A 115343-nucleotide genomic window follows, 5' to 3' on the forward strand; every position below is an offset into this window, starting at 1 on the left:
GGCATGTTCCGCTATTGGGTTGCCGCCGTTTTCTACCCTCATCAAGTCATCGCCTTCTTGAGACATCCGAGCCAGACCAGATAGCCAATCTTCATAACCTCTTTGTGCAAACTCTTCAATCCTGCGTGAAATGTGTTTTAAATCCATATCAGCCCAAGCTTCTGTTTGATCAATTGTTAATTGACTTGGTGTACGATTCACTTCTAGTTCAGCTTGCGGCTGTTTAATTTGCAAATCAGCGGGTGCTTGTTGGATTTCTTGAACAGGAGACTGTGTGTGTATTCCTATTCTAGCATTCGTTGATTCTAATCTAAGTTGAGGAACATTCATTATAGATCCCTCCAAAAGGTTTTATTGCAAGAAAAGAGCTATCACAAGGATAGCTCTCTTAGATTTATCGTAAAAAGTCCATAAGTGTTGGTTGCATGATGCGAGATCCTACTCCCAATGCTGCACGGTGCAAACTTTCTTGCATCTTTAAATCTGTAATCACGCGCTCGATATCCGCATCTTCATTATCAGAAAGTATACGGTTAGCGATAACTTCTTGCTCGCCAACTCGTGCATCGATTAGTTCTACACGATTGTATCTTGCCCCTAACTCAGCTCGTTCAGAAACTAAATTATTGATGTGAGAATCTAACTTATCTAGAAATCCACTAATTTCTTGTCCTGAAGTACCTTCAAGGGCTTTTTTCAGTTCATTAATATCCCCAAACAAACCACTTTCAGGTGTGCTAGATGTATGAGTAAATACATTCTTAGGATTGATGTTAACTGCTACTTCAATACCTTGAGACAGTTCCAGTTTAACCTCATTCTCATTTATGGAAACGAAAGGTGTTTTGCTCAAATCAACTGGTTTATTCGTTGTATCATTCCCATTAAAAATGTACTTTCCAGCAACCTGTGTATTGGCGATAGAAACGAGATGTTCTTTTAGCTGTTCGATTTCTTTTCCAATCATACCTTTTTGTGACTCTTCATACGTTCCGTTACTTGCTTGAACGGTTAGCTCACGAATACGCTGCATCACACTTGTTGCTTTATCAAGAGCAGCATCTGAGTTCTCCATCCAGTTGTACGCTTCTGATAAGTTACGCTTGTATTGTTCAACCTCTGTTAAATTTGTTCGGTATGTCATTCCTTTCATCGCAACGACTGGATCATCCGATGGACGGCTAATCTTTTTACCTGTTGTTAACTGTTCTTGTGTTTTGGCCATACTTTCATAGCTTTTACTGATATGGCGCAGCATGTTATTCGATAACATCGATTGCGTTACGCGCATTTAGTTGCACCTACCTTCCGCCGACACCCAAGCCGTTAATGATTTTATCAAGCATCTCGTCGATTACTGTAATGTTTCGAGCAGATGCGTTGTAAGCATGTTGAAACTGAATCATATTCGTCATTTCTTCATCTAAAGAAACACCACTTACAGACAAACGTCGTTGTTGAACGGAATCCGTTAATACAGCAGAGTTGTTTGTGAGTCGAACCGCTTGCTGTGCATCAACTGCCATCTTACCAATTGCTCCTTCATAAAAGCTTTGTAAAGATGACTTACTGCCTGGAAAATCTAGTGGCGCATTCTTAACATCACCTAATCGTAATGCATTGCTACCGTCCCCAGCAAATTGGTTAGTTGCAGCTGCAATGTTATCCAACTCCTTCATGTCATCATGAAGTTTGAGTAATTTTGCTGCACCCTTAGGATTTACTGAGTCAGTCACTCCTCCAAGATCGAAGAAGTTATAGCCGGTGTGAGCATTTGCTTCAATCTCCGACAAACTCCATCCTGCAGAATGAACTTCATTAAATTCTGCCGCAAACTGATAAGCCATTTGATCCAGGTTTGTAAGCATCTCTGGATAGATGCCTTTTACAGTAGCACCGTCATTATAACCAAATGATTCAATCAGACCTTGTAATTTTCCGCCCGCAAACTTGCTAACTTCAATCGGATTACCGTCCACTTCAACGCTGTCTGCTAATCCATTACCACCCGCTGAATCATCATATTTAATTTCAAGGTGGTTAACCTTTCCATTTGCAGAATCTATTAATGTAAACTCATTACCATCTTTATCTTTCATCTTGATATCATAAAGTCCAGCAGCTAGTGGATCTGGTTTGCCACCGCTTGGCTTTGTAGTCACTTCTACATTTAGTAGAGTAGATAAACGATCTACTAAACTATCTCTCTCATCATAGAGTGTATTAGGAAGATAGCCGTGCGGCTCAACTTCACTGATTTGTTTATTAATGCTTTGGATATCGTCAAGAAGTGCGTTAATTTCTTTTGTCGTAATATTAGCTTGCGACTTTAAGTCACCTTGTATAGAAGTTAGTGAATTTGATAGATAATTAAACGTTTCTGCTACTGCCAAACCACGCTGACGCACAACCGAACGTGCACCTGAATCTTCAGGATTGACGGATAGATCTTGTAGTGACTGCCAAAAACGATCCAGCGTTTTGGCTAATCCATTATCAGATGGTTCATTCATAATGTCTTCCATCTTCTCTAGGGCTTCACTTCTCGCATCCCAATAACCCAGCTTGTTGTTCTCTCCTCGAAATTGAGTATCGAGAAATCCTTCGCGAACACGCTGTACCGATCCCGCAGCTACACCCGTTCCCATCTGGCCTGGAATCTGAGGGCGGTTCATGCTCGCTGCCGGATATGCTTCAGTCTGAACAAAGTTTACTCTTTGACGGCTATACCCAGGAGTATTAGCATTTGCTATATTGTGACCTGTCGTTTGAAGAGCTGTTTGCTGTGTAAACATTCCTCGACGGGCTGTTTCTAATCCATGAAAGGTTGAGCGCATTGTAATTCCTCCGTAGGTTTAAGCTTTTGAATCAAAAAGAGATGCTGCGTTATTATGATAAGGATTTTTCTTCGTTTGGTTATACGTCACAGGTTCACTTTGGGGCTGCATCATACTAAGTGACATATTCACATATTGAAGTGACTGCTCAAGCAATCCCTGATTAAGTTGATTTCTGTCTTTTAAAGCATCATAAATATCAATGAGTCTGTTTTGTAAATTCAACAATCGTTCTTTTTGGGGTTCTTCTACTTGTTCTAAAACATCACCTAACGTGACATTCGCAAACTTAACAAGTCTTTCCTTCTCGATCTGTTGTAGTCTTTTCACTTGAAGATCTTCTTCTTTTAACAAAATATCTAGTAACTTCATATCTCCTGATTTAAGCACTTCTGTTTTGCGTTCTCCGAGAGTTAGAAGATCTGTGTGTGATTGAAGCAAACGTTCAAGAAGTGATGTCATCTGTGCCGTTTCCATGAGATCCTCCTTATACCTGCTTGTAATAATGAATAATGGAAGCTGCTGTTTTAGAAACATTTACTTGATATGTTCCGCTATCCACTTGTTGTTTGATCTCATTTACTTTATTCATCCGGTCTTGTTCAAATTTTGAGGAAGATAAAAGTTTCTTTGCTTCATCAGAAATTTGAATCTCATCTTTTTTGTATGCAGCCTTAACATGATTATCCTTCATATGGGGCACCTGTTTTGTGTATGGGTTATTTTGAATAGAGTTAAAATGATTGATTCGCATTATTAGTCACCTCATCTAGAGACTTTAAATCTTATTTAATGTATCGGCTAAATCATAAAAATTTTTAAGTGATGAAAAGAAATTAGGTTAATTGTCATCAGTATGGTAAGAAGGTAATGCTTCTTCTTGTTTTCTTCTGATTAAGTCCTCAATTGAGAGCTCGGATTTGATACGAGCTTTACACTCTTCGCATAGACGGCCATCGTTGATTGGCGCTTGGCAGCCATCACAGGGATATGTGAAATTCGGGTATCCTTTTACACGAATTCTTCCTTGGTGTATGAAATAGATGATCTTACTTTCAGAGACCTTTGTAGCTTCACTTACTTCGACGATCGTAGCTTTCCGATTCTCGCTTTTTCTTAGATATCGGTATACATGATCATATTCCTGTTCTTCTTCTCGAAAGCACATATCACACTGTTCACGAATGTACTTCACAAAAAGTTTGCCGCACTGCGGACAGTTCATCAAATTGTCCATATCGCTTCCCGCTCCTTAACACTTCTATCTTCTGTATATATCGGATTTGAGTGAAGGAGTTTTAACAGGTCAATCGTTTTATTTATCGTGCTAGGGTAATTGATGAAACTTCTTTTGCTCCTGCTTCAATCAGGACTTTTGCCGCATAACGCAAAGTACTTCCTGTTGTGTACACATCATCGACTAGGATGACTTCCTGACCTTTCACTTTTAGAGAATCTACCACTTCAAATGGATTCTCTTTTTGAGATAACCGTTCTACACGTGTTTTCTTACTTTGTTTTTCTTCATGTGTTTTTCTTTTAAGTAGACTTTCTACTTGCTTCTTCAATCCTCCTGCCAAAAGTTCAGCTTGATTAAACCCTCTTTCATAATGTCGCTCCTCACTTAATGAAATGGGAACAAGAAGTGCATCACGGGAAATCCTTTTAAACTCCGAACTCACGACTGGGTAAAAGGCTTTTACAACTTCAGCATCCCCTCGATATTTCAGCTTGGCTATCATTTCTTTCATATAGTCGTTATAGACATAAAGTGACCGATTCTGCTGTAGAATGCCGGTCCATGTGTCATTTTCTTCCCACCGAATGCAGTCAAAGCAACAATCATCCTGTCGATATTGCTCGGGAAATACTGAAAAGTCACGACCGCATATTCTACAAATCTCACCTTTTATCCGCACTAATTTCCCTTCACAATCTTGACACAATAGTGGTGATTGCTTTAAGCCAATTAGCGCTTCCCATGACCAAGCTTCAGAATATGGTTCATGACAGTACAGGCAATAACTCAAAGTCCAGCCTCCTTGTTCATGTTCTTTATATGATTGATCGCTTGTATCATGCTGAGTGATTTACCGTAATGAAAAAGAAGTACCTTACCGTCATGATCATCCTTACTTCTACCTGATCGTCCTGCTATTTGAACGAGCGCACTTTCTGTGAACACGTCATGATCAGCACCAAACACTGCAACATCTAAAAACGGAACAGTAACTCCTCGTTCTAAGATGGTTGTAGTCAATAGTAATTGAATATCTTCGTTCCTAAACTGAATCACCTTTTCTTTACGAAGTGGATCTTCTGAATGAACACTGTCAACAGGTACATCAACTTCCTTCCTTATAAGTTCTATCAGCTTTTCTAAAACCGATACTGAAGATACAAATATCATCGCTCGTCGTCCACTCTCAGCTTGAGCTTTCAACCACTTAAGAAAGGTAGCAGGTAGTTTTCCTCTTTCCAACCTCTTCTTCCACTCACCACCCCAAACCATTTTAGGAACAGGTAGTGGAAATCCATGAAACCGCTTAGGGATTTTCACACATGGTAATCTCTCGTTCATTGCTGCTTTTTTCATTGTTTTAGAAGGAGTTGCAGATAAATAGAGAAGAAAGTGTTTTGGTGTAACGGCAAGAGATACCGAATGCTGAAGGGTTTGATCGTAGGAATAGGGAAAGGCATCAACTTCATCGACGATCATGATGTTAAACGCTTGTTTAAATCGGTACATCTGGTGTGTAGTTGAGATAACGAGTTGTGCTTTAGTTTCACGTTCTTCTGATCCACCATAATAACTGGCAACCATCGAGTTTGGAAAAACCGCTTTTAAACGAGGAGCTAATTCTAGTACAACATCCGTTCGTGGTGTTGCTATACAAACACGGAGCCCTAAGTTCAGTGCTTTTTCAATGCCTTTAAAAAGAACTTCAGTCTTTCCCGCTCCACACACTGCCCAAATTAAAAGTTCACCTTCACTTCCGATTCCCTCCACAAATTTTTGAGATGCTAATTGCTGTCCACTCGACAACTCACCATTCCAAAGCAGGTTGTTTTCAAGTGGCCACCTCACTTTAGGTCCACACCAAGAAATCATAGGAGTACACTCACTAACTCTCCCCATCATGATGCAGTTCCGACAGTAAGCACAGCTATCACTCTTACAGCGAAAACATGAAAACACCGCAAACAAACGACTCTTTTCATTTCCGCATCGACTACATACATAACCGTTAGAAGTTTTACTAATACCAATAGAATATTTCACATAACCATTTTCATAATGCAGTTGAATTTGATCTACTGTAAATGATAATTCATCAAATAGAAGTTGCTTACCATAGAGGATTTGTTGAAGTTTCTCATCATACCGAAAAGTTTGGTTTAAGGGAGGTTGCTCTACCATTGGAAGTTCAAAAAATGGGACAGCTTTCAAAGAGGAATCGTTCACTAGGGTTTCAGGGGCAATTGTTAAACGGTTGTTTAAAAAAAGGGAGACAAACCTCATCGTGTTGTCTCCCCTTGTGCTAGAGATTTCATTTTCATCTCTCCAATGATTATTCTTTTATCCACGTAATGCCGAGTGAGCCTTCACCTAAGTGCGTGCCGATTACAGGTCCGAAGTAGCTAACCCAGACGTCTGCGTTAGTAAACTTTTCACGCAGCTCGTCAGCGATCTCAACCGCTTCATCTTCACGCTTAGCATGAATTACACTAATCTTCACTTTATCATTCGGCTTTACATTTTCATCCATGATATCGAAAATACGTTTTAATGCCTTTTTCTTCGTACGTACTTTTTCAAACGGAACGATCTTTTTATCTTCAAAGTGAAGAATCGGTTTGATCTGAAGTAGATTTCCTACGAAAAGCTGTGCGGTGTTCAAACGACCTCCGCGGTGAAGGTGATTTAAATCATCAACCATGAAGTATGCTGGTACCCCGTTGTTCTTCATCTGTAACAGATGATTCATAATGTCATAACCGTTCGAACCTTCACTTGCGAGTTCAGTAGCTTTCAACACGTAAAAGGCTTGAGGTGAACAGCTGATCTCAGAATCAAATACATGAAGCTTGATTCCTTCAACCATCTCGCCGGCTGCAACTGCACTTTGATAGGTTCCGCTTATCCCGCTTGATAGTGTGATCATTACTGCTTCATCATAGTTTTGAGATAGCTCTTCTAATAGTTCCACAAGCTCGCCGATTGCGGGCTGTGACGTTTTTGGAAGGGCTTCTTCTTTACTAACCATGTCATAAAAATCGTCTGCTTTTATTTCAGCTTCTTCTTTGTATGTTTCTTTGTCAAAAACCACGTTGAGCGGAATCATTACAATATTTTTTTCGTTACGAATATGTTCGGGTATGTAGGAAGTACTGTCTGTAATGACGGCTACCTTGCTCATAATTTTAGTCCTCTCTTATGCCAAAAATCTTGTTTTTTTCTCCTCTAACAGTGTACACCATCAGAAAAAGTAATTCACTATATTCAAATTTACTTACACTAAGTATTCTCTTTTTTCTTCAACTATCCTTTATGTGCTTTTCACCTGTTTTCGGCATAACGAGAAAGCACCGTACAATACGGAACGATTTTGCATAGAGGAAATTCTTAATTTCGGTTTGTGAGGGACATATTTTTCAAGATTTCCTTCTATTTTTTCAAAGTATGGAGATAGCTCTCTTCCTACACCACCTCCAAGAAGAATCACTTCAGGATTTAGGATGGTCGTCATGTTAATTAATGCAGAAGTTATATGATCAACAGCTTCATCAACTATGTTAATCGCAGCTCCATACCCTTCGTTCACTAAATAAAATAACTCCTTGGCTGAAACAGGCTTCCCTGTTTTCTTCTCATATTCATGAGCCATTCCGAATCCTCCAGCTTTTGAACTAAGAAAGCCATACCCTGAACGAGCGGGCTGGAACCCCTCACGTAGAACAGATTTATCCGTTATCATGTAACCTGCTTCTCCAACAGAAAACTGATGCCCTTCATATACTTCACCATTTAAAAGGAGACCAACACCAATACTCGTCCCGATCATCATATAAATAGCATGCTGAACGTGTTGCAGACTGCCAGCTTCAACTTCACCCAACAAGCCGGTGTTGACGTCATTTCCTATATAAACGGGCACCTGTAACAACTCTTGAAGTTTCTTTCTTAATGGATAGTTATCCCACTTTAAGCTCGGAGCTTTAAGCACAACTCCACTTTTCACGTCAACGATTCCTGGCACACCGACTCCTAAACCGAAGACTTTTTCAATCAATATTCCGTTCTCATCCATTTTTCTTCTTAACTCTTCTGCAAGCTGTTCAACTACATCACCTTGCAGCACTTCCATTGTATGTAACAAACTTGTCGAAAGAAGATTTCCGCTCCAATCAAATAGTCCACACTCTATTGAAGTGCCACCTATATCAACCGTTAATACGTACTTTTTCACCAAGCAAAATCACCTCCAAACCGTTTTTAACACTGGTGTTCATTATTAAGCACACGAATTATTAATCTTTAAAAAAGTTTTTTTCGAATGAAGAAGGAATTTGTCGGATAATGGAAGAAATTAGAATGTGAGACATGTTTTAAAGGAGGGCTAGGACCATTGGATCATAATCTATATATCGTGATACTTTCCCTATTCGTTTGCTTTCTTTTTGCCTTAATCTCACTCGATTGGGTCAATCGGCGTACAGAAGAGCAAAAATCGCAGCAACAATTCTTACTAATAGGTTCTGTTACAATGGGCATTGCAATTTGGGCAACTCACTACATGGGTATGTTATCCATCCAAAGTCCCATTCGTGTAAACTACAATTTTTTCATCGTTACCGCAGCACTTGCTGCAGGTATTTTCTTCTCATATGTATCGTTCTTATATTTTACCTCTCAAAGACCGCAGAATAAACTCTTTGTACCCGTTAGTTTATTTAGCATCGGCTTAGTGTCTGTTCATGTGATTGGGTTGTTGTCCATGCACTTGCATATGCCAATGGAACCTAATCTCTTATATATCATTCTTTCCATTTCTTCCGCTTATGGTTTTTCCTTACTTGGTTTTTATCTTCTCACTTTAAGAATTTTTTCAGCAAGAGTTGTATTGTCTAGTCTTTCATTCACACTAGGCGTTTGTCTTATGCACTATATCGGTGAGATGGGATTAATGGCTGGAACGCCTACTTTCGATTGGCATAGCAGTTTTCCAATCAACAATATCAACATGACAGCTACTTTACTTGTATTTGGTGCGACAACCGTCGTATTGATTCTATACATTTTAGAACAGCGAAACCAAAAAAGACTCGTTGAGCATCAATTTCAACTGCTTGAATCCGAACACCGCTACAACTCACTTTTTGAATTGAATCCTGAAGGTGTTTTTGTAATAGGTCCCGATTTAAATTTTATAAAAGTGAATTCTTCCCTCGTTCATATAACTGGCTATTCACTAGAAGAACTGCACGCTATGCCGTATACCAACCTTTTAAAAGAAAATGAAATCACGAATTCACTGAATTACTTAACTCGTGTGATTGAAGGCGAAACAATCAAACACCCCCTTACGATTATTCATAAACAAGGGCACGAAATAGAGCTCGATATTACGAGCATCCCATATTCAATAAGAAGTGATATGACCGCTGTGATTGGAATCGCAAAAGATATGACTGCAATCAATGAGGCACATAATTTCAAACAAAGAGCAAACACACTCGCTTATGTCGGAGAACTTGCGGCGGGTCTTGCTCATGAGATCCGTAACCCTCTAACTTCAATAAAAGGGTTCGCACAATTATTTCAGTCTCAAAATACAACAGAAGAAACGCATCATTTCTTAGGCATCATGTTACGAGAAACAGATCGAATAAACTTTATCATCAGTCAGCTTATGATACTAGCTCGCCCACATATGATCTTAAAAAGTAATCATAACTTAAACGAAGTCATCAAACGCTCACTCACTTTTATAGAAGAAGAAACAGACTTTGAAACCATCTCATTAAACCTCGATCTGCCAAAACAACCCGTTCTTTTAAAATGCGAAGAAAATCTAATGGCTCAACTCATACTGAATATCGTTAAAAATGCGTTAGAAGCGACACCTTCTTGGGGAAACATCTCGCTTCAACTAAAACAAACCAAAGAAAACATCACCATCGCCATTCAAGATGATGGACCTGGCATCCCCGAGCATCTCCTACCAAAGCTCGGACAGCCGTTCTATACAACAAAAGAAGGCAATCCTGGACTCGGCCTCTTAATCTGCTACCAAATCGTCCAGAACCACGGAGGAAAGATGAGGATCGAATCAAAAGAAGGCTACGGAACAAAAGTCTCACTAGAATTCCCAATAACCGTTCCATCAGAAGAAAAGATCCTCGAAATGACCTTGAGTTGATTGTTTTTTCTCTTACACCTTGTAATCAAACGAGAGAAGGATTTGTTTTTTTACTCCTCTCCGAAAGTTAATTGAAGTGGAAGATGCGAGACTCCTGCGGGACAAGCGGTCAGGTGAGACACTTAATGGTGCAAAGCGGCAAGTGGCTCACCGCCTGCCCCGCGGAAAGCGAGTATCTGCAACGGAAATTAACAACTTACACCACCCAGAGCAACCTTAAAAATCACCCACAATGATTCACACATACATCCCCGCACCACCCCACTCGCTCCAAAAAACAAAACAAAAAAAGACCTTCACTTATCGAAGGTCTTTTCTCCTAAATAAATCAACGTACCTTAACCCAACCATTTTTGATCGCCTCAACAACAGCCTGCGTACGATCATTCACATTCATCTTCTGAAGAATATTACTCACATGGTTCTTAACCGTCTTCTCACTAATATAAAGCTCTTCCCCAATCGTACGGTTGCTGCGTCCATCCGCCAACAACTGAAGAACCTCACACTCACGACGCGTTAAGATATGAAGTGGCTTACGATACTCCACTTCCACAAAACCAGCTTTGTTTTGCTGTGTTTTATTCGTAGTGGATAATCGGCGGAATTCGTTCAAAAGATTATACGTAATCTTCGGATGAAGATACGCTCCACCATCAGCAACGACACGAACCGCTTCAATCAAAGAATCAGCATCCATCTCTTTTAGGAGGTAACCAGATGCACCCGTTTGAACCGCATGCGACACATACGTCTCATCATCGTGGATTGAAAGGATAATTACCTTCGTATCAGGCGACTTCTCAACCAAACGGCGAGTTGCTTCAACACCGTTGATGTTTGGCATATTGATATCCATCAACACCACATCTGGATTATGATCGCGGACGATATTTTCCGCTTCAGAGCCATCATCACCTTCAGCAACAACAGAGAATTGATCTTCCATATCTAGAATACGTTTTACTCCTTCACGGAACAAACGGTGGTCATCGATGATCGCTATTCTTGTTTTCTCAGGTGCTGAGGCGTTATTTTCGTACACATTAACATTATTCATGTGTGAACCCTCCTAGTCTTGAATGGGAATTTGAATGTAAACACTTGTACCGAAGTTTATGCGGGATTTCACTTTTAAAGTTCCTTCGAGCAGTTCTACCCGCTCTCTCATCCCCATCATACCAAAGGAATTTGATTTTGTAGGCTGTGCCATATCGAACCCTTTGCCATCATCTCGGATATATAATGAAATAAACTTTTGAGTAAACTCAAGTTTAACCTCAATCAGATTTGCTTCAGAATGCTTAACGGCATTGCTTACCGACTCTTGGATCAAACGGAAAATCGCGATCTCCATCTTGTTCGGAAACCGTCGGGTCTGACCAAGCGCATGAAGCTCAACCTCTATACCTGTACTTTCTTTCACATTTCGCAAATATTTGTCTAATGTCGGAACGATACCCAGATCATCTAGAGCCATCGGGCGCAGATCGTAAATAATTCTACGTACCTCTTTCAAGGAATTTCGGACCATAACCCGTAAATCTTTTATTTCAACACGGGCTGCCTCAGTTCCTTTTTCTACAAAGATTTTCTCTAACAGTTCCGAGCGAATGAGCACATTCGCCATCAATTGAGCTGGCCCGTCATGGATTTCACGTGAGACGCGTTTACGCTCTTCTTCTTGAGCTTCAATAATTTGAAGTCCAAACTCTTGTTTTTGTTGAGCGTTTTGAACGAGTTCGTTAATCTTTCTTAAATCACCGTTAAGATAATTTAAAACAACAGAAATCTGACCTGCCAGAGACTCCGCTTTTTGAACCGTATCGTTCAATGCGCCGATTCTCCGCTCGAGCTCATCTCTTTTCTCCCGAAGCTGCTTCTCTGTTTGCCGGATGATGGAAAGTTCAATCTGATACTTATTGGCATTCTCGTACGCATCTCGAATATCAGATTCGCTATACTTTTGAAAATGCTTGCTCACCTCTGCCAGTCGAGTTCGTGCTAGCTTTGCATATTCCTCGGTCCGGTCAGATTTATGTATGACCTCAATGACCTGCTGCTTCACTAACTCAAGCTCACGGCGCAGCTGCTGAAACTCTTGGCGAGAATGTTCACTGATCTCAAAGATTTGTGATTGACTTGCCGTAACCGTATCGATGGTCTGATTTAGTATTCCGTCCAACAAATGTGGATCTATCGTTAACTTAGCTGCAGTCATGTAAATTTCCCCCAATTAAAACGATAAAGAAGTGTACCCGGAAGTTCTAGAACCATCTTGCCTAATTTATATATAGGACTTAGTACCCAATCAGACGAATCATACCGCGAAGACATTAATCCTTCTAATATACTACATTCGCCAGGATGTGGAATTTTATGACTTTTCTTGCTAAAATTTTTTAAGAATTTGAATGCTTTTTATAATCACCTTATAATGAAGGATAACACGATACACATGAAACATGAAGATTATTCGACAAATTTGACATGAAATTCATAATATTCACTACTTAAAGGAGTTATCCCCTATATGCTTGCTAATTATCTTGCCGTAAAAAACGAAGGACAGCACGAGATTGTTATTGAAAAATCTCGTTTTATCGCTCATATCGCACGAGCTATTACAGAAGAAGAAGCTCAAGCTTTTATACAAAAAATAAAAAAAGAACATAACAGCGCCACACATAACTGTTCTGCATACTTAATTGGAGAAACAGACAATATTCAAAAAGCGAATGATGACGGCGAACCGAGCGGTACTGCTGGTGTTCCGATGTTAGAAGTACTCAAAAAACGAAAATTGAAAGACACAGTTGCTGTTGTCACACGATACTTCGGCGGAATCAAACTAGGTGCTGGAGGGCTCATTCGTGCGTACGGCAAGTCAGTTTCAGAAGGCCTCAACCACATTGGCGTTGTAGAACGTGAACTTCAACAGATCGTTCACATCACCGTGGATTATACGCTTCTCGGAAAAATGGAGAACGAACTGCGCAACTCTGTCTACCCCATCAAAGAGATGAACTACATGGAAAAAGTGGAGATTCAGATGTATGTACCGATAAAAGAAAAAGAAACATTTAAAGATTGGATCATCGACCTTTCGAATGCTCAAAGTGAGATTGTTTTTGGTGAAGAGGAGTATTTGGAGAAAGATGTGAAATCCTAAAGTATACCCATCAAATTTTATGTGTTCCCGAATCCTATATTGTCGCTTTTTTGACAATTGTCTATTTTTTTCTTATGGGCTATTATGAAAAAGAGTCAACAATCAATTTTCACTTCCAATACTATTGGACTAAGGGAGTTTAATTTTTATGAATCAAATGAAAAACACAAGGGCTCGAAGAAGGAAACGAAAAAAAAGTCCTTTTCGTCGACTTATGCGTTTCGTACTTGTCGCATCCCTTCTATTCGTAATTAGTGCTGCTGGTTATGGTGGCTATTTAGCCTATAAAATTAAAGCTAACGCTGATAAAAGCTTTGTAGACCTTGACAAAGATAAATCTGACTTAAGGATGGACGAAGTTAAGCTCGGTAAAGATCCAGTAACCATCTTATTAGTTGGAATTGAGAACTATCAAGCAAATGATGTTGGTCGAGCAGATGTAATAAAGCTTATAACAATAAATCCAGAAACGAAAGAAACGACAATGATTAATATCCCTCGTGACACGAGAACTTATATACCTGCTATAGAAGAAAAAGATAAAATTAATCATTCCTATGCTTATGGTAAAAAAGGCATGCGAGAAAAAGCTGTTATGGAAGCTACAGAAGAACTTCTAGGTGTACCTATTGATTATTTTGTTTCTACAAATTTTAATGGATTTGAGGATGTAGTTGACGAACTTGGTGGAATTACGGTAAATGTACCTTTTGATTTTAAGCAAGCCTCCTTTAAGCGGATGATTACATTCAAAGAAGGTCCAATGAAACTCGATGGAGAAGAAGCATTGGCTTTTGTAAGGATGCGAAAACAAGATCCGCGTGGTGATATTGGAAGAAACGAACGTGAGAGCGAAGCTATTCGAGCTATCATGGATAAAGCAATCTCTGTACAATCTTTCTCTAAAGCAGATAATGTTATTGATCAACTTGGGAATAATGTAAAAACTAACATTTCCACCACTGAGATGTTTGCAATGAGAAATTTTTATAGAACAATAAAGAATAAAGAGTTTGAAACTGTCCAATTGGAGACCTATCCGGAAACCATAGACGGTGTTATGTATGAGATTCCTAAAGATGAATCTGTTCAAGATATAAGAGAAAAATTAGCCAAGATCCTTGAAATCGAGGGTGAATTACCACAAGCAGATAACGATTTTCAACAATAAAATTAATCACTAAAAAAGACTCCAGTTAATCCGGCTGGAGTCTTTTTATTCGGCTCTTTTCTAAAAGATTGCTTCATTTGGATGTTTTCTTTTCATCTCCCTATGCAATATGCAAGTTGACTGAAGAGCAAGGTGAGTGCCTGCCACGTGGAAAGTGAACAACCTGGAGAGAAAATCAACTACTTTCGGAGGGCAACAATATATAAAAGAAAATTGCCCTTTATTTTTTGGGGTTAACTTTATTGAGTACATTTAAGAAAGGTGTAAAACGTTCATTGACAAGACCAATCTTCTCCGCTAAAAATTGAAGAGCTATTACCAGAATAACAATGATGACAATTGTACCTCTTAGTGTTGTCATTGGTAAGATAATGGCTATGGAACTAAAAATCAATCCCATTCCATAAATAAATAACACCGTATTTCTATGTGATAGACCCTTTTTTAATAAACGATGGTGAAGGTGACCTTTATCTGGTTTTACTATGGATTGTTTATTTGCAATCCTACGAATGATAGCAAAGATAGTATCAAAAATAGGAACCCCTAACAACAGGATTGGCACAATAAAACTAAATAACGTGACACTTTTATAAAGACCTAAAAGCGATAGAATCGCAACACAATAGCCTAGAAAAAGTGCACCAATGTCTCCCATAAAAATTTTAGCGGGATGAAAATTATAAAATAAAAAGCCGATCACGCTGCTGAAAATAATAATTGAAAAGGTGAAAATCATTTCTTTACCACTTAAAAATGCCAAAACTCCTATGGTCCCCACAATGATTGCTGAAGTTCCTGCTGCCAACCCGTCTAAACCGTCGATTAGGTTAATCGCATTTGTAATAGCGATAATCCAAAAAATAGTTAAAGGGTATGAAAAGTAACCAATATCGAATATTCCAACAAAAGGAATATTGATTACATCAATGACTAAACCACTCATAACAACTATGAGTCCGGAAAGTATTTGTGCCAAAAATTTTGTTTTGGCAGACAACTGATAAATATCATCAAATAATCCAAGAAGTATGATAACAAGAGCCCCTAAAGAGATACCTAAGACTTGTTGTTGAAATAATCCAGAATAAAAATATCCTGCGGCAACTCCAAAAATAATACTAAGTCCGCCTAGTCTTGGCATTATTTTTGTATGTACTTTTCTTTGATTAGGCTGATCTACAGCATTAATTTTTATGGCCAATTTCATGACAAGAGGTGTGATTGCAATAACCGTAAGGAAGCATATTAGTCCTGATACTATGGCATGGTTAATCATTAGTTATCCCTCATAAAAGTAAATTTGTCTCTTTCATTAGATTTCCTTAAAAAGAAAGGATTTACTTATGTAAGTTTTTACCGTTATTTTTAGAGGATGAAGGATTGCTCCAATTGTTTATTGGACATAATAATAAAAAAACTTGCTATAAAATTAGCAAGTTTTAAATAATATTACTTTTCGATTTTAACTTGTTGACTCGAACTTGGACTAAATATTTTCTTCCAAATAAACAAAAGTGGGCGATATTTATGATGGACAAGCCCTATAAGTTCAGCGATTACCTCCAAGAGTACTAATAAACCAGCAATAATTGCGATTGCGCCCCAAACTGTTGTGGAAGAAAAAATGGCAGCTGCCACACTAAACAGAATACTTAGAGCGTAAATCAATAGTACAGTGTTTCGATGTGATAAACCGAGTTGCAACAATCGATGGTGTAAGTGACCTTTATCTGGTGCTGAAATAGGTTGCTTATTAGCAAGCCTTCTTATGATAGCAAAAGTTGTATCAAACACCGGAACTCCTAAAATGATAATAGGAACAACAAAGCTGAACAAGGTAACACTTTTATATAGACCAAGTAAGGATAGTACAGAGATGCAATAACCCAAGAAAAGAGCACCTGTATCCCCCATAAAGATCTTAGCTGGATGGAAGTTGTAAAATAAGAATGCAACGGTGGAACTTAATACTATGAGTGACAATGTCAGAATAAGAACATTTCCATTTAATCCTGCCATAATGGCAATAGTTGAAATGACAATTGCAGATATTCCACCCGCAAGTCCATCCAAACCATCAATTAAATTTATAGCATTAGTAATCGCTAGAATCCAAAATATTGTTACAGGATAAGCCCAAAATTCAAGTTCGAATTTCCCGAGAAACGGGATGCTGATAAAATCAATTGTCAAACCCGATCTTACAATAACTAAAGCAGCAATGAGCTGACCCGCTAGTTTCATTTTTGGTGATATGGTGAATTTGTCATCTAACAGACCCACTACCACGATGATAATTCCGCCTAAAGTAATACTTGTAACTGAACTATATTGAAGACCTGCTGTATAATAACCGGCAACTACTCCGATTACTATGGCAAGTCCGCCTAGCCTTGGCATAATTTTTTGATGAACTTTTCTTTTATCTGGCTTATCCGTTACGCCGATAAATATCGCAAACTTAATAACAAGTGGTGTTACGAACAGTACGGTTAGGAACGATATAAGACATGTTAACAGCAATGTTTCCATTATATCCCCTCTTTATAACAAATCACGTTTTTTAATATATTTCTTTATTGTGTATCTAAGATGAAAGTATATAGTTATTCAATCATTTACACAACCAATATCTAAAAAATTTCACATTCTCTTTACATACTAATTTTCGACAAAATCATTTGTTAATTGTCCGTTGCAGTTTTCAAGGATTTATTCCCGTTTTCCCACCTAACCGAAACCCATTAACTGTATTTAAACCTAAAGATTTGAAGAAAAGTTACAATAATATAAAACTGATGAAAAAGCTTAGCGAGCAGATATTTTTCGACTTAATCTATGTTATACTCAATAATTGTGATAGGAGAAAAAGAAAGGAGTCTACACGGCGTTCATGTTATATTCAAAGGCACAAAAAAGTATTCTATATCAAGTTTTCGCAGCAGTACTCTGCTCTTTATTTTTAGGTTGGCTGCTCACGAATGATCTATTTGCACTAGACTCAATTAAAGTCCTCCTAATGACTACATTTTTGTTGATATGTATGTTAATATTTGTTGTTTTCAAGCCATTCATATACAGCAACACCATTTTAGAAAATCTTCTTTATTTATTGATTATCAGTTCTTTTTTTGGACCTGCTGTAGCTAGCGTAAACGTAGGACCTTTTAGTATTTTTCCGTACCGGTTGTTATTTTTAATTGTCCTTCCCCTCTTTTTTATTAAGTACTTTCAGAAGGATGGATTAACCCCTTGGTCAAGGATTAATGTTAAAACAATAGTATGGTTCCATATTATCTGGATTTTTTACGCTTTTACATCATTACTATGGGCCAAATCACTTAAAGCAGGAATCATTGATTTAATCTTTTTAATAATTGGTATAAGTCTCATTCTATTTGTTACTTTTACGTATAAAAAAGAACGCCATTACGTCAATCTATTTTATGTATGGATTTTCATGTTCTTCTTGTTGCTTGTTTTTGGGTTAATTAACAACCTAACTCTAATTCATTTTCCAGTATCAAGATTCTATGGAATTGATACATATCAAAAGTCAATCCCAACGTCAGTGTTTGCCAACGAAAATGACTTTGCGAGTTTTATTTCAATCAGTTTCTTTTTCGGTTTGGCGCTATTAAATCGCTCTAAAAACATTTGGGTGAAAATAGGTTCGGCCTGTTTACTGCTATTTGCTCTCTATATTATGTCGTTAACCTCTTCAAGAGCTAATTACATAGCTATCATACTTGGACTGGCTTTTTGGTTCCTCTTTTTTACAAACAGGCAGGTGAAAAGATACATTATAGTCGCCGGATTGTTCTTTACGACATTGGCTATAATGATAGTTCCTGAAAAGATATATAACGGATATAATTCTGTTTTTAATCTCATTGCTACCCTTTCGAACACTAGTGAAGGAAGTTCTGTAAATATCAGAATTAACCTTATAAAAAACTCAATAATTTTTATCAGTGAATCACTTGGTTGGGGTATTGGATCTGGGAATTCCGAGTATTACATGAAAGTATTTGGAACATATCCTACTCATACAATTGTCAACATTCATAATTGGTGGATTGAATTAATGGTCAATTATGGTATTTTTATATTTACAGGCTATTTGTTTCTTTATCTCGGATTAATTTTTTATATCTATAAAATCTTTAAAGAAGCGAATGGGAACAATCGCATGATTGCTGAAGCATTATGTACAGCATTAATCGCATTTTTCTTAGCAAGTATCAGCCCAAGCTCTCAGATTACTTTGAATTACTTATGGTTACTCTTTGCATTTGCAATAGGTTTTGTAAACTATTGGAGATCATATCAGAGATCAACCATTCAACCTATTAAGTGGAGGAAAACAAATGAAGGAAACGTTGAATCGAATTTGGATAAGATTTAAGAAGCTGTCTATATTATTAATTCTAATACCATTTTTAGCGGCTGGAGCAGCCTATCTTTTTCAGAAAGAAGGTCCATCTTCTTATACCGCTAACGCAGATATTCAGCTTGCTAAATTAGGTAAAGATGTCTCAGAATTAAAATATATAGATTTTACAGATGCAGAAAATGCGAAAGTATATCTTACAAAAGACGTCTTCTTAGAAGATTTAGAAAAAAAATTCCCAGATATAAATATCCAATCTGTAAAATCAAAACTTAGTTTTGTTATTAAACCAGCAAAAATTATGAATATAAATTATACAGCTGATAGCCCCGAAGAAGCAGAGGAAACACTTAAGTTCATTGTTAACAATTACATCAATGAATCAGTAAAAACAACTGATGAATTAGCTGAAAAACTTGAAGAATCTAAGTCTGAAGATTCACAAAAAGAAAAAACTCCAAGTGAATATGACATTATTATTGATGGATTAGAACCTGTTACTGAAGTAGTAGGAGTCCAATTAGACCAACCTCAAGAAAGCACAAAAAATACAGCTGTTTTCGGATTTTTAATTGGTTTAATTCTAAGTTCCATGATTCTTTTGTTACCAGAAGTCTTTCGTAAATAATAAAATCCAAAAAGACACCATACGCCTATTTCAGGCGTGTGGTGTTTTTTGTTGTGCTGTTACTAAATAGTTCTAAACCTATTAAAATTTTCTCCGATAACAATATTAGTGTAAAAAGATTACATTTTACCTATTCAAAAATAAGGTAAATATGTAATAATTTAAGATAAATTGTAATTTATTATAAAATACTATCTTATTTTGTAAATAATTGCGATTTATATGGGGTATTTTTTAACATAATATTAGGGGGAGATTTTTTGAAGTTTAATAAGAAGATTAATAGATTTTTTGTTTCTACTCTATTAGTCTCATCGATCGCATTAACACCTGTAGGAAAAAGTTCTGCTGCTGAACCTTTAGTTTCGGTGAAGTTACAAAATTATATAGGTAACAAAACGGCACTTAACATAAGTACAAAAGGACAATACAGAATTGAAACAAACAATTCCATGCGTTTAGATGGAGCCAATCGTTTTGTTGTTGCTTCTAAAATCACAGCTAATAGCTGGGGGAATGATGCTGAAACTGTAATCCTAGCAAATTATAATGCTTTTGCAGATGCTCTTTCTGCCGCACCACTAGCTTATAAACACAAAGGTCCTATCTTACTTACTCAGAAAGACTTTTTAACAGGTGACGCAAAGAAAGATATTCAAAACATCATGCCGAGTCAAGTGATTATTGTCGGCGGTACAGGGAGTGTTTCTGATAAAGTCGTAAAAGATATTAAAAGCATCAATAGCAATATTTCAGTGCGAAGAATTGGCGGAGCTGACCGTTTTGAAGTGGCTCAAAAGATTTCAAGTGAGCTAGGAACACCTGGAACATCTATTGTTGCTAACGGAATGAACTTCCCAGATGCACTTGCCATAGCACCATATGCAGCAAGAAAAGGGTATCCAATCCTTTTGACTCAACCAAACAAGCTGCCTGCAAAAACAGAATCAGCTTTAAAATCTAATAAAACAACAAAAACAATCGTAGTTGGTGGACCAGCGAGTGTTGGTACTACAGTATATTCAAAACTTCCAGCACCTAACCGCATAGGCGGAGCTAACCGTTTCGAAGTCGCTGCCAATATATTAAAAGAATTGAATATGTCATCTAACCGTGCATTTGTAGCTACTGGTCTCACTTTTGCTGATGCATTAACAGGCTCTGTATATGCAGCGCAGCAAGATGCTCCATTGCTGTTGACTATGCCTACTTATGTTCCGGCTGCAACTAAGAGTGTAATAGATTCTAAATTGATTTCAGATTTTACGGTTTTAGGTGGTACAGCATCCGTATCGAATACGGTTATGGCTGACCTTCCTGCAGTGTTAAGCCCCGATCAAGAGTACACTGTGAAAAAAGAGGGCAATGAATTATGGCTATATAAAGGTGCTTCTAAAATTAGAGATTTTAATACATCCTCTCTTACATTAGGACCTGACAAGTATAATACATCTTCTGTAATTAATATTAACAATCATTTATCTTATCTTGGTGATATGAAATTTTCGATTGAGGGAGGATATATTCGTCCTTTAAATCAAAATATTCCATTAGAAGATTATCTTAAAGGGGTATTACCGGCTGAAATGAATTACTCGTGGGAAAAAGAAGCATTAAAAGCTCAAGCGGTAGCAGCAAGATCCTTTGTCTATAGAAAAGGATCAATGGCGATTGATGATAGTCAATCTAACCAAGTCTACCAAGGATTCACTTGGGGTCCAAGTCATTATGCTACTAGTAATCAAGCTGTAGCTGAAACAAGAGGATTAATTTTAACGCATCCTTCTGAAGTTAGATCGAGTAACCCACTGGGAGTTGCCCAAACGTTCTACTACTCTTCAAACGGTGGAAAGGCGTTAACAAACATGAATTCATGGGGTACAGCAAGACTGCAATACTCAAAATTACAAGATGACCCTTATGATACTAAAAATGCTAACAAATATAGCTGGTATAAAGGCAACTGGTCATATGCACTAAAGAAAAAACAGATTGATACGACTAATATTGATTACAAAGATGCTTCCACACTAAATAATTGGTGGAATAGTGCGTCTGAAGCTGATTCAAAGATCATGAACCAATTTAAAGTTATGTTAAAAGCTAAAAATTATGAGTATGTCCCTAAAACCTCTGATATTAAGATTATTAATATTAAAAATGTAGGTTTTACAACTGCGTTTAACCAAGACCAACGTATCGATGGAAGTATTACTTTTGAGTATTACGAAAAGACAGATAAAGGTTATGTTATGGAAAATAACAAATTAAAAACGCAAACCCTAACGGTTACAAGAAGATCTTATGACATTCGCAACATGATTGGCGCAAGTGATGTGATGTACAGTCCATACATTAAGTCTGTTCAAGTTGATGCTGATAAATTCACAGTTAATGGTGCAGGTTACGGACACGGAATCGGCATGAGTCAATTTGGTGCAAAACAACGGGCTGCTGAAGGCCATAAATATAACCAAATTTTAAACGTATATTATCCAGGTACAACACTAAAGAAAATCTATTAATAAACAAAAGCACACGACGAGGTCGTGTGCTTTTGTTTATTCTTGGTTTCTCAACAATTGATCTTCTGGTACTTTTCTTAATACGCGTGCAGGTGAACCAACTACAAGGTCTTCTTTTTCCACATTTTTCGTTACAACACTCGCTGCCGCTACTGTACCATCTTCTTCTATCACCTTACCAGGAAGAATTGTAGAATTAGCTCCTACACGTCCTCCGTTTTTAATGGTAACACCTTTAAATTTATCATAGCGCTCTTTTGAACGAGCCATATAGTTATCATTTGTAGTCACTACGTAAGGTGCGATGAATACATAGTCGCCTAGTTCTGAATAAGCTGTGATGTAGCAGTTTGTTTCAAGCTTGCATTTAATCCCTACTTTACAGTCATTCTCAACGGAAACTCCACGTCCTACGATTGTTTTCTCACCGATCGTTACGCGTTCCCGAACTGTTGCTAGATCTGCTACAAATACATCGTCAGCAAGCTCTGCGTTCGCGTAGATGATAGCTGAAGTTCCAATTGTAACACCCGAACCGATAATTGTAGGTGGAAGCTTCTTTACTTCTGGTAATATGGAGTTCTTTGCACGTGTTGGCTGCTTTCCGATTACCGCATTATCCTGAATGATACAGTTGTTTCCGATCGCAACTCCATCATAAATTACAACATTGTGCCCAATGATCACGTTATCACCAAGTGTAACGTCATTACCAACAACAACATTTTGTCCTTTTTGAACTGTCATGTAAGACACCTTCTTCCGTAAGTATGTAAAGAGTGTTCATCCTGTCAAATTTAGGATGAACACTTGGTGAATAATTAGTTTTTGCTGTAAAATTCAGCAATTTTCTCAACAACATATTGTTGCTGCTCAATCTTCAATTCAGGGAACATTGGTAAAGAGATTGCCTCTGCCGCTGCTTTTTCTGTTTCAGGCAAGTCTCCCTCTGTGTAACCCAACTCAGCAAATACAGGCTGTAAATGAAGAGGCTTTGGATAATAAATCATTGTAGAAACCCCTTGCTCTTGTAAAAACTTTTGAAGCTCGTCACGGCGTTCTACACGAATCGTATATTGGTGGAAAATATGGTGGCTGTAATCAGCGATGAATGGAGTCACCACTTTTTCACCTACTTGTTCATTCAATAGTTTTGTATAGTTCTCTGCTTTCTCTCTGCGAAGGTCGCTCCACTCATCTAGGTGTGGGAATTTCACATTCAAAATAGCAGCTTGAAGCTCGTCCAAACGGCTGTTGTATCCTAATACATGGTGATAATATTTTGGCTTACTTCCATGAACACGAATAACGCGCATCTTTTCAGCTAGCTCGTCATCATTCGTAACGACCATTCCGCCGTCACCGTATGCACCAAGGTTTTTAGTCGGGAAGAAACTGTATGTTGCAGCAGTTCCAAGCTCACCCACGCTTTTACCTTTATATTTAGATCCGATTGCTTGTGCAGCATCTTCAACGATTCCTAGATTATGCTTCTTCGCGATCTCAACAATGGCATCCATATCTGCCATTTGTCCATATAAATGAACAGGAACGATAGCTTTTGTTTTATCCGTTACAGCTGCTTCAATTTTAGCTGGATCGATGTTAAAAGTCTTCGGATCACAGTCAACGAATACTGGTGTAGCCCCAGCACGCGCTACAGCACCTGCTGTTGCAAAAAATGTGAAAGAAGGAACGATTACTTCATCCCCAGGGCCAACTCCAATGGCAGACAATGCGATATGAATAGCGTCGCTTCCGTTTGCTACACCAATTCCGTGATTTACATTGCTGTACTTCGCTACATCAGCTTCTAATTTTTTTACGTTGTCCCCTAGAATGAATCTTGCATTAGACATAACGTCTTCCATTGCGGGAAGGATTTCTGCTTTTAGGTTTTGATATTGTTCTGTAAGATCTAACATAGGTACTTTCATTGTTTAGCCTTCTCTCTAAAAAAATTAGTTTATACACTTTTCCTCAATCAGAATATCTGATTGAAGTATGTTAATCAAGCTACGAAATTCTTTCATACAATTCAATCAGGCGTTCGCTCTCTTTTTCCCAATTGTATCGGTTCTCAACAGCCTTTCTGCCGTTTCTCCCCATTTCCACAGCTTTTTCAGGATTGTTTAAAATACTTTCAATCGCTTTTGCAATTTCTTCTATATTATTTGGATCCACACAGATTCCGCATTCATTTTCCCTTACTATGTCTTCCCATAGTGGAAAGTTTGAAGCAATGACGGGTAAGCCTGCAGACATGTATTCAAAAAGCTTTATCGGATAAGAAACTACAAAACGAGGCTCAGGATGAAGCAGGACCAAGCCTGCATTCGCCTGACTTAATTCATCTTTAACTTGTTGTCGGTTTAAGAAACCAAGAAAATTAACATGTTTCCAACCACTCATCTTCTTCACTTCATTTTCAAGTGATGCAGGAGCAAATGATCCTCCTAAACGGAACTCTACATTGTGCTTATCATTTACTCTTTCAACGGATTGTATCATCTCTTTAATGCCACGCAGGAGATAAATTCCGCCAAGATAGACAACTCGTTTTTTGTCACTATCCTTTATTGAATCTGCTTGCTCACTTTGAACATTTCCATTCATTAATTCTTGAAGCAAGGGATAATTATGAATCGTCAAAGAATTATCATTATATGTTTTGAAGCGTTCATTTATATAAGGCGTTGCCGTTACAACAGCATCAAAGCGTTTTGACGCATATTTTTCAAGACTTCTCGCTCCTATTGCAACGCTTCTTCTTAAAGGGCCGGGAATCCACTGTTTGGAAAGGATTTGCTCTGGCAAGTCTTCGTGAACATCGTAGATTACTTTCTTGCCCTTTGATTTAAGCTTTAAACCAATAGGAATCAGCTCGGAATCGTGAAAATGATACACATCCGCATCTTGACGTATCGCTTCCTCATAAACAAGAGAGGTTGTATTAACCATTCGTTTTAAGCGATTAGATGCTGTGGAAGAAACACCTTTAATTTGAACGCCAAATTGGACAGAGTCTTCTGCATTAGGCACGATATAAACCACTTCATGGCCAGCTTTCTGAAGTGACTGGCATTCTTTAATGAGAATTCTTGTATCCATAGCGGAATGCACAGAGGTCAAATGACAAATTTTCATTCGTATTCCCTGCCTTTTTTAAATTCCTGAACATTCTCTAGTAAATCATCCACAATTCTTGACCATGAGAACTCGCGGCAAACAAAATCTCTGCCGTTTTTAGAGTATTGGCTGTATGCCGTTTCATCTAAACTTGCGCAATGAACAATCTTTTTCGCGATATCCTTTTCATCCTCTGGCGTTGCGATAATCCCGCTACCGCTGTCTTCAATGAGCTTTGCGCTTTCCCCTACTCCACAGTACAGGACAGGAACACCCGATGACAGTGCAGGAAAGATCTTCGATGGTCTAGCTCCTTGAAACAGCGCGATATTTCTTAAAGAAACGATACTGAAATCAGTAATCGAAAAGATATTAGGCATTTCTGTGACCGGAACAGAATCATGAAAGACTACATTCTCAGCTTGTATCGACTGTTTTAACTGAATGAGCTCTTCCTTTTCAGGACCATCTCCTATGAAGAGAAATCTTATCTCAGGATTGGTCTGTTCTACAATTTTTGCTGCCTTAATGACAGAGTCCAATCCTTGTGCATAACCAATACGGCCTGCAAAGGTAAACACCTTTTTCCCTTCAAATCCTAACTTCTGCAACCAATCTGTGTTCTGAGCTCTAGGTTTAAAAGTCTCAGTATTCACTCCGTTTGGTAAAAGAAAAACAGACTCTTCTTTTTTACCCTTCTTCAGCATGTAATCTGCAATACCTTCTGTAGCAGTCGCAATCTTCCATGCTTTTTTGTATAGAAAGGACTCCAGTTTTTCAGCCATCTTTATAAACTTTTGGTTCTTAAGAATTCCAAGCTCTACAGCAGATTCTGGCCAAATATCAGCTACATTAAAAACAAACTTTGCTCGTTTGAATTTGGATGAAAGATAACCCGTAATACCTAAAAACAATGGTGGAGACGTACAGATGATTACATCCGTTTTCTTCGCTTTTATCATCGAATAAAAGGCACTAAATGTAAAAGAGAAATAGGACATCAGCCTTCTCCAGAAACTTCCCTTTGGACTTGGATAGATCCAAGAACGATGCACAGGAATACCTTCATACTCCTCAAATTGATAGAACTTCCCTTTATATTCATCAGGAATTATGCCATGAGGATGATGTGGAAATGCCGTCACAACTTCTACTTGGTGACCTCTCTTGATAAGTTCTTTACTGACTTCATACAGACGAATCTGTGGAGCACCTACCTCAGGAGGGAAATGCTGACTTAATAAAATGATTCTCATATATTTAACCTCATCTTTAAACAAGCGATTAATTAAAATAGTTCGCTATTTTTTCAGCTGCCTTTGCGTCACCAAAAAGATTCTTATAGGTTGGAGTAACTTCTTTATTTACAGCGGCTAAGATTTGTTCTTTATCCGTTCCAACAAGAATGTTAGCTTCACTTTCTAGCGTTTCTACCCATTCTGTTTGTTCTCTAAGCGTGACACATGGAACTTCCATAAAGTATGCCTCTTTTTGTACACCGCCTGAGTCTGTTAAAATCTTTTTGGCATTGCTCTCAAGTTTTAGCATGTCCAAATATCCTACAGGCTCAACAATCATTAAGTTAGGAATATTATCTAAACTTAAATTCAAGCGTTCGATCACGTGCTTTGTACGAGGATGCATCGGCCAAACTTTCACTTCTTCTATCTCGGAAAAAGCAGCAAGGATTGAAGAAATCTTTTCAGGATCATCCGTATTCTCTGCACGGTGAACCGTAATCAAGTGATACTCTTTCGATGTTAATCCGAATGTATTCAAAATATCAGAGTTGTTTTCTGCAAGTTGACGGTTATATTCTACTGCATCATACATAACGTCTCCTACATTGATTACATTATGTTTCATGTTTTCATCTGTAAGGTTTTTAATAGCTGTATCCGTTGGACAAAAGAGGAACTCAGAAACATGGTCCGTCATAATGCGGTTAATTTCTTCTGGCATTCTTTTGTTAAAACTTCTAAGCCCTGCTTCAATGTGCACAACGGGAACATGAAGCTTAGCTGCAGCTAGCGCACCTGCCAACGTTGAGTTGGTATCGCCATATACCAGAACATAATCAGGTTTTTCCTGTAGGATGATATCTTCTATTTTAGCGAGCATTTCACCCGTTTGTTTACCATGAGAAGCCGATCCAATCCCTAAGTGAAAATCCGGTTTCGGGATATGTAGTTCTTCGAAGAATATATCAGACATATTTTTATCATAATGCTGACCTGTATGAACAATTAACTCTTCGTGATTTTTTCGTAATTCTCGAGAAACGGGAGCAGCTTTAATAAACTGTGGTCTCGCTCCTAATACAGTTAAAAACTTCATCTTTTTATTCTCCTTCAAATTATACTCTTCGGTATTCCTTACATAACAGTTTTCGACAACGGCTTTAACAAGGTGTCCATTCATTTTAAACCACGGTGTATAAACATTTACCATTTAGTATGGACGAGTAAAAACCGTTCTAAAATCAGGAAAAGAGATAGCCAAATGAATGGTTATCTCATCTTGTCACTCTTTATAGTAAATGATATTTTTTAATTGAAGGAGCTTGGTCCTTAAGTGCATTACGAGTATCAAAGACTACAGGGCTGTTTTCTGCGATCATATCGTAATCAAAGCTAGTATGATCTGTAGTAAGCATAACTAGGTCAGCGCTTTGTAATAGTTCCTTCGAAATTTCGTGCGTTTTATGCACTTCACCATTTAGCTTAAACTCAGTTACATGTGGATCTACTACAATCCAGTCAGCACCAGCAAGTTCAAGTTTTTCAAGAATTGGCAATACAGGAGACTCACGCATATCATCGATGTCTTTCTTATAAGCAACACCAAGTAATACTACTCTTGCTCCGTTTAATGCTTTCTTGTCTTCATTAAGAATTTTCATTGTACGTTCAAGTACGAAATCTGGCATTTGATTGTTGATCTCTCCAGCTGTTTCAATTAAACGTGTGTGATAGTCATACTCTCGAGCTTTCCACGTTAGATAGAAAGGATCGATCGGAATACAGTGTCCACCTAGTCCAGGACCGGGGTAGAACGCCATGAAGCCATATGGCTTAGTTGCAGCTGCATCAATAACTTCCCAAACATTGATGTCCATCTTATTACATAGGATTGCCATTTCGTTTGCTAGTCCAATGTTGATATTACGGAACGTGTTTTCAAGGATTTTTTCCATTTCTGCCACACGTGGGCTAGATACTTCATGTACATCACCTTCAAGAACAGAACGGTACATAGCTGCTGCAATAGATGTACATTGTGCAGTCATTCCCCCTACAACTTTCGGTGTGTTCTTTGTGTTGTATACTTTGTTACCTGGGTCAACACGTTCAGGTGAATAGGCTAAATGAAAGTCTTTCCCTGCAACAAGACCGCTCTTCTCTAGAATCGGCTTTAACACTTCTTCAGTTGTTCCAGGATAAGTAGTACTTTCAAGAACGATAAGCATTCCAGGGTGGATAAATTTCGCAATCTCTGTAGCTGAACTTTCAACATAAGATGTATCTGGCTGCTGATACTTGTCCAACGGTGTTGGTACACAAATAGCTACAGCATCTACTTCTTTAATAAGCGAGTAATCTGTTGTAGCAAGAATTTGTTTTGAGGATGTTAATTCAGCTAACTCTGCGTCAACTACATCACCAATATAGTTAATACCGTCATTAACCATCTGTGTTCTTTTTTCTTGAACATCAAATCCAATAACTTTATATCCTGCTTTTGCTTTTTCAACAGCAAGAGGAAGACCAACATAACCAAGGCCAACAACACCGATGGTAGCTGTTTTTGATTCAATCTTACCCAATAATTCTTTTGAAACTGTGCTTAATTCTAATTCGTTAGACATTCAATATTCCTCTCTTTCAGGGGGAGATTACTTTATAGTTTAACTGGTTTGCTTGTATCTGCAGATTCATATAGCGCAAGTACTAGACTTAACGCACGTTTTCCGTCTTCACCAGTCACAATGGGTTCACGGTTTTCTTTTATCGCCTGTACCATATCTTCGATGATGCATTGATGACCAGGTTTTCCAAACGGATCGGCTTTAACAGACTCCATTATATCTGTCACCTGATTCTCATCCATGTCTTTCACATCCCAGTGCTGGACATAATTAGCCGTTTTGCCACCAATTTTAATTGTACCTGTTTCTCCGAAGATACTCAAAGATTCTTCAAAATTAGATGGATAAATAGTGGTAGCAGCTTCAATAATTCCTAATGAACCATTTTTAAATCGCACAACACCAGTAGAAACATCTTCTGCTTCAATGTTGCGCAATCTTGTTGCAGCCATGCTGTATACTTCATCAACTTCACCCATCGTCCATAAAAGCAAATCAAGGTTGTGAATAGCCTGATTCATTAAAACTCCACCATCAAGAGACTTTGTACCTCTCCAAGGTGCTTGATCATAATATTCTTGGTTTCGATTCCATCGGACTGTCGCATTAGCATGGCTAAGCTTCCCAACCAAGTCTGCATCAAGAGCTTTTTTAAGTTCCATGATCGCAGGACGGAAACGATTCGGGTGTACAACAGATAATTTCACATCATTTTCTTTACAAGCGGAAATGATGGCATCAGTATCTTCAATCGTAAGTGCGATTGGCTTTTCTACTACAACATGTTTTTTTGCATTTGCAATCTGGATAGCAAGCGGAGCATGATATCCACTTGGTGTGCAAATGTTAACTACTTCTAAGTCATCTAGCTTTAAAAGCTCAGTCAAATCAGTAAAAGCCTGAACATTATATTTTTCTGTATAGTACTCCATGTTTTCAGGAATCATATCGCAAACTGCAACAAGTTTTGCACCTTCTGCGTTATCAATTGCCTCAGCATGTTTTTTTGCGATATGTCCGCAACCAACAATGGCGAAATTAGTCATCTAGGTAACTCTCCTTTTAACTAAATGTTTGTTAACTAGTTAAATCCATACAATATTTTATACTAATTAACAATAATATCAATAAATTTCATTCTCTCTCTAGTACTACTAAACATCATTTCGTTAAACATTTCACATTTTTGACTTTTTTAGTTTACCCGATTCACAGGTATTTTCTTCCTCATTTGAAGAAATTTATAATAAAATCAAAATTCTTATCTTGCTCTTAACTTTTGAAGAAGTGTTTTATATATAAGAAAATCACTTTTCTTCACCAGTAAGAAGTTTAAATACCCTTCACCAGTAAGCCTCTTAAAGATAATGATTTTTAATATAAAACTAAAAAAGTAAGTAATCGTAGTCGATATTGCGGCACCAATTACTCCAAAAGCAGGGACCATAAATAAGTTTAATATGACATTAAAAATAACGTTGTAGATGGAAAGCCACATATTTAATTCAGGTTTGCCTCGTCCAGCAATATCATTTGAAAGAACCTTCTCTACTGCAAGGAGCGCAAAGCCTGGAAGCATAATCTTTAATAAGAGCGGAGTTTCTGTAAAGCTCTTATTAAAGATTGTATAAACAATAAAATCAGAAAGCACAAAAGCAACCATAGCCATAATAATAGTAATTAAAAAGACATTACGGCTAACGATTGATGTGATTCGATTTCGGTCTTCTTCAGAATTGGTTGAACTGATCTTTGGATATAACACACTTGAAAAAGATACAGCGAAAATAGACAATCTCTCACCTAAATTCATTGCTGCACTGTATCTGCCGACAGCAGCATTACCTGTAGAAAAATATCCTAAGATAAACACAACAGTTCTATAGTTTAAAAAACTGGCAAAGTTACTAACATGTGCCTTTAGACCATAGTTTACAGACTTCTTAAAGTATTCCCATGAAAAACTATTCCACTTAAAAGATACACTATGGTGACGCACCAGCTTATAAATCATTGTAATAACTGTAATGGCGTTACCGAGGATAAAGGCTGAAAGTGCACCTTTGAGTCCATAATCTAAGAAAATAACAAAAATGACAGCAAAACTCAGAATAGACAGCTGGTTTTGAACCATGAGTGTATTAAATGCCTTGAAGTCTTGAAGTCCTTGAAAAACGGTTTGAAAATACTCTCTTAAAAAGAGAAATGGAACCGCTAGTAAACTTAAATACACTAATGATAGCGGAGTATCTTTAAATAATTGCTCTGAAAAAAAGATTACAGCAACTAGTCCTACAAAAACACTTATTATGCTTAAAAGTGTTCCTATAATAATATTGTTGTTAAAAACCGTATTTAAATCAACTTCTTTTCTACTGACAAAGTAGATTGTTGAGGTATTTACCCCTAGCGTCAGGAAAGTAAGCAGTACAGTCGGAAAAAGAGTCAGGAGGGTATAATCTCCAAACCCTTCATCTCCTAAATATTTCCCAAGAACAGATAACAAAAGCATACCTATTACAATATTTGATATCTGTCTCGTAAATGTAATAAAACTATTCTTAATAAAACTGCGGTCTGTACTCATAAATTATATTCCCTCAAATTCTCTTAACAACTTCGCAAATTGTGAATAATTTGTTTCAGAAAAGAAGAACTCTTTCCATTTCTCATAAGCGGCTGATCTGTAGTTTTCTCTTTCTTCCTCACTCAATAAAGCGAATTGATCAATTTCTCTAGCAAGGACCTCTGGATTAAAGTTTTTTTCAATTAGCATACCATTTGATGAGTGGACCAATTCTTTTGTTCCACCTACATCTGTTGCAAACGATGGAATACCATAACTATAAGCTTCCATAATGGAAACAGGAATTCCCTCACTAGAACTTAAATTAATAAACAGATCAACAGGTTGTGTTTGATAATATTTCAAGACTTCAGCATTCTTTTTTCGGCCGAGGAATTCACATTGTATATTAGTTGGGAGCTCTTCTTGGACTTTCATTTCTAATTCTTCTCTTAAAGGTCCATCTCCAATATGTGACCAATAAATTTGTTGTTTACATCTCTTCAATGTATCAATAATCAAGTCAAGCCGTTTAACAGGTAGCATGTTTGAACAGGAGACAATTCTCAGTATTCCATCACTAGAAGATATAGATTTCCCTTCAGCCGCTCTAGTACCGAGTCTACTCACCCCAATTTTTTCGGAGGACTCAGGATAAGCTTCCTTTAAATAGTCACTCCCATCTTGAGAGATCACAAATACTTTGTCTAACTTGCAGACTGTTTCTTTTTGAGCCGGCATGTAAGGCGTGCTATGCCTATATGCATATAAATCTCCCCCGTGCGCCCTGCTTATTACTTTAATAGAAGGCTTAAATTCCTTCAGCATAGCTAAAGCGGTAGCAGATGGCCCTAACCAGTACGAATAAAATACGGTTTCAGACAGGTTATATTGGCGATCTTTTAATATTTTTGAAAGTTGATTTCTTATCTGAACAGCTAAACCAATCCAATTGGCTACTTTAAGCATGGCTGATGTGTAATTAGGTATAAAATATTTACATTCTCGTAGAAACCATCTTCTCCCTTGTGGATCCTTTAACAACTTCTTCATTAAATCTGTTTTCTTTAATGAGGAAGGAGATGGAGTTAAATTTAAAACTTCTGTATTCCTAGGTGTCTCTCTTGCTTCCATAGAGTAATCATGGATATTCACAGGAATGATGTGTACTGTTTCAAATTGATTACTTAGGTACTTAATTTCTGTCTCTAGAAACTCTTCTCCTGGAGGAAACGGAAATCTGCTTGAAAGAATAACTAACTGTTTATTTCCTCTATCTCGATCAATTGAATTCATTTCTTTAAACTCCTATATCTTAAATAATTTCAACCATCATAACATATCGAGGCTCGGCCACTTCACTATTATACTTTATCCATTCGTTTAAATTGTTCAAACCATAAAAATTACCATATGTCTAAATAGAACGAAAACCCTATAAACATGTAGAATTTTGCTCCGATACTATTCTTGTAAAAAGAAAATCTATTTAAGAAGGGAGTGTATTTTTTCGAAGTACTGTGTCGGACAAAATTTACAGGAGTGTACCCATGTTACGCAAAATCATTTTAACGATAGTTTTAGGCGGAATCTTCATACTTCTTTATGCCCCTCAAACGGATGCAGCTGAACTACGTATTGATGGTAAGAATCGATTTGAAGTAGCCATTAACGTATCACAAAAGGGATGGTCTAATTCTAATACGGTAATTTTAACGAATTACCTTGCATATGCTGATGCATTATCTGCTTCACCTTTAGCATTCAAAAAGAATGCTCCCATATTATTAACGCAAAATCAATATATTACCCCATCTACAAAGAGTGAAATTATTAGACTTAGAGCAAAAGAGGCCGTAATAATTGGTGGAACAGGAAGCATTTCAATCCAAGCAGCAAATGAATTAAAAGCAATGGGACTTAGTGTCACAAGAATAGATGGAAAAGATCGATTTATTGTAGCACAAAACATTTCAAAGCAGTTATCAAATAAAGGGAAGGCTGTAATTGCATATGGATTAAACTTTCCTGACGCTCTAGCGATTGCTCCTTATGCTGCAAGAAATGAATATCCGATCTTACTTACCGGTAAGGACTCACTGCCTTCTGCAACAAAGGCTGCATTAAGAGAGAAAAATATTACGAGTACAGTTATTATAGGTGGTGAAGGAAGTGTCAGTAATACGGTTAAAAGCCAACTTCCCTCTCCTTCAAGAATCGGCGGAGCAAACCGCTTTGAAGTAGCCGAAAATGTAATACGTCACTTTAATCTTTCTACACAAAATGTGTTTTTGTCATCAGGGATGGATTTTGCAGATGCACTGACTGGATCCGTATTAGCAGCAAAAAAGAATGCTCCTTTATTGCTGACTATACCAACAAGACTTCCAAATGAAACAAAGAGCATAATAAAAGATAGAACAATAAATACATTTACTATTCTTGGCGGGAAAGCTTCAGTAAACACCAACAGTACAGCACTCTTAGGTAAAACAATCGTGCTTGATCCAGGACATGGAGACCATGATGCGGGAGCAAGCGGCAATGGATTACAAGAAAAAGATATAGTACTAGACGTAGGTATACGCACACGTGACAAAATGGTAAATGCAGGTGCTAAGATTGTTATGACAAGAACTACAGATACTTTTCTTGCGTTAAGAGAACGTTCTGCTATCGGTAATAATTCTGGTGCGGATTCGTTTATCAGCATTCATTCAAATGCTGCCGAGAACCCAGCTGCACACGGAACAGAAGTATATTATGACACTTCTTTTAGCAGTTTTGAGAGTAGAAGGTTGGCTGAAGAAATTCAAAAAGAACTGGTTAAACGCATGGGGACAAGCGACCGCGGAGAGAAACAAGCTAACTTCCATGTTATTGATGCAACAAGAATCCCAAGTATCTTAGTTGAACTTGGTTTTATTTCAAATCCTACTGACGCTGCAAAATTAGGTTCTCCTACATATCGTCAGAGATCAGCTGATGCGATCTATTATGGCACAGTCAATTTTTATAACTAATAAAAAGGATCTCGGGACAATGCCCGAGATCCTTTTTCATTTTTAGTGCCCAAATCGCTTCAATACATTGTTCACCATTTTAGTTAGTTGTGTATCAACAGCTAAGCTTCCTCCAAAGGTAATCGATCCCGTAGAGAATACTCCTCCTCCGCCTGGATGATCATAATAGATCATATCAGCTCCGGCACCTATTGTATTTGTTCCCTTTGCCAATAGAACAGAGTTCTTTGGAGTATAACGATCAATTTGATCTGTTTCCCAGCCCGACGCACCTCCATTTGAACTATTTATTTTGTTTAATCCTGTACGTCCGATCAGATCTCCTTTTTTAATGCCTGTGTTCGAAAAAATCCAGTGAGAGTTGTTCATAACTTTATATGGAGCTGGAACTGAGAAACCTGTAGACCTATATCCTACACCTACTAGCTTTGTTTCATGTTGACCGATTCTGTAGAAATTACCGCCTCGTTCAGAAGTAAAGGAATGGTATCCCCCATCCTTTTTCACTTCAATCAGATCTCCTTTTAGAGCAACTTTCCAATAAATTCCGTTCCCTGATAAATATAGAACGTTCCCGCCTCGTTTCAGGAAATTCTCCAAACCTTTATACATTGATGTAGACCAGTATTCACTATGTGTGCTGATAATCAATGACTTATAAGAGTTTAATAGGGAAGGGGTATTATGAAAATCAAATTCAGTAATCATGCTATATGAATGGTTGTTTCTTTCAAGCCACGATAAAATATGCCGCTCTCCATTCGCTAAATGTCCTTCATTTCCTGTTGGGAGTGCCCCTGGATTTGGCCTGTTCGAACTAACCACTTCATTGTATTTCCTTGTGCCATTTACATAGCTGTAGCTGTATAAACTTTTTCCTCCCCAGTTATTGTATGCTTCCCATGTGTTAGTTGAGGCTAATACAGCATTATCATCTCTTTGTGGAGTTTTCTCTTTAATAATAAATGTTACATGGAATTCATTAGTCCCATCTGATAACTTTGCAGAATACATACCAGTCGGCCAATTCAATGGTAATTTATAAGAATAGCTCGTTTTCCAAAATGCACCTGCACGATAGGAGTCCCCAAAATAGTTCTGGGAGCTTCCTGTCATGTAACCAGTCTGAAAATAATTTTTCATTTCTTTACCGTGCCTGAAAAAGGATACGGAAAATTTTTTGTTAGGTGCATGTACTTTTAGTTGTATAGTTTCTCCTGGAAAATAACTAATTCTGTCACTGTAGCCCTCTAACGTATGAGTATTTACTACAGGTCTTAGAATACTTGCAACTCCCCCTTGAACGGAAGCTCCTCCCCCTAATACTGTGAAACTTTTAATATCTTTTTCTATTATTATCTCTCTAGTCGTATCAGGAATCGCATCAGGTCTTGTCAGCAACATGGGTGAATTGTTTTTGGCAGCTAGCACAGATCCTGTTAAAGCATCAGCAAAAGTTAATCCCGTTGAGATATAACTACGCCCAGAATCCATATTTAATGTACGAATGATATTGGTAGCTACTTCAAATCTGTCTTTACCACCTATTCTTTGGCTGGCTTTAAGTTGGTTATATATAGAAGGACCTACACTTCCTTCACCACCAACAACAAGCGTACTAGATTTTTCTTTTAAGCCAAGCAGTGTACTTTCAGGAATTCTTTCTTGTAAAGTCAACAAAATAGGAATGCCATTCTTTGCTGCATACGGCGCAATCGTAAGGGCATCTGGGAATTTTAATCCATTAACAACTATCGCCTTTTGCGTATCCCCAAGACGCTTTGAGATATTTAATGCAACTTCAAAACGATCTTTGCCACCTATACGTTCTACATCGGGCACTATTTTGTTAATTTCACGTTTTACAGAATCGGATACACTTGCAGGTCCCCCTACAATAATTACTTTCTGTGGGTTTAGCCTATTAATCTCGTTTTTTGTTTCTTTCGTTAGAATATTGGCTTGAGTTAGTAAAATGGGACCGTTTTCCTTAAAAGCAAGTGGAGAGGAAGCCAGAGCATCGGCAAACGTACTGTAGTTTGCTACAACGACCGTTTCTGCTCCGTTTACCCAACCCTTTTTGGAGACATTTACAGCAACTTCAAAACGATTTTTTCCGTCTAATCTTTCAACGGAACTTGTGGCATATGCAGGCTTCTCCATCGCTAACAATAGACAGCCTAATAAACTTGCAGCCAAAATAATTTTTTTCATGAACATTTCCTTTCTTATCTTTAATGATGGAATCGTGTGTACATCGATTTTTCTAATGAATTAAATTGGGAAGCTACAGAATGATATCCGATTGCATATCGTCCTTGTTTTGGTCGATATTCACCATATGACTTCATGGAGTTTAAGATAATTGGTTTATCAAAAGGCTTTTCAACTGAACTTGAATATTTTTGGTATGGAATGTGAACTCTGGCAAATCTATCTGTATATATGGAGACAAAGTATAATGTCTTAAAAGGACTTACGGCTCCTTCATTCTCAAGGGATCTTAATGATTTTCCTATCTCAGCATGAGGAGAATGGTCATCATACATGGACATCGTACGGAAATCAGCATCAGGATACATATTTATATATTTTTGAAGCACAGGCTTAATATTTTCTTGTCTGAATTCATTTAACGGAATTATATCTTCCATAGTCTGGTTTCTTGGCACACCCAGCGCATAAGCAGCATGATAGAATTCCTCAACACGCACATCTCCAAACTTTAGTTCTGTTAAGTATCCATTGAGATAATTTTCTGATACTGGATCATGGTATGTTTTGTGAATTCCACAATAAACCTTTTGTCCTGTTAGAAGATGTTCTGATGGTTCTGCATCATATATCCCGTTTAAAACCTCTCTTGCACTTGAATCCTCTCCTTTTGATAGAAGCACCAAAATAACTTTTCTACCTTTGGACATTTGATTCCTAATATCAATTGCATAGGTTAACACTTCATCATCTGCATGAGGTACAAAGTAAATCACTGGACTCGTTACAAAAATGGTTGAAAGAGCTGCCTCTATATTTTCTTGAACAGAACCCTTTCCGCCTAACACGACGAACTCTTTAATTTTCTTATCTTGTATCACTTTATTGCTGAAAGCTGGCAATACATCCGGACGGGTTAACAGTAACGGTGCATTTTCCTTTGCAGCCATAACAGATCCGGTTAATGCGTCTGCAAATGATAGACCAGTAGCTAGATAAGCTCCATCTAGCTTTGTATATAACTGCCTGATGATATTAGCAGACACTTCGAATCGATCAGCTCCCCCGATACGCTTTGGTGCTGGAAGCTTTTTAAATACTTCCTTTCCAACGCTTCCTTCACCACCTATCACGAAAGTGTTCTTTTTACCGCGTAATGCTCGTTGAGTACTTAAAGGTACTTTCTTATCAGTGGTAAGTAATATTGGAAAACCTTTCTTAGCTGCATACGGTGCAATAGATAAAGCGTCTGGAAACTTTAATCCATTCGTAACGATAGCTGTACCTGTATTCCCGAACCGTTTCGCTAAATTTTCTGCAACTTCGAATCGATCCTTTCCACCAATACGCTCTACATCTTCAACCAATTTATCTACTTCGCGAAATACCTCATCTGAAATACTGCCATTTCCTCCAATGATGTATGCCCGTTTTGGCTGGAGGCGCAGGATTTCATTCCTAGTAGTAGCATGCAAATGGTCCTTCTGAGTTAATAAAATTGGTCCGTTTTCTTTATATGCAAAAGGTGAAGCAGCTAAAGCATCGGCAAAAGATGTATAGTTAGCTATTAAAATAGTATCTGATCCTTCAGCCCACCCTTTTACCGACACATTAACAGCAACCTCAAAGCGATCTTTCCCTGCTAATCTTTCAAACTGATTTCCAGCTGCACTAGAAGTAAACGTAAAGCAACTCCAAAATATTATGGTAAAGAAAAGTAAAACAATTAACCTAAACACTTTTATATAACCTCTTTCTAACTTTTTTTCCAAGTTTTCACAATAAATTATTATAGCAGAAAATGTATTTTAAAAGTACATATTTTGGAAATTAAAAATAGATAAATTTCAACATTTTAATCCATATCTTGACAATGTCTTACAATAGAAATATAGTTAAATAATGCTATTGTGTGAAAGTTTAGGAGCGTATGATAATGAAAGACTTTATATATTTAACAGTGGAGATTGTTAATCAGCTTCACGACATCCTTGAAGATTTTTTTGGAGGTTTAGGTTACCAACTAACGGATAAAGATCTGCATTTTTGGATTTTCGGTGTTCTAGGTATTCTATTTTTTATTTTTGTACATCTATTATTTAAATGGTTGTCTACCTTATCTCTGACAGCCATATCATTTCTATATACATTTACAGTCCTGCTAGTTATTGTTTTTGCGATAGAAATTCAACAGAAGATTACCGGACGAGGAAATATGGAATTTGCAGATGCCATAATGGGATTATGGGGATTTCTTATTTTCTTTGCCATATATCTAGGAATTAAGCTAGTAGTTTATTTGTTTTTAAAAATTTTTAAAAGAAATAAACCCCGAAGTTCTCAATCGAGAAAATCTCGTAGCGCTCGATAAAAAAATTACATATGACTTTATAGTGATAATTAATAGTTAGATAATAATAGAATGGAGAAATCACATGAGAACGGATAGAATAAAAAAAAGAAAAAGATGGAAGAAAATTTTACTTTCCGGTTTTATTGTTTTTATTGTTTTACTAGCAGGTGGATTAGGTTATGCCTATAATCTTTATAGTCAAGTAAACCAGGCAGCTTCAAAAATGCATGAAAAGATTGATTGGGTTGGATCAGGAAATCAAAAAGAGAAAATAGAACAAAAAAAACCATTAAATATTCTTTTAATGGGAGTAGATGAAAGAACGGGTGATAAAGGAAGATCTGATTCACTAATTTTAATGCAGTTAAATCCGGAGAATGATTCTATGACAATGTTAAGTATCCCTCGTGACACTCGCGTGGAAATAGCAGGTCGTGGAAAAATGGATAAAATCAATCACTCTTATGCTTTTGGCGGAACAAAAATGACTGTTGAAACAGTGGAAAACTTTTTAGACCTTAAGCTAGATTACTATATTAAAGTAAATATGGAAGCACTCAGTGAAATAGTAGATGCATTAGGCGGCATTACAGTGGATAATAACCTAACTTGGTCTGACGAAGGTTATTATAAAAAAGGATATGTGTATAAAAAAGGTGAAATAAATTTAGATGGCCCCAAAACGCTGGGTTATGTAAGAATGAGACATCTTGATAACAACGGAGATTTCGGCCGTCAAGCTCGACAACGACAAGTTATTAATGCAATTGTTGATAAAGGAGCAAGTGTTTCTTCTATTAATAAAGTGGACAATATTCTTGAAGTGCTTGGAGATCGAGTAAAGACAAATATGACATTCGCTGAAATGAAGGATATCCAATCGGGATATAGCGGAGCTCGAAAGAATAAGAAGACTTTAGAATTAAAAGGTAGTGGTTCTAAAATAGGTGGGGTATATTATTGGGTGCCTATGGAGGATTCCCTAAAGGAAGTTAAAAGCTCATTATAGTGTTAAAAAAACAGAGATTGCTTGGCATCTCTGTTTTTTTTGTATTATTTATTATTCTCAATGAATTCTGCAAGGGCCTCTTTCCAATGTCTCATAGGCTGAAAACCATTCAATCTTAAGCTCATATGATCAAACACGGAAAATGCAGGTCTAGGTGCTGGACGTGGAAATTCCTTTGAAGTACAAGGATTTAATTTAACTTTTATGCCAGCTTCTTCAAATATCGCTTTTGCAAATTCAAACCACGAACAACTACCGGAATTTGAAACATGATATACTCCATACTTCGAGGTCTTTATTAAATCCGAAATACAAGCAACTAAATCAAATGTATATGTTGGGCAACCTATTTGATCATCAACTACAGAAAGATTATCCTTTTCATCAGCTATTTTAAGCATAGTTTTAACAAAGTTACTTCCATGCTTGCCATATACCCAAGATGTTCTTACAATAAAGTATTTTTTATGAAAACTACTTACAAGTTCTTCACCAGCTAATTTTGTTTTTCCGTACACGCCAATAGGAGATGTACGCATAAATTCATTGTAGGGTTCGACACCAGTACCGTCAAATACATAATCGGTACTAATATAGACTAATTTAGAACCAATGTTTTCTGCTGCAACAGCTATGTTTCTAGTACCAACACTATTAATTTCATATGCTGTATCAACATCTGTTTCAGCTAGATCTACTTTGGTATATGCAGCCGAATGAACAACTATATCGGGCTGTATCTCCCAAAACAGTTTTTCTACTTGTTCTTGATTTGTAATATCTAATTCTTTACGACCATATCCAAAAACTTCGTAGTTAAGATCTTCAGAAAAAAATTCTACTAACTCTCTTCCTAACTGTCCATTTGCACCGGTTACAAGTACTTTTTGAGACATTATTTATCACCGTATTGTTGGTTATAATAGTTTAAATAATCACCCGATTTAATATTTTTCCACCATTCTTGGTTATCCATATACCATTGAATAGTCTCCACAATTCCGGTGTCAAATGTATATTTTGGTGTCCAACCAAGTTCTTTTGTTAATTTAGTTGGATCTATCGCATAACGTCGATCATGACCAAGTCTGTCTTCTACATATTTTATTAAATCCTTCGGAGCATTCAATTTCTTTACAATAAGATGTACGATTTCGTTATTTGTACGTTCATTATGTCCACCTACATTGTAAATCTCACCTGTTTTACCTTTGTGAATAACAAGATCAATTGCCGAACAATGGTCTTTTACGTGCAGCCAGTCACGAATATTTTTACCGTCACCGTAGATAGGCAAATCTTTTCCTTCTAGTGCATTTGTTACCATAAGAGGTATTAGCTTTTCAGGAAAATGATAGGGTCCATAGTTGTTTGAACATCTTGTAATATTAACATTCATGCCAAATGTCTCATGATATGCACTAACCAATAGATCTCCACCTGCTTTACTTGCAGAATATGGACTATTCGGATCTAGAGGCGTCTCTTCAGTAAAGTATCCTGTTTCACCTAATGAACCATAAACTTCATCGGTAGAAACTTGTACGTACTTTGTAATATTATTCTCTCTTGCTACATCTAACAAGGCTTGGGTACCTAATACATTACTTTTTACAAAAATGGAAGGGTCCGTAATGCTTCGATCAACATGAGACTCGGCTGCAAAATTCACGAGTACATTTATATTGTATCTTTTTATTAAATAGTCTACGAGTTCACGATTATTAATATCACCTTTAACAAAAGTATAGTTCTCATGACCTTCAACATCTTTTAAGTTCTCGAGATTGCCAGCATATGTGAGTAAATCATAGTTTACTATATGGTAGCTTGGGTAAGTTTCAATCATATGTCTAACAAAGTTACTTCCGATAAATCCTGCCCCACCTGTTACTAAAATGTTCATACATCTGCACTCCTATTAAAAATTATTTTCAGCTTCTGCTAAAGTTGGATGCTGTTTATCCTTATCCGAGAGAATAGGATTGTTAACAGGCCAATCAATACTTAATGCAGGATCATCCCAAGCAATTCCACGGTCATGCTCAGGCGAATACAATTCATCAACTTTATATTGAACCTCGGTATCCACAGTGATTGTACAGAATCCGTGAGCAAAACCTTTCGGAACAAGAAGTTGGCGTTTATTTTCAGCTGATAAAATGAACCCTTGCCATTGCCCATAAGTTGGCGAACTCTTTCGCATATCAATTATTACATCATAGATTGCTCCGCGTGTTACACGTATTAATTTAGTTTGTGCTTTAGGTGCTAACTGATAATGCATTCCACGTAAAGTGCCTGACTGTTGTGATAATGAATGATTATCTTGAATAAAATTCATATCTATCCCATGCTTTTTATAGGTTTCCTCGTTATAGCTTTCCATAAAAAAACCTCGGTGATCCCCAAAAACTTTTGGCTCAATAAGTATCGCATCTGCAAATTTAGTTTCAAGTATATTCACTGTCAATCACCTGCTCAACATTGCTTCTAAAGTATTTTGATTTGCCAGTCTTAACATGTACTGTCCATATTCATTTTTGCTCAACGGTTCGGCTAGTTGAATTAATTGCTCTTTATTGATATAGCCTTTTCTAAATGCAATTTCTTCTAAACATGCAACCTTCAAACTTTGTCGTTTTTCTACCGTTTCAATAAATGTCGAAGCTTCCAGTAAGGATTCATGTGTACCAGTATCTAGCCACGCAAATCCACGACCTAATAGTTCAACTTGAAGTTTACCCCTGCGTAAATATTCTTCATTGACTGCTGTAATTTCTAATTCACCACGGTCTGAAGGCTTAATTGATTTAGCAATCTCAACAACATCATTATCATAAAAATATAAACCTGTTACTGCATAAGTTGACTTTGGATCAAGTGGTTTTTCTTCAATTGAAATGGCTTTACCACTTTCATCAAACTCTACTACTCCAAATCGTTCAGGATCTTTTACATTATAGCCAAATACTGTTGCACCTTCTGTACGTGATGCCGCACGTTCTAGTGTTCTAGTAAAACCATGACCGTAAAAGATATTATCTCCTAATACTAAAGCTACAGAATCGTTTCCTATAAAGTCTTCCCCAATAATAAATGCTTGAGCTAATCCATCTGGAGAAGGTTGTACTGCATATGATAACTTAATACCTAAGTCCCTGCCATCACCCAATAATTGTTCAAATCTTGGTGTATCACTCGGTGTTGAAATAATTAAAATATCTTTAATACCAGCAAGCATTAGTACGGATAAAGGATAAAAAATCATTGGTTTATCATAAATAGGTAATAACTGTTTTGATACAGCTCTAGTTAAAGGGTACAGTCTTGTACCACTGCCCCCAGCTAGTATAATTCCTTTCATTATGTTCGGCTCCTTTTTAATTTAAGAATAATGTCTCGTAATCATTCACTATTTTTTCCCAAGAATATTCATCAGTTATACGTTTTTTTGCCTTTGTAGACAATTCATTTATAAAGTCAACATCATATTGATCTACTTCATCCAAAAGAGCTGCTAAACTATTTTTTTCCTTATCAAAATAAACTGCTCCATTACTACCTACTTCTTTATTAAAAACTACATTTAATAACAAATTTACTTTTGTTGAAGCTAAAGCTTCTAATAGTGAAGGATTTGTGCCACCAACTTCATGGCCATGAAGGTAACCATATGCTTGCTCACGAATTTTTTCTAGCATGTCCTGATCGTAAACGGTGCCAACGAATTTAATACGCTTATCATTTTGAAATTGCGTTTTATTTAATAAATCTTTATAGAAAGTATTTTCTTCTACATTTGATATTATCACTAAGTCTTTATTAGAATTAGATTTCATAAATTCGCGAATCATAAGTTCATAGTTATTTTCTGGTACAAATCTTCCCACTATTAAATAATAGTTAAAAGGCACAACTTGGTTTCTATTATGCCATTCTGCAAGCTTATTAGAATCATCATGTAAAACCGAGGTCTTTACTGTTGCTCCGTAAGCTATATAGGTAGTTTTTGGTGAATAAGCAGCATAATCCTCTTTTATATAGGCCTCAATACCTTTCGAATCACATACTAATAAATCTGCATGTTTAACCATTAGTCGTTCTGAGTATTTCCAATATTGGCGAATATAATAATTCCACTTACTCCGTTTCCATTCATGACCATCAGGATTTACAAATAATGAAACCCCCATGTTTCTTAATTGTTTTTTATAAGTTGAAATAAAAGGGCCAATTCTGCAAGCCAAAATGTAAATTATCGCATTTTCTATATTCTTTTCTTTTATATAACGTATACATTCTTTCAAGCTTAAAACATCATATATGACTGCTCTAGCACTTCCCATATTGGGTACCTTCACATTAAAGCAGCGAACATTTTGATAATGAAATTCACTGTTTTCAGTGCTCATACAAGAAACATGGTATGATATATTCTCATTTACTTTGTAACGTGTTAACAGTTCAACAAACGTTTCAAAGCCTCCATACTGTGCAGGAATTCCTTTAGAACCTATTATAAATACATTTTTCATTTCTTTTCTCCTAAAACTGAATCGTACAGTCCTTCAATTAATAGATGATGATTCTTCATAATAGAATTGAAATCTTCAGAACAAATATTAGAATTCCAAATTTTAATTTCATCCCGATTATGAATAGCATATTTAATTGCAGCAGATAATTGTTCTTCTACTGGATCTACAATTAACCCTGTAGAATTATGTTTAACAAGATCCTTAAAGCCCACATAACTTGATACAATTGCGGGAACACCATGAGACAATGCTTCTAATCCAATAAAACCAAATGTTTCTTTCCAAATACTTGGAATAACCAATATATCAATTTTGTTAAAAATATTTGTTAAATCCTTGTGTTCGTATTTCCCATAAAAAGTTATATGTTCTCTATCTTTATCTAAGCTAATATTTTCGGCGTTGCCATATACATGTAAGTGCCAATTATATTCATCTTCTCCTAAAAGATTTATCAAGCTATTCCTTAATAATGGAAAACCTTTATACTTCTCTATAGGACCCAAAAATCCAATTTGTAAAGGGATTTTCTTATCATACTTTTTTAATACTCTATTATCTTTTATATCTGAATGAGTTATTGAGATTACATCACTTTTTGTAATTAGATACTGTTCATAAACTTGTTTTGAAACCTCACTATTAAAATGAATTTTATCCATTTTATTCAACATATTTAAATAATAATTTCTTAATTGTATAAAACTTTCTCCATTTGATTTTTGATTTTGGCTACCTTTATTTTCTTCAGAAGAATGAGTAGTATTTTCTTTTATTCTTTGTTTTTTATTTGATTTAAATTTTGATACTATTTTATTGTTTTTTAATGTTTTATATAAATGTGATTGCATTAGGTAAATCAAAGGCAGACTATAAGAATTTAAATTACAGGTTTCGCACTTTAACCCATTATCATAATCCCTACATACATTTCCAAAATGATCTATAAGATTTACTTTTGGACATATTCCATAATAATCGTGTGAGCTGAAAATCAATTTCACACCCATGCTTTTTGCTAAAATAAGAAATTCATCATGTATACCCATTAGTGTATGAAAATGTATAATATCAGGTTGTAACTTTGACAGAAAGTTATGATATGCATTCTGTTCTTTTAATTTTTCCATAAATATAGAAGGGTTTGTAATACCGCCTAGTAAAGGAATTGGTAATGGGTTAATTAATTCAAATGTTAAGATGCCATTGGAGCTATCATTACTTTTAATCTTTGTTTTTTTTATTACAGGATTTATTTGCCCAGGGTAAAGCAAATTAACAGAGTGACCAGCCTCTACTTGAGATATCATTAAATCTATAGAATATTTGGTAAGACCACCGGTGCGATAAGGAGGAAGTCCTAAACTGTAATGAAGTATTTTCATTTTTCACCTCTAAAAGATAAACTTCCTTCAATAAGACTCCATATTCTTGCCGATGAGTTACCATCTGGATATTTATAATGAGTCTCCAAACATTTTTTTCTTCTGTGTTTCCATTTTTCACTATCAAAGTGTCCCTGAAAAAGTAAATCTAATGCATTAAGAAGGTCCTTCGATTCTTTAACAGCTACTCCTGGTGATATATTCTCGTTATAAAAGTCAAAATCAATACCTCTCATTTTTTTATATTCCCCCTCATCGAAAATATAAGAAATGATCGGTCTGTTTAAAGGTAAGTACTCAATTGTAATAGAGCTATAATCTGAAATTAAAGCGTCAGCAGTGCATAAAGTTTCATATGAAGAAAAGTTAAATCCACTTGAAAGGAGGATTCTGCTTAAATTTAACTTTTTAAGTAATTCCTCATTAATGGTACCACCTAAACTATGAGGTCTATAGAGTAAAAATGCATTATTTAACCGAAGTAATTCATTTATAGAAACTAAATCATTTTCATTTAAAGGTGTTGAATTTAATTCAAGGTCTCTAAATGTAGGAGCATATAAAATAAGATAATCGTTAAGGGATACACTCATTTCCCCACGAATTTTTTTATTTATTTTTGCAACCTTTTGACTTGAAAAATAATAGTCATTTTTGGGTAATCCTAAAGGTAAATATTTATTTTTTGATATTTTATCTAATAGTGGATTTCTAAATTCTAGAGAATTTTGCCTTTCACTAGTAGTAATATAATAATTAGCCTTTTTTACAGATTGACATAACCGTAAAGTTTTTTCATCTACAAGTTCTTTATCTGAAGGGAATTTTTTTATGGCAGTCCCATGACCCATTGCTATACTTATTATTTGGCTTCTTTCTAATAATCGTGAAGGATAGTCAGATATTATTGCATCAAATGTTCTAAAATACATAAAATAAACTTTTTTTATTTTTGTAACCCAGTTTTTATTATTACTAGATTCAATAAGAACTAACTTAATCGTTTTATTTGAGTTTTCTCTTTTAAAATAGTCTATAAAAGGAATCATATTATTTAAATTCATAGAATGAACTATAAGAATTTTTTTCCTGTAATTCGGTCGATATTCTTCACTAAAAATAATAAAACAAGTTACTAAAGCAACCCAAAAGTATATATAGCTTACATAATTGAGTGTTGCTGCAATAGGATATGTCATTAAGAATAGAGTAAGTCCTTGGACCCTAAAATGGTGTGGATGATTATTGTTTTTTTCAATAAAATTTAATCCTCTAAAAATAATCCAAATAAATATTATTTGCATAAAAGTAAAAGATAATAACCCTACATGTCCAACAATAGATAACATATCATTATCAATAATCCATTCTTTAGAAGGAGTAATTCCTTTTCCATAGAGAGCATTAATTAAATTATTATTATACAATTCACTGACTCTATTATAAGTATCAATACGACTGTTAAAAGAATTAAAATTATGGGTTGGGAATATTTTATTTAATACTATATATATATATTTTGAAAAACTTACGTATCCCAAACTCGTCAAATAGAAAATAATAAATGTTATTTTTAATGTTAGATACCGATGTTTTTTGATAAAAACTAATATGCCATAGTACATAACTAAAATGGCACATGTTAAATATGCATTTCTTGTTAATGTCATATAAATTGTTACAAGAAAAAATATAATCAGCAGTGAATAGAAAAAAACATTTGGATTATTATTAATCTTTTTATTTATTTGTTGGTGGATTGTTGAAAAAAGTATACTAATTGCAAATACAGATAATATTCCTAATGTTAATCCACTATTAAGTAAGCCAAAAGCTCTGACCTGAGCACCCAAGTGATATAGCCATTCATAAGACGAGCTAGTTCCATTTAAATAATAGATTGCAAAAGATATTGGTTCTGACATGTACATTGTTTGTACTAAAGGATCACGATATATAAATTGAAAAATACCAATTAATGCGTTTAAAAAAATAAAACATATTGTGATAATTAAAAAAAATCTGATATTAATTTTTTTAACTTTAAATAGAATTATTAATCCAATTAAATATATCCAATAATAGCGTAATAAGATATCACCTATTACTTCCTTAGGTTTTATATCAGTTTGTACTATTATAATTAATGCCTGTAACGAAATGGTTGCGATAGTAATTAGAATAATGGTAAATTCTATTTTATTAATTGATTTTAATTTACCTATTTTAAAGGTCCCTAAAAATAGTACCAGACCTAAAATAAATAATATTTTCCAATCAGTTAGAAAAGATACATCATTTGATATTAACAGAGATGCGCGTACAATTAATATTTCTGTAATCATTAGTAACATTAATACTGCAATTGTAAATGTGTAAAAGTTACTGAATGATATAATTTTCCCTCTCATTACAAACCCCTTTAAAAATTTCTTTTCCTTTTTTTATTTATAAACATAAATTCCATAAACACTTTATTACCACAAGTAAAGTGTTTATACATTTTATTCTTAATTGTCCTTTTACAATGTAAAAATAAAAAATCTTTTAAAACAGTAGTCCAAATCAAATTTTTTCTGTTTTTCGACACTTCTTTTATAAAGTTCAACCTTGCTTCTAAGTAAATTTTATAACGGTGAAGTGGAACTGATGAAAAATCAAAAAATGATAAGTCATGATTTATCTTTGTTTCTAAAACGTAAACTCGATAACCTTTATTTTGAACTTCCAAAAATGTAATATGATCTAAATAATCGATTGGGTAATCTTCATTAAAACCGTTAATTTTTTTAATAGCACTTAAATTTATAAAACTGCAACTGTTTATTCCAGTAACTCTTTTTTGTTGAATACCTTTTATTTTATTGGGTGGTTCTTTAAAATCAAATGGTGTTTTAATAACAAGCGGAGATACTATTTTTTTCTTACAAATAACTTTTGGCATTACAATACCGATATTATTGTTATAATATTCTTTATTTTTTTGTAAAAACCCTAAAAATAATTCTTTTGTTAATGTGGAATCTTGATCTAACAATAAAATCCAGTGATTTTCAGGACAATTTTCCGAATCAAGAATTTTAACAGCTGAATTATAAGCTCTAGCAATCCCGATATTCTTTTGCTCACTTAAATATAAAATCTTAAAAACTTTATCATCAATTTTTTTTAAATATATCTTGTTGTGATGGATTATATCTCCATTTTCCGAATTATCTATTACAAAAATTTTATTTATGTGATTAATTAGCTCTTTATTTTCCTTTAAAGTCTTAAATAAAGTATTAAATGTAATGCTTTTGTCAATTTTTTGATTATATAAAACAATAGTAGGGTTTATTGTATCCATTTTATACCTATACTTTCTCTAAACTTTAATTTAAAGGAGTTATAACTTTATTCCTGTTATTCGTCTTAAAATATCTAACTAAATAAAAAAACATTGATAAAGATACTACAAATTCACAAATTAAAACTGAAGTTCCCATTCCGATAACCCCAAAAATCAATGTTCCTGCCGTCCCTAGAATCAGATTAAGAATAGCACCCTTGAATATTGAATTTCTTACACTTACTCTTTCGTTAAGAGGTAAAAGAGATTGAATACCCAGAAGATGGCCGAGGCTAATAGCAAATGGAATAAAAATCATTATATTTAGCAAAGATATTTGTCCGTTTGGAACATCACTTCCATTTACTAGTTCCAATATCCATTCACTATTAAAATTCAACACTAAACTCACCACAAGAATAAAGGGTGGAAACCATCCGAAAAATAAAAAAGAGATCGGAATCTTATATTTTTTTACTTCTAAATATGGGTTCTCATTAATTTTTTTACACACTATTGGATATACAGCTTGTGAAACAGCATTGGTCATACTGTTCAGTACCCCAATGATTTTTTCACATGTGGAATAAATACCCGTGGCATAAGGGCCTGCAATAATAGTTAAGATAATAGGATTTAGTGTTGTATAAAAAGTCCCCACAATATTAGATAAAAACATATCTTTTCCATAACTTAATTCTTCTTTCAAGTCTTCCCAACTAACTTGAACAAATTTAAATCCATATGTTCTTATTATAAAATAAGACAATATCATAGTAATGAATGATGGCACACCATAAATTAAACCCATTAAATAATAATCAGTTGTCTGGTTGATGTAAGCAAAAAGAAGTATCAGAGTTGTTAACTTAGAAATGAAAGTTAATAAAGAAACATAAACCATTTTGTTTATTCCTCTAAATAACCAAGCTGGTATTAATGATTGCCCAATGAAAAAAACAAAAAAACCAAACACAAACAATATTTCATCTCTATTTTTTATATAAAATAACCCTAGAATAGTTACTAATAAAATCACTAGTAGTATTATTATTTTATAAATATATATAGTACTAATTAACTTATTATCAATTTTACCTTTCACAGCAATTTTTTGAGTTGCTGTGAAATTAAAGCCAAAGTCAGAGATTATTAATAAAAATTGAACTATCGCTGTCGCAACTGCCACTCTACCATAGTTTTCAACACCAATAGTTCTAAGTAAATAAGGGATCATTATAAGTGGTAATATATAATTTAATCCCTGAACAAAACTCATTTGTAAAATATTGTTTACTGCTTGTTTATTTAATCTCATTTCCCAACTTACCTTTTTTACCTAATTTTATTGCATTTAATATTAATTTGTACTTCTTTAGACCATTTGCATTTTTTGGCATGTATTTTAAAAATACAAAAGTTAAATAAACAACTAAATTCAAATTATATATATAAACATTAGAATTGTTATTTTCTTCTTCAAAATATACACGATTACGGATATGCATTAATCCTCTATATAAATCATCAGCTTTAAAGAAACTCTTGAATAAAGGTTCTTTTTCAACCCTAAACCAAGAACGTTCTAAATCTTCAATTATACTATCCGTAACACATTTTATTTTATATCCTTTTCTAGTCAATCTATAAGTATAATCAAAATCATCGACATACAAAAAAAACTTTTCATTTGGGTAACCTACTTCTTGTAAAGCAGCCTTTGGAAACATTAACCCGCCATATGGAACATAATCACAAGATAAAATCTTTGGATCTATGTTACTCTGAACTGTTTTTTTCTTTTTCATTTTTTCAAAAATACTAAATTCAAAAAAAGTATTTTCTATTAACTTTTGGCCGTTATTTCTTATTAATTCTTCACGATCATTTCTAAAGGAAGAATACACAGTTTTTTCTTTATCTCTTGAATTTTTCTGTGCTATTATTATATTTTGTATAGCATTTTCATCTGGTAAATTGTCATCGTCTAACAACCATATGAATTTCCCTTTTTCCAATTCAGCTCTTTGAATCCCTTTTTTATAACCGAGAGCTGAACCTAAATTAACGTTTTGATTTACAACTATTACTTTTTCATTTAAATTTTTCTCGGTTAATTTTTCTTCAATAGAATAAGTAGAAGCGTTGTTTATAATAGTTATTGAATTTACTTCTTTAAAAGTTATAACTCTTTTAATAACTTTTTCAAGTAACTTCCATCTTTCTCCGTACGTTACTGTTACTACATCTACACTTTTATGAGAAATTAACATGTTGCTTTAAACTCCTTTTTTGTAACCTTACTAAACATTAATTCTAATTTTTTTACAATTAATCAATTACCCCAAGTTCCACAACATGTATTCTCACATGCACAAAAACTACGTAAGTACGCTTTGTCTAATCAATGTTGATGAAATACCTTCAGTTCTTGGTAAATAAATAACTTTACAATTATCAGATAAAAAATCAAATTTCCCTTCCCAGTCATTGCCCATTACAAATACATCAACATCATAATTTTTCAAATCTAAAACTTTTTGTTCCCAACATTCTTCAGGAATTACTTTATCAACATACTTAATAGATTGTAATATTTCGCTTCTGTGGCAATAGGAATAGTATGATTTCTTTCCTTTTTGTTCATTAAATTCATCTGTAGATAAACCCACAATTAAATAATCACCTAATGCTTTGGCTCGTTTTAATAAATTTACATGTCCATAGTGCAACACATCAAATGTACCGTAGGTTATAATTATTTTCTTTTTCATACTTCCCTCCTAATAAGCTCCTTTTTCAGGTTTTATCATTACTTTAATAGTTTTTAAAATAATTCGGAAATCTAATTTTAGATTACGAGTTCGAATATATTGTAAATCTAACTCCACCATTTCATTGAATCCGATATCACTTCTTCCATTTACTTGCCATAAACCTGTACAGCCTGGTACAACAAGTAACCTTTGCAAGTCATATTTCGTATATTCTTTTACTTCTCGTAATAGCGGGGGTCTAGGACCTACTAAGCTCATATCTCCTAATAATACATTCCACAATTGAGGCAATTCATCTATACTAGTCTTTCGAATTAAACGTCCTATATTAGTTATACGTGGGTCGTCTTTCATTTTAAACATTGCTCCAGTTGTTTCATTAAATTTCAAAAGGTCTTCAAGTCTATTTTCTGCATCTGATATCATTGATCGAAATTTATACATTTTAAATTCTTTTCCGTTTTTACCCACTCTTTTTTGAGTAAAGATTATTGGTCCTTTTGGATCTTCTAACTTTATTGCTATTGCAACTACTACAAAAATAATCCCTAGTAAAAACAGACCAAATAAAGATCCACTTATATCGATAATACGTTTTACAAGTAAGTAGCTTCTCTGCTGTTCAGCATTAATAGTTACACCAGTATGTAAGTGGATATATTCTCTTTCAGCTAAATTAGACACTGGGTTTCACTTCCTTACTAAACTTAATATAATCTTAATTAAATTGTTATTTTGACTATAAATATTTTGGTTATAATTACTGTGATATTAGGTCTACTTTGTTTTTCGTATCATTTTTTAATTGCTCTAATATACGCTCTAATTCCGGCATTAATTGTATACCTATCTCTATATCTCTTAGAGCAAACTCAAGAGTTGTGGTTATGAAACCCAATTTTTCTCCCACATCATAACGAGTACCTTCAAAATCATAAGCAAAAACTCTTTGAATTGAATTCAGTTTTTGTATAGCATCAGTTAATTGAATTTCTCCACCCGCACCGGTTTCATGTCTTTCAAGAAACTTAAATATTTCCGGAGTTAAAAGGTAGCGACCCATAATTGCAAGGTTTGATGGAGCTGTACCTTGAACTGGTTTTTCAACAAAATTGTTAACCCCATATAAACGGTGGTTTTGATAATCTGGATCTATAATTCCATAACGACTTGTTTCATTCTCAGGTACTTCTTGAACTCCAATTATTGATGAACCCGTTTTCTCGTATTGTTCAATTAGTTGCTTTAAACAAGGCTTTTCAGCTTGAACAATATCATCACCTAACAAAACAGCGAAAGGTTCGTTTCCAATGAATTTACGTGCACACCATACAGCATGTCCAAGTCCTTTAGGTTCCTTTTGGCGAATGTAATGAATGTCAGCCATTTTAGATGTATGCTGAACTTTTTTAAGAAGTTCTACTTTTCCTTTTTCAAAGAGATTTTGTTCAAGTTCAAAAGCGTGATCAAAGTGATCTTCAATCGCTCTTTTCCCTTTTCCTGTAACAATAATAATATCTTCAATTCCAGAAGCAATCGCTTCTTCTACTATGTACTGAATTGTTGGTTTATCAACGATAGGCAGCATTTCTTTAGGCATAGCTTTAGTAGCAGGTAAGAATCTAGTACCTAAACCCGCAGCTGGAATAATTGCCTTTCTGACTTTCATATTAATAACTTCCTTTGTAAATGATATTTTAATAAAATTAGTATAAATTTCTTGCCAAGTAATTTTAACACATATTTTTACAGTTAAGAACATATTTTTCAAATAAATTGTAAAAGTTTGTAGTTATTTGTAAATGTGTTAAACAATCAAGAGATTCAAAGTTAAGTTACAATTTTTATCACTATTTATTACAGATTAGCAAGATAATTATTATTCAATTATATTAAATTCCCGGGGTTCCAATTTGAACTGCTATGTAATATATAAATACCACTAATTAACTATATTATTTCAAACACATAATACATATTACATTATTATTTCTAAAAAGAAAGTCTTTTTAACATTATTGTTAAATTATTCAATCTGTACTTCGTTTAATGCTGATAACAATTTAAAAAACTCCACAAACTTTTATTAATAATGTTTGTGGAGTCTTTCTTGATAAGTTTATTTAGTGGTTATCACAATAATCATATATTTTCCCATGTTTTTTGATCAAAACTTAATTTAATGTAAATAAGTTGTAATTATTAGTAAATTATCCCTATTGTATTAATCTACTAAATGATTAATATTAATTTGCATACCTCAATGGTATAGCTTACTTAAAGGGGAACGATCTCTATGAAATCTAAAAAGATGATGATGGGTACGATATCATTTTCTTTGCTTACTTCTCTTATCTTCACATCTGGAGTAAGTGCAAACACCTCAACAAACAGCCAGTTTATAACAGACAGAGAAATCAATGAAGCTACTAATTATAGTCTGCAAGCTGCGGTTCAAACTTCTGTCATCTATAAACAAAAGATTGATATATACAAGATGCATGAGTATTACTTCCATTCAGCTGGAGGGCAGTTCACTGTCTCGAAATTCCACAGTGATTCAGAGGATATCATCGTTACTTTAATGAATATTAATACAGATGATATTGTAGAAGTTGAATACTCAAAGCCTTTTAATCTTCCAGGTGGACATTATGTCTTTGTAGTACAAGGAGAGAATGAGACTCCTATTGATTACCATTTTGAAATTTCGGGTATTTATACGGAGCAGCCTTCCGGTCAATTGCCTGCACTTACAGTAACAAAACCGGGGACTCATGACGTTCGGTTACCGAAAGGAAGTACACGTTTAGATGTAAGTGGGAATACCACTGCAGATGAACTTGATCTGTATCTTAACTTTAACGATCCGATTAGTCTTGGAACTCCTTCTTTTAACAAAGCATTATCGGTACAGCCTGGTTACAATGCAGCAGCATTAAATGCTTATAATTCAGATACAATGAACGTCGTATGGTCTTACTACGATGTATTATCACCTGGTGTAAAACGTATTGGCGGAAAAGATCGTTATGAAGTATCTACTGGTATAAGTAAAGAATTAAATAACCAAGGTGCCTATTCAGGGACGATTATTATCACTCGTGGAGATCTATATCCTGATGCGTTATCTGGTGGTCCGCTGGCTGCTATCGAAGGGGCTCCAGTCTTATTAACAGGGACAAAGACATTGCCAACTGCAACTATCAATGAAATTAACCAGATTAATCCTGATAAAGCCATTATATTAGGGGGTACTGGTTCTGTATCAAGTAATGTTGAAAGTCAATTGCGTTCATTAGGTATCGAAACAGTACAAAGAATCGGTGGTAAAGACCGTTTTGCTGTTTCTGCTGGAGTAGCTGAAGAAATGGCTGATTACTCAGATACAGCCATTATTGCTAGCGGCTTAAATTTCCCTGACGCATTATCTGCATCAGGAATGGCAGGCTATGCAGGGATGCCTATTCTGTTAGTAGGAACAAACACAGTGCCTGACTCCATACAAACCTTTATCAAAAATCATTCTGATATTAAACATTTCATTATTGTTGGTGGACCTGCTACGGTCTCAGACCAAGTAAAGACAAAAATCAAGCAGTTACGTAGTGGGGCTGTTGTTGAGCGTATTGGCGGTTTGAACAGATATCAAGTTTCTGTAAATGTAGCTAACTATGGAATAGAAAACTATGATATGGATTTAAGTTCATTAGTAATTGCAAGAGGCGATTTGTTTCCTGACGCACTGTCTGGCAGTCCACTAGCTGCTTTTTACGGAGCACCTATTCTTCTAACTACTTCATCTAAATTAGAGAATAATATTAATAATTACTTAAAACAAAAACAAGGACAAACCGATTTTATGTACATCCTTGGGGGAACTGGTTCAGTTTCACCGACAACAGAACAACAGCTATCAAGCTTTATTAAGTAAAGTTAAGAGCGAACGATTAAACTTCAGTTAATCGTTCGCTCTATTTATTACAGCTAATTATTTTTTTCTAATAATCTATCAAGTGCATTCTCGGTGATTTTTTCGATTTGTTTATTTGGTTTAGCATATGATTCATGACCAAACGAATCTAAAAACCAACTCCAATAAAAAGTACCTGTTGCAAACGCTTTACCCCCATCTGGTTTGTTATACCAAACTAAGTGGGCTGTTGTATCCTTACCATAAAGCTTTACTGGAGATTCAGCCAGAACTTCTACACCCTTCTTCTTACCATCATAACGATCAACTTCTCCTCCGACAACACCAGATATTTTATCGCCTTCTTTTAATCCTGTACCTTTAAATATCCAATGGGATGGATTTGAAATAACAAGAGGTTGTTGCTTTTGGTCAGGAACTCCTTGATACATTATTCCCATTACTTCTGATTCCGGACGATTAACAGGTTCACTTCGAAAAGTTGTTGTAACTTCTTTTGGATGTGTAATTCTATCAGGATCATCAATAGCCCTTAATTTATAACAGGTCATCACCCTGTCACTTTTATTAAGACGAACTTGCCAGTAAGCCACGTTCGCGTTAAATACTGCTAAATTCATTCTCTGACTTGTTTCTTCCTGTATGCTGTCCCTCATTGATTTTGTCCAGTATTCATCATGCCCTGGTATTAATAATAAATCAGTATTCAGATAGGATAATATTCCATTGTCAACATCTGTGTCAGTAAAGTAAGTCAATTTATATCCTTTTTTCTCCATCCATCGAATCATATTGTATTCGTATGCAAAAAATTCTCCGGATCCTCTTCCGTTATTATAAGGTCGATTAAATGATAATTTTACTGCAGCTTCTTTATTTGTACTATTATAGCCATAGTAACTTTTCCCGCCCCAGTTATTATAAGCCTGATATGTGTTTGTTGAAATTAATACACCAATAGTCGCTTTTGGCTTCCTATCCTTTACAACAAAATTAATATATGAGCTCTTTTTACTTATGTTAGTTAATTTTGCTAAATAAACACCTGATTGCCATTGCTGGTCAACTTTTATCTGAAGAGTCGCTTTCCAATTAGCTTCCATAGTCTCTTGGTCTGAAATGGATGTTTGTTTATTGATAGGAAGCTTTTCAATCGTACTTAAATGTTTAGCACCTGCTCCTTTATAGTATCCCATTCGGAAAATCTCAATTTTATAAGGCTCTACACTATGGATGAACAGGTCCAGTTTTTCTCCTGGAAATACAGAAGTTTTCGATGCATATCCTTGGAGTCCAGGACCGGATGGCTTTTCAATTTTCCAGTCAGCATCTGTTCCTGTTAAAAGTACAGGTTCAAAGATTTGCTCCTCAGACGATCCCAATAAAGCATCATTTGAATATGATGTGTTCACATAAGATGTTATAAAAGTAAAAATCACGAACCATTTAAGAATCATACAACATTCCCCCTATTACCATAACAATCCTATAATAATAGGTAACTATATATTTGTATACATAATTTTACATAAATTTATAATATTGGATGAGGGCGATCTAAATATTTTAACTTATATAAAAGGACCGCTGTTAAACGATTGTTTAACAGTGATCCTTTAAAATTAATCTTCTAATAATTTTTCTAGTGCATTTACAGTCATTGTTTCAATGTGCTTATTAGGTTTCGCATACGTTTCATGTCCAAATGAATCTAAGAACCAACTCCAATAAAATGTGCCTGTAGCAAATACTTTTCCACCGGCAGGTTTATTGTACCAGATGACATGAGCCAACGAGTCTTTTCCATATAAACGAACCGGTGAGGAAGCCAGTACTTCTACACCAGACATTTGACCATCATAACGGTCGACTTCACCACCAACAACTCCGTGTATTTTATCTCCTCTTTTTAAACCAGTTCCTTTATATAACCAATGTGATGGATTGGAAACAACGAGTGGCTGCTGCTTCTGTTCTGGAATCCCCTGATACATTAATCCTAACACTTCATATTCTGGGCGGTTTACAGGTACATCACGAAATCTTGTAGTAACTTCTTTGGGATTCGTTTTATAATAAGGATCTTCATTTGCACGATTTTTATATCCGATCAAAAGTCTATCGTTTTCGCTTAGTCTAACTTGCCAATAAGCAACATTTGCATTAAATACTGCTAAATTCATTCGGCTGCTTGTTTCTTTTTGTATACTATCTCTCATTGCTTTTGTCCAATATTCATCATGACCCGGTATCAACAACAATTTAGTATTTAACTTTGCTAACAGTCCATTATCCGCATCTGTATCTGTAAAGTAAGTCAGATTATAACCCTTTTTCTCCAGCCATCGAATCATATTGTATTCGTAAGCAAAGAACTCACCGGATCCTCTCCCATTGTTATAAGGACGATCCAATGAAACTTTCACAGCTGCATCCTTGTTAGTACTGTTATAACCATATAAACTTTTTCCACCCCAGTTATTATACGCATGATACGTGTTCGTTGAAATCAATACACCTATAGATGCTTGTGGCTGTTTATCCTTTACCACAAAGGTAATGTAACTTGCTTTTTCGCTTTTGTGAGTTAATTTAGCTAAATAAACACCCGATTCCCATGAATCACTGATTTCAACTGGAACTGTGGGCTTCCAATCAGCTCTCATCGTACTAGGATCAGCAATGAATGATTGTTTATTTGCAGGTAGATCTTTTATAGACTTAACGAGCTTTGCACCTTCTCCTCCATAATAACCCATCCTGAAAATATCGATGTTATAAGGCAATGTGCTGTGGATATAAAAGTTTAATGTCTCTCCTTGAAATGCAGAAGTTGCAGATGCATAACCTTGAAGAGCAGTTCCAGAAGGTTTAGTAATCTCCCAATGATGTGGAATGTTAAGCACATTTTCATTAACAGAGCCTGTTCCACCGAGAATAGTAAAGTTATTTATATTCTTGTCATAAATAATTTCCTTAGATTCAACCGGGAGTCGATCAGAAAGAGTTAACAGCATTGGAGCATTTTCTTTCGCTGCAAGGACAGATCCTGTTAATGCATCCGCAAAATTCATCCCAGTAGATAAAAATGCTCTTTCTGTTGGCAAATTTAAGTCTCTAATGATATTAGACGCAACTTCAAATCGATTTTCCCCACCAATTCTATCGGGGGCTGGGAGTTCTTTTTCAACATTTTTTCCCACACTGCCTTCTCCGCCCACAATGTAAGATTGTTTTACGTTCTTCTCTTGCAGCGCTTTTTTTGTATAAGATGGCAACTTATCAGATAATGTAAGCAATATAGGTATTTCATTTCGAGCAGCATATGGGGCAATTGCTAATGCATCAGGGAAATTTAGCCCATATGCAACAACAGCTTTTCCATTGTTCGAAAGTTTTTTTGATATTTTGTATGCTACTTCAAAACGATCTTTCCCTGAAATCCTTTCAATAGCTATCCCCATTGCTTTTATTTCGTTAGTTATTTCATTATCGATACTACCTGTTCCGCCCACAAGAATTACTTTTTTGGGTTTTAATCTCGTAATCTCTTTTTTAGTTGTTCCCGTTAATCTTTTTGGCTGTGTTAACAGAATGGGTGCATTATATTTGTAAGCCAATGGTGCCGCTGATAATGCATCTGCATATGCTAGATAATTTGATAGAATTACTGTTTCTGATGTTTTTGGCCAACCCTTTTTTGAAACATTTACTGCTACCTCAAACCGATCTGCACCAGATATACGACTAGAATTTATATCATGAGCATAGCTAGTAAGCGAAGTAAATATAAAAACGATAGGCAATACTATAAGAAGATATTTAAAACATAGTTTATATGACATGGTGTCCCCCTTAACATAAATTACAATTTATATCATAATAGTTAACAAAGTATTTGTATACATAAATTTACTATTTATTTAATTTATTACAATAATTATTTGGTAGATTTCCAAAAAAAAATAGCCTTATTAAACAGATGTTTAATTAAGGCTATTTTTTGAGTTTATCTATAAAAATTTTCTATCGCTTTTGCTAAAGATAGACTTCTGCTATTTTGGACACTAGACTGCTTTAAGTAAGAAAGTTCTTTCGTGTTAGACATATACCCTAACTCTATCAAAATGGATGGCATTGTTGTCCACCTTGTTACATATAAGTTGTGGTCTTTGATGTAGCCTGTTCCAATCCCGTTATATTTAATAGCATTTGAGGCAACGGGTGACAGATTTTTACTTTCTGTGGCCGCCGCAGAAGGAGAAATAGTATCATAGGCAATAATATCTCCTTGGTAGCTCATACTCTTAATCGTACTTCCATCTTTATAATAAAACAATTTTCTTTCCGTATCTTCTCTGACAAAAGGATATGTTTTACCTGCGTATTTAGCATAAACATCGTTTGTTTCGATTCCCGGTCTGTAACTGCTGTAATGAATACTTTGTCCTGTTGCCGACTTGTCTACTGATGAATCGTGATGGATACTAATCAATAAATCTGCATTTTTACTATTTGCAAAAGCCGCTCTGTCTTCAAGAGAAATATACTTATCATTTGAAGGTTCACGTGTGTATATAATTTCCGCACCTAATCCCTTTAAATGGGTTGCAAGCAACTTTGTAAAACTCATATTTAGGTTCTTTTCGTATATACTTCCGTTTACAGCACCTGGATCAGTTCCACCATGGCCTGCATCAAGAATGATTCTCTTTCCCGTTAAGGAAAGCTCACCTTTCAGCTGTGAAACAACAGAGTTACTCACAGAACCTGTTCCGCCAAATATTATGAAACTAGTAATCACACTTTGATCAATATAGTTCTTAGTGACAGCAGGTATAGAATTTGCTTGTGTTAATAAAAGAGGCATGTTCTGTTTTGCAGCTAAGACTGAACCTGTTAGAGCATCTGCAAAGGTCGTTCCATTTGATATCGCTGCTTTTGTTGATGAAGGATTGAACCTTTTAGCTATATTTACTGCCACTTCAAAGCGGTCTTTTCCGCCTAATCTTAATGGATTTGTTAATTGTTTCTCGACCGTACTGGAGATACTGCCTGTCCCCCCAACGATAATAGACTGTTGCGGTTTTTTTTCTTGGATTGCTTTTAGTGTATAAGAAGGAAGTTTATCTTTTCCAGTCAAAAGAATCGGATATTCGTGTTTCGAAGCATATGGAGAAATACTTAACGCATCTGCAAAAGTAGTACCATTTGAAATAATGACCTTCCCCGCAGCACCCAGTTTTTTAGAAACGTTATAAGCTACTTCATAACGGTCAATCCCGCCAATTCTTTCTACGGAAAGATTTAAACTTGATAGCTTTGTAGCAACATTTTGATTAATGCTTCCTGTACCTCCAATAATGATAACCTTTGAAGCATTTAATCTTTTAATCTCTGCTTCAGTTTTAGCATTAAGACGATCAGGATTAGTTAATAGAATAGGAGCATTTACTTTATATGCTAGTGGTGACGCAGCTAATGCATCTGCAAAAGCCTTATAGTTTACTAATAGTACTGTACCGCTCCCAGATGTCCAACCTTTTTTAGATACATTTACCGCTACATCGAATCGGTCTGCTCCACTTAAACGTTCAACTGTAACTGTCCCATTTGCACTTACTGCAGAATTCGAAAATACTAACAAAAATAAAAATATCAAAACACAAAATTTTTTAAACATATATCCCCCTAAATTATGTAAGTATATCTATTATATCCTTAAATATAAAATTTTGTTACTATATTCAAGTAAACTTATAAAAATTACCAAGGAGGAACTATGAAACAAATAACTATATTGATTCCTGCGTACAATGAAGAAGAAGTTTTATATTCTCTTTATCATAGATTAGTTACTGTTTTCGATTCTATTACAGACTATTCATTTGAGGTTCTCTTTGTCAATGATGGGAGCAAGGATAATACCTTAAATATTATTCGAGAGTTAAGAGAAGCAGATAGACGAATTTCTTATGTGAACCTTTCGAGAAATTTTGGAAAAGAAACCGCTATGATTGCAGGTCTCGACTATGCACAAGGTAATGCTGTTATCATCTTAGATGCAGATCTTCAAGACCCGCCAGAACTTATTCCAGAAATGATCACCTATTGGGAGGCTGGATACGACGATGTCTTCGCAAAGAGAAGAAGCAGGTCCGGTGAAACTTGGATAAAGAAATTTACTGCTAAAACATTCTATAAACTTCTTAAAAAGACAACCCGTATCCCTATTCAGGAAAACACAGGTGATTTCAGATTACTGGATCGTAGATGTGTAGAGGCTCTTAAACAAATGAGAGAAACACAACGTTACACAAAAGGCATGTTTAGCTGGATAGGCTATAACAAAAAAGAGATATTGTTTGATCGAGACCCAAGAGCTGCAGGAGAAACAAAGTGGAATTACATTAAATTAGTTGATCTTGCTATTGAGGGCATCACTTCATTTACAACTGCACCATTGCGTTTTTCAGCTTTATTTGGGTTTACCATTTCTATATTTGCTTTCCTTTATATGATCTGGATTATCACTAAGACTCTACTCTATGGAGAAACTGTTTCTGGTTATCCATCCATTATGACTGTTATTTTATTCTTAGGAGGCATTCAGCTTCTATCTATAGGAATTATTGGAGAATACCTTGGTAGAATATTTAATGAAACTAAAAAGAGACCTTTATATTTTGTAGAGGAATATAACAATATAAAAGAAAACCCTTTAACTCAAGGAGCAAAACATGAAACAAGAAGTTATTAGTTATTTGTTTTTTGGTGTATTGACTACATTAGTGAATTTTATTTCTTATATAGTACTAACCGATATTTTTGCCTTCCATTATACTGCAGCCACAGTTATCGCATGGATTGCCGCTGTCCTTTTTGCTTATATAACCAATAAAATTTATGTATTCAAAACGAAAGGGAATATTTTAAAAGAATTAGGTGCATTTGTATTTTTTAGGATACTAAGTTTAGGTTTAGATCTTGGTTTAATGATATTATTGGTTTCCGTTCTTCATATTAACGATCTATATTCTAAAGTAATCGTAAATATCATTGTAGTAATCCTAAATTACTTAATCAGTAAATTTATGATTTTTCAAAAAAAAGAACCTTCCAATTACGGAGGATTACATGAATAACTTTTTAAAGAATAATAAAACTCATCTTATATTATTATTTATTGTTTTAATTCTCTCTATTTTTATTTTGTATAAAATTCCGTTAAACCAACTTTTTTATTTTTCGGCAATGGGAGATACAAAAGAACAATACGTTCATTTTTTTAATCACTATTATGATTTAATTCACCGTGGTGAGCTGCCTTTCTGGTCATGGGAATATGGAATGGGCGGAAGCTTTTGGAATGATTTTGGTTATTATATGCTAGGTGACATCTTCATCTGGCCATTTTTCCTCTTTTCAAAAGCGTGGTTTCCTGCTCTTTTTATACCAATGAGTATATTGAAATTATTACTGATGAGTTCTGGTGTTTATTTATTATTGAAAAAAACAAGGGTTAAGGAGCATTGGGCATTTTTAGGTGCACTCATATATCCATTTGCCGGGTATCATTTTGATTATTTTTATACACACTATTTCTTCATCAATGCTGCTGTATACTTTCCTTTTTTATTACTAGGATATGAACGATATCTTCAGCACAAAAAACCCGGTTTATTAATTTTAATTGTTACACTAGCCAGTATTGGGAACTTTTACTTAATGTTCCTTTTAACAATTGGTCTATTACTCTATGTACTGACCCGATTCTTTATTCAAGATAATATTAGTAAATCATTGCGTTCTTTCGTAATATTCCATAGTAAACTAAGTCTCGCTTATCTAGCAGGTCTTGCTTTATCGATGCCCATTTTTCTTCCATCAGTTTTAAGCTACTTGCAATCTAATGCACAAGTCCGTTCTGGCCCTGAGCTTGAAACCATTCTTACTTTTAATGAAACGATACAAAGAATCTCAATTACTGGCGGCATGCACTATATTATTTTCGCTATAATTCCATTGCTCATTATTCGATTTAAAAAAACCTATCCTTTATTGATACTTTGCAGTGTACTATGGTGTATTATGCAATTCCCTGTACTAACTAGCTTTATTGGTGGGTTCAGCCGCCCAGAAGAGTTAAGAGGCTTTTTTATTATCAATTTGTTAACCATTTATATAGCCATTCATTCACTTAATCAAATGAAACGTGATGCTGCTGATATTATTGCCTTATTTACTGGTATAACCTTAGTTGCATTGTGGCTATTACAACATCCATATAGTCGTTATGATGAATGGCTTATTTATCTTCCAATCATCTGGTTTACAGGATTATTATTATTTTTCTTTTTAAAATCATATAAACTTAAATCAATCACATTTATTTTAACCAGTATATTCTGTGTAGGTTATAGTGCTGCAATCGCCTATAGCTTTGTTTCAGACTTAGTAGTAAAAACAAAAAATCCAAATTCAACCGTTGTTACACATCATAAAGGAATCTGGTCAGTTTTACCTCTTCTTAATCGTGATACTTATGAAAATTCATATAATGATGAGACTTTGAAATTCACTTTTGACCACTTAAAAGAAAATAATGAGTTCCATCGGGTGGTGGCTAACCTTCCAGGTAGAACAGCTATTAATTCTGCATTAACATATGATTATAAAGGTTTTTATTCCTATCATTCTTTAATTCCTTGGAAGCAACAAAAATTCGAAATGGACACTCTTGCCCAACCAGGTCTAAGAGGATTTAATTTATTGAGAGGATTCGGTAATAGCACTTACTTAACAACATTGTTTAGTAATAAATATTTCATTTCTACTGTTAGCGAACCAAAACTTTTCGGTTACAAATTAGTTCAAGAAAAAAGAGATTTCAAAATATATGAAAACGAATACTTCCTCCCTCTGGGAGTTGTATACGATAAGTTTATGTCTACTGAGCAATTCTTATCATTACCTGTTTACGAAAGAGAACTGGCAATGATGAACTATGCAATCATAGACAAAGCTTCAAAAAGAAAGAATATTAACACAAGTAACAATGTTATTAGTGACATCAATAATATCACCGTTAATGGTGAGCGTATATTAACACAAAATAAAAAAATCGCATCAAAAAAACCAATAGAAATAAAAATCCCAACACCTATTAAAGGTAAAGGGCAGTTATCTGTATATGCTAATATAGTTCCCTATACGCCTAACGAAGGAATAACGATGATAGCAAAGAAAGATGACCTTTCAGAAATAAATTATATAAAAAACATGAGAAACGGGAGATATGTTTTAAGTCAATATTCATATGAAAATACCGTGAATGAAGTTCTATTTAGATTTGGAAAGATCTCAGATCAGAATAAAGCAATAACACTTACACTCTTACCAGGTGAATATGTAATTAGAGATATTAAAGCTTTATTTGATCCTATGGTTAATTATCAAGAACAAGTACAAACTTTAAAACAAAACACAATGAAAAATATCAAATACAATTCTTTCACTTTGACTGGTACACTTAACACGAAGAAATCAGGTATACTTTTTTTATCAATCCCTTATAATAAAGGCTGGATTGCAAAAGTCGATGGAAAAAAAGCTGATATTATTCCTACACACTATACCTATTCGGGTATAAAAGTAGCTGCTGGGTCACATAAAATTGAATTAACCTATATTCCACAAGGCTTAATTTTAGGCGGATTAATAAGTGCGGTATCAATCATTGGAATAATTATTTATTACTTCAGAAAAAAGAAAGCACACAATTTGTAAGTATAAAAAAGCTGATTCAAGTTGGTTTTAACCCGACTTGAGTCAGCTTTTTTTCAGAAGGGATTCTCTTCTTTTTCTGGTAGTTTGTTTAAATAATAGTCAGATAAATTTAACAGCTTTAGTATTTTCTCCTTCTTTTTAATAGAAACACTACTTTCTTCATAAAATGAGCTGCTATCCTTTATAAGTCTTTTGGTATGAAGATTATATACTTCGCCTTTACCCTCTTCGCGATTAATAAAAAGATAATTCTTATCGATGTAGGAACCAGCTGGCAGATAATATCTCATACCCAGCAAATTGTTTTTATGATTTAAAAGATCATTACCAAAATGTATTTGTTTATCCAATGACATTCCTAATATATTTGCCACAGTTGGCATGATGTCTATTTGTCCTCCTAAGTTATCAATCGTTCCTTTATAATCCCCCGGCACATGAATAAGAAAGGGAATGTTAAAACGATCAACTAAACCATAAGGATGTCCAAGAATTTTTTCAGTCAGTTTTTTGTCTTCTACATCCTCCTTTTTCGGATGATAACCCGAATGATCCCCATAAATAACTACAATTGAGTCATTCCATAATTCCTGTTGTTTAAGTCCGTTAATAAATTCACCTAAAGCATAATCAGCATAATGGGTTGAGGACAGATAATTCCCTATTTTTGTTTGTTGGTATTCAGAAGGTAACTTTAAACGTTGTTTATCTGTTGGTAATTCGAATGGAGTATGACTAGTCATACTCAAAACATGTGCATAAATATGATCATGTTTTCTTTTTAGTTCATCCAGTTCTTTAAGTGTTTTTTTGTATAAAACTTCATCAGATGGTCCAAAACCAATAACATCTTCATTTCCAAAAAAAGACTTTTCATAATATTTATCAAAACCTAATGCTGGATAAAGCATTATCCTATTCCAATATTCCACATTATCCGCATGGAATGTAGCTGTGAAATAACCTTTATTACTTAGTAATCTCGGTAGACTTGGCATTACTTTATTTGCGTAAATTTTAGAAGAGGGTTTGTTGCCAGCCGGATAAAGGGACGTATTAATTAAAAATTCAGCATCAGAGGTATTCCCTGCCCCAATTTGTTGATAAGTATTACTAAAATACATACTATCTTTAACTAAAGAATTTAATGTGGGAGTAACTTCTGTTCCATCTACTTTTAGGTTGATTAAAAAATTTTGAAAAGACTCTAATTGTATAATAATTAGATTTTTATCTTGTCCGACTCCATTAAATTTTTTATCAATATTCTTTAATTGTTCATTATCTTTTAAAGAGTATATTTCCTTATTGGATATGTCCTTATAATTCGCAAGAGCTGGAATTGTTTTATCTTGATAATATTGAATCATTTCATATTGGAAAACACCTTTATTTTTTCCCATTGCTAACACATCTGTAATTTGTTCATTTTTATTCATATAAAATTGAGCAGCAATCCCAATTATACATAATAGGGCTAACGAAGAGACGAGAGAAATTTTTACTTGGAAATTTTTTTTGAGAAAAATAAACATAAGAATGACAACATCAATAAACACAATAAAATAAATTGGTTTTATTAAATCAAAAATATCTTCTTTTACAGTTCCTAATTGATTTACTTGAAACAAATCAAAATAGGTGGGTAAAATCTGATAATATTTTACATAAACAATTAAAATAAAAAAGAAAATGCTAGCTAGGAAATTTACTAGGAATAAGTTAAACCGCTTACCAATAGGAGAGAGAGCTGCGAGTGAAATGAATAGAAGGAAAAAAAGCATATCCGTAGTTAGAGTTTTAACAAACTCAACTTCATCAAATAAAATATATCTAACTATAAGGAGCTTTATTAATAGAACAGCGCTATAAATAATTACGGGATTCCCTATTATTCTTTTATACAAAAAATCAAACCTTTCCATCTTTCCATAATAAATAAACACCATATTATGTTAAACTATTTTTCAATAATATGAAAGACAAAATAAAAACAGCCTTTTTCGGCTGTTTTTATCATTTATTATTTTTCATAACCATTTTTGTTTTTTTGCTGCCAGTTCCATGAGTCACGAAGCATATCTTCTAAACCTCGTTCTGCAACCCAGCCTAACTCTTGTCTTGCTTTAGTTGGATCTGCATAACTAACGGCAATATCTCCTGGCCGGCGATCCGTAATTTCATAAGGAATCTTAACGCTTGTTACCTTTTCAAAAGTGTTAACCATCTCTAAAACACTATAGCCTTCACCAGTACCAAGGTTATAAGCATCAATAATAGTGTTCGTTAGCACTTTATCTAATGCTTTCAAATGTCCTTTTGCCAAATCTACTACATGAATATAATCACGTACACCAGTACCGTCTTCTGTATCATAATCATTGCCAAACACACGCAACTTTTCAAGCTTTCCAACTGCCACTTGAGTAATAAAAGGTGTTAGGTTATTAGGAATACCGTTTGGATCTTCTCCAATCAGCCCACTTTCATGAGCCCCTACAGGATTAAAGTATCGAAGTAACGCAATACTCCATTCATTGTCAGATGTATATAAGTCTCTAAAAATTTGTTCTAGCATTAACTTAGACCAACCATATGGATTCGTAGCACCTAGTGTTGTATCTTCATTAAGCGGAACCGTCTCAGCCGTACCATAAACAGTGGCGGATGAACTGAAAACCATTTTCTTCACACCAAAATCTTTCATTACCTCACTTAAGTGAAGTGTTCCCGTAATATTGTTATGATAATAGAAAAGAGGTTTTTCTACAGACTCACCTACTGCTTTAAGACCAGCAAAATGGATAACCGCTTCGATTTGATTTTCAGAGAATACATTAGTCAAACCTTCTTTATCTAAAAGATCCACATTATATACTTTTATCTCTTTCCCTGTGATCTTCTTCAAACGATTGATGACTTCGGTGCTGCTGTTCATAAAGTTATCTACAATTACAACTTCATAGCCTGATTCAATCAGTTCAACAGCAGTGTGACTTCCTATGTAACCTGCTCCACCAGTAACGAGAATTGCCATGTTAGTATAAACCCCCAAGATTGCTTTTTATTTATTCTATCAATTATTAATACAGAAGTACATAAAGAGAGAATTAACCGTTTTTCATAAAATGAAAAGCAACCTCGTTGAGGCTGCTTTTATATTATTTCTCAATAATTAATTTTTGTCCTGGCAAAATCGTAGTTGATTTTAGGTTGTTGCTATCCATTAATTGTTTCACTGTAATCCCATAGCTCTTGCTGATTCCATAAAGGGTATTTCCGGACTTCACAGTGTAAGTAGCAGCTGTTGAAGATGCAACTTTTGTCGGTGCTGGCTTAGCTGTTTGAGTCTTAACAGTAACAGCTTGTCCATTAACTTTTAAAGACTGACCAACACGAATAGTTGTAGATTTTAATAGATTTAACTTCTGAATGTTAGCAACTGTCGTTTTGTACTTTTTACTGATTCCCCAGAGAGTATCCCCTCTTTGGACCTTATGTACAGATCCAGAACTCACTACTGATCCATTAGAGTTATATACCGTTGTTGGCTTTGGTGCTGCTGCAACTACTTTCGCCGCCGCTGCTTTATCATTAATAACACGTCTTGCCGTTACATATCTTGATCCCCAATAATAAGGAGAAAAAGCATCTGCAAAAGCTACACCTTTTGATTGAGCATTAAGCATTTTTCCATTTCCAGCATAAATTCCAACATGGTTGATCGATCCGTTAAAATCAGTATCGTAAAAAACTAAATCACCTTTTTGAAGGTTAGCTTTTGATACATATGTACCAGTTGAAGCTTGTCCACTGCTTGTTCTCGGCAACGTAATTCCATGTCTGGAAAATACGTATGAAGTAAATGAAGAACAATCAAATGTACGCGTGTTGCCAAATGCAGATCCATATTTATAAGGTGTCCCTAAGTAGTTATCACCTGTGTTTATAATATCATCACCTAATGAAGCGTGTACCAGTTCCCCTGATGAGAATAAAACTCCTGCTGCTAATGCTAATGACATAACTTTCTTCTTCATGAATGTATGTACCTCCAATTGATTATGTTATGTTTCCGTTTAACCAATTGGGTTCAAGTCGCTTAGTAGATTAGTTCGAAATATATAGAAAAAATCGGATATGTATTGTATGTTTCTACCTTTTCCTTGACCCCATCGCCCTAAGACAATGGTAGCATATTTAGCCATGGTAGATTATTACATGTTTATTACATATCCGACTCATTTTTCGTAATCTTTGTAATATTATGCTAAATAATGTCGTCACATGTTAACATTTACTGATTTTCAAGTGTTGTCTGAATACTTTCTGCGACAGATCCTGTCCCACCTAGAATGGTAAAATCAAGAATTTTTTTCTCTTTTACGATTGTCACAACACTTGCTGGCAATCTATCTTTCCCAGTTAGTAATAAAGGCGCATCATTCTTGCCTGCCAGCACTGAACCTGTAAGAGCATCCGCAAATGTTAATCCTGTAGCTAGGTATGCCTGATCAGTTGATAGATTCAATTCTTTAATGATATTTGTCGAAACTTCAAATCTATCTTTTCCACCGATTCTTTTCGGATTTGGAAGTTGGCTATAAACACCTGTACTTACGCTAGCTGGTCCACCTACTACAATTGTATTTTGAATACCTTCTAATGCAGCTTTTGTTTCATTAGGCAATCTAGTAGGTACTGTTAATAGTATTGGGTACTTTTGCTTTGCTGCATATGGAGCTATGGATAGGGCATCAGGAAAATTTAAACCGTTTGCCACGATGGCAGTAGTCGCACCATTGAGTTCTTTTGCAATATTATAAGAAACTTCAAACCGGTCCTTACCCGCAATTCTTCTAACTTTATTTACAAGACCGTCCACTTCGTTTAAAACATTGTTGTTGATACTCCCTGTTCCTCCCACAACAATTACTTCATCCGGCTTTAGTTTGCTGATTTCATTTCTTGTTTCAGTAGTTAATCGGTCCGATTGGGTTAAAAGAATAGGAGCGTTGTACTTATTTGCTAATGGTGATGCAGCTAGAGCATCAGCAAACGCATTATAGTTTGCCAGGATTAAAGTGTTGCTCGTGTTATCAGAGGCAAATCCCTTTTCAGCTACGTTCACTGCTACTTCAAACCGGTTCTTTCCTGCTAGCCGCTGCACTTTTCCTTTATTGGATGGTGCTTGAATCAATCCGTATCCAAAAGCAGCATCTTTTCCACCTGCTCCTAGATCAAATGTAAGGTGTTGTAATTTTGATCGAATTCCTGCATTAGATAATCCTGGATAGCGTTCTTTTAGGAGTGCTAAATTTCCAGATACAAAGGAAGAAGCAACAGATGTACCGCTCATTCTTGCATAACCATTGTTTAAATACGTACTGTATATATTGCCGCCAGGTGCAGATACCTCAACTGTTGATCCTGTTGCGGAGGTAGATAAGCGTCTATTTCCTGAATCTGTAGCAGAAACGGCAATAACCGTACTGTAGCGCGCAGGGTATTCTACAGTATCTCCGCTTCCGTTAGATTTACCATGATTACCTGCAGCCCCTACGATTAAGATTCCGCTTTTGTATGCTTTATCTAATACTGCTCTTAATGCTGGTGAATCTACTTGTTCTTCAAGTGAAAGACTTAGATTTATGATATTCATTTTATTTGTAATGGACCATTCGATTCCTTTGATAAGAGTATCAATCTCCCCTTTACCTTCCTTATCTAGCACTTTTACAGCATAAAGAAGGGCATCAGGTGCTACTCCTACCGATCCAAAACTATTGTTTTTTGCACCGATAATTCCAGCCATATGTGTGCCATGGCCATTATCATCATTATAAGATTTGGTATACGACTTATAAGACACCCCTCCAGATATTTGGAGGTCATTGTGCGGATTGATTCCTGTATCAAGTATCGCGATTTTAATCCCTTTACCTGTATAACCAGAACTCCATGCTCTCTGTGTTACTATTTTGTTTATGCCCCAGTCTGTAACTTGGGCATTGGCCTGTGTATTTGTATTGCTCTGCACAAATTCAACATTCGGGTTATTTTTAAGAATAGCAACTTTTCCAGCTGGGACAACAGCTGATACCAAAGGCAGATGTTTAAACGTATGTTTAATCTTGCCTCCTGAATTGGTCACGATTGCTGGATTTACTTTTTCGTTAAACATAATGAGTATTTCTTCTTGTTGGGTAACGTCTGCTTTTGCAATATTAATCTGTGAAAAGAAAACCATAATGACAAGTAAAAAACTGATGAATTTTTTCATTGTTTGCTCCTTAATTAATTTTTTTCATCTTGATCATCTATGAAGTGAATCTTACATTCTACTAATTATGGACCCTGTTAAAGTTCACCCCATTTTGTTATTTTCTGCAATATTATTAGTATAAAATAAAACCTCCCATTAAAGGAGGTTTTAGGAAATTTATTTTACATTTTCTTTAAATACATTTTTTACTTTCGGTGTTACATAATGACTGCCATTTCGTTTCTTAACATCTTCTATCATCATGGAAACTAGAAGTGATGGATCTTGAGTATTATATCCGACAAACCAGCCCAATTCTTTCCCATTCTTATCGTCCAGACTTGTTTTTAGTTCTGCAGTACCTGTCTTTCCAGCAAGCGGTAAGTCTTTCATAAAAGCATCGTTATGAGCAGTACCATTTTTGTTTGCTACAACCTGTACAAGGTCATCATTTATCATTTTTGCTGTATCTGAAGAAATTACACTTTCCTTCCAGACAGTCGATTCTTTTGACATATCTAAACGGGGCGCCAGCAAGTTTCCTTCATTTAAGAAAGGTGTGTAAGACATGGCTACATGTAGCGCACTCATTTGAATCTGCCCCTGACCGAAGCCACTATCAGCGAGCTGCCCTTCACTCATTCCGTCTTTTCCAATAGAAGATGCAGTGAACGGGAATGAAACAGGCACCTCTTCACCAAATCCAAATTTCTTCAAGCCTTCCGTAAACTTGCCTTCACCTAGATTTAGCGCAGCTTGAGCAAAGTAAATATTATCTGAGTAGATGAGTGCTTTTTCCAGATTTACACTAGGAACATCAGTTACCCTTGTAACTTTATAATTACCCCAAGCTTCTTTATCTTTTTGCCACGTTTTACCTGATACTTTCATTTCTGCATTAGGATTAAGCGTTCCATTTTCAAGTCCGATTGCAGCTGTTAAAGGCTTAAGCGTTGAACCAGGTGCATAAACATACTTGAAACGGTTCAACATGGGCTGCTTTGGATCGTCTGCCCATTTTTGTCTTAATGCCTTGGTTAACCCCAGTGTAAATTGATTTGGGTCATATGATGGACTATTCACTAATGCTAGTACATCACCTGTTTTTGGATGGATGGCCGATGATGTTCCAACGTCAGCTTTAATCTGATTATAGATGGATAGCTGAACCTTGCTATTAATCGTTGTTTTTACATCTTTTCCATTTTCAACTTCAGTTTGTGCAAGTATAGATTTTTCTTCACCTTTACTATCCATAATTTTTATAATGCCGCCACTCTTGCCACGCAATCGTTCTTCATACACTTGCTCAAGGCCTGCCTTACCAATCCAATCTTGTGCTGAATAGCCTTTTCCCTGTAACTTTTTCATATCCTCAGCTGAAACAGGTGCAATATAACCTGTAAGATGTGCCGCAGCTTCTTTTAAAGGATATAGACGCGTTGATTTTTTTTGGTAATCTACGCCTTCTAGAGCAATAGTATCTTTTAATTTCGGATCATCAACTGATATTTTCTTAATCGGAACTGCTTGGTCTTGTTTGACCCATGGCTGATCTAACTGCTTTTGTATCTCTTCTGTTGTCATCCCAAGTATTTTAGATAATGGTTCCAACGTTTTCGCCTTATCTTGTGGCAGTTTTTCAGGGACAATAATAATTTCTGCCGCCACACCATTTACAGCAAGAGCCTTGCCCTCGCTATCTAAAATCTGTCCTCTTTTAGGAGATATGGAAGATGCAGAAACACGATCACCTTTTTTCATGTCGGGAAAGATATGAGACGTATTCCATTGAATGCCCCACTCTTCAGTATCCTTTTTCTCCTCAAGATTTAATTTCATATTTTGAGTGAATGTTATCGGACCACCAATTGTTTCCATTTTTAATGTATAAGGAAGATTAACACTCTCGCTATTCTCTTTATCGTCTTTTTTCTGTTTTTTCATTTTTACATCTAACTTACTAACTTCTATTCCACTATATATAGATTCATAGCGCTCAACAAAATCTTTCTCAGACATTGCTTCTTGCGATTTAGTATCTAATAGCTTATACATATTCTTAAAATCTTGCTTTTCCCAATAACTAATATATTTTTCCAATGTATTCTCTGGCTTTGGAGGCTCTGAGCAAGCTGATAAAAGCCCTATACACAAGACAGTTAATAGAATAAGTTTATATATATTCTTCAAAACATATCTCCTTCTCAACTAATATTTTCATAAACACTCATTTATTATAACAAAATAGTTGGCAATATATGACTGATAAACACCTGATAGTTTGCTGATAAAGAAAAAACCTTCTGACGGATCAGAAGGTTTTTTATAGCTATTTTAATAGTTTACACGTTTAGCCCCAAGGTAAATATTTTGCCAATACGGTAGATTAAGGTTGCTTACAGTTACACCTGTACTCGATCCACTATGTACAAATTGATTGTTACCGATATAGATTCCTAGGTGTGAAGGTCCCTTGGTATACGTTTCAAAAAATACAAGATCACCCACTTCAGGCTGTGAAACAGGTGTAGTAGAATTCCACATCTGAGCAGTTGTTCTTGGAAGTGAGATGCCTTCCTTTGCAAACACATACTGAATGAATCCGCTGCAATCAAAGCCTTTAGTAGTCGTTCCTCCCCATTGATAGGGTATTCCCATAAGCTCTGAGGCATTAGCTATCACGCTAATCGTAATTTGATTTCGGGTAGTAACAGGTTGTTGTCCCTGTTTTTTTTCTACTTCTGTCATTTTATTTAACACTGCTGTCGTCACGACACCTGTTACTGCTAGACCATTTGCTCTTTGGAACTTCTCAACACTTTCTTCTGTTATAGTACCAAAATAATCAGTAATCAAGGAATACTTAAAATATCCCAGATTTTTAAGTCGTGTCTGAAGCTGAATTACTTCTGGTCCTTTACTTCCGAATTTCAGCTGAACAGTATCAGGTGTGGAAGGACTTGGTGTTGTTTGAGATGGTGCTGGAGTAGTTGGATTTTTTTTAATCTCAGCTTGTTTTTTTATCCGGTCAATCGTGTTTGCATCCGCCACTCCTGTTACTTTCAACTTTTGACTAATTTGAAATTTACGTACTGCTTCTGTCGTGATTGTTCCGTAAAATTCTGTCGTTTTGTAAAATGTGAAAAAGCCAAGAAGTTTAAGGTCTTCTTGAAGTAGCTTTACCTCTTTACCCGTTGAATTTAGTTTAAGAACTTTTTCTGGGTGTGTTGTAACAGGCTGTTTTGATTCTGAAACAGATGGTTTTGCGGGAGAAGGTCCTTCTTGATAAGATTTTTCTAATAACTTGCTGTATGTATTTTTGCCAACGATCCCATCAACTACAAGCCCGTTCACTCGCTGAAAGTCCATTACAGCTTTTTTTGTTACAGGACCAAAGTACGTTGTTGTTTCGTGATAATTAAAAAAACCTTTATTCTTTAAAAGAGACTGAAGTTCTTGTACATCTTGATGAGTAATACCTTGTTTTAACGTTTGATCACCAAGAGCTGCTTCTCCGATTACAGGTGCAGCCAAAAATGCTCCAGCAAAAGTCGAAGTCATGACAAAGCGTTTAACCAACTTTTTATTTTCCATTTCTTCCTCCTTTTACTAATTTTACTATCTCCATTTCTGTTTTTATCGACAATATCCTTTATTTATGAAGAAGAAATGTGCAATTTTTGTAGCAAATAAAGTAATCGCATGATAAACATATTTAAATGTTAAAGTGTTTGTTATTATAATGATAAAACTACCCATAAGGAGTGCTTCTTGAAAACAATTACTTTTATTTTACTTTCAGTTTTTATTGCAGGTTGCCTTATCGGCTTCTTACAAATAAAAGAAGAGGAAGTTAGAACAAAGCGGAATAATGTTCAAAACGAGAAAGAAAGTAATACCGATAAAAATGGTGCAACCTTAATAAACGATGTACCGTTAATCCAACAAATGCCTGAACTTGATCGAGGCTGCGAAGTAACTTCACTAGCAATGCTTTTGCAACATGCAGGAGTAGACGTTGAAAAAATGGAACTGGCAGAAAAGATTAAAAAAGAAAACACGCCATATAAAAATGAGAATGGAACCTATTATTATGGCAATCCAAACGATGGGTTTGTTGGGGATATTTATACGTTTGATAAGATGGGGTATGGCGTATTTCATGGCCCAGTGGCTGATCTTGCGGAAAAGTACTTGCCCGGCCGAATAGAAGATTTAAGTGGAAGCAGCTTTGATGAAGTACTTGGGAAGATAAAGAATGGCAAGCCTGTATGGGTAATCATCAATGCAGATTTTCGTGCATTACCGGAAAGTGAATTTCGAATATGGAATACACCGTCAGGACAAGTTAAAATTACGTGGAAAGAACATTCGGTGGTTATTACGGGATATGATCGTGAACACGTTTATGTAAATGATCCATTGAATAAGATGAAAAACCGAAAATTATCGCTTACTGATTTTGAAGAAGCATGGAAGCAAATGGGATCTCAGGCAATTACGTATAAAAACTAAAAGAAGGAACTCACTGTGAGTCCCTTCTAATTAATTCACGCCATGTAGATCAATGAGTTCATAGAGAAGGTGTGTGGATTCTGCTTTCCACGTCACTTCTTTTATCACAGCTTTTCCAACCGGAGAGCTGTTTTCTTTTTTTTGCACCGGTACAGGATGATCTAAAATAAACAGCTTATAGCCTTCTAAAGAAATTTCAAACATATTACCTTCAACACGTTTTTCTTTTCCAGTCGTCACTAGATTAGATTGCATCGTCATTGGCATTTGCATGTTATCACCTGCGTTCTATTTTCTTTTATTGTAGCACTAAATTAAATTCTTTTTGTACGAATTTTCTTATAGATAATTAAGGCTAACAAGATTCCAACTAACCCGCCAGTCGCATCAATCATTACATCCTCTATATGCGGCGATCGATTGGGTGTAAAGCCTTGGTGAACCTCGTCTGAGATGGCATATAAAATAGTTAGAAACCAGGAGATCAGCGATGTTAAACGGTTGTTTAAAAAATAATGGTTCAAGCCACGGTACATTAAAAATCCTAATACAAAATAAGTGAAAAAGTGTGCTGCCTTTCTTATAAAGAATTCAAGAAAATGAGCAGCTCCCAGGGCTTCAATACTAATCTCATCGCCAGCATAATGCAATTTTACTGTGGAGAACAGAGTTTCAATAATACTTAAATCTATATTTGCTGAAATCGTTGGTCTTAAATCTTGCTTTTCATATGGTTGAGAACTGGCATAAAAAATGATTCCCATCCATAAAAAGACTGGGAGCCAGTATAGCAATGTCTTTTTCATTAATACCCACCTAATATTTATATTACATTTATAACTATAACATAGGATTAAAAATAAAAATGACTCATAAAAGCTACTGAAATAAGACTTATTAAGAATCCTCGACTATTTTACTTATTAAACTTCCCAACTCGTTATCCATATTTTTAAGTCTACTATATTCCGGTTCGAGTCTAGCTCTTGCTTGTTGAATAACCAGATTTCTTTCTCCAGCCATCCTCCTCACCTCCTCCGGATTCGGTCCCCCCTGAATGCTGCGCCTTTTCACAAATTGAATCGGGCAGATGATGTCTTCCCATTCGTCTTGAGTGAGAGCCAGGTGTTCGTGATGAGCCGTCAAAATTTGTTGAACCGTTTGAAGGGGCAGTTCGTTGAGTTCTTGATTTTCAGATGCGCACTTTTTCGCAATTGTGCTCGCTATTTTGTGAGCCGCTCGAAATGGCACACCCTTTTCTTTTGCTAAAAAGTCTGCAAGCTCTGTAATCGTGATACAACATGTTTTCGCACGAGCGAGTGCTAGATCTTTGTTCACTTCCATCGTACGGATGACCGCATGCAAGAGGTGTATCACCCGGTTTGCTTTTTCATAACTTCTATATAAATGTGGCTGAAGGTCGTCCTCGGTATCCACGATATCACCAAACGGAGTGTTGTGAATCATCGCGATGGCAGCCAGTGCTTCTCCTGATGATGAACTTGCTAGTGCCCGCGAATGCTCGATAGAAACCGGATTTCGTTTTTGCGGCATGATCGAGCTGATCTGCACGTATGGATCTGCCACTTTAATAATGTCGTGTTCACGGGTAACGAGCTGAAGGAAGTCTTGAATCCAACGACCGCTATTCGTCATCAACGTTAATACAGCGGTCGCTGTTTCTATCAAATAATCCGCACCTGCAACAGCGTCGTATGAGTTTTCGATAAGTCTGGAGAAACCGAGCAGTTCACAAACTCTATTGCGGTCGATTGGAAAACTCGTTGTGGAAAGTGCTGCCGCTCCCATTGGTGAACAATTCACTGTTTCGTAAGCAGATTGAAGACGTTCGATATCTCGTAGAAGGATGTCTAGCACAGCTGTTAAGTAGTGCCCGAGCGTTGTCGGCTGTGCGGGTTGGGTGTGGGTATAGGCCGTCATGACAGTTTCCGCGTGTTCGCCGATCTTTTCTAGAAGGGCTCTTGCGAGTAAGAGTGCGCTTTCTGTAAGGGTGAGGATGTGTTCTCTTAGCACGAGACGATACATGGCGATTCCCATGTCGTTCCGGCTTCGCGCCATATGCATACTACCCGCGAGATTGGGTCCAATTTCTTCACTAATTTTGTGCTCAATCATGAAAAATAAGTCTTCGAATTGTGGATTGTAGGTTAGAGTTTGTGGGTCGATCTTCGCTATGGTTTCTACACCTCTGAGTATTTTCGCGGCTTCACTTTTATCTAAGATGCGTTGTTCAGATAGCATAATGACATATGCGCGGTGAATGTTAAACATATGTTTAAAAAGATAGTCTCTTTGGTCGTTGAATACCGGGCGCAGTAAGTGTTCTACGTATGTTTTGCCAGGAAACTCCGTGCCTTCTTGTTTGATAAAATCGTCTTTGGTTGGCATGTCTTTCACTCCTAACTGTGAAGGAATATATGTTAGTAGTGTATAGAGATCGGTGGGTGTTGGGAACTCAGTTACATCATGTTATTGGGGTTAGAGTTGGTGGAGTTATGTGAAAACCCGGTCGTCATTTGCACCGGGTTGTTTGAGCTTTTATGAATTTGTGTACCAGGTTGAATGGGGTAAAAAGGTGATGCTTAAACAGATTTACGGTACGTGTTTTTATATTTTGTTACACGTTCGCCGGTAAATGGCTTGTTTTCACCTGTTATGCACTGGGTTTTCCCCTATGAATAATGTACGAGCACCTGTAGACGACCATGTTTCACCTGTAAACCGTTCTTCATCACCTAAACATGCTAACTTTCAAAAAAAAACACCCGATACGAAAACAATCGGATGCCTCATTTAGTAACAAACTCTACTTTTTCTCCAAAACCGCAACAAACTCACGCATATAATCCGGCAAATCTGGCGGACGGCGGCTAGATACGAGGTGACCGTCAACTACGACAGGTTCATCGATCCATGTTGCGCCTGCGTTCTCCATGTCATCCTTGATTCCAGGTGTACTCGTTACTTTTTTACCGTTTAAAACCTTTGCTGAAACGAGAACCCAGCCGGCATGACAGATCTGGCCGATCGGCTTTTTGTTCTTCTCCATATGCTGAACCATCTCGATTACTTCTGGAAAACGGCGCAGCTTGTCCGGTGCCCAACCACCCGGAACTAAGATTGCATCGTAATCTCCAGCATTCACATCATCAAACGCATAATCAGCATCGGCCGGAACACCGTATTTTCCGATGTACGTCTCTCCTGCTTTTTCTCCAACCAGTTCCACGATCGCCCCTTCTTCACGCAATCGCAAAATGGGATACCACAATTCCAAATCCTCAAAATCATGATGCACGAGACTGAGCACTTTTTTACCTTTTAAACGCATGTTTAACACCTCCACTATTTTTATATCCTTAATAGCGTAACATGAATCCTAGCTGATACACTATTCTTCCACTTCCTCAGACATGTATGTTACGATTTTTTCAATAGTAAATGTAGGATACGGAAGGAGCTTGAATGAAAATGAGCAAATGCACGATTGACCACACGTTAGAAGATGTGAAGCAGAAGCTATCCGAACAATCCGCTTTTATGCCGCGGGAACTGGTGATAGAGGTTGGCGATTCTTTATCTGATGATAGCGATCAGACATATTTAAATGAAGTGTTTCATCTTTTAAAAAAGTACGACCTTGCGGATGAAAGTGAAAGAGAAGAACGTAATGCTAAACTAATTGAACTAGTGAAATGAGAAACCCGGTCCCGATACCGGGTTTTCTCTTATTTATCAACCGGTCATTGAAAGGTAATCAGAAGTTAGTGAATCGTTTCGATTTTTCATTGACTCTCAAAATGAAAGCGCTTATAATTTTTATTATCAGGTTTATCGAAACGTTTCGATTACGTCAGACCATACACATTAAACGATATCCAGGAGGTTTTCTTTATGCTTAAGCAAAACGTGCAACACTTAATTCAAGACATGACATTAGAAGAAAAGATCAGCCAGTTGGTTCAGCTTGCTACTCCTTTCTTTAAAGGTTCATCTGATCAAGGCTTCATCACGGGTCCTATGCAGGAGATGGGGATTACGGATGACGTGATTCGCAATACGGGATCTGTTCTTGGTGGATCAGGAGCTCGTGAAACGCGCAACATTCAAGACGCACATTTAAAAGAAAACCGTCATGGCATTCCTTTATTGATGATGGCTGATATCGTGCATGGTTATAAGACGATTTTTCCGGTACCTCTAGCGATCGGCTGTTCATGGGATATGGATCTTGCTGAAAAAAGTGCAGAGATCGCAGCAAAAGAAGCTTCTGTTTCTGGTGTTCACGTAACGTTCGCGCCGATGGTCGACCTCGTTCGTGACCCGCGCTGGGGCCGTGTGATGGAGTCAACGGGTGAAGATGGTTTCTTGAACAGCGAGTTCGCTCGTGCGTTCGTTCGTGGTTTTCAAGGAACAGATCTAACGAACGACAAAGACCGTGTTGCAGCTTGCGTAAAGCACTTTGCAGCATACGGTGCTCCTGAAGGCGGACGCGATTATAATACGGTGAACATGTCTGAGCGTCAGCTTCGCGAGTCTTACCTGCCTGCTTATAAAGCCGCGCTTGATGAAGGCTGTGAGATGGTGATGACGGCGTTCAATACAGTGGACGGTATTCCAGCAACGGCGAACAAAAAGCTGATGCGCGACCTTCTTCGTGACGAGTGGGGCTTTGACGGCGTGATCATCTCAGACTGGGGTGCTGTAAAAGAGCAGCTTCCACACGGTGTGGCTGAAGATGAAGCAGAAGCGGCATATAAAGCACTGACAGCTGGTGTTGACATCGAGATGATGACAACGTGCTACGTCGATCACGTGAAAGAGCTTGTGGAAAGCGGCAAATTATCGGAATCTCTCGTAGATGAATCGGTAGAACGTATCTTAACGTTGAAGCAGAAGCTAGGACTTTTTGAAGATCCATACCGTGGTGCTGATGAGAAGCGTGCGGAAGAAGTGATTTTGTGCGACGAGCACCGTGACGTAGCACGTGAACTTGCTGCTAAGTCTTGTGTACTTTTAAAAAATGAAGGCGGTGTTCTTCCCCTTCAACCCACTCAAAAAATTGCACTCATTGGCCCGTTCGCTACAAATGGCGATCTGATGGGACCTTGGTCGTGGCAAGGTGCTTATGATGATGTGGTAAAAGTGGATACAGGATTGTTAAACAAGTTGGCTGATCCTTCTCTTTTAACAGTTGCGGACGGTTGTGAGGTTGAGTCTGTGACGTCTGAGCAGCTGGAAAAAGCGGCTCGTGTTGCGAGTGATGCGGATGTGATCGTGCTCGCACTTGGAGAAGCATCATTCATGAGTGGTGAAGCGGGATGCCGTGCTGACATTCGTCTGCCCGAGCCACAGCTTCAACTGATTCAGGAAATGAAAAAGTTAGGCAAACCGATCGTAACGGTACTCTTTAACGGTCGTCCGCTCGACCTTCATGGTGTGGTAGATCAAGTGGATGCAGTATTAGAAGCTTGGTATCCAGGTACTGAAGCAGGTGCAGCGATTGCTGATCTTTTATTCGGAGACGTGAATCCGTCTGGACGTTTATCCATGTCGTTCCCTTATTCCGTTGGTCAGGTACCAGTCTATTACAATCACTTCAACACAGGTCGTCCACAGCCGACTCCAGAAAATAAAGAGCGTTATCTGTCTCATTATCTGGACATTCCGAACGAGCCTCTATTCCCGTTCGGTTTCGGTTTGAGCTATACAGAGTTCACGTATGACGATGTGAAGTTGTCGAGTGATGTGTTGACGGAGGATGGCGTCATTACAGCTTCTGTAACCGTTACAAATACAGGGGATGTTGCTGGTGAAGAGCTAGTTCAGCTGTATATTCGCGATATTGCAGGTGATGTTGTTCGTCCGGTGAAAGAGTTAAAAGGTTATAAAAAGATTGTTCTTGAGCCAGGCGTGTCCGAGGAAGTTACGTTCGAGATCACAGAAGAAATGCTTCGCTATCACCACGAGAACCTAGAGTTCAAGAGTGATGCTGGTAAGTTTACGATGTTTATCGGGAAAAACAGCCATGATGTGGTGAGTGTTCCGTTTAGATTGGTTAAATAATTTAGTAAGGACTGCTCTTGTGTTGAGCAGTCCTTTTTTTGTGTTTTACGGTACGTGTTTTTATATTTATTACGCGTTCGCCGGTAATTGGTGTGTGACCACCTGTAAAGCATGTTTTTCCACCGGTGAATCCTTCGTGACCACCTGTAACTAAGGTATCATCACCGCTAAATTTACTTTCACCACCGATAAACACTCCAAACAAGTTGAAACTCCCACTAAACAGCTCCGCTAAAAATAAAAAGACCTTGAGAGCTTCCGAACATTGCTCCCAAGGTCTCTTTTACTACTATCAAACACTATCCTATCCCATCAAAACACGCAACACATCATCCACTTTCGCATGTTTCTTACTGCGAACGAGCATTAACTCTTCATTTTCTTCAATTACATAATCAGCACTCGGTAAAATCTTCGTTCCACGTTCAAACGCGATTACATCTTCCACCTGCGTTAAGCGGAAATCGATATAGTCTGCACTCACACCGGTAATTTCAGCTGTCGCGTAAATAATTTTCACATTACCTACAGCTAGATTCATAGGCAGCATCACACCGTCTTTGCTCTGCAACAACAGCTTTCTTCCGCCGAGCAACGCCTTTCCATCTTCATAAACATTGAATTCTTTATCGAATCCGTCTAGATTCAACAGATGAAGGAAGCGCTCATCTTCCGTATCAACAGTCGATGTCATAAAGATGCCGTGGTGAGGGTAATCATGCGTTAGTTTCGCACGACTACCTAGTCGTTCAAGTGCTGTTTTAAAGAAAGGCAAATCGCAGCGATAGAAGCTGGCGATCACGATTGCGCGTCCATTCCCTACTTCAGACTCAAAGCCACACACATCATCAGATCCGTACACTCTAAAAATAGGAGTCACATTCGGTCCGACTTCAAAACGCTGAACGAAGCCTGAACGAATTTCTGGCTGAGCTGAAGCCCAGTTGTCTCCATAGATAGAAAGATAGTTTCCGTGACCATCACGGCTTATCCCTTTATACGACACACCAAGCGCTTCCGCTAATAGCGTACAGTCCTTCCCTTCCATATCAAATAGAGGGACCTCACCGTACAGAAGAATTTTTCCGCCTGTTTTCAAATAGTTTACGAGTTTCTCTTGAATCGCACTGTCCATGTAACGAGCGGATGGCAGCGCTAGGACAGGCGTTTTCGTCACATCCAATGGTTTGTTCTGAACATCGACCGCTGTAAAACGGTAACCGTTCAGCAGCATGGCACGGCCCATGATCTCCCAAACGCCAGCACCGCGGTTCGCCTCAATGTTCGAGAGAATCTCACGCATTACTTCACTCTTCGGATAACGATATTCGGTCATGTAATAATCCGGGATGAACGCAAACGATACTTCATCTCGTTCTTCGTTCATACGCGCGAGCTTATCACTCACCGCCATCACACTTTGGTTCACGCGTGACATGCGCGGAAACGTATAGTTGTAGTCGCCTTCTGGACCGATTGGTGCTGCGAAACCGTGACGTTCACCAGTTGAGGCAATGCGGTCGTTACCATCGTCAACAAGCGTATGAAGTCTAGCATTTTTCCCGCCAGCAAACAGGTAATAGTTGATGAGTCGGTTTCCTTGAGCAAGACACATTCTAAACTTAAAATCCGCTGCTGATGGATCATAGCGCTCGCCTAACGTTTCACCAAAATTTCCGTCACCACAGTTGAACTCCACAGACGTTAACGGCTGATCTTCGTTATGGACGGCTTCCATCAGACCGTTGATGATGTAGAGGTCTTGAAAGGTTTTCATGTCAAGATCGCCAAAATAAATATCAGAACCCGAGATATATCCAGGTCCTTGGTTATACGTTTCATATAGCTGGCTGATTCCGATCGGGTACGTGAATCCTCGTCCTCCGCCTGTTCCGTGGATGTTTACGACGAATGGAATGTCTTTTACTCCGAACTCTTCCGCATACTCTCTTAAAATCGCGATATATTTAGCGAATCGGTAGCGCATGTAATAACCAAGATCCTTTAACAGCTGCGCCGCATACTCTTCTTTCGGAGAGCGGAATGCAGCGTTTCGTTCAGCACTTTCTTCCACCGAGAACGGATAGCGGTCAGAAATGTTATCACCGTATCGTTCACTCAACCAATTTGATAAATCGTTCAGCACATTATCCGTCAGATCAGGTGTGTTGCTCACCCAAGACAGCATACCGATCTCATTATCAAGCTGAAACGCGATGATTTTTCCGCCGTTCGGATAGATGCGCGGCGTAACCACTTCCATCACTTTTTCATAATACTTCCGAACTTCTTGTAAAAATCCTGGCGCAAGATAATCCACGGTTGGTGTAGTCGGTTCGCTTTCGTCCCAACCAACCGGAATGATCTCCGGATGCTTCTCATACACCCAATAAGGAAGTCCTTCGTTTTTCATCTCGGCCATGATGAACGGACCGGGACGAACAAAGAAATAAAAGCCGTTTTCCGTACAAAGGTCGATGAAGCCGGCAAGGTCTGTTTCAGGACGTGTTTTACCAGTAAAATCAAACTGCCCTTCTACCGGCTCATGCCAAAGCCATGGCACATAAGTGGCCACGGCGTTACATCCTGTTTCTTTTAGCTTGTTCAAACGGTCTTGCCAATCGCTTTTATCAAGACGGTAGTAATGAATCTCTCCGCACGTGATCAGAACGGGCTTGCCGTCGATGATGATCTGTTTGTTCTTAATCTCAATCATTATGCCGGACTTCCTTCTGTCTTTTTCCAACCTAACAGGTCAGCACCTTGTTTCACATACTTATTTTTCATGAAAAGATCCCACACGAGACCAGATTGATAGTTTTCGATCATTAGAAGCGTGATTCCCTTGTCGATTCCGATTACATGGTCAGAATACCAAGCTGGCGTTACATCGAGGTTATAAGAATCTTGGAAACCATACTCACCCCATAGCTGTGGATGTTCTTCGTAAAAATACTTCATCGCCGCGATCGATTCTTCTGGTGTGAACACGATTGAACCGGCTGCTCCCGTCGGTGCGACCGTACCTTCTAGTTCAGGCTCACACCCTTCATAATAAGGAGGAGCACCTGGAACACGGTAGCCAGTCGGACTCGCACAAGCTGTTAAACCCCAAGCATTTTCGTGATACGTCTTAAACTCACTCGATTTTTCTTTACAGAACGCACGGTTCGCAAGAGATGCTCTTACCGAGTTCTCGTACCAATTGATTCCGTCTCCGTCGACGATATCTCTAAAATCGATGAACGCATGCGAATATTGGTGAACAAACATCGCGTTCCCTGGCGCGTGAATGTACTCGTAATCTTTGTACGTTCCTTTTCTGCGTTCGAAGCCGTCATAAATTTTTGCAGGAACCGGATGTGTAGGAGACGCAACGCCAAGCACATACGTCATCATCTGCTCCGCGTACATATCCCAGTGATGGAAGCCGCCCGTTTCCGGGTTGTAGCCCATGTAGAACTGGTTAACCGGCTCGTCATAATACACGTTCCAGTCGATGCGAGCGTAGATCTTCTCAAATAGCTCGGCGATCTCTCCGCCAAAATATTCAGCAGATGTTACAGCACCACATAGGAAGATTCCCGTATCGATGATCGACGCACAGTCGTACCACTCTTCGTTTTTCTTCGCCGTCTGCATATTTAAGAAATGGTAAAAGAAACCGCTCGCGTGTTCCACGTTGTTTAAGAATGTTTCAAGCGTCCCTTTCGTACGCTCGTATCCTTCTTCTTTCGTGATCCAGCCGCGCTCGATTCCGATGATGATCGCCGTTAATCCGAAACCGTTTGATGCGATACTTGCTACTTTTTTATTCGCAGACTGATCCAGGATCAACCCGTATCCCGGGCTGTTTTTATCCGTGTTAGCTTCGTTCCAAAAGAAATCAAAGCATCCTTTTGCTTCAAGGTCCAATAGTTTCTGTGTATCCATCGTTATTCCCCTCTCTTTTTGTGGGTTTTTAAACCATTTAAAGTGAAGATCGTTTCATTCCGCTCCAGGTGCTTCGCTTTCCGCGGGGCGACCGGTGAGCCCCTTGCCGCTTTGCGCCTTTAAGGGTCTCACCTGACCGCTCGTCCCGCAGGAGTCTCACACCTTCTGCTCCATTCCACTATTTCTATGAAGAATTTCACCAAAGAATGAAGACCCAAACTCGTATTACTCCCCAGTAATCCCCGAACGGTCCACGCCTTCAACAAACCAGCGCTGCGTGATAAAGTACACGATCAATAATGGCAGAATCGACAAGACTGTTCCTGCCATCTTGATTCCTTCGTTCAATTGATTGCCGCCACTCACTCCCATCTCAGCAGGGAACATCTGCTGATACGTCGCAACGAACTTCTGCAGCTGCAGCGGTAGTGTTGTTAACGCATCTCCAAAATAGATTGCGGCCAGATACGTTTCGTTCCAATACCAAACGAATGAGAACAAAAACGAGATAATGATCGCAGGCAATGCCATCGGTAAGGCGATTGTGAAGAAGATTCGAAAATGTCCTGCCCCGTCAAGCTGAGCCGCTTCTTCCAATGCTTTTGGCACGGCTCTAAAAAACTGATAAAAGATCAGGATAAAGATCGCGCTGTTCAACCCTTGTCCGAACGTTGCCGGAAGCAAGAACGCACTCAAACTGCCAAGAATGTTCAGCTCATTAAAGAAGATGTATCTCGGAATGAGTGTTACTTGCGGCGGAATTATAAACGTTGCGAGCACAAGAACGAACATGATCTTTTTCCCGCGAAAATCAAATCGAGCGAGACCGTATCCGACTACTGCTGCAACGGCTGTCTGCGCCAATGCAGGCAGAACGGTCACATACAATGTTTCCATCAATGTTGAGAAAAAGTTTAGCACTTTGTTCGCCTGCTCATAGTTTCCGGTATAAAACTGCGTTGGAATCCAGTTCACGAGCGGGTTCAACAGATCATCCAAACTTTTAAAGCTGTACACACCCATGTAAAGAAGCGGATAGAGGTACACGAATCCGATCCCTACCAAGAGTCCGTAGATCAAGAGCTTATAAAGAAGACCATCTGTCCCCTGCATGCCCAAAAACATGCGTTTTGTTTTTAAGTAATACTTGTTCACTTGCTGTGTTTTGGTTTGCACATTGATCACATCCTCTTAGGTGTATTTTTTCTTTCTTTTTACCGTCATCACACCAACCGCGATTGAAAGCGCCGCGGCGATGATCAGGAAGTAGATCCAAGATAGTGCTGAAGCATAGCCATAACCTGTGTCCACTTTAAACATGTTTTTCTGAATATGCTCGATGATCGGATTCAGCGAGAATACCGAATACGTTACGATTGTGTAGATCAAGTTAACGATGATCATGGGCTTAAGGCTTGGCAGGGTGATCTTCCAAAAGAACTCCCAGTTGCTCGCACCGTCGATCTTCGCCGCTTCAAAGATCTGCTTGTCCATCTTTTGAAGTGCAGCAAGGAAAATTAAGATCTGTACGCCTGAATACCACAGAATCACGATCAGGTTTTTTATTAAATACAGTAAGATTCCGTTAAAGAAGCCATCAGGGTTATCATTTAACGCCTGATAGATCGCGTATTGTTCAATAGAAGGAATCGTCGTGATTCCTTGATCGATAAGCTCCTTAATAACCGGTCCGCTGGCAATGATAACCGGCAGGAAGAAGATCGTACGGAACAATCCGCGGAACTTAATCTTTTGGTTCAACAACAGAGCGATGATCAATGAAAAGACGATGATGATTGGAACCGAGATGACCATCTCTTCTAGATAGGTTAGGACGCGGTCAACGAACGTTCCATCGACCGAAAACGCATATTCATAGTTTCCAAAGCTCACAAAGTTCGTTTTAATACCATCCGTTGTGATCTTTACTTCCTGAAAGCTTAAAAAGAGCGAGTATAGTAGCGGAAACGCCGTAAAAATGAGAAAGCCGAGAATCCATGGTGAAACAAACAGCAATCCTGTAAGATTTCTGTTATTGCCTAGTCGTTTCATCGCTTTCTCCCCCTTCTGTTACCGCAAAATCCTTAGGTTTCACTTCAGTACCATTACTTTTGTAAGAAGCGTTCGTATAGTTGACGACGATCACTTTTCCGTTGGAGTATTCCACTTCAACAACACCAGTCTGTGGAACAGTACGGCTGATGATTTCTTCGCCTTCCACCTCACCAAGACTATTCTTGATGTTTTCGTACTGATACAAAATCTTCTCTTTCCAGATTGAGTATTCCGATGTATAAACGTCACTCGATGCTGTTTTAGCAAGAAGATGTGACGCTTCCTTCGTTAAAAGATACGATGGATACGCACCGTACTCGATCATGCGCAGCATCTGATCTTCCGAATCTGACTGAAAGTTCGAGAATGGCGCGTAGTATGGCATGTAGCCTTTTAGCACAATCTGCAGAAACGGCACCGTATCTGTTTCAAACACATAGTTAGACGCGTTCATCGGAATGTCGAGATAGCGATCGGTCTGATTCCATAGATACGTGTTTGGCTCATAAAGGGCGACATTCCCAATTTCTTTGTTGAGTGTGCCAAACAGCTTTTGATACGTTTTGATCGTTTGGTTTCGCTCGCTCGATTTTTTTCCGCTAAAGTCAGAGAACAGTGTGTAACCGCTCGTATCGATTGCTACGTTTGAAATGCCTTGTTTCTTAAATTCCTTTGCATCTTCTTTTGCGATCGCAAGAGATTTTTCTGGTGATAGATAATAGAGTGTCTTCTTATCTTCACTGTGTGAGATCGTCTCTGCACTAATCTTTTTTGCTACGTCTTTGCTGCCGGAATAGCCGGATGCTCCGTCGTACGCTTTTGTGTAGTCGCTATAAAAATAAAGCGGAATATTATCTTTTTTAAGACTATCGATCGTGTCCTTCACGTCGTCACTGCTTCCGAGCTCACTTTCAAATGGAAACTTCTGAGGCAATGTACCGGTTAGCCCGCCATCTGACCAGCCTTTATAAACGACGAACAGATCATCGATGTCTTTTTTGAGCTCTGACGTCATTCTCGGAATGTCTGTCACCTTCGTCATTGGAAGAACAGAGTCCCACAACAGACCTTCCTTCACTTCGCCACCTAGAAACTCAAGTCTGACACCGGTTTTGTCGTCGTCCTTTTCTAGCTGTTTTGTATCAGAAAGATGGTTTTGATACGCTTTTGCCATGCCTACATAGTCAGCGTCATCTTTCTGTAAGAACATGTACCTCAGCTTAACGCCGAACGGGTTTTTCGTTTTTTGATACAAGTTCAAACCTTTCATGTTCTTACTCGTCGGCTGATAATATTCTTTTCTAAAATGAAATTCAGAAGAGATCCAGTTAAAGTCAGTCGAAACACCTGACGGATACGCTAAAATGTCACCATGCGTATAGCCTTCTTCGATCACGGCAAGAAATCCGTTCTGCTTCACACCGTGAACCGTTCCGAATATCGGCATCTTAATCTGCTCGACCGGTGTTACTTTTTCATCTTCTTCCTTCTTCACTTTCGTTTTCAAAAAGGCTTCATCATCACCGTAAATGGATCCAGTAAACGGTGCATCGGCTTTCGTTCCGTTCTTTTCATAACGAATCAATGCACCTGATCCATCTGGGATGAACATGTACCCGCTGATGTCACTCTTGTTCACGGCACCTAAAAACGGATAAACTCGCATAGAGATGAGCTTCGTGTACTTGTTTTCTCTGATCTCATTCTCTGGAATAGATACAACTAGATCATTTTCTTGGAGTTCCACGTTCAGTTCAAATTCTAATTTTGACTGGTTCATGTAAAGAGACGCCGTGAACCCTTTATCGTTCATCTTCACACGAGGTCTTGAATCGTTTGTCGTGATGCTCTCGGTTTTCACTTTTCCGCGACGATCCATATAATCAACGGTGATCGCTGATTGAGCCATCTGTTCCCACGTTTTGTTCAGTCGGTACTGATCAGGATTATCGAGCCCAGAGTTCCAAACGTATTTCGTTTTCTTGTTCTCGATCTTGATCGCGAGCGTTTCTTCATTCACATAAAGAGCAAGATTTTTATTCTCGGCAGCTTTTTCAAAGCCTTGGAACGAATTTTTTTGCTTGGTCGGAGCCGTATCTTCTTTCTCTGGCTTCGTAAACGATGAAGATGTATACTTCATCACATTTTGACTCTTTTCCGTTGGTACGGGAGGCTGCTCCGTACTTTTCTTATCATCTTGCGCGGCGAATACAGAGATCGGTACGAGCAAGGTAAGAAGCGCGATGCTTATCTTTTTATACACGAAGAACAGCCTCCTTTATGATGGAATAAACAAAATCGTATACTTGATCGATCAACACGAATACGATGAAAACGACAAGAAGCATGATCACCATACCGAACAGCGTGACGAAGATGTTTCGGATCGTGTCTGAGAACGTATAGTTGTGGATCTCTTTCAGCATGATGAAAAGGATGATCAGGCACCATGCGTAAATGATACGAATTGAGAAAACATAAACAAACGCTTCATTATATGTGAGCACGTTCGACAAAAGAGTCAGGATCGGGCTGAACACAAGAAACGGAGCGAGTGAGTAGATCGTTCCGATATAAATGTCCTTAAACCTTCCTTCACCGTCGTTGATCGTACTAACGAGATAGTTCACAACAATAAACAACGCGAGTGGTACGAGCAGTAAGAGAAGCTCGCCGACTAAGTTCGCATCACTGCTCACCGTTTTATAGATAAACCCGGTATAGAAGCGGCTGTAAATATACTCGACGATTAAGATTACATATAGGATCGTCGCTGATAGAATCGACGCGTATTGTTTTCTTTTCAAATAATAAAAACTGTCGATCGGATGACGGAAGAACTTGAACAGAAAGAGCAGTTCTCCTATCAATCTCTGTTTCTTAATCGCGCCGATCCTTCTGCGTGGCTGATTCAAAATGCCTTTCTTTTTGTCGATCACTTTTACGATATAATACAAAATGGCGAAGAGGATCAACGCGAACAACACTGTCTCCAGGTTCTCTTGCATCCACGCGTGACGGACTTCCCAGAACGAATCGGAATAACCGAACACGTCGTTAGCAAACTGGTATTCTTCTAGCGCCTTATCATAGTCTTGCTGTTTGTAGTAAGCAGAGCCCATGGCAGAATGCGCGAGACCGAACGAAGAGTTCATCTCCAGCACTTCTTCCCAATACTTCTGACTCTCTACATAACGGCCTTCTTTAAAAAGCGCGATTCCTTCGTGCACTTGTTTTGAAAAAGCAGTAGATTCAAAGACTTGGATCATGCCGCGTTCTTTGTCTGTTACGTACAATCTGCCATCAGGATCGATCGTGATGCCTGTCGGCTGTTTGAACAAGCCAAGACGGTTCGTTCCGTCGTCTTTACCGCCGAAGATGAATAGCAAATTTCCGAAGCTGTCATATTCATAGATCTCACCGGTGCTTGATACAACGAACATGTTTCCATCATGATCCACCGCGATATCTTGCAGTGACTTCTCATCGGAGATATCCGGAAACAGCATATTTTTTCCGGCAACGTTCAGCTTTTTGATGACTTCGTTTGTCGTTCCTTCTGTAACGGAATAAACGAGACCTTGATCATCAAGCGCGATGTTGTCTGGCGCGGGAGGTGTTTTCATGAACATATTTGCTTTTTTACTCTCTGATGTGAGAAGCTTCTGCAAAAAAGTTCCAAACGATCCTTCGGTGCTGTTTACACCGTAATAGCCGAGAAAACCGCCATCTTTACTAAGCTGGATGATTCCGTTCGTTGATCCTTCACTGATTACATAGATGCTGCCGCGACGATCGACGGCTACTTTTTGCGGTTTAAAAGAAGAGCTTTTACCGAAAAGCGGTGAATCCGGCTTTCCATATTGTTCCTCGACCTTGCCGTCTTTTGAAAAGCGGAATACCTTTTCTTCTTCATAATCCGCTACAAAGATTTTTTCATTTTCGTCAACATAGACGCCAGTTGGTGATTTTAATACACCTTTTCCGATCTCTCGGACAAATTTACCGTTTCTGTCGGCGACGAGAATCTTCTTAGCACCAGAATCCGCGATATAAAGGTTTCCTTTTGTATCAGAGAAAATATCTTCCGGGTTCATGATCTCAACGTCTGGCAACAAGGTGCCGACCGGTGTGTAGGCAGTCTGTGTTTCGATCGTCTGACCGTCTGCTGATAATGTTTCTGTCTGATAAGGGACAGATGCAGAAGCGATAGATGAGATCGGAACAAGCAGGAATACCAATAATGCTACAAATTGGGCAATGCGCTTCATTTCTCCCCCCTCCTACTTTCTTACTTGATTCCTGAGTGGGCCATCGTGTTCATCACCTGGCTCTGCAGAATTATAAAGATGATTAGATTTGGTACGAACATGATCAAGGATGCCGCTGCTGCGAGTCCTTGTCCTGCTACGTTATTTCCTTCAACCGTTGAAGTTAACGTCGACATATAGAACGAGAATGTCTTCAGTCCTTCATCGTTCACATAGAGCGACGAACTTTCGATGCTGTTCCAAACGAGCTGAAACGATAGGATCGCGATGGTCGCGATCGCAGGTTTGACGAGCGGTATGATGATCCGTACGAAGATCTGAAAATCAGATGCTCCGTCAAGCCTCGCCGCTTCGAGCAGTTCATCGGGTATCTGATCGATGAACTGTTTGACGAGAAACAGACCGATCGGCATCGCGAGCAACGGTAGGATATGAACCAAAAACGTATTGATCAAGCCGAGTTCATCGATCAACAGGTAACGCGGAATCATAACCGCTGCCGGTACGAACATGAGCGCTAATGTGTTGATCTCAAAGATCGCTTTTTTCATTCTGAAATTTTTCTTCGATAGCGCGTAGCCTGCCATCGTGCTGATGATAACGGTTAGAACAACAACGATCAGCGTCACGACAACAGAGTTGAACAGAAAGCGCGACATCGGAACACCAGTATCGTTCGTCTTTGTAAAAAGGTCTACAAAGTTCTGAAATGTCGGGTTATCTACAAAAAAGCGCGGTGGATACGCGAACAGTTCATCGATCGGTTTAAACGCATGAAAGAATATATAGACGATCGGCAAAGCCATAAAGATAGCCAGTGGAATCAGAAATGCAAGAAACTTCAGCTGACTTCTATGAAACTTTGACGGGTTCATTCTTGTCCCTTGAAAGGCTGACATGTTGATCACTCCTTTTTCGCTAGTCTTTCTCTCCAAACAGCCTCCAGGCTACTTTTGAGAACAGATATACAACGATGAGCAGCACGACCGAGATCGCTGCTGCATAACCCATCTCATAACGGATAAAACCATAATCTTCTAAGTGGTTGACCATAAGCTGACCCGCATATTGCGGTGTCGGGTTAGCACCAGAAAGCGCCACCCCGATCGCACCAGCTTGAAACGTTCCAACGACTGCCATGACCGCGCCGAACAGCATCTGCGGCTTCATAGACGGAATCGTGATATAGATGATTTCTTGAAAACGGTTGCTGATGCCGTCGATGTATCCTGCTTCATAGATCTCGGTGTTAATGTTTAGAACACCTGATAACATCGCGAGGAATCCAACCCCCATAGAGCCCCAAAGCGTTACAAAGATCATGATCTTCATCAAATATTCAGGTGACTGCAGCCATTGGATCGGCTCTAACAGCACACCCATCGTTAGAAGCAAGCTGTTTAGATAACCTGTTTCATCTCCGGAAAAAATGATCGTCCAAACAACAGCCATCGCAACACCTGCTGTCATAGACGGCGAATAGATGATCAGTGCAAGCACTGTTCGCATGCGCTTTGGTACTTGAGCGAGCGCCCAAGCGAGTATGAACGACAAGATATACCCGCCAGGGCCCACGATCAGTGCGAACGTTAACGTGTTCGGCAGGATCTTCTGCATGAACACTTCATCCTGTGTGATCAGACCGACATAGTTGCTCAAACCGATGAACGTCGGTGTTTCGATCGCGTTAAAATACGTGAATGACAATAGAATTGCCGCTGCAACAGGTATGATGATAAACGTTGTAAAAAAGATGATATACGGAGCAAGGAACATCCACGGTGAATAATCTCGTTTATTTGGTTTCTTTTTCATTCTCATCGCCTGCCCAACTTTTCACTTGTTCTATCGTAGGAATCGGATACGGCTTGACCATCTTGCCGTCTTTCACATACCCGAACTCTTCCATCTTTCGCTTGATCTCCCGGTCGATCGCAACGACGGAATCGTCAACTGCCGATCTCGGGTTCACACCGTCGAACACGATGCGGTTCCAGATGTTCGAAAGCTCACGCTCGATCATGTACGAACCTGGATTCTTCGGTACTTCATATAGATACTCCCATTGCTTCAGAATCGTTTTCTTATGCTGTTCTGGCCACGGAAGGTTCTTGAACGCCTCTAGGTTGGACGTGTTCCACATGTATTCTGGTCCGTACAGCATCTGAAGATTGGTCGCGAACTCGGTCTGTGTATCTTCTGACAGCCACCATTTTAAAAGTTCCCACGAATCTTCCTTGCTCTTTGTACCTTTGAAGATCATTGCGGACTGACCTGAACCTGTCGCCCAGCGTTCCACCGTTCCATCTTCTTTCTTCACACCAGGATGTGGTGCAATATCCCACCATCCTGCGATCTCTGGAGCAGCTGCTGTTAGCTGCGTGTAGGTTGTAAAGTTTGCTGTTCCGATCGGAAGTGTTGAATATCGGAAATGGTTATAAAAGTTCGGCACTTGTAACGGCATGCTGTAGATCGTGTTCAGCTCTGCCATGAACTGTATGCCTTTTAGCGATTCTTCTGTTCCGATCGCCGTCTTCATCCCGTCTTTTCCGTATAGATCTCCGTCAAACTGATACACGAACGGAGCGGTTGCTTGGAACGGCTTAAACCCTGTTGCACCAGCGATGTGCGTATAATAGTTCATTCCAAAACGCTGAAGCTCTGGCAAGATGCTCTTCACGTCATCCCACGTATCCGGGACCGGAAGACCGAGTGCTTGCAGGATATCTTTTCGGTAGAACTGCACAAAGAAATCTTGCGTCTCTGGCATCGCATAGACCGAATCACCGATCATAAGCGGTAGAAAAGCTCCTGGTGAGAACTGCTTGCTGAACTTTTCGAAGTCATCGAACTGATGCAGATCAACGGCTGCACCACGAATGGATAACTCATACGGCAACCATGAAGAGATACCAAGCGCAATGTCTGGCTGTTTGTTCGACGCACTCGCGAGTATCAGCTTCTGCTCTTCTGGCATGATCGAGAACTTTACTTTGATTCCTGTCTCTGGCGTAAAGTTTTGATCAGATAGATTTTGTAGGAGTTCCACATATTGACGAGGTCGGTTCACCCAAACCTCTAACGTATCTTCTTCTGCTTCACTCGCTGAATAATTTTCAGAGAAGAACGATAAGAAGAAGCGTTGAATCGAGTTCATCAGCTTTTCCCAAAAACCGGCTTCTGCATCTGGAACATCTTTTTCATCACCATGCACGTAGAAGCGATCCACCGTTAACGGCTGTTCGGGCAACGTTACGAGCATGTTTCCGAGCAACTGTGCCGCGGAAGACGATCCTTCTGACAGCTCTGTGAGTCGGCTTGGAATCTGGTCCGGCTTTTTGCTAAGTGCTCTTAGCTTTTGAACGGCCATCTCAAGAGAGACCATATCTTTTGAATCTTCTTTTGTTTTATCGAGTTTTCTGAGGTAATTCAGTTCTTTCTCTAACTCATCCGCCCAGCCAGCCAGTTTTTTATCGATGCCTGGAATGTACTCGCTGATCTTCCAGCCTCGAGATGTATCTGTTTGATTACCGGTAAGCTTTCGGATCTCGAGCGTGAGCTCTTCCATCTCGCGCATTACTTTGTTTGTTGTATGAAGAACCGGTTCAACAGGAGCAGCATCAGCTTCTAGACCGATCTGATGATTTCCTTTTGATAGATAAAACAGATATGCTTTTCCATCTTCGTCTTCTAACGTGACGTTATCCCAGCTTTTATTGAATGGGAACGTAACGGGTGAAGTTTCTTGAAACGGAACTTTACCGTCGATCAACAGTTTTCGGAAAACCGGGCCACCCGTCTCTTTGTTCTGCAATACTTTAAATGTCAGCTTATAAAAGCCTGCTTTCTTCACGTTGACGTTCCAGTTCACCGTCTGTCCTGAGTCTTTCCATGATTCAGAACCTAGTGTGTTTAATAGAAGATTCTTTGGAGAGCTCGGTACCGCTGATGAATCATCGGCTGCAAAAGGGCGTATGTACGAGCTGTTCTTTTCATAGTCCTTCTCAGCTTCACGTGTGATCATTGTTTCAGCCAACTTTGCGTTTTCCTGCTTCTTTACGTATTCTTTGTAGCTTGGTAGTTTGCTAGGTGATTTTACGTACGCTTTTCCTAACAGCATCTCGCCTGATAGGTTCGTAAGCTGGATCGTATTACTTCCTTTTTTCAGTTCGTAACGCAGTGGCTCAGACTGAAGCTGACTCGCATCTTCTGCTGTTAACGTGTTCCAACGCTCAATCCGCTTCTGCTTCGGAATCATATCATTGTCGAACCGATCCTTCTCAAAGGTGTTTTTCTCGTTTTTCCAGTCGGCCGGAAACACGATTCTACGGCTTTCATAAAAAGGATAGTTACCGTTTACCTGAATGGCGCCCTCTATTGGAACAACCTCGTTGCTCAGTGGATAGTAATCAAACGCTAGCTCATAAAGTCCCGCTTCCTCCACATTCACTTCATAAGAAACGGACTCACGGTTATGCCAATAGAAAACACGATCGTTATAGCCCTTACTCTCTGATTCTGACAAAAGGTTCTTTTTGTCTTTGATCTTAAAATCAGAAGGAGAGACAGACGCTTCAAAATCTGAAGCGTCACCTGTCCCCTTCTTCTCCCAACTGTTAAGGACGGTATGATAGTTTTCCTCCACGACTTGTTCGGCAGGCTTATTATCCTGACTGTTGCCTTCAGCAGATGCATATGGTTGTGGAATAATGAGACACAGCGCTAAACCTAACCAAAGAAATCTTTTAAACTTCATACTATCAACCTCCCCTTAAACTTCAGGCTTTCTATTTATCTTTTAAAGCCTCACTTGCTTCTTTACTCTTTTGGTCTGCTAATTGATCGAGCTGTTTTGCGTAGTCTTCGATTTTCAGGTTTCCTTTGATCACGTTATCTAAAATCACAGCCACTTTCGCGTTTGCTTCTTCTCCAACCTTCACGCCAGTTGGTGCTTCCCAACGTGCATCCACATAGCCTGGTACAGTTTTAACCGGCTCAACGACTGCGTTGTCTAAGTTGTCATAAGCTGTCTTGATTCCAGGCACTTCATTGATTGCAAAGTACTCGTCTAAAATTTCAGGATCTGCGTTAACTGGAAGTGTGTTCAGGGCTTTTCCTTCTTTTTCAGCGATTTCCATACGCTTCATGAAACCTTCTTTACCGAATGACATCCACTTAGAGAAAAGGAATGCTTCCTCAGCGTGCTTACTCGTTTTAGAGATTCCAACAAAGTCGTTCGTTACACCCGTTCTTCCACCCGGAAGACCGATGAAGTCAAAGTCGAACGTTCCTTTTTCAACAAGTGCAGGAACTCCCCAAGTGCCATCCCATTTCACAGCAACTTGTCCGTTCATCCATACTTCTTCTGGGTTCTCCCCTTTAAAGTTAGCTTTCAAGTCATCTGGAAGTGACTCGTACGCGTAGTTGTTCGTAGTGATTTCTTTTGCAAGATTAGCTCCTGCGATGAATTCTTTTGAGTCAAGAGAGTATTGACCGTCTTTAACCGTATACCAGCCCATGTCTGGGTTAGCTGCAGCAGGATACCAGTCTGTTACGGAGAACGCGTGGTTCGTTCCAGCTACACCTTTGTTGATGTTCGTTACTTCTTTAATGGATTTCGTGTACTCTTCTAGTGAAAAACCAAACTCAGGGTAATCCAGGTTCGCTTCATTAAATAGATCTTTGTTTACTAAGTAGCCTAAGAAATGCTGGGCGAATGGAACCGCATACACTTTATCGTTGTAAGTCGCTGATTCACGAACAGCTTCTGGAATATTTGCAAAATCTTTATCTTTTTCCGTCATTTTCGTGATGTCCATCAACCAGTCGTTAGATAGTGAAGATGGAATCTGTGGAAGAGCAAAAACGTCTGGCATTTTGCCCGCACTTGCTGCTGCAGCGAGTGTACCGTTCCAGTCTGTTGGGTTAATCGACTCGTCGATCTTAACTTTAATGTTCGGATACTTTTTCTCGAACGCTTTGATCATAAGGCGCTCAAGGTTTTGTTCTTTTTCTGTACCAAGTGACCAGCTTGCATATGAGATGGTTACGTTTTCTTTCTTGGCGTCAGTGCTTGCTTTGTCATCTGAGCTACAAGCTGCTACTGAAAATAGCAGTGCGATGATCATGAATAGTGATAATACTTTCTTCATTACCTATCAACTCCCGATTTGATTTTTGGGGCTATTGCTATGTTGCTCCTGTAAGTGGTTGATTTCCGTTTCGGGTGCTTCGCTTTCCGCGTGGCAGGCGGTGAGCCCCTTGCCGCTTTGCGCCTTTAAGGGTCTCACCTGACCGCTTGTCCTAGCCGAGAGTCTTGCACCCTACACTTCAATCAACTTACTCGATGATGAGAATGATGAAATCACATCAGCAGCAACAGTTAGAAATAGCCTTGTTGGTACTTATGGTTGAATAGCGTTTGCGAACGCTGGTTGAAACCGAATGGATGCTGTTTCTTCTGTTGTTTGAATCGGCACTTTGAATGTGTGCTCTTGGACTTCCTCTATTGAAACCTCTTTGCTGTTTACAGGTTTCCAGGAGGAGGAACGGAAGACGAATTCTTCTTCTTTTTGAACCATTTTTATTGTGAGTGAGATCTCGTCTTGTTGCTGAACCGTTTCGTAGATCTCACCCGTTCCGTATTCGATGAACAGGTCTTCATGTAACGGTACGTTAACTGGTAACATGAGGCCGCTTCGCATTGGAATCGAGATTTCTTTTCCACCGAAAAGGGTTGTTCCGTCGTACGTGATCGTCGTCGTCTTCTTGAATTCATCAAAGTTTTGAAGGAAGAAGAAGTCACCTTTTTCTGGTGAAGATCGAACGGTAATATCAAGCTCTTCTTCTAATGTGAAACGACTCTCAATCCCCGCTCGTTTGGCAAGCTCAACGATGATGTCGTTTTGATAATGAAAACCGTGATCCATTCCAATACCAAACATATAGAGCTGACCTTTTCCAAGCTGTTTTTCAAATGCGATCACTTGATCCGGCTTGTCCTCGATATGAGCGAACGCTCCATCTGTTGTTTCATAGATTTCAGCTCGGTCGATCAACACGTTGTCCGCCTGATCAATCTGACCAAACACCCGGTGCTTTGTTTCTTTTACTGTTACGTTGATGTAGTCTTTTAAAATCGTGCATGGTATGTTTTTCAGCGTTTTTGTCGGAATCGTCGGGAACAGAATAAGCTTTCCACCGTTTTCTAGATACGAGACCAGTTTTTGCTGAATGTTTTCATCCATCCACTCTGTGGTAAACATCCAGAGAGAAGGAATTTCATTCGGATCGATTTCTTCATCATCCTGGACGCTAATCGCATCATAAATGATGTTGTTCACGCGAAGTGCTTTTGCGATGCCGTTCGCCATAAAGGTTTCACGATCACGCTGGATCTGGTCGACCATGTGTTTCGTATGCTCATCATGAAACTCTGTCATGTAATAATCCGGATAAAAACCAAGATGCGTATCAACGACTGGCTTTGTTTGTAAAAGTGAACTCTCAAAAGTTTGAAGCATCTTTCCGATATGCTGAATCACCGGATAGTGCGGATTTTTCTGACCTGACTTCGTGAGTGGCGCCTGCCAATCGTGACGTCGGCCGAACAAACCGATGTTTTCGTAGTTCTCACCCGCACCGAACATGTAATAGTTCACGCCGTTCATCCCGTCCGCGATACATAACCGCGTTGTCAGATCAAACGTTGTCGGTTGAAGCTTCGGCTTGTCGTGAATGCTTCCGCCTTGAAACTCTGCTGAGAAAAGCGGCTGCTCTTTCCATTGAATCGCTTTTGTAAAGGCGTTTGCTAAAACGATATCCACATAGCTATCGTACTCGATGTTGCCGATATAATAATCACCAGCCATGAGTGTGTTCTCAATTTTAGCGGTTTCGAGCAACTGCGAAATGCCGATCGGATACATCGTTCCGCGCTTTAAGATATCGATTCCATGAAAGCCATGAATGTTCACGACGAACGGAACGTCGATGCCTTTATCTTCTGCTGACTTTTTCAGATGCTCGATGAAACGCTTGTAGTGCTGTCTTAAAAAGAGTCCAAATTCATTTCTTAGAGCGTGAGCGTAGATCGCTTCAGGCTTTTTCGTCATGTTTTCCGCGAACGACCGAATCTCGCTAAACGGGATGCGGAAAGTTTCTTGAAACGATTGCTCTGTATAGTTTGTTCTCAGATGTTGTTCAAACTCTTGTAGTGTCGAAGTGTTGAAATCAGGTTGGTTCGTTACCCAGTGAAACATCCCTACTTCGTTATCGAGCTGGAATAAGATAACCGGACCGCCATTCGTTATGAGAAATGGCTTAATAACAGCACACACTTTTTCATACCAAAGCTCTGTTTTTTCTAAAAACGTTGGGTGACTGTAACTCACGACTCGAGTCGGGTGAATCTCGCCAACGTTTGTTTTCGCTACTGCTTCGGGGTAATTATCGATAAACCATGTTGGAACCCCATGATCCACGATTTCTGCCATCACATATGGACCCGGACGGACTAAGCAGTACATCCCCTCGTCTTTTACGAGCTGCAGAAATGTTTGTAGATCACGTTCTGGGCGAGAAGTTCCGGTAAGGTCCGTAACTCCTTCCTCATACTCATGAAAAATCCACGGCACGTACGTGCTGATCATGTTCGCGCCCGCTTCTTTTACCTGTTGGATGCGCTCGCGCCAATCTTGCTTCGGAATTCGAAAGTAGTGGAGTTCTCCTCCGAACAAGAAGACCTCCTGACCGTCCACGATCACTTTCTCATCTTTTATAGCTATGTTCTTCATAAATCACCTCTTCATCCGGTAAACCGGGGTACTGGAGTAAAAAATAGTTTAAATCATGTGGTTGATGCGTTTGGGTATAGCAGTTCGAAACGTTTCGATATTATACAAAAAAATAGGGTTTTCGGTAGATATAAACGTTTTGATTGTTGCTCGATACCAAAAATCCTCATTTTTCCAATAGAAACGTTTCACTTTTCAATATTATAATCTAACTTGTAAACGGTTACAATATAATTTTCTAAAAATTGTGACGTGCTATAAGTGAATTTCGTTGATCTATTAGTAATATTGGAGTTTAGGATTGGCGAATTATAAATTTAATATATATAGGTGTATAAAGTAATCTTTATGAAGTCTGAATACCTTGTGCTATTCTTGAACTATCTATTTATTCCATAATTAAGAAAGGTTTAGGTTTTTTTATGGCTGCGAAATTAATCAGTATACTTCTAACCATTCTATTCATTTCTCTTTTATCACTAATTTTTGTAGGGATTGACATACCTTTTCCCACAACTATAATCATGCTTCTTTTATTATCCAACGCCATCATCGCGTTCTTTTCTATTTTTATACAACGTGTCACTATTAAACGCTATAACAATAGTTTTGTTACAAACAAAAAAGATGTTCTCTCACTAATAAACAAATATACTACATTTGCTTTTTACGGTCTGAACCATGCTGTTCAATCCGCGCTAAGCCTAATACCATTTATCATCAACAAATTGTTGGCTCTCCTTTTCTTTTTTCTGCTACTAGTCAACTGGTTGATCCTTCTAGTTATGTTTAATGGATAATTTAAAAGATTAAGAGTAGTCTTGTACACTTCATCACATCATACTTAATTTTACTTAATTTTAAATACCAGATGTCTCAAGGAGAATTGCCCATGAACAAAACCTTTTCATTAAAACGAGGGTTTTCATTTTTAGGGAAAGCCAACATAGTCTTGCTAGCGATGATTGGTTTACTACTACTAAACAAAGGGAGCTGGATTGACGATGGTCAAAAATATCTCATCCTGTTCATTACGATATCAGAAGCGATGATTCTCTTATTAACGTTAGCCAGTTGCTTACCTCAAAAGAGTAAACAACGATAGAAAAAGACAAGCTGACTCTTTTCCCAGAGTCAGCTTTTCTTTTTAATAGTATACGCTTGCCTAGCCAGCGCTAATGCCCCGCACAAACCTGCATTGTCACCTAAATCAGGCGGTACAATATACTTATCAATTTGATCCAGTACATTTTCGTGTTGAATGTAGCCGTTTAACAGTTGGACCACCCCTTTACGTACGAGCGGAAATAAGTGTTCTTGTTTCATAACACCACCGCCGATCACTATTCGTTTTGGGGAGAGCACCAGAATATAGTTCACAAGAGCTTGTGCGAGATAATAAGCTTCTAGCTCCCAAACCTCTATATCCGACGCAAGCTCCACGCCCTTCTTGCCCCAGCGGGCTTCGATTGCGGGACCTGACGCCATCCCTTCTAGACAATCACCATGAAACGGACAGCTTCCCGTAAAGTGATCTTCATCATGCCTACGGACGAGAATGTGGCCCATCTCCGGATGAAGCATCCCGTGTACCAGCTTTCCTTCCGAAACGGCCCCTACACCAATTCCAGTTCCGACTGTCATATACAGACAGCTATCTAGTCCTTTTGCGGCACCCCAAAGAGATTCACCTAGAGCGGCAGCATTCACATCCGTATCAAATCCGATTGGAACATGGAAATGCTTCTTCAGCTCACCTACTAGATTATACTGATTCCAATGTTCTTTCGGCGTACTTGTTATGTATCCATAAGTAGGACTTGAAACATTTAAATCAACCGGTCCGAATGAACCAACTCCTAGAGCATCCACCTTTTTTTCCTTAAAATAATCAACAACGTGTCTCATCGTTTCTTCAGGGGTTGTTGTCGGAATAGAGATTCTTTCAATAACCTCCCCGTTCTCATTTCCGATTCCACACACAAACTTAGTGCCGCCTGCTTCAATTGCGCCTAATATCACAAAAAATCACTCCTTACCCGTAGCATCCTTAATATCAAATGAAAGACCGCATTCAAACATTCGATTCCATGGAGCAAATGTTTTCAAATTATTGATTTTAAACTTTTTAAAACTATGAAGAATCTGCTCATTAAATCTGGTTAACATACGATTATTACGTTCTTCATTCACACGAACCGCTTCATCTTTTAAATCAAAATAATTCAAATCATACTTCGGCAGAAAATCTGTGTTCATTTCCATTCGAATCTCTGCTTGATAAAAATAATCATCAAAAAGGTGGTAGATAATGTTTGCTTGAATCTGCTTCTGTTTCCCATCAGCACCTAACACACCTTGGCAGATTGTTGTGCCTAGCGTATTACAGTTCGTATTCCATCCTTTGTATGACACAAGCTGATCAAGAATACCCTCTTCATCTAAAAGGGTGATCAACTCGCGGTCTCCGCCATTGGCATATGCGGAATCCGCCACAATCACTTTTTTTCCTGAGTCGATAAAATGTTTAATCTGATCCACAAACGAGAGCATATTTCTGAAACTGGTGTATGTAATGTCTTTTACATCTTGTTCCCATGATTCTTGCATCACACGGCCTGGCGTATTATAAGCGAGCACCAGATCGGCATCCTCAGCACGATCCACCAACCGACACCCTGCTGCTAAGACATGCGCTTTTAAACTTTCTGAAAAAGGCCGATCTTCATACATCGGCACAAGCTGCGGGCCGAGCGTACTGCTCCAAATTGGAAAAATTTTAGGTTTCTGACCTCGTATATCATTGTAAACTCGAGACAGTAATGTAGCCCCTACTTCATCTGCACCAGGATACATGTGAACATTTTTATATAAACGAAGCTGTTCTCGTTTTATCACCACAGCACTTTGATCAATCGCCGTATATCCGTATTCAGAACTGTCATCCTGCGGAATCGACAAAAATGTCAGCACGCCTTCCTTAACCAAATCTAGCATTTGTACATTAATGTTCGAATTGAAGGCACGTCTCGTCTCATAGTCTTCAACATACTCTTTTGGCAGCTTAGCCTTGATCTCTCTAAGCTGTTCCGCCTCATCCTCAGTTAACATTTCCCGCTTCTCTTTATCCAACAAATAAGAGCGTAAAAACAACTCACCGCCCCAGTGTTCATAATAATCGGGTTCCTCATCACTCGAACTGTATTTTGGCGTGCGCATGACCAAATTCGATGCATAGATTCCTAGATTCGGATGATCATGACGCAACGAGCGTAAGCGTTCCACCCATACCGCACTCTCTTTTTCGGTCAAATAATGAAGTCTGGATGGAAGCAGCCCGCCGTAAACCAACATATCAATGCTTAAAATAAGAGCGTCCACTTTTCCGGCTAGATTTCTTAGCCAGTTCCATAATTCTTCTGTATTCGCAGCCTTCTTTTTATACCCTAATAGTTCAGGAACAGGAACAAACAATTCTACATCATCTGAAGACTCCGCAATCATCTGAACATACGTGATGTTGCAAGGACGTTCATCTATTGGTAAATAAGCAATCTTCATGCATTTATCCTTCTTTCGCTACATACTTTTTATATAAGAATGAATAAATTTCAGCTTTTCTTCTTCATGAATCATAGGAACTTCGTGGCCGTATTTACGGTACGTTCTAATTTCCTTTGGCCCGTCTAAATGATGATACAAAGCAAAAGCGCTTAACGGTGGACATACGGGATCGATCATTCCCACGGATAAAAGGACCGGACACGTTACAGAGCTTGCTAGATTCATCGCGTCCACATAACTAAGCGTTTCAAAGACTTTAACTGATGTTTGATGCAACGGATCGTGAACTTTAAAATAATGCGAAATCTCTGTATAAGGTCCTTCTGCAGCAAGTCCAACGGAGCGTTCGAAGTCCGTCAGAAACGGGATGTCGCATAACGTTAAAAGGATGTCCTCCTGTAAAGCAGCAGCGGCAATGGCCAATCCTCCACCCTGACTGCCACCTTCCAGATAAACGTCCCTTTTTCCAGACAGCTGCCGAACAACGTCAACACTTCGGTAACAATCCATGTAAACGTATGTGTAATAATATTGATTTCGATCGAAAACCCCCTGCATGAGCCAACCCGCTGCTCCGCCATTTTCATAGGAATTCTTATCCGCGGATTTCACACTCTGTCCTCTTACATCCACTAATAAAACCGGTATCCCCTGAATCACATGCTTAAACGTATAATGCGGCTGCAGCGTGTTCCAGTTGTAGCCATGAAAGATGACTACAGCTGGTGCATCGTCTTTCACAACTTCTGGTGTCACGTATACACCGTGGATACGTGAATTGCGAAATCCGTCAAAAGCCACATCATAGACTTTTACACCTGGAACGCTGTATGACCGCTCCTTTACTTCTACATTCAGCGGATATTCCTGATTTTCAACTTTTAACCCATTCCAAAATGCATCAAAATCAGCTATTTTTGTCTGCTGAGGTTTGTAATTTCGCAGTTGTTCCATCGCTCCATCGTATGCGTTCATAACTGTTCACCCTTCATACGTAAAAAGGAGAAAATATTTTGTAGTGTCATATTTTCTCCCTTTCTTTTCAATTTGTTTCTATAGAAAGTTGGCTGTTGCAAATGTGCGTTTTTCGAGCCAGGTGTTCAGCAGTTTACAAGTTTTTTTGCTTAAACTCTGCATGCAGTTTGTTTTTACGGTACGTGTTCTTTTATTTGTTACACGTTCGCACATACTAGGGCACGTTTCGCTCCAAACACCTCTCGCTTCGCCCCGTGGACCTCTTGTTTCACACAAACTGACCAGAGTTTCGCTCAGTGGCCCCTTGTTTCGCTCCAACACTCCAAAATACAAACTTCATCCCTCTTTTACGGCTGAAAAGCCCTGTCCCATCCTCAGTAAAAATGAAAAATCGGCTCATTTATATCAGAATGGTTCATTTTCAACGTAAATATATGCAACTTTTTTTCTGAACTATTAAATAATCTCTTTTTGTTTTTCCGTATTATAGTCACTTTGTAGTTCTTTTAAAATAACATCCATCAGGTAGAATGCGGAAACCTCACAAATAGAGTTATCATCACCCGCGATATCGTCTGTCGCTGGAATGAGTAATCGCGTATTCGAAACATCTGCTAACGGAGAATCCTGCTGGCTCGTCACCCCGATTGTTTCGCACCCTAATTTCTTTGCTTGCCTCAGCATCCCAACCACTTCTGAATCATAACCAGAAGCACTAAGTCCGATCACAAGTGTATTTTTATCTAATGTGTATGCCGACAATTCCATTTCATACATAGACAAAAAGGTGTCTGCTTTCTTACCAAGTCTCATCAATTTATACTTCATTTGATCGGCGATAAAAGACAGTTTGTTTCCACCATATAAGTAAATTTGTTCTGCGTTTGCTACTTGTTGTTTTACTTTTTCAACATCTTTTAACTCGTAGAGCGTATCAAACTTCTTCAGCATTTTTACATACGTCTCTTTAACACCTGTTAAATGATTACTTTCAGATGGTTCGAAAAGCCTTGTGCTAACAGATGCTTCTTTTGCCATCAATCGAAGCTTGTTGTAGGAACCAAACTCAAGCTTTTGGCAAAAACGAGTAATCGTCGCTTCTGATACGTCGATCTGTCGCGACAGTTCTGAAATGGTTCTGTTCGGAAATGACTCTAGATTCGTAATTATATATTTTGCGATCATCTGCTCGCGTTTCGTCAGCTTGTGTCTGTTCGACTCAATCATTGTTGTGATGCTCTTAAGCGGCTGCAGAGATTCTTGAAGTAAGAAATGACGTAGAGCTCCAACCATACCAGCATTATTTAAGTTACGGGCGACCTCGATCTTCGTTTTCGCTAAGATAGCTGGAATCACATCAATTTCGAGCTGTCTCATGATTAAAGGCAGAAGGTACTCCTTTTGAGCCGTAATTCCTCCGCCGATAATAATCGTTTCCGGATTCATCATATATGCAATCGTCGCGATTCCTTTTGATAGATAATACACAAGACGTTCAATTTCCTCAATGCATATTTCATCACCGTTCTGTGCCAGTTCAAAAATCTGTTTGCCATCAAGCTCAGACTCCGCTACCTCTTTTCGTTTCGCCACATTTTTTATTAAAACGCGTGTCGAAGCTAATTCTTCAAACTGACCGCCTTCGATCGGAATATAACCGATCTCCCCGCCGCTAAAGCTATGGCCCGTGTGAAGTTTGTTGTCTAAAATGTAGCTTCCGCCGATTCCTGTACCAATCGTCAGACAGAACAAGCTCTTCGAATCTTTCCCTGTTCCGATCCAAGACTCCGCAAGTCCGGCACAGTTCACATCGTTTTCTACTTCTACAGGCAAGTTAAAGTGTTTCTCTAGTTCCTGCTTCAACTTGGTTCCTGTGTAGTTTGGAATTAAAGATGAAGCAAACAGAATGACGCCTTCTTTTGAATCCACTTGGCCAGCCGTGCTGATACAGATTCCACTAATCTCATGCTGCTTCATCAGCTGCTCTCCACATTGCTTCACTTTTTGAACGATTACCGGTCCGCCAAGCTGCGCCTCTGTTGGCATTTCGAATTTTTCGATAAACGTCCCATCTTCTGAAATAACACCGTATTTAATTAATGTCCCGCCTATGTCAAATGCTACAAACTTTCTCATCATGATCACCTTCATTTTCTAAGGACGGAGTATTTGATCCCTTCATTACCGGCCTTTCCTTTTTACACGAATGGTTTTGATTTGTTTAGGGCCAAACGTAATGGCTGTTTGTTTTGCTGCAGAAACGCTGGCAATGATTTCCCCAGTAAAATCAACTTCATACAGCTCTTCAGGATCAAAACCAAGAATTAATTCTGTGTCCACATCCTCAAGCGAAGGATTGAACAGACGAATATCAAACGTATTTTCTTCCTTCAACATGAACGAGGAAAAAGCAACCTCTGCTGATGAAAGTTTAAATAACTTTTGATCCTCTTTTTTCACATATGATTGCTGAGTCAACACTTTCTGACGCAAGAACTTCCCGTTGTTTAAAGACATGTTGTTCTTGCCAAGAACCAATCCGTATTCAAGTTCATACTCACCGAGACATTGTGCACCAGGTGTTTCAAAACCTGGTCCAGCCCCATTTCCACGCGTACGCAGATCACGTCTCGACAACCAGCCAACACTTCGGATTATTGTTAAGAAAATGTGGTCTTTACCATTAAAAGAGTCTACCTCATATTCTTGTAAACCGCGGTGAAGAAGCTGATGTTCATTTGCCATCACTGTGGATTGAGTCGGATATTGATTCATAACGGCTTCTTTGTTTTTCGGCATATCGTATTTCTTATCTCGAAGCGTTTCCCTTTTTAGCAGGTCAAACGCTGTATCTGCATAGCTAATATCGGCTTTTGAGGTTGAAAATCCAACCTTCAGCTTTTGATCTTTCGCCGTATTGTTTACCTTCGTTTTAAAATAGATGAACCTTTTCCCTTTATGAAGAGTAATCGTTGTTTTCATCGTATTTGTGGTCTCCGCCTCACTCGGACCTGATCGGTCTTCGTTCAGTGAAGCAGCCAATTTAATCTCATAATGCACAATGGCTGATTGAAACGTCTCGCCCTTAAGAATATCTGATACCCCAGTAATAACGGCTTTACTCGTTTTATCTTTCAGTGGCGGTGAATAGTTGTACGTGTCTCCAGCATCGAGAGAAGAAGTGAAGTGATGCTGATCATCATGTGTCACGCCTGTTTCTAGATCAGTGATTGATAAGCTGTCCTCGTTCCATTCTACTTTGTAAAAATCATTTTGAATGAACGGTAACTCACGGCTTTCCAAAACTTCGGATTCATTTTTTACAGTGTCGATTCGTAGAGCCTTTATTTCAGCTCCATCAAACGGCATCGAAAAGCTAATATCATAAATCACATAAACTCCATAATGCGGCTCAGCTAGGATATGATGAATAAATTCTTCCCGACGTTCTCTTTTCAACACGTCAAACGAAATCTCCTCTTCGTTATGAAACAGTTTGATCGAACCTTTGTCTAGTGGAGCTGGTATACGGATCGTTGCTGTTACAGGATAACGTGAAGCAATAGGTGTGTTGTTGACTACATATAAGTAGCCATTATCTATTGAATTGTCAAGATACTCAAACGGAAATTGATCGTGAAGAGTATCTTTTGAAAAGCGACTGATCGCGCTTAAGACTTTTTGTGTTCGTGTCTCCATCTCATCATGAACCGCATCCACACTGCATCCGCAGATACTATCATGAGGCTGGTTTTGTAAAATCAGCTTCCACACATACTCCATGAACTTTGCAGAATCGGAACGACCATTTGTCCAAACGTTTAAGGCTTCCATGATTCCGACTGCTTGATCTTCGCATATTTGGTTCTGATTTTTTAAATACGATCTCGTGGAATACACACCAGGTAGAATGAAAATCTTTGATGGATCGCGTTGTTCCCCCGAGATCGTTGCCTCTGGTTCCACTCCGGCGAAGAAGTTCACATACTCCGACATTAACGTTTGTTTAAAAGCGATATCGGGCATTTCCTCACTCAAATGCTTCACTCTTTCATTCACATCTGAGCTCGTAAATGTATGGTCCGCTCCGTTCATGATTAAAGCATGGCCAGAAGTCAAATAAGGAGCATTTCCTTCAAGATAGGTTTTCGTCTTCTCTACAAAATCCTTAGATTTAAGGAACGTTTGATAATACCCTTCAAATAGTGGCAAGACAATCGTAAATACCTTCGTTCCGTCTGCACCTTCCCACATGTTTTCAAAACGGTCTGATATGGCACCGCGGAAAATGAGAGCAGAATCGATTCCGTAATGGCGTAAAATTTGCGGCATCTGACTGATGTGTCCGAACGTATCTGGCAAATATCCGATGTTGTACGGTGAACCAAGTTTCTTTGCAGTGGTTGATCCGATCTCCAAATTCTTAATCATGGACTCACCTGAAACGAGAAACTCATCCGCTAGCAGATACCATGGACCAACCTCTATTTTTCCTTCTTTTATAAAAGTAAGAAGGCGTGCATACTCTTCATCACTTACAATTTCTTGATAATCATCTAAAACGATCGTCTGACCGTCTAAAAAGAAGTTATCGATCTTCCCATCAACCAATAGCTCCTGGGTATAGCGGAGACCGTTACGAAGTCTGAAACGAAACTCTTCAAACGTCTCGTACCATTCACGGTCCCAATGCGTATGATTCAATATGTTTACTGTCTGTATGTTCTTCATTTAAAACTCCTCCACCATTTGAAGCTGTTGTTTCAGATGTGCACCGTTCAATGTATTTAACGCAATGTTGTTTTTAATCGAATACGCACAAGCCATTCCTGCCGCTTGCCCCATATCACGAACAGTTGGCTGAATGCGAAGAGAGGCTTGCATCAGAAACGTGCTAGATATGTGTCGGCCTACAACAACTAAATTTTCCACTTCAAACGTGATAAGTGAACGGTAAGGAATCTCGTAATATTCTCCGCGAGAGAATTTCGCTTCATTTACCGATTCTTTTGTAACGCTATGAACATCAATGTACCAGTCGCCTCGAGCAATTCCGTCTTGGAACCGAGCCCGGTCAACATAGTCCTGTTCAGTGAGCACATATTGACCAACGATGCGGTATGATTCACGAATACCAAGCTGATTCGCTTCTTTTAATAGAAATGCGTTCTGGAATCCCGGAATGTATTTTGGTAAAAAAGTTGCGAGCCTTCGAATCATTTGCCTTCCTTTTACAACAGCCTCTGAACGAAGCTTCGGATCTGTTGTATTCGTGATGCCCGGAATATGCGGGCAGTTGAATGACATGACCGTTGGTTTTCCAGGTTGGGTAAAGGCTTGGAAATACCGCAGATCATCTTCAATTAAGTCACCGTTTGCGAGTGCTTCTCGGAAGTAAGGCTCCAGCGCGTGCCCTTTACCAGGTACCATGGCAATCTCAAAAAAGTCAGGATTCTCGATCTTACAAAATGTCTCGTTCTGAGAGAGGATAAACGTCCTCAGCGTTGGAATATCTATCCCGCCCATTTCAAAACGGAATGAGATCTGTTGATTTTGTCCGTCATTATTGCCACTTTCAACACGGACACCTGCTGAACGAGAAAGAACGGCATCTGCTGTAGCATCAACGAACGTTTTTCCTGAAATCGCAACAAGACCATTGCATGTGTTTACGATAATATGTGTGATCTTCCGGTCTTCCCTGACGCAATCTATAAAATTCGCATCATACAGAATGCTGCCTCCACGTTCTGTAATCAACAGTTCGAGCACATAACTTAAAGACTCAACGTTAAACCAGCTGCAAGCTGTTGTTCCATCGTTCGTTTCCACATTTTCTTTATTTAAGCGCTCGGTAATCAAACCGTTAATGCGCTGTGTTTTCACATGTGTCGGCATCATAGGAGAAACAAGGGAATTCGTTTGAGTTCCTCCGAGTGAAATGTTTTTTTCTACGACTAATATAGAGAGATTTTCTTCTAATGCAGAGATTGCTGTAGCAGCTCCACCCGTACCGCCGCCGACCACAACACAATCCACATCATAAATGACAGGTATTTCTCTTCCCCAAAAAGATAAGGTACTCAAATGAATTCACCTCTTAAAAATATTGTGTGTGACGATTTATCCTTTTACCGCTCCGTCTGTTGCACCTGAAATAAAGTACTTTTGCAGCCAAATAAAGATTAATAAAGTAGGAATTGTCGTTAAGATGGATGCTGCTGAGATTAATTTTAAGTTGGATCCGTCAAAGTTCTGTGAAAGCTGTGCAAGACCAATGGATAATGTGTACATACTGCTTTCTGTTGAGTTAAGCAACGGCCATAAGTAATCGCCCCACGTACCCATGAATGTGAAGATCGCTAGAGTTACAAGTGTTGGCTTCACAAGTGGCAATACGACGAGATACCAGACTTTAAAGCGGTTTGCACCGTCTAAGTAAGCCGATTCTTCCAGTTCTTTTGGTATACGCAGATAAGCTTGGCGCATTAAAAAGATTCCGAACGCTGTTGAAACCTGCATCACAACAAGACCGATATGTGTGTTTCTTAGTCCAAGTTCTCCTGCTAGCTGAAAAAGTGGAGCCATGTATAGCTGAAACGGAACCATCATCGTTGAGATGATGAGCGCAAGAACAACACTTCGACCTCTAAAGTCCATTCGTGCGAGTGGATATGCCGCTAGGCTGCAGAACAATAAGTTTAGAGGGATCGCGATTGCAGTAATAATCGCTGTATTCATAAAGTAAAGTCCAAAGTTCGCTTTTTCAAAGGCCGTTACGAAGTTTGAGAGTGTTGGGTCTTTTGGAAGAAGACTTGTGTAGATTCCTTCACTTCCAGATTTCATTGCCATAAATAATGTGATCAGAAACGGTCCGACCGTTAATACGGTGATTAATAACATTACGACATAGAGCCATATCTTACTGTTTTGTTTTGATTTCATGGATTTCCCCCCAATCTATTAAACACGCAGATCGTCTTCGCGTTTACTTGTTAACTTCATCTGTAAGAGTGATGCGGCTATCGCAAGTACGAGTAACACGATACCTGCAGCAGAAGCGATGCTTACGTCAAGACTCATAAATTTGTTATAGATGTACATAACAAGCGTCGTTGTCGCACCTGATGGACCACCGCCTGTTGTTAATGCGATCTCTTCAAAGACTTTCATTCCGGCAATGATCGTCATAACCGATACGAGTGTAATAGACGGCGTTAGCATAGGAATTGTAATCTTCGTAAACTGCTTCCAAACAGATGCTCCATCAATACTTGCAGACTCATATACGTCCTTTGGAATCGATTGCAGACCAGCTAAATAAATGATCATATAATAGCCAAGTCCTTTCCAAACGGTGATGGCTGCTACGGCTGTTAGTGCGGTTGATGATTGAACCAGTAGATTGGTAGGACCATCGAACACGCCTAGTTTTACTAAAAACTCAGAGATAATTCCGCTTTGTGAATAAAGCATCTTCCACATGAGCGCAGCTACTACCATTGGTGTGATAACCGGTAGATAGTAGAGTACGCGGAACGTGCCAGCTCCTCTTATTCTTTGGTTTACAAGGACTGCTAAAATCATTGGTAAAAAGACGTTTAATGGCAAGACGATCACGAGGAACGTCAGCGTGTTGACTAATGCAACCCAGAAATACTTATCTGCAAACATCTCTTTAAAGTTATCTAGACCAACATATTCTCCAGTACCCGCAATGATTTTATAATCCAGAAAACTCCACTTGAACGCTTCTAGAATCGGATACACTAAAAACGTAGCTAGAATCACGATAGCTGGCAGTAAAAACAGCCATGGCGTAAGGAACTTCATGCTAAACTTTTTCTTCTTTTTTGTAGTTGTAATTTTTGTTTTTACATTTGGCAAAACAACAGGTTCTCTGTTCATGTTAGAACCCCCCTTTTAAAAAGTAGAGACTAGGCTTTTTTTAAAAGCTAGTCTCTTCATCTACTACATTAGAATGTTACTTTTTCATCTGATTTTTCAAATGCTTTGTTCCACTCAGAAGCAAGTTCTTTTAACGCTTCTTTCGGAGTTAATTTACCTTGTAAGTTTTGGATGAAGATGTTCTTTGTTGCTGTACGCAGGTCAGCACTGTTTTCCGTTGGAGGAATAAGTACTTCAGCGCGGCTTAAAGACTTAGAAGCTTCTAACATACCAAATGCTTTTGGAGAATCTCCTGGATTCTTGAAGTAGTCATCTTCTAAAGATTTCTTTGTAGCTGGAAGAACGGTACCTGCTGTTTTAGCAAATTCTAATTGGTTTTCAGCATTTGATACATACTCTGCAAGAGCTACGGCAGCATCTTCGTTCTTTGTTTTTGCTGGAACCGCAAAGTTCATAACCGCTACGTTCACTGGTGCATCATCTGCGTTCAACGGCTGTCCTGCTTTAGAAGCTTTGTACACGTCAGGAGCTCCTGACTCGATCGGTCCTAGGAAAGTTACGCCGCCTTCAAGCATAGAAACGTTTCCTGCCATGTAAAGCTCTTGACCTGTTTTAATCGAGCCTTCCGCTGCTTCTTGCGGAATGATTCCTTCTTTATACATCTTCTGAGTTGCCTCAAAGAATTCTAATAGATCTTTGTTATCTGCAAACTTTGCTTTACCATCTTCAACGATAGGAGTTCCGTTCGCGATTGAAACCATTTTTTCCATGATCGTGTTTCCGTCATTGATAACCGGGAAGTATGATGGTTTACCCGTTGCGTCTTTTACTTTTTTCGCAGCTTCATAAAGTCCCTTTGTATCGGTAGGAAGCTCTGAAACGCCTGCTTTCGAGAAAGCG

General features: G+C 38.0%; 89 protein-coding genes (2 of these 89 only partly in view). 17 read left to right on the forward strand and 72 right to left on the reverse strand.

Going from position 1 to position 115343, the window contains the following annotated elements:
* The 10 genes from H9648_RS03660 to H9648_RS03705 form a co-directional block, all read right to left on the reverse strand.
* Nucleotides 1-330, reverse strand: the 5' portion of a protein-coding gene (locus H9648_RS03660) for a DUF6470 family protein (protein WP_191752528.1). It extends 225 nt beyond the left edge of the window; only the first 330 of its 555 coding nucleotides appear in the window; its start codon is at nt 328-330; its stop codon lies beyond the left edge, outside the window.
* A 64-nt stretch (nt 331-394) separates the two neighbouring features.
* Nucleotides 395-1291, reverse strand: a complete 897-nt coding sequence (flgL, locus tag H9648_RS03665) for a flagellar hook-associated protein FlgL (protein WP_191752529.1) — start codon at nt 1289-1291, stop codon at nt 395-397.
* Between the two features lie 10 nt (nt 1292-1301).
* Entirely contained in the window at nt 1302-2837 is a 1536-nt protein-coding gene (gene flgK / locus H9648_RS03670) for a flagellar hook-associated protein FlgK (protein ID WP_191752530.1), read from the reverse strand.
* Nucleotides 2838-2855: 18 nt separating this feature from the next.
* Nucleotides 2856-3314: a flagellar protein FlgN gene (locus H9648_RS03675; protein ID WP_191752531.1), complete on the reverse strand. Its 459-nt coding sequence runs from the start codon at nt 3312-3314 to the stop codon at nt 2856-2858.
* Between the two features lie 10 nt (nt 3315-3324).
* Nucleotides 3325-3591 carry a flagellar biosynthesis anti-sigma factor FlgM gene (gene flgM, locus H9648_RS03680; RefSeq protein WP_191752532.1) on the reverse strand — a complete coding sequence of 89 codons (267 nt, stop codon included), beginning with the start codon at nt 3589-3591 and terminating at the stop codon, nt 3325-3327.
* Nucleotides 3592-3678: 87 nt separating this feature from the next.
* Nucleotides 3679-4074, reverse strand: a complete 396-nt coding sequence (locus tag H9648_RS03685; protein WP_191752533.1) for a TIGR03826 family flagellar region protein — start codon at nt 4072-4074, stop codon at nt 3679-3681.
* An 82-nt stretch (nt 4075-4156) separates the two neighbouring features.
* Nucleotides 4157-4867: a ComF family protein gene (locus H9648_RS03690; protein WP_191752534.1), complete on the reverse strand. Its 711-nt coding sequence runs from the start codon at nt 4865-4867 to the stop codon at nt 4157-4159.
* Complete coding sequence (locus H9648_RS03695) at nt 4864-5925, reverse strand: ATP-dependent helicase ComFA (protein ID WP_318243475.1); 1062 nt, start codon at nt 5923-5925, stop codon at nt 4864-4866. Before H9648_RS03695 ends, H9648_RS03690 begins: the two co-directional genes overlap by 4 nt.
* 484 nt (nt 5926-6409) lie before the next feature.
* Nucleotides 6410-7258, reverse strand: coding sequence for a DegV family protein (locus H9648_RS03700; RefSeq protein ID WP_191752536.1), 849 nt, complete (start codon nt 7256-7258; stop codon nt 6410-6412).
* 129 nt (nt 7259-7387) lie between these two features.
* Nucleotides 7388-8308, reverse strand: coding sequence for an ROK family protein (locus tag H9648_RS03705; RefSeq protein ID WP_191752537.1), 921 nt, complete (start codon nt 8306-8308; stop codon nt 7388-7390).
* A 159-nt stretch (nt 8309-8467) separates the two neighbouring features.
* On the opposite strand from H9648_RS03705, the gene H9648_RS03710 reads away from it, so the two are divergent.
* A complete protein-coding gene (locus tag H9648_RS03710; RefSeq protein WP_191752538.1) occupies nt 8468-10261 on the forward strand; it encodes an ATP-binding protein in 1794 nt (597 codons plus the stop codon).
* Nucleotides 10262-10589: 328 nt separating this feature from the next.
* On the opposite strand, the gene H9648_RS03715 is transcribed toward H9648_RS03710, so the two are convergent.
* A complete protein-coding gene (locus H9648_RS03715) occupies nt 10590-11321 on the reverse strand; it encodes a response regulator (protein WP_066245383.1) in 732 nt (243 codons plus the stop codon).
* Between the two features lie 12 nt (nt 11322-11333).
* Entirely contained in the window at nt 11334-12482 is a 1149-nt protein-coding gene (locus tag H9648_RS03720) for a sensor histidine kinase (protein WP_191752539.1), read from the reverse strand.
* Between the two features lie 312 nt (nt 12483-12794).
* Between H9648_RS03720 and H9648_RS03725 the strand changes: the two genes are divergently transcribed.
* Entirely contained in the window at nt 12795-13433 is a 639-nt protein-coding gene (locus H9648_RS03725; RefSeq protein WP_191752540.1) for a YigZ family protein, read from the forward strand.
* A gap of 148 nt (nt 13434-13581) precedes the next feature.
* Nucleotides 13582-14604: an LCP family protein gene (locus H9648_RS03730; RefSeq protein ID WP_191752541.1), complete on the forward strand. Its 1023-nt coding sequence runs from the start codon at nt 13582-13584 to the stop codon at nt 14602-14604.
* Between the two features lie 220 nt (nt 14605-14824).
* On the opposite strand, the gene H9648_RS03735 is transcribed toward H9648_RS03730, so the two are convergent.
* A complete protein-coding gene (locus H9648_RS03735; RefSeq protein ID WP_191752542.1) occupies nt 14825-15883 on the reverse strand; it encodes a glycosyltransferase family 4 protein in 1059 nt (352 codons plus the stop codon).
* A gap of 173 nt (nt 15884-16056) precedes the next feature.
* Complete coding sequence (locus H9648_RS03740) at nt 16057-17139, reverse strand: glycosyltransferase family 4 protein (RefSeq protein WP_191752543.1); 1083 nt, start codon at nt 17137-17139, stop codon at nt 16057-16059.
* A gap of 361 nt (nt 17140-17500) precedes the next feature.
* Here H9648_RS03740 and H9648_RS03745 point away from each other — a divergent pair, with 361 nt between their 5' ends.
* From H9648_RS03745 to H9648_RS03755, 3 genes are all read left to right on the forward strand, one after another.
* Nucleotides 17501-19015, forward strand: a complete 1515-nt coding sequence (locus H9648_RS03745; protein ID WP_191752544.1) for an O-antigen ligase family protein — start codon at nt 17501-17503, stop codon at nt 19013-19015.
* Nucleotides 18978-19628: a GumC domain-containing protein gene (locus H9648_RS03750; protein WP_191752545.1), complete on the forward strand. Its 651-nt coding sequence runs from the start codon at nt 18978-18980 to the stop codon at nt 19626-19628. Before H9648_RS03745 ends, H9648_RS03750 begins: the two co-directional genes overlap by 38 nt.
* Before the next feature lie 260 nt (nt 19629-19888).
* A complete protein-coding gene (locus H9648_RS03755; protein WP_191752546.1) occupies nt 19889-22153 on the forward strand; it encodes a cell wall-binding repeat-containing protein in 2265 nt (754 codons plus the stop codon).
* A gap of 36 nt (nt 22154-22189) precedes the next feature.
* Here the strand turns inward: H9648_RS03755 and H9648_RS03760 are convergent, their stop codons facing one another.
* The 9 genes from H9648_RS03760 to H9648_RS03800 form a co-directional block, all read right to left on the reverse strand.
* The gene (locus tag H9648_RS03760; RefSeq protein WP_191752547.1) at nt 22190-22900 is read right to left on the reverse strand and encodes an acyltransferase; all 711 of its coding nucleotides are present in this window, start codon (nt 22898-22900) and stop codon (nt 22190-22192) included.
* Nucleotides 22901-22974: 74 nt separating this feature from the next.
* Nucleotides 22975-24090, reverse strand: coding sequence for a DegT/DnrJ/EryC1/StrS family aminotransferase (locus H9648_RS03765; protein ID WP_191752548.1), 1116 nt, complete (start codon nt 24088-24090; stop codon nt 22975-22977).
* Between the two features lie 79 nt (nt 24091-24169).
* Nucleotides 24170-25300 (reverse strand): glycosyltransferase family 4 protein, encoded by a 1131-nt coding sequence (locus H9648_RS03770; protein WP_191752549.1) that lies wholly within the window; start codon nt 25298-25300, stop codon nt 24170-24172.
* Nucleotides 25297-26538 (reverse strand): glycosyltransferase family 4 protein, encoded by a 1242-nt coding sequence (locus tag H9648_RS03775; protein WP_191752550.1) that lies wholly within the window; start codon nt 26536-26538, stop codon nt 25297-25299. The genes H9648_RS03770 and H9648_RS03775 overlap by 4 nt, the downstream gene beginning before the upstream one ends.
* A gap of 28 nt (nt 26539-26566) precedes the next feature.
* The gene (wecB, locus tag H9648_RS03780; RefSeq protein ID WP_191752551.1) at nt 26567-27619 is read right to left on the reverse strand and encodes a non-hydrolyzing UDP-N-acetylglucosamine 2-epimerase; all 1053 of its coding nucleotides are present in this window, start codon (nt 27617-27619) and stop codon (nt 26567-26569) included.
* A gap of 193 nt (nt 27620-27812) precedes the next feature.
* A complete protein-coding gene (locus H9648_RS03785; protein ID WP_191752552.1) occupies nt 27813-29150 on the reverse strand; it encodes a nucleotide sugar dehydrogenase in 1338 nt (445 codons plus the stop codon).
* A gap of 32 nt (nt 29151-29182) precedes the next feature.
* On the reverse strand, nt 29183-30196 hold the full coding sequence (locus tag H9648_RS03790; protein WP_191752553.1) for a Gfo/Idh/MocA family protein: 1014 nt from the start codon (nt 30194-30196) through the stop codon (nt 29183-29185).
* A 215-nt stretch (nt 30197-30411) separates the two neighbouring features.
* The gene (locus tag H9648_RS03795; RefSeq protein ID WP_191752554.1) at nt 30412-31737 is read right to left on the reverse strand and encodes a flippase; all 1326 of its coding nucleotides are present in this window, start codon (nt 31735-31737) and stop codon (nt 30412-30414) included.
* 3 nt (nt 31738-31740) lie between these two features.
* Nucleotides 31741-33012, reverse strand: coding sequence for a glycosyltransferase (locus tag H9648_RS03800; RefSeq protein WP_191752555.1), 1272 nt, complete (start codon nt 33010-33012; stop codon nt 31741-31743).
* Nucleotides 33013-33266: 254 nt separating this feature from the next.
* Between H9648_RS03800 and H9648_RS03805 the strand changes: the two genes are divergently transcribed.
* Nucleotides 33267-34739, forward strand: coding sequence for an N-acetylmuramoyl-L-alanine amidase (locus tag H9648_RS03805; protein ID WP_191752556.1), 1473 nt, complete (start codon nt 33267-33269; stop codon nt 34737-34739).
* Between the two features lie 42 nt (nt 34740-34781).
* On the opposite strand, the gene H9648_RS03810 is transcribed toward H9648_RS03805, so the two are convergent.
* Both H9648_RS03810 and H9648_RS03815 read right to left on the reverse strand, forming a co-directional pair.
* Nucleotides 34782-36953, reverse strand: a complete 2172-nt coding sequence (locus H9648_RS03810) for a N,N-dimethylformamidase beta subunit family domain-containing protein (protein WP_191752557.1) — start codon at nt 36951-36953, stop codon at nt 34782-34784.
* A gap of 20 nt (nt 36954-36973) precedes the next feature.
* Nucleotides 36974-38692 carry a cell wall-binding repeat-containing protein gene (locus H9648_RS03815; protein ID WP_191752558.1) on the reverse strand — a complete coding sequence of 573 codons (1719 nt, stop codon included), beginning with the start codon at nt 38690-38692 and terminating at the stop codon, nt 36974-36976.
* Between the two features lie 197 nt (nt 38693-38889).
* On the opposite strand from H9648_RS03815, the gene H9648_RS03820 reads away from it, so the two are divergent.
* Together H9648_RS03820 and H9648_RS03825 are read left to right on the forward strand one after the other, a co-directional pair.
* Nucleotides 38890-39324: a hypothetical protein gene (locus tag H9648_RS03820; protein ID WP_191752559.1), complete on the forward strand. Its 435-nt coding sequence runs from the start codon at nt 38890-38892 to the stop codon at nt 39322-39324.
* 64 nt (nt 39325-39388) lie between these two features.
* Entirely contained in the window at nt 39389-40315 is a 927-nt protein-coding gene (locus H9648_RS03825; protein WP_191752560.1) for an LCP family glycopolymer transferase, read from the forward strand.
* Between the two features lie 44 nt (nt 40316-40359).
* On the opposite strand, the gene rfbD is transcribed toward H9648_RS03825, so the two are convergent.
* The 13 genes from rfbD to galU all read right to left on the reverse strand — a co-directional run bounded on the left by rfbD (nt 40360) and on the right by galU (nt 54018).
* Complete coding sequence (gene rfbD, locus H9648_RS03830; RefSeq protein ID WP_191752561.1) at nt 40360-41211, reverse strand: dTDP-4-dehydrorhamnose reductase; 852 nt, start codon at nt 41209-41211, stop codon at nt 40360-40362.
* Complete coding sequence (gene rfbB, locus H9648_RS03835; protein WP_191752562.1) at nt 41211-42221, reverse strand: dTDP-glucose 4,6-dehydratase; 1011 nt, start codon at nt 42219-42221, stop codon at nt 41211-41213. The genes rfbD and rfbB overlap by 1 nt, the downstream gene beginning before the upstream one ends.
* A 15-nt stretch (nt 42222-42236) precedes the next feature.
* Nucleotides 42237-42782 carry a dTDP-4-dehydrorhamnose 3,5-epimerase gene (gene rfbC, locus H9648_RS03840; protein ID WP_191752563.1) on the reverse strand — a complete coding sequence of 182 codons (546 nt, stop codon included), beginning with the start codon at nt 42780-42782 and terminating at the stop codon, nt 42237-42239.
* Between the two features lie 6 nt (nt 42783-42788).
* The gene (rfbA, locus tag H9648_RS03845; RefSeq protein ID WP_191752564.1) at nt 42789-43682 is read right to left on the reverse strand and encodes a glucose-1-phosphate thymidylyltransferase RfbA; all 894 of its coding nucleotides are present in this window, start codon (nt 43680-43682) and stop codon (nt 42789-42791) included.
* A gap of 16 nt (nt 43683-43698) precedes the next feature.
* Complete coding sequence (cps2T, locus tag H9648_RS03850; RefSeq protein ID WP_191752565.1) at nt 43699-44853, reverse strand: beta 1-4 rhamnosyltransferase Cps2T; 1155 nt, start codon at nt 44851-44853, stop codon at nt 43699-43701.
* Nucleotides 44850-46241 carry a glycosyltransferase gene (locus H9648_RS03855; RefSeq protein ID WP_191752566.1) on the reverse strand — a complete coding sequence of 464 codons (1392 nt, stop codon included), beginning with the start codon at nt 46239-46241 and terminating at the stop codon, nt 44850-44852. The genes cps2T and H9648_RS03855 overlap by 4 nt, the downstream gene beginning before the upstream one ends.
* The gene (locus H9648_RS03860) at nt 46238-48652 is read right to left on the reverse strand and encodes a CDP-glycerol glycerophosphotransferase family protein (protein ID WP_191752567.1); all 2415 of its coding nucleotides are present in this window, start codon (nt 48650-48652) and stop codon (nt 46238-46240) included. The genes H9648_RS03855 and H9648_RS03860 overlap by 4 nt, the downstream gene beginning before the upstream one ends.
* Nucleotides 48653-48663: 11 nt before the next feature.
* Nucleotides 48664-49590, reverse strand: coding sequence for a glycosyltransferase family protein (locus H9648_RS03865; RefSeq protein ID WP_191752568.1), 927 nt, complete (start codon nt 49588-49590; stop codon nt 48664-48666).
* Between the two features lie 25 nt (nt 49591-49615).
* Nucleotides 49616-50890: an oligosaccharide flippase family protein gene (locus tag H9648_RS03870; RefSeq protein ID WP_191752569.1), complete on the reverse strand. Its 1275-nt coding sequence runs from the start codon at nt 50888-50890 to the stop codon at nt 49616-49618.
* Nucleotides 50877-51845 carry a glycosyltransferase gene (locus H9648_RS03875; RefSeq protein ID WP_191752570.1) on the reverse strand — a complete coding sequence of 323 codons (969 nt, stop codon included), beginning with the start codon at nt 51843-51845 and terminating at the stop codon, nt 50877-50879. Before H9648_RS03875 ends, H9648_RS03870 begins: the two co-directional genes overlap by 14 nt.
* A 108-nt stretch (nt 51846-51953) precedes the next feature.
* The gene (tagD, locus tag H9648_RS03880) at nt 51954-52346 is read right to left on the reverse strand and encodes a glycerol-3-phosphate cytidylyltransferase (RefSeq protein WP_191752571.1); all 393 of its coding nucleotides are present in this window, start codon (nt 52344-52346) and stop codon (nt 51954-51956) included.
* Between the two features lie 9 nt (nt 52347-52355).
* Entirely contained in the window at nt 52356-53006 is a 651-nt protein-coding gene (locus H9648_RS03885; RefSeq protein ID WP_318243480.1) for a sugar transferase, read from the reverse strand.
* 103 nt (nt 53007-53109) lie between these two features.
* The gene (galU, locus tag H9648_RS03890) at nt 53110-54018 is read right to left on the reverse strand and encodes a UTP--glucose-1-phosphate uridylyltransferase GalU (RefSeq protein ID WP_191752573.1); all 909 of its coding nucleotides are present in this window, start codon (nt 54016-54018) and stop codon (nt 53110-53112) included.
* A 627-nt stretch (nt 54019-54645) separates the two neighbouring features.
* Between galU and H9648_RS03895 the strand changes: the two genes are divergently transcribed.
* On the forward strand, nt 54646-56283 hold the full coding sequence (locus tag H9648_RS03895; RefSeq protein WP_191752574.1) for a cell wall-binding repeat-containing protein: 1638 nt from the start codon (nt 54646-54648) through the stop codon (nt 56281-56283).
* A gap of 53 nt (nt 56284-56336) precedes the next feature.
* Here the strand turns inward: H9648_RS03895 and H9648_RS03900 are convergent, their stop codons facing one another.
* The 3 genes from H9648_RS03900 to H9648_RS03910 form a co-directional block, all read right to left on the reverse strand.
* Entirely contained in the window at nt 56337-57740 is a 1404-nt protein-coding gene (locus tag H9648_RS03900) for a N,N-dimethylformamidase beta subunit family domain-containing protein (protein WP_191752575.1), read from the reverse strand.
* Nucleotides 57741-57905: 165 nt separating this feature from the next.
* Nucleotides 57906-60128 carry a N,N-dimethylformamidase beta subunit family domain-containing protein gene (locus H9648_RS03905; RefSeq protein WP_191752576.1) on the reverse strand — a complete coding sequence of 741 codons (2223 nt, stop codon included), beginning with the start codon at nt 60126-60128 and terminating at the stop codon, nt 57906-57908.
* Nucleotides 60129-60292: 164 nt separating this feature from the next.
* On the reverse strand, nt 60293-61966 hold the full coding sequence (locus H9648_RS03910) for an N-acetylmuramoyl-L-alanine amidase (protein WP_191752577.1): 1674 nt from the start codon (nt 61964-61966) through the stop codon (nt 60293-60295).
* Between the two features lie 99 nt (nt 61967-62065).
* Between H9648_RS03910 and H9648_RS03915 the strand changes: the two genes are divergently transcribed.
* Genes H9648_RS03915 through H9648_RS03925 form a run of 3 tightly spaced genes read left to right on the forward strand, consistent with a single transcriptional unit; the run spans nt 62066 to nt 66072 of the window.
* Entirely contained in the window at nt 62066-63043 is a 978-nt protein-coding gene (locus H9648_RS03915; protein WP_191752578.1) for a glycosyltransferase family 2 protein, read from the forward strand.
* The gene (locus H9648_RS03920; RefSeq protein WP_191752579.1) at nt 63024-63428 is read left to right on the forward strand and encodes a GtrA family protein; all 405 of its coding nucleotides are present in this window, start codon (nt 63024-63026) and stop codon (nt 63426-63428) included. Before H9648_RS03915 ends, H9648_RS03920 begins: the two co-directional genes overlap by 20 nt.
* On the forward strand, nt 63421-66072 hold the full coding sequence (locus H9648_RS03925) for a YfhO family protein (protein ID WP_191752580.1): 2652 nt from the start codon (nt 63421-63423) through the stop codon (nt 66070-66072). Before H9648_RS03920 ends, H9648_RS03925 begins: the two co-directional genes overlap by 8 nt.
* A gap of 53 nt (nt 66073-66125) precedes the next feature.
* On the opposite strand, the gene H9648_RS03930 is transcribed toward H9648_RS03925, so the two are convergent.
* From H9648_RS03930 to H9648_RS03955, 6 genes are all read right to left on the reverse strand, one after another.
* A complete protein-coding gene (locus H9648_RS03930) occupies nt 66126-67997 on the reverse strand; it encodes an LTA synthase family protein (protein ID WP_191752581.1) in 1872 nt (623 codons plus the stop codon).
* A gap of 98 nt (nt 67998-68095) precedes the next feature.
* Complete coding sequence (gene galE, locus H9648_RS03935) at nt 68096-69109, reverse strand: UDP-glucose 4-epimerase GalE (protein ID WP_191752582.1); 1014 nt, start codon at nt 69107-69109, stop codon at nt 68096-68098.
* Nucleotides 69110-69233: 124 nt separating this feature from the next.
* The gene (locus H9648_RS03940; RefSeq protein WP_191752583.1) at nt 69234-70112 is read right to left on the reverse strand and encodes a C40 family peptidase; all 879 of its coding nucleotides are present in this window, start codon (nt 70110-70112) and stop codon (nt 69234-69236) included.
* A gap of 257 nt (nt 70113-70369) precedes the next feature.
* Nucleotides 70370-72355 carry a cell wall-binding repeat-containing protein gene (locus H9648_RS03945; RefSeq protein ID WP_191752584.1) on the reverse strand — a complete coding sequence of 662 codons (1986 nt, stop codon included), beginning with the start codon at nt 72353-72355 and terminating at the stop codon, nt 70370-70372.
* 159 nt (nt 72356-72514) lie between these two features.
* A complete protein-coding gene (locus H9648_RS03950) occupies nt 72515-74530 on the reverse strand; it encodes a penicillin-binding transpeptidase domain-containing protein (protein WP_191752585.1) in 2016 nt (671 codons plus the stop codon).
* A gap of 144 nt (nt 74531-74674) precedes the next feature.
* Nucleotides 74675-75934: a C40 family peptidase gene (locus H9648_RS03955; protein ID WP_191752586.1), complete on the reverse strand. Its 1260-nt coding sequence runs from the start codon at nt 75932-75934 to the stop codon at nt 74675-74677.
* Nucleotides 75935-76111: 177 nt separating this feature from the next.
* On the opposite strand from H9648_RS03955, the gene H9648_RS03960 reads away from it, so the two are divergent.
* Complete coding sequence (locus H9648_RS03960; RefSeq protein WP_225218701.1) at nt 76112-76855, forward strand: C39 family peptidase; 744 nt, start codon at nt 76112-76114, stop codon at nt 76853-76855.
* Between the two features lie 30 nt (nt 76856-76885).
* Here the strand turns inward: H9648_RS03960 and H9648_RS03965 are convergent, their stop codons facing one another.
* The 4 genes from H9648_RS03965 to H9648_RS03980 form a co-directional block, all read right to left on the reverse strand.
* Nucleotides 76886-77128 (reverse strand): DUF2584 family protein, encoded by a 243-nt coding sequence (locus H9648_RS03965; protein ID WP_191752587.1) that lies wholly within the window; start codon nt 77126-77128, stop codon nt 76886-76888.
* Between the two features lie 41 nt (nt 77129-77169).
* Nucleotides 77170-77661 carry a VanZ family protein gene (locus H9648_RS03970; protein WP_191752588.1) on the reverse strand — a complete coding sequence of 164 codons (492 nt, stop codon included), beginning with the start codon at nt 77659-77661 and terminating at the stop codon, nt 77170-77172.
* A gap of 91 nt (nt 77662-77752) precedes the next feature.
* A complete protein-coding gene (gene argH, locus H9648_RS03975; protein WP_191752589.1) occupies nt 77753-79264 on the reverse strand; it encodes an argininosuccinate lyase in 1512 nt (503 codons plus the stop codon).
* 418 nt (nt 79265-79682) lie between these two features.
* Nucleotides 79683-80207: a type 1 glutamine amidotransferase domain-containing protein gene (locus tag H9648_RS03980; RefSeq protein WP_191752590.1), complete on the reverse strand. Its 525-nt coding sequence runs from the start codon at nt 80205-80207 to the stop codon at nt 79683-79685.
* Between the two features lie 140 nt (nt 80208-80347).
* Here H9648_RS03980 and H9648_RS03985 point away from each other — a divergent pair, with 140 nt between their 5' ends.
* Together H9648_RS03985 and H9648_RS03990 are read left to right on the forward strand one after the other, a co-directional pair.
* Entirely contained in the window at nt 80348-80575 is a 228-nt protein-coding gene (locus tag H9648_RS03985) for a group-specific protein (RefSeq protein ID WP_191752591.1), read from the forward strand.
* A gap of 195 nt (nt 80576-80770) precedes the next feature.
* A complete protein-coding gene (locus H9648_RS03990; RefSeq protein WP_191752592.1) occupies nt 80771-82942 on the forward strand; it encodes a glycoside hydrolase family 3 N-terminal domain-containing protein in 2172 nt (723 codons plus the stop codon).
* Nucleotide 82943: 1 nt separating this feature from the next.
* Here the strand turns inward: H9648_RS03990 and H9648_RS03995 are convergent, their stop codons facing one another.
* The 12 genes from H9648_RS03995 to H9648_RS04050 all read right to left on the reverse strand — a co-directional run bounded on the left by H9648_RS03995 (nt 82944) and on the right by H9648_RS04050 (nt 101996).
* Nucleotides 82944-83147 (reverse strand): hypothetical protein, encoded by a 204-nt coding sequence (locus H9648_RS03995; RefSeq protein ID WP_191752593.1) that lies wholly within the window; start codon nt 83145-83147, stop codon nt 82944-82946.
* 99 nt (nt 83148-83246) lie between these two features.
* Nucleotides 83247-85658, reverse strand: coding sequence for a beta-galactosidase (locus H9648_RS04000; protein ID WP_191752594.1), 2412 nt, complete (start codon nt 85656-85658; stop codon nt 83247-83249).
* Nucleotides 85658-86875: a glucoamylase family protein gene (locus H9648_RS04005; RefSeq protein WP_191752595.1), complete on the reverse strand. Its 1218-nt coding sequence runs from the start codon at nt 86873-86875 to the stop codon at nt 85658-85660. The genes H9648_RS04000 and H9648_RS04005 overlap by 1 nt, the downstream gene beginning before the upstream one ends.
* Nucleotides 86876-87100: 225 nt before the next feature.
* Nucleotides 87101-88051, reverse strand: a complete 951-nt coding sequence (locus H9648_RS04010; RefSeq protein WP_312035304.1) for a carbohydrate ABC transporter permease — start codon at nt 88049-88051, stop codon at nt 87101-87103.
* A gap of 15 nt (nt 88052-88066) precedes the next feature.
* Nucleotides 88067-88927 (reverse strand): carbohydrate ABC transporter permease, encoded by an 861-nt coding sequence (locus tag H9648_RS04015; RefSeq protein WP_191752596.1) that lies wholly within the window; start codon nt 88925-88927, stop codon nt 88067-88069.
* A complete protein-coding gene (locus H9648_RS04020; RefSeq protein WP_191752597.1) occupies nt 88908-91193 on the reverse strand; it encodes a DUF5696 domain-containing protein in 2286 nt (761 codons plus the stop codon). Before H9648_RS04020 ends, H9648_RS04015 begins: the two co-directional genes overlap by 20 nt.
* Nucleotides 91186-93201: a YIP1 family protein gene (locus H9648_RS04025; protein WP_191752598.1), complete on the reverse strand. Its 2016-nt coding sequence runs from the start codon at nt 93199-93201 to the stop codon at nt 91186-91188. Before H9648_RS04025 ends, H9648_RS04020 begins: the two co-directional genes overlap by 8 nt.
* Before the next feature lie 20 nt (nt 93202-93221).
* Entirely contained in the window at nt 93222-94100 is an 879-nt protein-coding gene (locus H9648_RS04030) for a carbohydrate ABC transporter permease (protein WP_191752599.1), read from the reverse strand.
* Nucleotides 94101-94119: 19 nt separating this feature from the next.
* Nucleotides 94120-95016 carry a carbohydrate ABC transporter permease gene (locus tag H9648_RS04035; RefSeq protein ID WP_191752600.1) on the reverse strand — a complete coding sequence of 299 codons (897 nt, stop codon included), beginning with the start codon at nt 95014-95016 and terminating at the stop codon, nt 94120-94122.
* Nucleotides 94997-97957 (reverse strand): extracellular solute-binding protein, encoded by a 2961-nt coding sequence (locus H9648_RS04040; RefSeq protein WP_191752601.1) that lies wholly within the window; start codon nt 97955-97957, stop codon nt 94997-94999. Before H9648_RS04040 ends, H9648_RS04035 begins: the two co-directional genes overlap by 20 nt.
* A 31-nt stretch (nt 97958-97988) precedes the next feature.
* Nucleotides 97989-99353, reverse strand: a complete 1365-nt coding sequence (locus tag H9648_RS04045) for an ABC transporter substrate-binding protein (RefSeq protein ID WP_191752602.1) — start codon at nt 99351-99353, stop codon at nt 97989-97991.
* Between the two features lie 252 nt (nt 99354-99605).
* The gene (locus H9648_RS04050; RefSeq protein ID WP_191752603.1) at nt 99606-101996 is read right to left on the reverse strand and encodes a beta-galactosidase; all 2391 of its coding nucleotides are present in this window, start codon (nt 101994-101996) and stop codon (nt 99606-99608) included.
* An 892-nt stretch (nt 101997-102888) separates the two neighbouring features.
* On the opposite strand from H9648_RS04050, the gene H9648_RS04055 reads away from it, so the two are divergent.
* Nucleotides 102889-103101 carry a hypothetical protein gene (locus tag H9648_RS04055; RefSeq protein WP_191752604.1) on the forward strand — a complete coding sequence of 71 codons (213 nt, stop codon included), beginning with the start codon at nt 102889-102891 and terminating at the stop codon, nt 103099-103101.
* A gap of 29 nt (nt 103102-103130) precedes the next feature.
* On the opposite strand, the gene H9648_RS04060 is transcribed toward H9648_RS04055, so the two are convergent.
* The 9 genes from H9648_RS04060 to H9648_RS04100 form a co-directional block, all read right to left on the reverse strand.
* Complete coding sequence (locus H9648_RS04060) at nt 103131-104018, reverse strand: ROK family protein (RefSeq protein WP_318243476.1); 888 nt, start codon at nt 104016-104018, stop codon at nt 103131-103133.
* A 6-nt stretch (nt 104019-104024) separates the two neighbouring features.
* Nucleotides 104025-105557: a DUF4127 family protein gene (locus H9648_RS04065; RefSeq protein WP_191752605.1), complete on the reverse strand. Its 1533-nt coding sequence runs from the start codon at nt 105555-105557 to the stop codon at nt 104025-104027.
* Nucleotides 105558-105575: 18 nt separating this feature from the next.
* Nucleotides 105576-106535: an acetylxylan esterase gene (locus H9648_RS04070; RefSeq protein WP_191752606.1), complete on the reverse strand. Its 960-nt coding sequence runs from the start codon at nt 106533-106535 to the stop codon at nt 105576-105578.
* Nucleotides 106536-106991: 456 nt separating this feature from the next.
* Nucleotides 106992-108674 (reverse strand): ROK family protein, encoded by a 1683-nt coding sequence (locus H9648_RS04075; RefSeq protein ID WP_191752607.1) that lies wholly within the window; start codon nt 108672-108674, stop codon nt 106992-106994.
* Between the two features lie 42 nt (nt 108675-108716).
* Nucleotides 108717-111266, reverse strand: coding sequence for a glycoside hydrolase family 38 N-terminal domain-containing protein (locus H9648_RS04080; RefSeq protein ID WP_191752608.1), 2550 nt, complete (start codon nt 111264-111266; stop codon nt 108717-108719).
* A complete protein-coding gene (locus tag H9648_RS04085) occupies nt 111267-112622 on the reverse strand; it encodes an FAD-dependent oxidoreductase (protein ID WP_191752609.1) in 1356 nt (451 codons plus the stop codon).
* A gap of 36 nt (nt 112623-112658) precedes the next feature.
* The gene (locus H9648_RS04090; RefSeq protein WP_191752610.1) at nt 112659-113480 is read right to left on the reverse strand and encodes a carbohydrate ABC transporter permease; all 822 of its coding nucleotides are present in this window, start codon (nt 113478-113480) and stop codon (nt 112659-112661) included.
* An 18-nt stretch (nt 113481-113498) separates the two neighbouring features.
* Nucleotides 113499-114443, reverse strand: coding sequence for a carbohydrate ABC transporter permease (locus H9648_RS04095; RefSeq protein WP_191752611.1), 945 nt, complete (start codon nt 114441-114443; stop codon nt 113499-113501).
* A gap of 68 nt (nt 114444-114511) precedes the next feature.
* On the reverse strand, nt 114512-115343 hold the 3' portion of the coding sequence (locus tag H9648_RS04100; RefSeq protein ID WP_191752612.1) for an ABC transporter substrate-binding protein. The gene runs 497 nt beyond the window's last position; the window shows 832 of its 1329 coding nt (coding positions 498-1329); the start codon falls outside the window, past its right edge; its stop codon occupies nt 114512-114514.

This window comes from Fictibacillus norfolkensis, from assembly GCF_014836645.1.
Classification (GTDB): domain Bacteria; phylum Bacillota; class Bacilli; order Bacillales; family Fictibacillaceae; genus Fictibacillus; species Fictibacillus norfolkensis.

Excerpts from the sequence above, each read along its gene's own strand:
- flgL (WP_191752529.1), bottom strand. The coding sequence starts at position 1,291 with ATGCGCGTAACGCAATCGATGTTATCGAATAACATGCTGCGCCATATC.
- flgK (WP_191752530.1), bottom strand. The coding sequence starts at position 2,837 with ATGCGCTCAACCTTTCATGGATTAGAAACAGCCCGTCGAGGAATGTTT.
- H9648_RS03675 (WP_191752531.1), bottom strand. The coding sequence starts at position 3,314 with ATGGAAACGGCACAGATGACATCACTTCTTGAACGTTTGCTTCAATCA.
- flgM (WP_191752532.1), bottom strand. The coding sequence starts at position 3,591 with ATGCGAATCAATCATTTTAACTCTATTCAAAATAACCCATACACAAAA.
- H9648_RS03685 (WP_191752533.1), bottom strand. The coding sequence starts at position 4,074 with ATGGACAATTTGATGAACTGTCCGCAGTGCGGCAAACTTTTTGTGAAG.
- H9648_RS03700 (WP_191752536.1), bottom strand. The coding sequence starts at position 7,258 with ATGAGCAAGGTAGCCGTCATTACAGACAGTACTTCCTACATACCCGAA.
- H9648_RS03715 (WP_066245383.1), bottom strand. The coding sequence starts at position 11,321 with ATGAATAATGTTAATGTGTACGAAAATAACGCCTCAGCACCTGAGAAA.
- H9648_RS03720 (WP_191752539.1), bottom strand. The coding sequence starts at position 12,482 with ATGACTGCAGCTAAGTTAACGATAGATCCACATTTGTTGGACGGAATA.
- H9648_RS03725 (WP_191752540.1), top strand. The coding sequence starts at position 12,795 with ATGCTTGCTAATTATCTTGCCGTAAAAAACGAAGGACAGCACGAGATT.
- H9648_RS03730 (WP_191752541.1), top strand. The coding sequence starts at position 13,582 with ATGAATCAAATGAAAAACACAAGGGCTCGAAGAAGGAAACGAAAAAAA.
- H9648_RS03735 (WP_191752542.1), bottom strand. The coding sequence starts at position 15,883 with ATGATTAACCATGCCATAGTATCAGGACTAATATGCTTCCTTACGGTT.
- H9648_RS03740 (WP_191752543.1), bottom strand. The coding sequence starts at position 17,139 with ATGGAAACATTGCTGTTAACATGTCTTATATCGTTCCTAACCGTACTG.
- H9648_RS03745 (WP_191752544.1), top strand. The coding sequence starts at position 17,501 with ATGTTATATTCAAAGGCACAAAAAAGTATTCTATATCAAGTTTTCGCA.
- H9648_RS03750 (WP_191752545.1), top strand. The coding sequence starts at position 18,978 with ATGAAGGAAACGTTGAATCGAATTTGGATAAGATTTAAGAAGCTGTCT.
- H9648_RS03760 (WP_191752547.1), bottom strand. The coding sequence starts at position 22,900 with ATGACAGTTCAAAAAGGACAAAATGTTGTTGTTGGTAATGACGTTACA.
- H9648_RS03765 (WP_191752548.1), bottom strand. The coding sequence starts at position 24,090 with ATGAAAGTACCTATGTTAGATCTTACAGAACAATATCAAAACCTAAAA.
- H9648_RS03770 (WP_191752549.1), bottom strand. The coding sequence starts at position 25,300 with ATGAAAATTTGTCATTTGACCTCTGTGCATTCCGCTATGGATACAAGA.
- H9648_RS03775 (WP_191752550.1), bottom strand. The coding sequence starts at position 26,538 with ATGAGAATCATTTTATTAAGTCAGCATTTCCCTCCTGAGGTAGGTGCT.
- wecB (WP_191752551.1), bottom strand. The coding sequence starts at position 27,619 with ATGAAGTTTTTAACTGTATTAGGAGCGAGACCACAGTTTATTAAAGCT.
- H9648_RS03785 (WP_191752552.1), bottom strand. The coding sequence starts at position 29,150 with ATGTCTAACGAATTAGAATTAAGCACAGTTTCAAAAGAATTATTGGGT.
- H9648_RS03790 (WP_191752553.1), bottom strand. The coding sequence starts at position 30,196 with ATGACTAATTTCGCCATTGTTGGTTGCGGACATATCGCAAAAAAACAT.
- H9648_RS03795 (WP_191752554.1), bottom strand. The coding sequence starts at position 31,737 with ATGAGTACAGACCGCAGTTTTATTAAGAATAGTTTTATTACATTTACG.
- H9648_RS03800 (WP_191752555.1), bottom strand. The coding sequence starts at position 33,012 with ATGAATTCAATTGATCGAGATAGAGGAAATAAACAGTTAGTTATTCTT.
- H9648_RS03805 (WP_191752556.1), top strand. The coding sequence starts at position 33,267 with ATGTTACGCAAAATCATTTTAACGATAGTTTTAGGCGGAATCTTCATA.
- H9648_RS03810 (WP_191752557.1), bottom strand. The coding sequence starts at position 36,953 with ATGAAAAAAATTATTTTGGCTGCAAGTTTATTAGGCTGTCTATTGTTA.
- H9648_RS03820 (WP_191752559.1), top strand. The coding sequence starts at position 38,890 with ATGAAAGACTTTATATATTTAACAGTGGAGATTGTTAATCAGCTTCAC.
- H9648_RS03825 (WP_191752560.1), top strand. The coding sequence starts at position 39,389 with ATGAGAACGGATAGAATAAAAAAAAGAAAAAGATGGAAGAAAATTTTA.
- rfbD (WP_191752561.1), bottom strand. The coding sequence starts at position 41,211 with ATGTCTCAAAAAGTACTTGTAACCGGTGCAAATGGACAGTTAGGAAGA.
- rfbB (WP_191752562.1), bottom strand. The coding sequence starts at position 42,221 with ATGAACATTTTAGTAACAGGTGGGGCAGGATTTATCGGAAGTAACTTT.
- rfbA (WP_191752564.1), bottom strand. The coding sequence starts at position 43,682 with ATGAAAGGAATTATACTAGCTGGGGGCAGTGGTACAAGACTGTACCCT.
- cps2T (WP_191752565.1), bottom strand. The coding sequence starts at position 44,853 with ATGAAAAATGTATTTATAATAGGTTCTAAAGGAATTCCTGCACAGTAT.
- H9648_RS03855 (WP_191752566.1), bottom strand. The coding sequence starts at position 46,241 with ATGAAAATACTTCATTACAGTTTAGGACTTCCTCCTTATCGCACCGGT.
- H9648_RS03860 (WP_191752567.1), bottom strand. The coding sequence starts at position 48,652 with ATGAGAGGGAAAATTATATCATTCAGTAACTTTTACACATTTACAATT.
- H9648_RS03865 (WP_191752568.1), bottom strand. The coding sequence starts at position 49,590 with ATGGATACAATAAACCCTACTATTGTTTTATATAATCAAAAAATTGAC.
- H9648_RS03870 (WP_191752569.1), bottom strand. The coding sequence starts at position 50,890 with ATGAGATTAAATAAACAAGCAGTAAACAATATTTTACAAATGAGTTTT.
- H9648_RS03875 (WP_191752570.1), bottom strand. The coding sequence starts at position 51,845 with ATGTTAATTTCTCATAAAAGTGTAGATGTAGTAACAGTAACGTACGGA.
- tagD (WP_191752571.1), bottom strand. The coding sequence starts at position 52,346 with ATGAAAAAGAAAATAATTATAACCTACGGTACATTTGATGTGTTGCAC.
- galU (WP_191752573.1), bottom strand. The coding sequence starts at position 54,018 with ATGAAAGTCAGAAAGGCAATTATTCCAGCTGCGGGTTTAGGTACTAGA.
- H9648_RS03895 (WP_191752574.1), top strand. The coding sequence starts at position 54,646 with ATGAAATCTAAAAAGATGATGATGGGTACGATATCATTTTCTTTGCTT.
- H9648_RS03900 (WP_191752575.1), bottom strand. The coding sequence starts at position 57,740 with ATGATTCTTAAATGGTTCGTGATTTTTACTTTTATAACATCTTATGTG.
- H9648_RS03905 (WP_191752576.1), bottom strand. The coding sequence starts at position 60,128 with ATGTCATATAAACTATGTTTTAAATATCTTCTTATAGTATTGCCTATC.
- H9648_RS03910 (WP_191752577.1), bottom strand. The coding sequence starts at position 61,966 with ATGTTTAAAAAATTTTGTGTTTTGATATTTTTATTTTTGTTAGTATTT.
- H9648_RS03915 (WP_191752578.1), top strand. The coding sequence starts at position 62,066 with ATGAAACAAATAACTATATTGATTCCTGCGTACAATGAAGAAGAAGTT.
- H9648_RS03920 (WP_191752579.1), top strand. The coding sequence starts at position 63,024 with ATGAAACAAGAAGTTATTAGTTATTTGTTTTTTGGTGTATTGACTACA.
- H9648_RS03925 (WP_191752580.1), top strand. The coding sequence starts at position 63,421 with ATGAATAACTTTTTAAAGAATAATAAAACTCATCTTATATTATTATTT.
- H9648_RS03930 (WP_191752581.1), bottom strand. The coding sequence starts at position 67,997 with ATGGAAAGGTTTGATTTTTTGTATAAAAGAATAATAGGGAATCCCGTA.
- galE (WP_191752582.1), bottom strand. The coding sequence starts at position 69,109 with ATGGCAATTCTCGTTACTGGTGGAGCAGGTTACATAGGAAGTCACACT.
- H9648_RS03940 (WP_191752583.1), bottom strand. The coding sequence starts at position 70,112 with ATGAAGAAGAAAGTTATGTCATTAGCATTAGCAGCAGGAGTTTTATTC.
- H9648_RS03945 (WP_191752584.1), bottom strand. The coding sequence starts at position 72,355 with ATGAAAAAATTCATCAGTTTTTTACTTGTCATTATGGTTTTCTTTTCA.
- H9648_RS03955 (WP_191752586.1), bottom strand. The coding sequence starts at position 75,934 with ATGGAAAATAAAAAGTTGGTTAAACGCTTTGTCATGACTTCGACTTTT.
- H9648_RS03965 (WP_191752587.1), bottom strand. The coding sequence starts at position 77,128 with ATGCAAATGCCAATGACGATGCAATCTAATCTAGTGACGACTGGAAAA.
- H9648_RS03970 (WP_191752588.1), bottom strand. The coding sequence starts at position 77,661 with ATGAAAAAGACATTGCTATACTGGCTCCCAGTCTTTTTATGGATGGGA.
- argH (WP_191752589.1), bottom strand. The coding sequence starts at position 79,264 with ATGCCAACCAAAGACGATTTTATCAAACAAGAAGGCACGGAGTTTCCT.
- H9648_RS03980 (WP_191752590.1), bottom strand. The coding sequence starts at position 80,207 with ATGCGTTTAAAAGGTAAAAAAGTGCTCAGTCTCGTGCATCATGATTTT.
- H9648_RS03985 (WP_191752591.1), top strand. The coding sequence starts at position 80,348 with ATGAGCAAATGCACGATTGACCACACGTTAGAAGATGTGAAGCAGAAG.
- H9648_RS03990 (WP_191752592.1), top strand. The coding sequence starts at position 80,771 with ATGCTTAAGCAAAACGTGCAACACTTAATTCAAGACATGACATTAGAA.
- H9648_RS04000 (WP_191752594.1), bottom strand. The coding sequence starts at position 85,658 with ATGATTGAGATTAAGAACAAACAGATCATCATCGACGGCAAGCCCGTT.
- H9648_RS04005 (WP_191752595.1), bottom strand. The coding sequence starts at position 86,875 with ATGGATACACAGAAACTATTGGACCTTGAAGCAAAAGGATGCTTTGAT.
- H9648_RS04015 (WP_191752596.1), bottom strand. The coding sequence starts at position 88,927 with ATGAAACGACTAGGCAATAACAGAAATCTTACAGGATTGCTGTTTGTT.
- H9648_RS04025 (WP_191752598.1), bottom strand. The coding sequence starts at position 93,201 with ATGAAGCGCATTGCCCAATTTGTAGCATTATTGGTATTCCTGCTTGTT.
- H9648_RS04030 (WP_191752599.1), bottom strand. The coding sequence starts at position 94,100 with ATGTCAGCCTTTCAAGGGACAAGAATGAACCCGTCAAAGTTTCATAGA.
- H9648_RS04035 (WP_191752600.1), bottom strand. The coding sequence starts at position 95,016 with ATGAAAAAGAAACCAAATAAACGAGATTATTCACCGTGGATGTTCCTT.
- H9648_RS04040 (WP_191752601.1), bottom strand. The coding sequence starts at position 97,957 with ATGAAGTTTAAAAGATTTCTTTGGTTAGGTTTAGCGCTGTGTCTCATT.
- H9648_RS04045 (WP_191752602.1), bottom strand. The coding sequence starts at position 99,353 with ATGAAGAAAGTATTATCACTATTCATGATCATCGCACTGCTATTTTCA.
- H9648_RS04050 (WP_191752603.1), bottom strand. The coding sequence starts at position 101,996 with ATGAAGAACATAGCTATAAAAGATGAGAAAGTGATCGTGGACGGTCAG.
- H9648_RS04055 (WP_191752604.1), top strand. The coding sequence starts at position 102,889 with ATGAACAAAACCTTTTCATTAAAACGAGGGTTTTCATTTTTAGGGAAA.
- H9648_RS04065 (WP_191752605.1), bottom strand. The coding sequence starts at position 105,557 with ATGAAGATTGCTTATTTACCAATAGATGAACGTCCTTGCAACATCACG.
- H9648_RS04070 (WP_191752606.1), bottom strand. The coding sequence starts at position 106,535 with ATGAACGCATACGATGGAGCGATGGAACAACTGCGAAATTACAAACCT.
- H9648_RS04075 (WP_191752607.1), bottom strand. The coding sequence starts at position 108,674 with ATGATGAGAAAGTTTGTAGCATTTGACATAGGCGGGACATTAATTAAA.
- H9648_RS04080 (WP_191752608.1), bottom strand. The coding sequence starts at position 111,266 with ATGAAGAACATACAGACAGTAAACATATTGAATCATACGCATTGGGAC.
- H9648_RS04090 (WP_191752610.1), bottom strand. The coding sequence starts at position 113,480 with ATGAAATCAAAACAAAACAGTAAGATATGGCTCTATGTCGTAATGTTA.
- H9648_RS04095 (WP_191752611.1), bottom strand. The coding sequence starts at position 114,443 with ATGAACAGAGAACCTGTTGTTTTGCCAAATGTAAAAACAAAAATTACA.